The organism is Desulfatiglans parachlorophenolica (assembly GCF_055394735.1).
This window is the reverse complement of record NZ_AP042460.1, coordinates 2003311-2118653: the sequence shown is the minus strand read 5'-3', so window position 1 is coordinate 2118653 and position 115343 is coordinate 2003311. Positions and strand designations below refer to the sequence as shown.

The window sequence follows — 115343 nt, the reverse complement described above, 5'->3', positions numbered from 1 at the left end:
GATGGAGTTCGGCGTGCTCTTTGATCTCCGACTGGACGAAAAAGGTCGACACCTGCGGGTCGAGGCCGATCGAGATCCAGTCCATGATCATGTCGCGGCGGCTCTCGAGGATGATGTGGGTGTCGGCATATTCGCTGGTCAGGGCATGCCAGTCCGCGACGAAATAAAAGCAGGTGTAAGTTTCCTGCAGCTGCTTCCAGTTGACCAGCGCGCCGTGCAGGTGTCCGAGGTGCAGTTTGCCGGTGGGGCGCATCCCGCTCACGATTCGTTTCTTCTCCATCTGTCTTCCACTCCTTGTGTTTGTTCAAACCGGGGCCGGCAGGGAGGCCGTCTCCGGACGGATTGATCATGGGCGCAGAAAAGGGTTTTTCCGGATTGTCGGCCGCTTCAAGGGGTCCCGGCCTCATCGGGGAATCTGTCGCCGAGAAATTGATGGTAATGTTCGAGTACGAAATCGATTTCATCCTGACGGGTCTTGATATGGCCGTTCAGGTGCGCTTCCATGAGGGCCTCGAACATATCCCGGAAAAGAGGGCCGGACTCGAACCCCATCTGCAGCAGATCGCGCCCGCGCAGATGCAACCGGGTTCCTTTGAGTCGTGTGAAGTAATTCGAGATCAGCTTGCGGACACGCTCGTTGTTGGCGCGTGCCATCAGGTAGAGGAGCGTCTCTGTGTGGTAGGGCGTCAGAAGGCAGTAGAGCCGGTAGGCGTCTCCCTGGAACCGGTAGAGGATGTTCAGGAGTTCCTCGGATTGCTCGCGCTGATCCACGAGGGCTCGGCCCTCGAGGTCGTTCATCCCGAAGCGTTTGGCGAGCTCGCGGAGGTTTTCCGGGTCGAGGGCCGAGGTAAGCCCGTGCCAGTAGAGTTTCCACGCGTCGAACGGTTCGTCGAGATAGAGCAGCCGGTACCAGGCCAACACGTTCTCGATCTCTTCGAGCAGGTTCCTGAAGGTGTCGGTAAGGGTGATCTGGGGCGAGATGACCGGGAGCAGATTGAAGGCATCCATCTGTTCGATGGCCCCGATCGGATTCTGCTCCATCAGGAGGAGCTTCAATTCGTGGAACAGCCTCTGACCGCTCACGTCCTTGAAGCAGTTGATCCTGACCGCGTTCTTGATCAGCGAGAGGGTGAGCTTCCCGATCTTGAAACCGAAGCGCTGCTCGAAGCGGATGGCGCGCAGGATGCGCGTCGGGTCCTCGACGAAACTGAGGTTGTGCAGGACCCGCAGCACGCGCTCCTTGAAGTCTTTCTGCGCGCCGAAATAGTCGATCAGCACCCCGAAATGCCGCTCGTTCAGCTTGACCGCGAGGGTGTTGATGGTGAAGTCCCTGCGGTAGAGGTCCATCTTGAGTGAACTGGTTTCGACGATCGGCGGTGCGCCGGGGGCTTCGTAGTACTCCATGCGGGCGGTCGCGATGTCGACCTTGGTCGTGTCCGGCAGGATGAGCACGGCCGTGCGGAATTTCCGGTGGCTGCGGACCCTCCCGCCGTAAATCCTTGCATATTCATGGGCAAACTCGATGCCGTCGCCTTCGACGACGATGTCCATATCGAGGTTGTCGCGTTTGAGGAGGATGTCCCTCACCATGCCGCCCACCAGGTAGGCGTTGAACTGAAGGTCGTCGGCCACCCGGCCGAACCGCCGCAGGAGTTCCATGATGGGGTCGGGCAGACGCTCGTTCAGCAGGCTGATCATGTTCTTCTTGCGCGGCAGCTGGGGGGCGGTCTTCGCGTCGTAGAACGATTCGGGCTCGATCTGATCGCCCATCAGGATGGTCAGGAGATCCGTCCGGGTGATGACGCCGACGACCTCCTCATCCTGGACCACCGGCAGGATCCTCAGACGCGTCCGGATGATGAGTTCCTGCACCTCCTTGAGGGTTGCCTCCGGGCGCACGGTAGAGAACTCGATATTCATGTAGTCGGCGACCTTGATGTGGTTGAGGCCGAAAAAAACCGCCTTTTCCACCACCTGCCGCGTCACGTACCCGAGCAGGCGGCCCGTTTCGCCGATGACGAGCAGCACGTTGATGTTGTACCGGGTCATGATATCGGAGGCCTTCTGGACGGTCTCTTCGGGCGCGATGTGAAGGACGGGCGAGGACATCATGTCGGCGGCGGTCTTCTTGGGGTTGATGGCGGACTTCAGAATGCCCAGCAGGTCGCTCTTGACCTGGACCAGGGTCTTGTCCTTGACGGTGGCCGATGCGGCCTGCGGATGGCCGCCGCCGCCGAGGGCGACCGCGATCTCGCCCACGTTCACATCGGGGATGCGGCTGCGCGCCACGAGATAGGTCCGGTCTTCCATCTGGGCGAGCGCGAAGGTGACGTTCAGGTTCTCCATGTCCATGAACTTGTGGACCAGCACGGCGAAGTCCCCGACGTAATCGTCGCGGATCACCTCGGTGATGACGATGTCGACCCCGTTGATGACATGGGTCGTGGCCGAGAGAGTCAGATCGTTCAGGATCCAGACCTGCTCGGTGGTCAGTTCCCGCGTGAGGAGATCCGCGACGACATTGTGGTCGGCGCCCATCTGCGCGAGCCAGGCCGCGGCGAGGTAATCCTCGGGGGTGGTGGAGGAAAAGGTGAAAGAACCCGTATCCTCGTGGATGCCGAGACACATGATCGTGGCTTCGATCGGCGAGACCTCGATGCCCCGCTCCCGGATGAGGCCGGTCAGGAGGGCCGTGTTCGAACCGATCTTGCGGATGACCTCGATGTCCCCGTGGACGTCGTCCTCGGAGTCGGGGTGGTGATCGTAAATATGGATTTCGAGGTCTTTCTTCCCGATGATCCCGGCGAATTTCCCGATCCGGTCCCGCTGCCGGGTGTCGACCAGGATGAGGCGCTTGATCCGGTTCAGCCGGATCTGCCGCAGCTTCGCGAAATTGAACAGATAGGACGTCGAGTGTACGAAGAAGTTCCTGAGGTTTTTTTCCTGGGAGCCGGGGAAGACGAGTGCCGCGTTGGGATAGAGCTTGCTGGCGGCGATCATGGATGCGAGTGCGTCGAAATCCGCGTTGATGTGGGTCGTGATGACCTCTTCATATTCGTCGCCCGACTGCTCGGGCTCGGGCGTGTTCTCGTGCGCTTTTTCCATATCGTGCAATAGGGCACCATGCGGCTGTGCGTGTTGCCGTCGACCAAGCAGGCTGTACTTCCCAGTGGAGCGGCCGGCTTCGAGGCGCGAATCCGGCCGGGTGATTGGAAGGGTGGCTCGCGATCAGACCCCGCGAAGCCTTTCCTCGTTTTCCTGTTTCTTCTTGCAGTCGATGCAGAGGGTGGTGACAGGACGCGCCTTCAGACGCTCTTCCGAGATCTCTTCGCCGCAGGATTCACAGATCCCGAACGTTCCGTTGTCGAGGCGCTCGATCGCCTCTTTGATCTTGCCGATCAGCTTCCGCTCCCGGTCGCGGATCCGCAGGGTGAAGTTCCGCTCGGATTCCATCGACGCCCTGTCGGTCGGATCGGGATAATTTTCCCGTTGATCGGTCATGCCGCTCACCGTCTTGTTGGCTTCTGCGAGCAGCGCATCCATCCGCTGATTAAGGAGTTTTCTGAATTCTTCCTTCTTTTCTTCCGTCATCATCATGACTCTTTGCTCCGCTTTCACAAGGCATAAGATGTTGAACGATAAACACCATCAGGTGACGATGTGAAGCCAGTGCGGTGCCCGTAAGGCCCCTTTCGAACGGATCGTCTTTGGTGCACATCCGGAAACGGTTCTCGACCCTCAGGGGATCACCTTCTGCCAGAAGGCCTTGCCCTTCTTCTTTTTCGCGCCTGGCCGCCGGTTCTCCGTCTGTGCGAACGCTTCGAGCAGCTGCCGCTGCTCGTCGCTCAGCTTCCTGGGAATCTGGATCCTCACTTTGACGTACAGATCGCCCCGCCTCTGGTTCCGGAGGCTCGGCATCCCTTTGCCCGGGATCTTGAGCACGTCTCCGGGCTGGGTGCCGTTAGGGACCGCGAGGTCGATCTCGGTCTCCTCCTCTCCGAGTACAGGCATTTTTATATGATCGCCGAGCGTGGCCTGGACAAAGGAGAGGGGGATCTCGGCCATCAAATCGGTGCCGTCACGGGAAAAGACAGCATGCGGCTTGAGATGCACCACAACGAAAAGGTCGCCCGGCGGGCCTCCGTTTTCCCCCGGCTCCCCCTCCGCGCGCAGACGCAACTGGCTCCCGTTGTCCACCCCGGCCGGGATCTTCACGGTGATGCGCCTTTCAACACGCTGTTTTCCTCCCCCCAGGCATTTCGGGCAGGGGTCCGTGATGATGCTCCCTTCCCCGTGGCATCTCGGGCAGGTGCTGCTGACCTGGAAAAAGCCCTGGGAGCGGATGACCTGACCCCGCCCCCGGCATGTCGGGCAGACCTGACGCTGCGTCCCCGGAGCGGCGCCGGTTCCGCCGCAGGCATCGCACACCTCGAGGCGTGGAAAGACGACCTCTTCTTCCTTGCCCGTGAAGGCCTCCTCGAGACTCAGTTCGATGTCGTAACGCAGGCTCCCGCCCTGCCGCGGACGGGGGCGGCCGCTGCGCTGTCCGCCGAAGCCGAAGAAATCCTCGAAGATATCCCCGAAGCTGCTGAAGATGTCCTCGAATCCGCTGAAACCGGTGAACCCTTTGTTCTCGAGGCCGGCATGTCCGAAGCGATCGTAGATCTGACGCTTTTCGTGGTCCCGCAGCACCTCGTAGGCCTCTGCGGCCTGCTTGAAATGGTCTTCGGCTTCCTGGTCTCCCGGATTGCGGTCGGGGTGATACTTCAGGGCCAGCTGACGGTAGGCCCGCTTGATATCGTCATCCCCGGCGTTGCGGGGAACGCCCAATACCTCATAATAGTCTCGTTTTGCCATGGCTCCAAACTACTCGTCTGTCTCCGCCGCTTCCTTTTCCGTCTGCAGTTGCTCCACCTCAGGTTCGGGCTCCTCAAACGAGGAGGCAATCTCAGGTTCGGGCTCCTCAAATGAGGAGACAACCTCAGGCTTGGGCTCCTCCAATGAGGAGGCAACGGCGGTGAACGGCTCAGCTATCCCCTCCAGGAGCAATGAATCCCGAGAATCCAGGCGGGGGGACTTATCGGCCGGTTCCCTCGGGTGGACCTTGCCGGCGGCGATCTCCCGCAGGGCCGTGACGATATCTTTGTTCTTGCAGGCGACCAGCGGCTCCGCCCCTTTTCTGAGCTGCCGCACCCGTTTGGCTGCAAGATGAATCAGACCGAAGCGGTTGTCAATCTGCTTCAAACAGTCTTCTACGGTGATTCTTGCCATGCTCGGTCTCCAGGTTTCAGATAAGATGAAATCAAAGACGATCGCCTGCGGGCGGCGGCTGCCGCCCCTTCGGCACGGAACATTTTACGACAATCTAAAATAAACTTTACTTTATACACCTTGTCATGCTAGCTGTAAACCATAAAAATGCAAACCCCAATCAGAGCCGGCGGTTCATTTCCCATGCTCTCCAGGATCCTCAGCAGCGCCGTCCTCGGCATCGACGCATACATCGTTCAGGTAGAAGTAGACATCTCGCAAGGGCTTCCTGCCTTCGCTACGGTCGGACTCGCGGAGGGGGCCGTGCGTGAAAGCAAGGAGCGCGTCAAGGCTGCCATCAAGAACTCGGGCTACACCTTTCCCTCCGACAGGATCACCGTCAATCTGGCACCCGCCGACATCCGCAAGGAAGGATCGGCCTTCGACCTCCCGATAGCGCTGGGGATCCTCGCCGCCACAGGGTTGCTCGAGCCGCGGGAAGAGAAGTCGCATCTTTTCCTGGGAGAGTTGGCCCTGGACGGGAGTGTCCGACCCATCAAGGGGATTCTGCCGATTGCGACGGCCGCAAGATCCCTCGGATTCGAAGGCATTTTTCTCCCCAGGGAAAATGCAGCGGAGGCGGCTGTCGTCCGCCGGATCGATGTCTTTCCGGTCGAAAGCCTTTCGCAGGTCGTCGCAGTGCTGAAGGGCGAGGTGACGATAAGCCCTGCCAGTCCGGAGAGCAGGGAAAGGGAGCCCACGGGGCTGGTCGAACCGGATTACAATGAAGTGCTCGGTCAGGAGGACGCCAAGAGGGCGTTGGAGATCGCTGCGGCGGGGGGGCACAATGTGCTCATGGTGGGTCCGCCCGGGGCCGGGAAGACCATGCTGGCCCGCGGTCTGCCGACGATTCTGCCCGAGCTCGGCCTCGAAGAGTCGCTCGAAACCTCCAAGGTCTACAGCGTGATGGGGTTGATGCCCGGCGGGGGCGGATTGTTGCGCTCGCGCCCCTTCCGGTCGCCCCACCATACTATTTCCGATGCGGGTCTGATCGGCGGGGGCTATATCCCGATGCCGGGGGAGGTGAGCCTCGCCCACAACGGGGTGCTCTTTCTGGACGAACTGCCGGAGTTTCACAAAAGCGCACTGGAGGTCATGCGCCAGCCCATGGAGGACGGGTGCGTGACCCTTGCCCGGGCGCGGTTCAAGGTCACCTACCCGGCGCGGTTCATGCTCGTCGCCGCGATGAATCCCTGTCCCTGCGGACACTATGGCAACCCGCGCAAGGAGTGCGTCTGCACCCCCGTTCAGATCCACCGCTACCGGAGCCGCATCTCCGGCCCGCTGTCGGACCGGATCGATATGCACATCGAGGTGCAGGCGGTGAACCATCGGGATCTGGGGGCCGGAACGAGCGGCGACGCGTCGGCGGTTATTCGTGAAAGGGTCAACGCCGCACGGGAGATCCAACGCGCCCGGTTCGAAGGCAAGGGGATCTACGCCAACGCACAGATGACCAACCGGCACCTGCGGCGCTTCTGTCCGATCGGGAGCGAGCCTGCAAGTCTTCTCGAGACGGCGATGCAGCGTCTGGCCCTCTCGGCCAGGGCCTATACCCGCATCATCAAGCTTGCCCGCACCATTGCCGATCTCGAGGGGGCGGAGGCGATTGCGGCGTTGCATGTGGCCGAGGCGATCGGCTACCGGAGCCTCGATCGGGCGCGGTAAGCTTGCCTTCGGGTTCCCATGCGCAAACGGCGTTTCCGAGCCGTCCTGTCCGCCCCGAAAGCGATGTCCTTTGTCCTTTGCCAGGGATCCCGATGAACTTGTCCCGGGCCGCGGAAATCCACAGCACACGCTCATCAGTGATGGTCGGCCGGAATAGAGACCCTTCGGCGCCCCTGCGCGCGCGGATTCCATTCTGAAGCCAGGCCCGCGCAGGGTTTCCCTGGAGATCTTTACAAAGGTCCGGGGCGATGCGATAATTCATATCCATCCGGAAATGATTTCCCTATAGAACCCAGTTTCCAATCCGGAAATGAGGATTTTTTGGCCAATATCAAGGAAATCAAGCGTTTGTGCGGAGGCGACCTGCAGGTCGCCGCACAAGCAAACGTGCAGATTGACGCCGAGATTGGCCAAAAAGACCATTTCCGGATGGAAACTAATTCATCGCTACAGTACCGCTCGATGTTTCTTGAGGTGGGCGGCGGGGGCCGGAGTCGGCAGCGGCGACGACGGATCATGCAGAACCGCCGTTCACCGTGACGGGGGCATGTCTTGTTCAAACAGCTTTTATTGGGATTTTCCATAGTGTTCGGGATGGCCCTGCTGGGTCTCCTGGGTGTGGGCGCCTATTTCTGGTACATCTGGTCGAGCAATCTCCCCTATATCGGGGTTCTCAAGGATTACAGGCCGCCTGTGGTGACGCGGGTCTACAGCGCCGACGGCGAGGTGATCGGGCGATTCTGGGAAGAAAAGCGTGTACTCGCCGATCTGGATGTCTGCCCGCCTCATCTGATCCAGGCGTTTGTGGCTGCAGAGGATGCGCGCTTCTTCGAACACGAAGGGGTGGATATCAAAGGCATCGTGCGTGCGATGATCCGCAACTTCACGGCCGGGAGGATCGAGCAGGGGGGGAGCACCATCACGCAGCAGGTCACCAAATCTTTGCTGCTGAAGAACCCCGAGAGGACCTACCGGCGCAAGGTCCGGGAGGCCACCCTGTCCCTGCAGGTCGAGCGGGAGTTCACGAAACACGAGATCCTCTATCTCTATCTGAATCAAATCTACCTCGGACAGGGGGCCTACGGGGTTCAGGCGGCGGCGGATACCTATTTCGGGAAGACGGTGGAGGATCTGACCCTCGCCGAATCGGCCATGCTGGCGGGTCTGCCGCAGGCACCGGCGCGCTATTCGCCGGTCAAGCATTTCGATCGGGCCAAGGCTCGGCAGCGTTATGTGCTCGAGCGGATGGTGGAGGAAAAATTCATCACACGTGAAGCGTTCGAAGAGGCGCTCGATGCGGAACTCGATATCCAGGAGCGCGAGGACAACACCTTTCAGAAGGCGCCGTATTTTACGGAGCACGTGCGCCGGGAACTCCTGGAGCGCTACGGCCGGGACATGCTCTATCGGGGCGGCCTCGAGATCCACACCACGGTCGACCTGAAGCTTCAGAGGGAGGCTAAAGAGGCGCTTCTGCGCGGGTTGGCCGAACTGGACAAGCGGGAGGGCTACCGCGGCCCGCTGCGCCGCATCGAGGGCGCCGAGACGGATCGGTTTCTGGAAGAGGAGGCCATGCGCCTCACTGCGGATCCGCCGGAGTCCGGTGATGTCCTCGAGGGGTTGGTGCTCGATGTCGATGACCGAAAGGGCGAGGTGACCGTCGGGCTGGGCCGCGAAAAGGCGCTGCTCCCGCTGCGGGAAATGGCATGGGCGCGGAAACCGAATCCACGGGCGGCCCATTACGCCGCCGAACTGAAGAAGCCTTCTGCGGCACTGCGCGTTGGGGACGTGATATTGGTCCGTATCCTCCCGGAGAGCCCGCCGGAGGGGTATTCCCTGGTGTCGGCGCTGGAGCAGGCCCCTGAGGTTCAGGGGGCGATCCTTGCCATGGAGCCGGAAACGAGAGCGGTTCTGGCCATGGTGGGAGGAAGGGATTTCAACGAGAGCCAGTTCAATCGGGCAACGCAGGCAAAGCGCCAGCCCGGATCGGCCTTCAAGCCCATCGTGTACGCCGCCGCGCTGGACAAAGGCATGACGCCGGCCGATGTCCTGATGGATTCGCCGATCGTTGCCGGCGGCGGAAAAGATGGCTCGGTCTGGAAGCCCAAGAACTACAAGGATACCTTTTACGGGCCCACGCTCATGCGGACGGCCCTGGCGCAGTCCCGCAACGTGATCACCGTCAAGCTTCTCCGGCGCATCGGGGTGCCCTATACCATCGATTACGCCCGAAGCCTCGGCATCACGTCCGATTTGACCCCCAATCTCTCGCTGGCCCTCGGTTCTTCGGGCGTGTCCTTGCTGGAACTGACGCAGTCCTATGCGGTTTTCGCCAACGAGGGCAAGGCGGCGGCCCCGGTCTTCGTGACGCGCATCCTGGATCGCGACGGGCGTGTGCTGGAGGAAAAGCATTCGGAGGACGAACAGGTGATTTCGAGGGAGACCGCCTACGTGATGACGGATCTGATGAAGGCGGTGATCCAGGAGGGGACGGGCTGGCGCATCAAGACGTTGAAGCGGCCTGCCGCCGGCAAGACCGGGACGACGAACGATCTTCGGGATGCCTGGTTCATGGGGTTTACCCCGCAACTCGTCACCGGGGTCTGGGTCGGCTATGACGATCAGCGGTCTATGGCCCGGGCCGAGACCGGCTCGCGCGCTGCCAGCCCGATCTGGCTGTACTTCATGGAAGCGGCGCTCGAAGGAAAGCCGGTGCGGGATTTCGAGGTCCCGGAGGGGATCGTTTTTGCGAGGATAGACGTCAAGACCGGTCTGCTGGCCGGTCCGTCATCCGGCAAAACCGTTCTCCAGGCCTTCGTCCAGGGCACCGAGCCGCGGGAAGTGACCCCGGAGCCGTCGGCCGCACGCTCCGGGCAGTTCACCGAGTTCGATCTGGGCTTCGAGGGGAATTGACGATGGCGGGCAATCAGATGCTCGAGGCGGTGGACCTCACCAAGCAATACGGCGGGCGCACAGTGGTGAATCAGGTGAGCCTCCGGATTCGATCCGGTGAGGTGGTGGGGCTGCTGGGGCCGAACGGGGCGGGAAAGACTACGACCTTTTACATGATCATCGGGCTGGTGCGGCCGGACAAGGGAAAGATCCTGTTGAACGGGGAGGATATCGGCGACCTGCCCATGTACCAGCGTGCCAGGAAGCACATCACTTACCTGCCGCAGGAGCCCTCCATCTTTCGCAAGCTCACGGTGGAAGAAAACATCATGCTGGTGCTCGAGACGCTCGACATGACGGCGGAAGAGAGGCGCCGGCGTTTGGCCGAACTCTTGAAGGAACTGAACGTTGCGCGCCTCGCGAAACACAAGGCCTACTCCCTGTCAGGGGGCGAGCGCCGGCGCGTCGAGATGACGCGGGCGCTGGTGCTCGCTCCGGCCTTTATCTTGCTGGACGAGCCGTTTGCGGGCATCGATCCGCTCGCCATCAACGACATTCAGAACATCATAAAGCAGTTGAAGGAGAAGGAGATCGGCGTGATCATCACGGACCACAACGTGCGGGAGACCTTGAAGGTCTGCGACTACGCCTATATCCTGAACGACGGGGTGATCCTGGAGTCGGGACCGCCTGAAAAGATCGCCGCCAGCAAAAAGGCCCGGGAGTTCTACCTCGGAGAGCACTTCGAGATGGAGAACTCCCGCTCGGCCGAGGTGGCGTCGTGAGCGCCGGAGCAGAGGAGCGAAGGGGTTGAATCAGGAAAGTGCCGGATAGAGATGCGTCCGGTCTCTGAATGACTCGGACAGGTGGGGTGCCGTCGGCGCGGTGCGCGCCGTCGGGCGCCGGAGAGGGCTCGTCGCTTCATGGCGGTGACGGGAGGCTGGAGGTTCGGTGATGCTTGAAAAAGACATGACGCGCAGGACATTTATCAAGGGATCCCTGGGGTTGGCCGCGGCAGGCTCCCTCGGGATGATGGTCGGCGGGTGGCCGGGGAGGCGGCTCCACGCGGCGCCTTATCCGGACGTGGTGGTGGCCGAAGGCCCGGGCCCTCAGGCGACGCGGGCGGCGGTCAAGGCCCTGGGGGGCATGGGGCGTTTCGTCAAGGGGGGCGACAAGGTCGTGATCAAACCCAACATGAGCTTTGCGAGTGGCCCCGAGGAGGCGAGCAACACCCACCCCGATGTGGTGAAGGAACTGGTCGGAATGTGCCTCGAGGCGGGCGCCTCATCCGTGAAGGTCCTGGACAACACCCTGCGGCCGACGGAGCTGTGCCTCGAAAAGGGCGGGTTCCTGGAGTCCTGCCGTATGATGCCGAATACCCGTGTGGAAGGTCTGAAGGAAGAGCGGTTTTTCAAGGAGGTTCCCGTGCCCGATGGGCTGAATCTGCGCAGCACCAAGGTGATGCAGGATGTCCTGGAGGCCGATGTGCTCATTGCGGCTCCGGTCGCAAAATCCCACGGGGCGACAGGGGTGACCCTTTCCATGAAGGGCATGATGGGCCTGATCTACGAGCGGGAGTCCTTTCACTACTCCATGGATCTGAACACGGCCATCGTGGACCTTTGCACGGTCGTCAAGCCGAAGCTGGTGGTGGTGGACGCCACCCGCATCCTGAGCGATGGGGGGCCGTACGGGCCGGGGAAGATCATCCGGTTGAACCAGGTGATCGCTTCGACGGACATGGTGGCGGCCGATGCGATGGCGGTTCGGCTCGGGACCTGGTACGGGCGGAAGATCGAGCCCCGTCAGGTCAAGCATATCCGGATGGCCCATGACAGGGGCCTTGGCAGCATGGAGCTCGAATCCCGAGTGGTCGAACGGGTCAGCGCTGGATGAGGCTCCAGCGTGTGGTGCAGTCCCTGGCCCTGGCGGGCTTCCTGTGGCTGCTGTTCCTCAACAGCTATCCGCTGCCGGGCTGGGTCGAGGTGGATCTCTTTCTGCGGCTCGATCCGCTCCTGTCGGTCGGCACTATGGTGGCCGCCCGGGCCTTCGTCCCGCGGCTCGTCTGGGCGCTGGTGATCCTGGCAGCGGCTTTTCTCCTCGGACGCTTCTTCTGCGGCTACCTCTGCCCGATGGGCGTAACCATCGATCTTTGGGACCGCCTGAACCGGGTAGGGCGCCGCCGGGGCCGCGATGCGAATCCCGTCTCCAGGCGGCTGCGCCGATCGAAATATCTGATCTGGATCGGGCTCATGGGGGCTGCGGCCGCCGGGTTCTCGGCGGTCTTCCTGTTCTCGCCGCTTTCCCTCATGACCCGCTTCTACGGCCTGGTCCTGCACCCCCTGCTGCTCGACGGGGCGGCCCTCGGCCTGGGAGCGGCGCGGCCCGCGGGGGAGTGGCTCGGATGGGAGGACTTCCGCTATCTGCAGCTGCGTGAACCGGTTTTTTCGACGGGGCTTTTCATCGCCTGCCTTGTCATAGGGGTGCTGCTGCTCGGGCGGTTTGCGCCGCGCTTCTGGTGCAGGTATCTCTGTCCGGCGGGGGCGATGTTGGCCCTTTGTTCGCGGAGGCCGCTCCTGAGGCGCCGGGTGTCCGATGCCTGCATCCGCTGCGGAAAGTGTGCGGAAAACTGCCCGATGGGGGCTATACCGGAGGACTTTTTCAGTACGAATCATGCGGAGTGCATCGTCTGCCTGAGGTGCCGGGAGATCTGCCCGGCCGGTGCGATCTCCTTCGGTCCGGCCCCTGCGAACAGGCGCGCCGCAGCACCCGCGCCGGATATGGAGCGGCGGCACTGGATCGGGGCGGGGCTCACGGGGCTGGCGGCCGGGGCCGTGACCATGAACGGGCTCGGACAGCTCTTCGACGGCACGGCGCGCGCGGATCTGCGCTCATCACGGCTCGTGCGGCCCCCCGGCGCGCTGCCGGAGCAGGCCTTCCAGGCGCGGTGCGTGCGCTGCGGCGCATGCATCGAGGGGTGCCCGACCAACACCCTGCAGGCGGTCTGGTTCGAGGCCGGGCTCGACGGGATCTGGACGCCCCGGATCACGGCGCGCCTCGCCGCCTGCGAGCAGTTCTGCACGCTGTGCGGACAGGTCTGTCCGACGGGGGCGATCCGGCCGCTGCCGCTCGAAGAGAAGCTGTACGCGAAGATCGGGACGGCGCGGATCATCCGTTCCCGGTGCATCGCCTGGGAGCAGGAGAAGAGCTGCCTCATCTGCGACGAAATCTGCCCTTACAACGCCATTGTCTCCCGCTTTATCCCCGGCCACTCGGTGACGGTCCCCTTCATTCAGGAGAACCGCTGCAATGGCTGCGGCTACTGTGAAAACAAGTGCCCGGTCGACGGCGAGTCGGCCGTTGTCGTGGAGGTGGTGGGGGAGGTCCGATTGATGAGCGGAAGCTATCGGCAGTGGGCCCGCGAGCGAGGGCTTGTCCTGGAGGCCCCGCGGGCGGCCGAGGAGACGGTCCTGGCGCCCCCCGGTGAGGGCGAAGACGCGCCCGCGCCGGCAGAAGGTGCGCAGCCCAAGCTGCCGGCCGGCTTCGATCTGGGAGAGTAGAGGAGATGCGGTCCGCGATTCGTTCCTCGTTTCCGGATGGAAACGGACGCGTGTTCGACAACGGTTTGCAGGTGAAGACCACCGGCGTTCGTCGGCCAGAATGGATGGGGTTATCTCCGTTTTTTTTGCTGACAACAGGGCCTGCCGGCCTTGCCGATGAAGCGGTTTCCGAATGGCGGCCCGCGGGGAAAGATGCGTCCTGCGAAGTGCACTCGAGCATGGGAGGATAGAATGTCTGCCTTGGAATTTTTACCGAATGTCTACTGGGTGGGGGTGGTCGACTGGAATCTCAGGGATTTTCACGGGTACGCGGCCGCCCCGCGCGGCACGACCTACAACGCCTATCTGATCAAGGGCGAAAAGACCGCCCTGATCGACACCGTGTCGGCTTCCTGCAGCAGGGCCTTTTTCGAGGCGGTCGAAGAGGTCGTTCCCCTCGAAGCGATCGATTATCTGGTCGTCAACCACGTGGAACCGGACCACTCCGGGTGCCTGACAGAGGCCGTCGAACGTATCCGCCCCGAGAAGATCTTCTGCACAGCCATGGGGAAGGCCTTCATGCTCTCGCATTACCACCGCTCCGACTGGCCCTTTCAAGTGGTTCAGACCGGCGGGAGCCTTCCCCTCGGCGGGAAGACCATCGATTTCCTGGAGCTGAAGATGCTGCATTGGCCCGACAACATGGGCTGCTACCTACGGGAGTACGGTCTTCTCATTTCGAGCGACGCCTTCGGGCAGAACTGGGCCACCAGCGAGCGGTTCGATGACGCGTTGGATTTCCACGAGATGGCGGACTTGATGGGTTCCTACTATGCGAATATCATCCTGCCGTTTTCGGACCATGTCCTGAAGGCGCTCGGGCGGATCGAAGAACTCGGCTGGCCCGTCGGGATGATCGCGCCCTCGCACGGCGTGATCGTGCGGGAGAACGTGGAGGCGGTGATCGGGTTGTACAGGAAATGGGCCCGGCAGGAGGTCGCCCGGAAGGCGGTGATCGTCTACGACACCATGTGGAAGAGCACCGCGGCCATGGCCGATGAGATCGCGCACGGGCTCATCGAGAAGGGGATCGATGTGAGGGTGTTCCACATGAAGGCCTGTCATCACAGCGACGTGATGGCGGAGGTGCTCGATGCCGCGGCGGTGATCCTCGGGTCCTCTACCCACAACAACGGGATGCTGCCGCTCATGGCGGATATGGTGCGCTATATGGAGGGCCTGCGGCCGAAGGGGAGAATCGGTGCGGTCTTCGGGTCCTACGGGTGGAGCGGCGAGGCCCCGAAGCACCTGGCCGAGGCCATGGAGCGGATGCGGATGAAGGTGTGCGATGTCGTGCGGGTCAAGAACGTCCCGACGGAATCCGATCGCGCTGCCTGCAGGGACCTCGGCCGGCGCCTGGCGGCCGAGATCGAGGCGCTCGCCGTGGCTTGATCGCCCCGGCAGGGCGCGGGCATTACGGGTATTGACGCAACGGTTTCAAGGTCTTCTGAAATTCCTCCGCTGTCTTTTCCCAGCCGGCCTGCCGCTCGAGCGGCTTGCGGTCCTGCAGAAACGGATGGCTCCGCCGCAGGCTCAGGACCTCGCCTGCATCGATCTCCGCCAACAGAAGCGTCTCTTCGGCCCCGGCCCGGGCGAGGGTCTCCCCGTTGGGCGAGACCACGGTGGATCCGCCGCTGAAGGTGTGTCCGCCGCCCTCGCCGACGCGGTTGACCCCGACGATGTAGGCCTGGTTCTCAACGGCCCGGGCGGACAGGAGGATGTCCCAGTGCCGCTGACGTGCGGCGGGCCAGGAGGCGATGACGAGGAAAAGGGTGCAGACGCCGGCCAGTGCCCGGAAGAGTTCCGGAAAGCGCAGGTCGTAGCAGATGAGACAGGCGGCCTCGAAAGGGGGCAGGGCGAAGGGCGCAGGCCGCTCGCCCGGGCCGTAGTGGCGGTCTTCTCCCAGGATCGCGATCTGGTGGATTTTGTGATAGAGGGCGAGATCGGTCCCGTCGGGGGCCACGACCAGGGAGGCGTTTCGGGGCGGCCCGAGGGCTTCCTCGATGACGAAGCCGCCGGCGACGCTCATGCCGGTTTCTTTCGCGAGGGTGCGGAGAAAGGTGGGGGTGGGGCCGTCGGGGCCCTCCGCCGTGACGTTTGTCTCCATCGAAAAACCGGTGGCGAACATCTCCGGGAGGACAAAGAGCCCTGCACCGGCCTGTGCGGCGGCGTGGGCCGCGCGCCGCGCCGCCTCGTAATTGGCGGCCCGGTCATGCCAGTGGATATCGATCTGGGCTGCGGCGATCTTCATGCGGTCTGGATCCTCTGCGTCTCCTGCTGATTCGGGAGCGGCCTTCTTCGCCGACGGGGCGTCGAGCGGCGCAGGCGGCGGCCCTGCGCGGCCCGGGAGGCCTATCCCGGTGTCGGGGGTTTGCCGGCCTCGGGTTTCTACGTTCGTGCAAGCGGCGGGTTCTTATTGGAGGATGTCCCGCTCAAAAGCCCGATGGATGTCCTGCGCATCGAGGATGATGCATTTCATGACGACAGCGGTTTGGACAGCGGGTCCGGCGCGCTCGGCCCCGGGGTCGGAACGTGTGCTGGATCCAGTATGCGCAAATGGGCGGCTTCGGGCCAGCACTTTTTCGTTTAGGGAGTTTCCATCCGGAAATGGTCTTTTTGGCCAATCTCGGCGTCAATCTGCACGTTTGCTTGTGCGGCGACCTGCAGGTCGCCTCCGCGCAAACGCTTGATTTCCTTGATATTGGCCAAAAATCCTCATTTCCGGATTGGAAACTGGGTTCTATAGGGAAATCATTTCCGGATGGATACTAGGGAGGATCAGGACAGGATGAATGGACGACAAGATGCATAAAAGGGCCCCGGCCGAGCAGGCTCCGGCGACCGGGCTGCAAGGGGATCGAACGGGCGCCCTTTTCGATCGGGTGGAGTTTCATCGCAACGGGCTTGCCCTCCTTCCCGCCGCGTCCGATCCGAAGCCCGGGGTGGCCTTCCTGCACGACGGCGGGCCCCGCGGGATTCGGCAGCGGTTTTGCACCTGTGGAAGCCAGGAAGGCGTCTCCTGCCTTCATACCAGAGACCTCGTGAAGGCCGAGAAGGCGCTGAAGGCCTGTTTCGATAAAGGAGACCCCGACAGAGCGTTTCGTGAGAGTGCGTGGTTCAAGCTGGGAGCGTTTATGGGCGAAGGCGCATCGGATACCCCTGAATCGGTGCGGTTTCAGGTTCAAAACGGGGAGCGGCCGGTTATCCGGGTATCCGGGAGACGTGATTTTCCTCTGGTGACGTATTTTCCCGAAGGCGATGAAGGCAGGCGGTTCATGGATCGATGCGGCCGGGGTGATTCTCCGGCCGGGGCGCTTTCACGCGGCGAGGTCATCGACCGGCTGCGTCTCTTGACGATGACCGAGACCGAGCGGCTCCTGGCCAAGAGAGGGACGAAGACCCGCGGTCAGGTCCTGGAAGAGGGGTTCTGGTTCCTGTTCGCCTATCACTGTTTCCGGGAGTATGGCAGCCGGCCGATGCGCCTCGAGCCGGCGATTTCAAGGAGCAGCGGCGAGTTCACCATCCGGTGCAAGGGGGAAGACGACAGGGTTTTCTGGCGTGTGGTTGTCCCGAGGGAGAGGGTCAAGGGCCTTCTCGGGAGCCTCGGGGGCCTCCTTGCGAACCGCCATCGGATGGCGATCCATCCGATACCGCTCAAGTCCATTTTCAAGGTGAACGCCACCACCGAGATGGATCTCGAGATTCGACCGATGATCGAGGTTTTGCAGGCGGGCGGTGAAAAGGCCTTTTTCGACCGGGAGGACCTCGAACGTTACCGCTATGGCGATCTGATCTATGTCCCCGAACTGGAGTTGCTGGCGGAGTTGGAGTCGACCGGAGACAAGACCCGGAAGTTCGGGACGCCGGTCAGGATGGTCCTCAAAAAATCGCAGATATCGAGCTTCCTCGAAGAGGTGCTGGGAAAAGCCGATGAATGGTCCCCGGGTGAGAAACCCGGGATGCTGGGGTTGAGGCTTCACCGTGAGGCGGAATGGCTGGCGATCGAGGCGCAGGATCTGGATCCTGACTGGTGCTGGCTTTCCGCTTCATACGGTTTTGGAGACGGCAGCCTCACGGTCGAAGAACTGCTGGAGGCGCACAAGACCGGGCAGCGCTATGTCGGGGTGGCAGGGGGCTGGGTGGATCTCCGCTCCGAAAAGCTCTCTGCGCTCGACGCCTTTCTGGAGCGACTGCCGGAGGGCTGCCGGGTCGAAGGCAGGCGCGGGCTCCGGCTTTCGAGGGTCGAACTGCTGCACCTGAGATCGACCGTTGCCGACCCCCCGCGTGTCGGCGGGAGGCCTGCGTTGTCTTCCGTGGTCGAGTCCTTTTTCAATCTGAAAGCGGCCCGGCCGCTGCCGGCGCTCGAGGGGATGGGGTGCCAACTGCGGCCCTATCAGGCCGAAGGCCTTCTATGGCTCTGGTTTCTCGTCGAAAACGGATTGGGCGGGCTCCTGTGCGATGAAATGGGCCTCGGCAAGACTCATCAGATCATGGCCCTGATCGAGGCGCTTGCGCAGACCGACCGTCTCTCCTCGCCGTGTCTGGTCGTTGCGCCTACGACCGTCCTGAGCCACTGGGAGGCGAAACTCCGGCGCTTCGCCCCGGGGCTTGCGACCACCGTCTACCACGGAGGAGAAAGGCGATTGGACGATGCCCATTCCCGGATGCAGGTCTTGTTGACGAGCTACGGGATCCTTCGGCAGGACGCCGATCGGCTGAAAGGCGTGGAGTTTTCGCTGGCCGTCTTCGACGAGATCCAGTATCTGAAGAACCCCGAGACGCTGGTCTATCAGGCTGCGCAGGAGGTTCGCGCCCCGGTCCGGATCGGTTTGACCGGGACGCCGATCGAAAACCGCCTCTCCGACCTGAAGGCCCTCTTGGATCTGACCGTACCGGGGTACCTGGGCGGCAACCGGTTTTTCGAGCGGCAGTACGCCCGGCCGATCATTGAAAGGGCCTCGGAGCAGGCAGGGGAGGAGCTTGCCCGCCTGTTGAGGCCTTTTGTGCTGAGACGGCGCAAGAGCGCGGTGCTGCAGGACCTGCCGCCGAAGATCGAGGATTTTCGGAGCTGCGCGCTCAGCGCGGATCAGTTGAGGCTCTACCGGGAGGTCATCGCAGCCCGAAGCCCCGAGATCCGGCTGGCGCTGGCAGAGGCCGGGCGTCCGGTGCCCTATATCCATATCTTCGCCCTGCTCGATCTGCTCAAACGAATCTGCGACCATCCGGCGCTGGTGACGAAGGATCCCCAGCCCTATACGGAGTACGAATCGGGCAAGTGGGAGGTCTTCAAGGAATTGCTCACCGAGGGGATCGACAGCGGGCAGAAGATTGTGGTCTACAGTCAGTATCTGGGGATGATCGGGATCATGGAGGAATTTCTCCGGTCCGAAGGGATCGGGTATGTGACGCTCACGGGCGCGACCCGCCATCGAGGGGGGGTAATCGAACGGTTCAACGAAGACCCGGATTGCCGGGTCTATGTCGGCAGCCTCAGGGCGGGGGGGACCGGCATCGATCTGGTTGCCGCCTCCATGGTGATCCACTACGACCGGTGGTGGAACGCCGCCCGGGAGGATCAGGCCACGGACCGCGTCCACCGCATCGGCCAGAAGCGGGGTGTTCAGGTGTTCAAGCTGATCACCGAGGGGACGCTCGAGGAAAAGATCGCCGCCATCATCGAGAAGAAGCGCGTCTTGATGGAGGAGGTCGTTCCGGAGACGGATCCCGGGGTCCTGCGGCAGTTCAGCCGGGAGGATCTGCTGGATCTCATGGACGTCCCCTCGCTGGAGTTCGGAGCAAGGGCGTGAGACCGGTGGTGTCCTGTAAGGCGGCAGCGTTTCCGCGGGGCTTGGTTCGCCGCGATCTGTTGTTCGTTTCTCCAACCCCTTGCTTCTCTGCACCCGTGCCCCTCCTTCAGGGTACTTTTTTGTGGAATCCCGACCCACGTTTTAAGTTGAAGAAACATTGACAAAATTTCACCGGATAAGTTAAAATTTCACGTTTACGGTTTAGGCTCTTCTCCCTTTGGGGGAAGATCCGCCAAAGCGTTGGACGCCCGGTGTGACCCTTCCAGTCGCCTTGTTCTCCCGAGCAGGTAGACGGGCCGATCGGTTTCGCAGTGAGGTGTTCGGGTAGAAGAGGGGGCGTTTTCGTCTCTTCGAGGGGAAACGATGCAAAGCGGAAAGGCGGATCCGGAGGTGTTCCAGGCCTTGGCCGGGAGTCCGGCAATATGGCGAAAAACGCTTTCCGGAGCGCTCTTTTGTGGGCCGTGTGCTTGAAATCGCCGGAAAGGTCGTTATTTTGATACGAAATGTTTTCGGTCGGATACTCGATCTCCCTGCGTCTAAGAGCGCCTCGCCTCAGATGCAGCCAGCCTCCGCTGTATTGTGTCCGTCCATAAAAACATCCTGAAGCGTGTCCACCTCTGAAACGGTTTTTGGACACCAGCGCGTTTCTGATCCAGAAAAAGACGATCTTACGCGGTTTTGTGGAAATCGACCCCTTGGGTCGCTTCCGGGGAGTGCTCGCAGGTTCTCCAGGAGGGAACTCTGAAGGCTATCTGCAAGATCGATGGAGATCCTCTTCTGATTGGAAACGATCTTAAAGAGTGAGGAAAGAACGTATGAGAACCCAGGTGGAAGACATCAGTGCGGTCAAGAAGAGACTGGTCGTGGAGATCGATGCGGCGGAGGTGGATAACGAGTTGAGCGCGGCTTACAAGCGCCTCGGCAAGACAACCAAGCTTCCGGGATTCCGTCCCGGCAGGATCCCGCGCGGCGTCCTCGAAAGCTATTTCGGCAATCAGGTCAAGGAGGACGTGGCGAGAAACCTCATCAACAACACGATATCCGAGGCGCTCAACGAGGCCCGGACCTTTCCGATCGGTGCGCCGATCCTCGAAAAAGACGACCTGAAACCCGGCCAGATGTTTCAGTACAGTGCGGTGTTGGAGGTTCGACCTGTCATTGAACTGCCGGAATACGAAGGGCTCGAGGTGGGAAAGGAGATCCTTCAGGTGACCGACCAGGATGTCGAGAACCAGCTCGAGCGGATCAGGCAGGGAAACGGCAAACTGGAGACGATCGAGGAGGATAGGGCGGTCGGGAGCGGCGATTATGTCGTGGTGGATTACGAGGTCTACGACGGTGAAGCGTTGGTGGAAGGATTCGGGGCCAGCGATGCCGTGATCAAGGTGGGTGCGCATGAGTTCGACGCGGACGTCGAAGAGGCCTTGATCGGGATGCAGAAGGGCGGGGAGAAGGGGGTCACGGTCCACTTTGGAGAGCATCACCCGCGGGTGGACCTCGCCGGCAAGGACGTCCTTTTCAAGGTGCGTGTCAAGGAGTTGAAGACCCTCGTCCTTCCGGACATGGACGATGCCTTCGTGGAAGGGTTGGGGGCTGATTTCAAGAGCGTGGACGAGTTGAAAGCGAAGATCGGGCAGGAGATCCGGACGGCCGAGGAGCGCCGAATCGACCAGGAGCTGAAGCAGCGGCTGATCGAAAAGATCGCCGAAAAGGTCGATGTCGAACTGCCTCCGGTGCTGGTGGAATCCGAACTGCAGATGCGCATCGAAAATCTCAAACAGAGCCTCAAGCGCAGCGGGGCCGATCCCGAACAGGCCGGTCTGACCGATGAACGGATGAAGGTCGATCTCAGGCCCGTTTCCGAGAAGCGCGTAAAGAATATGCTTATCCTCGGCGATATTGCCAGGGAAAAGGGCCTGAAGGTGGGAGAGGAGGATTTGGAGGAGCAATTCGCCTCGCTCGCCGCCTCGACCGGTCAGGACGCGGCGATCCTGCGGAAATACTACGAGGCCAGGGAGCTTCTGGACGGCCTGAGGCAGCAGCTGCTGGAGGAAAAAACGTTGAAGTACCTGGTTGAGCATGCTAGGATTTCAGATGTAGAACGAAGTGTTCTAACCGGAAATGCAGCGAAATAAGGAGAACGTGCTTTCGAGATGCTGATACCTATTGTTGTCGAACAGTCAAACCGCGGTGAGCGGGCCTACGATATTTACTCGAGGCTCCTCAAGGACAGGATCATCTTCATGGGCGAGCAGGTCATGGACGCCACGGCCAACACGATCATCGCCCAGATGCTCTTCCTCGAATCCGAGGACCCGGCCAAGGATATTCACTTGTATATCAACTCGCCCGGAGGTTCTGTCACCGCCGGGTTGGCGGTATACGACACCATGCAATATATCAAACCGGCCGTGATGACGATCTGCATGGGGCAGACGAGCAGTATGGCCGCCCTGCTGTTGGCGGCGGGCGCCAAGGGGAAGCGCTACGCGCTCCCGCACGCGCGGATCATGATCCACCAGCCTCTGGGAGGGGCGCAGGGGCAGGCGACGGACATCAGTATCCACGCCAGGGAGATCCTCAAGGTGCGGGACACCCTCAACCGGATCCTGGCCGACCATACGGGGCAGGACATCGAGCGCATCAACCTGGACACGGAACGGGATTTTTTCATGACCGCCGAAGAGGCCAAAGCCTATGGTATCATCGACAAGGTCATTACCCGCAGGGAAATGGCGGGTTTTTCGGAAAATACTGACGGAAGGTAAGGTGATATGAGCAAACATCACGATTCCGGTGACGACCTCTTATGCTCCTTCTGCGGAAAAAGTCAGGACGAGGTCAAGAAGCTGATCGCAGGGCCCTCCGTGTACATCTGTGATGAGTGCATCCAGCTGTGCAACGAAATCATCGCGGAAGAGTATACGCAGGATGCGGACGGCCGCAGCACCAAAGATTTGCCTAAGCCGTCGGAGATCAAGAAGATCCTCGACGAATACGTGATCGAACAGGACAAGCCGAAAAAGGTTCTGTCCGTGGCGGTTCACAACCATTACAAACGCATTGCCACCAAGATCGACATGGAAGGCGTCGAGATCGAGAAGAGCAATATCCTTCTGATCGGCCCGACGGGTTCGGGCAAGACCCTTCTGGCTCAAACCCTGGCCAAGATCTTGAAGGTACCCTTCACGGTTGCGGATGCAACGACCCTGACGGAGGCCGGTTACGTGGGCGAGGACGTCGAAAACATCATTCTGAACCTCGTTCAGATGGCGGATTACGATGTCGAAGCGGCCTGCAAGGGCATCGTCTACATCGACGAGATCGACAAGATCGCCCGCAAATCCGACAGCCCATCGATTACACGGGACGTCTCCGGCGAAGGGGTGCAGCAGGCCCTCTTGAAAATCATCGAGGGAACGATGGCCAATGTCCCGCCGAAGGGTGGGCGTAAGCATCCCCAGCAGGATTTCGTCAAGGTCGACACCAGCAATATCCTCTTCATCTGCGGCGGGACCTTCAACGGCCTCGACAGGATCATCCGGGGCCGTGTGGGCAGCAAGATGATGGGTTTCGAGGCGGACATCAAGGACAAGGAGGAGACGGATATCAATCGGACCATGTCTCTTGTCCAGCCGGAAGACCTGATCCGCTTCGGGATGATTCCGGAGTTTATCGGGCGTATTCCCATCATCACCACGCTCGATCTGCTGAGCCTGGATGCCCTGGTGCGGATCCTGACCGAACCGAGGAACGCGCTTCTGAAGCAGTACCAGAAACTCTTCGAACTCGAAGGGGTCAAGCTCAAGATAACCGATGCCGCACTCCTGGCCATAGCGAAGGAGGCCATCAAGCGCAAGTCGGGCGCGCGCGGATTGCGCTCCATCCTGGAATCCGTCATGCTCGAGATCATGTACGATATCCCCTCCACTCCGGGTGTGCATGAGTGCGTGATCGGCGAAGACGTGATTCTCAAAGGGGAAACCCCTCTTCTCATCTACGAAAACCAGATTGGATACGCGTAAGGGCTTATGCTAAAAGTGACGAGAAAAGAGGCTGCCGACGAGGGGATGACCGAGAGGTCCTATTATCCTCTTCTGCCGCTGCGCGATGTGGTGGTTTTTCCGAATGTGGTGGTGCCGCTCTTCGTGGGTCGGGACAAATCCATCAGTGCCCTCGAATTTGCCATGAGCCATCAGAAGGAGATCTTCCTCGCATCCCAGAAGGATGCCAAGGTGGATGATCCCGCCCCGAAGGACATCTACACCATCGGGACGCTCAGCAGCGTTCTGCAGCTCTTGAAGCTCCCGGACGGGACGGTCAAGGCCTTGATCGAAGGGAAGGCCAGGGGCCGGATCGACCATTTTCTGGACAAACAGGATTTTTTCATGGTCGAGGTCTCGAGGCTGCCGGAGCAGCAGGTAGGCAACGAGGAGACCGTCGCCCTGATGCGGAGCATCAACGCCGGCTTCGGGGAATACGCAAAGCTGAACACCAAGATCAGCCAGGAAGTTGTCTCTACGGTCATCGCCATCGAGGATCCGGTGCGGTTGGGGGATACGATCGCGGGGCATCTGTCCCTGAAGGTCTTCGACAAACAGCGTCTGCTCGAAATCGAGGATCTGAACGCCCGGCTTCAGGAGCTTTTCGAAAAGCTCAACGGCGAGATCAACATCCTGCGGCTCGAGCAGCGGCTGCGCAGCCGTGTCAAGAAGCAGATGGAGAAGACCCAGAAGGATTACTATCTGAATGAGCAGATGCGGGCCATTCAGAAGGAGATGGGTACCAAGGACGACTTCAAGGCCGAACTGGACGAACTCGAAAAGAAGATCAAGGCGAAGCGCCTGCCGAAAGAGGCGCACGCACGGATCCGGCAGGAGTTCAAGAAGCTCAAGATGATGTCGCCCATGTCCGCGGAGGCGACGGTCGTACGCAACTACATCGACTGGATGCTGTCACTGCCCTGGCTGGAGAAGACGAAGGAGAAGCTCGACATCGAAGAGGCCGAAAGGATCCTGGAGGAGGATCACTACGGTCTCGAGAAGCCGAAGCAACGGATCCTCGAATACCTGGCGGTGCAGCGTCTGACGAAAAAGATCAAGGGGCCGATCCTGTGTCTGGTGGGCCCCCCCGGGGTCGGGAAAACCTCGCTTGCAAAGTCCGTGGCGAGGGCGACCGGCAGGAACTTCGTCCGGCTGTCCCTCGGCGGTGTCCGGGACGAGGCCGAGATCCGTGGCCACCGGCGGACCTATATCGGGGCCTTGCCCGGCAAGATCCTCCAGCTCCTCAAAAAGGCGAAATCCAACAACCCCGTCTTCTGCCTGGACGAGGTGGACAAGATGAGCACGGACTTTCGGGGGGACCCCTCCGCCGCCCTGCTCGAGGTGCTCGATCCGGAGCAGAACAACGGGTTCAATGACCATTACCTGGACCTCGATTACGATCTGTCCGATATCTTTTTCATCACGACCGCGAACAACCTGCACAACATCCCGCCGCCGCTCCAGGACCGGATGGAGATTATCCGCCTGGCCGGCTATACGGAACTCGAGAAGCTGAGCATCGCGAAGTATTTTCTCATCAAGAAGCAGGTCGGGCAGAACGGTCTGGACCAGAAGCACATCCGCTTTTCCGACAAGGCCGTTCTCGACATCATCCGGCATTACACCCGGGAGGCCGGGGTGCGGAATCTCGAACGGGAGATCTCGTCGATCTGCCGCAAGGTTGCGAAGGAGGTCGTGCGGCGCGGCCATGGGACATCGGTCACCGTGACGGCCCAATCCCTTCACAAGTATCTGGGGGTGCAAAAATTCCATTACGGCCGAGCCGAGGAGAAGGACGCGATCGGCGTCACGACGGGGCTCGCCTGGACGGACTTCGGCGGGGAACTCCTCCAGACCGAGGCGACCATCATGCCTGGAAAAGGGAGTCTGTCTCTGACGGGTAAGCTCGGGGATGTCATGCAGGAGTCCGCGCAGGCGGCCCTCAGTTACGTGCGGTCCCGGACGCGGCAGCTGCGTTTGCCGGACAATTTCTACGAAAAGATCGACATCCACATTCACGTCCCCGAAGGGGCCACGCCCAAGGACGGGCCCTCCGCCGGGATCACCCTGGCGACCTCGATCGTTTCGGTATTGACCCGCCGGCCTGTCAGGAGCACGCTGGCGATGACCGGCGAGATTACCCTGCGCGGTCGGATCCTCCCGATCGGCGGGCTGAAGGAAAAGATCCTGGCGGCGCATCGCGCGGGTCTAGCCAAGGTCTTGATCCCCTTCGAAAACAAGAAGGACATCGAAGAGATCCCCAAAAGGATTCTCCGCAAGGTGGAACTCGTCCTGGTCAACCACATGGACGATGTCCTGCGGGAGGCCCTGGTGTTGCCCGAAGGGGAATGCCTCTTCGCGACCCAGGATGAGTGCGAGCCCTTTTACCTCCCGACCTGCGAAGAGCCCAAAAAGGATCCCGGATCCGAGTTGGTCGCCCATTGAAAATCACTTTTCCCGCGGTCGGAAATCATTTGAGTGTCGCACTATTTCGCTTGACAGGCCCGACCGCCTTCCGCTATAAAGATATGATCTTCAGCTTGGGCGGATAGCTCAGCGGGAGAGCGTCGGCCTTACAAGCCGAGGGTCGCAGGTTCAAATCCTGTTCCGCCTACCACGGGGGCGTAGTTCAGCTTGGTTAGAACGCCGGCCTGTCACGCCGGAGGTCGCGAGTTCGATCCTCGTCGCTCCCGCCAGTCAATACAAGGGGTTACGTCAAAAGCGTAGCCCCTTTCTTTTTTTGAAAAAAATCCAACCTTATTTCGAGTGACCGACTTTTCTGCCTGACAGTGCCGGACCTATGCAAGTTGTTTCCGCCCCTTTTGGCAGGGAACAAGTCCACTATCAGGCTCCCGATGCCGTGCGTCTCGACCGTGAAACGAAACTCTTTCTTGAGTGGTTCAGCGCGGAGCAAAAGATCGATCCTGTTCTGAAATCAGGGATCGCTCACTTGTGGTTTGTGTCGATCCACCCGTTTGACGATGGGAACGGCCGCATCGCACGGGCCGTTGCCGATATGGCTCTGGCTCGATCCGAGGGGAGTTCGAAGCGCTTCTACAGCATGTCAGCGCAAATCCGGCAGAAAAATATTCTGATGCATCTATCGGAGGGCCTTAAAGGCAAGCTGACCACCTCGAAATACGCCAAGATCGAGAACTGTTCTCAGGATACGGCTTTGCGTGACATCAAAGAGCTTCTTGAGTTGGGCATTCTGCAAAAAGATACCGGAGGTGGCCGGAGCACGAGTTATTCGCTGGCAGACCTCTAAACCCTGCTGCCCGGCAAAAATTTCCCTCTGACTATGTCCGGCAACAGGGCTGGGTCTTGATCGCGTTTCGCAATGCCCTGTGGCAACTGCTCGATGCCCCGCGCTTTGAAGCAGGCGTCGTCGACACGGTCATGCGCGGTGGAGACACCGATGCCAAGGAAGCCATTTGCGGCCCCCTTGCCGACAGCATATTCTGCCAACCGACAACCGTTCGATCAGCCCAATACTTCAGAATCCGGCCGACCGTATATGATGAGGACCAAGAATCTGGAATACGAGATGATAACCTTTGTATTGCACGGCAACATTAAGAATGTTATCGTGCAATACAAAGGTTATGTGGGAGTGGTCGATGGAAAAACTTGCACACGATGTCTGTCGTTATCTAATGGAAACTCTTGGCATTTCCGTAAAGACGGAACCATGGGAAGGAGAGGGGCGGCTGCCTTTTTACCTGCGGAATCTGTATGCATTTTTTCAGATGTCCATTTTGGACTCCCCCTGTCTTGTGATGACCCCCAAGAAAGACGCTGATCAGACTCCGGCAGTCTTGCATAAGCACGTTCTCCAAGCACAGCAGAAATGGGGCCACGAGGTCATCTATGCGGCCAGGAAAATTACTGCCTACAATCGCAAGCGATTGATCGAGCATAAGGTGCCTTTCGTGGTCCCGAGGAACCAGATGTACCTGCCCCCCTTGGGAATCGACCTGAGGGAGCATTTCAAGACCATCCGCAACCTCCGGCCCAAATGGAGCCCTTCCACACAGGCCGCCTTTTTGTACGTCCTTATTCACGATCGAGGACAGGGTTGGACTCCAAAGGAGATGGCAGACCATTTGGGGTATGTACCCATGAGCATGTCCAGGGCTTTTGACGAACTGGAAGCGGCGGAATTGGGCCGGATTACCATGGAGGGTAAGCAACGCGTCCTTCGGTTGGACCAAGACAAGAGAGTGCTGTGGGAAAATGCGCTGACGTATCTTCAGAGCCCTGTAAAAAGGCGCATATGGGTTGACCTCGGTTCCAAAGACCCCCCCGGAGTGGAGGCCGGTCTTGCTGCATTGGCACGATATTCCACGTTGGCCGGCCCGGCCAATCCGGTTTTTGCTATGGAAGGCAAGGAGTGGAAAAGGTTTCGCAGGGTCCATGATTCCATGGAGCTACCGTTCGAGGATCCGAAGGCCTGCGCACTTGAGATCTGGACCTATTCTCCGGAATTGTTTGCTGAAAACGGTGTAGCGGACCGGTTTTCCGTCTACCTGAGTTTGCAAGGCACCGAGGATGAACGGGTGGAATCGGCCTTGGAGGAGATGATGGAGCAGATCAGATGGTAAAAGGAATGAAGCGTTTCCGGGAGCATTTTGCTGGTTTTAAGGACCAGTATGTCTTGATTGGTGGTGCTGCGTGCGATCTTGCCATGGAGGACGCGGGCCTGAAATTTCGCGCGACCAAGGACCTGGACATCGTTTTGTGCATCGAAGCTCTGGATGCAGCTTTCGTGAAGGCGCTCTGGACGTTCGTCACAAAAGGCGAGTATCGGAATCGACAGCAGAGCACCGGCAAGAAGCAGTCCTATCGCTTTTTCGACCCCGAGGATCAGAGCTTCCCTTGGATGCTTGAGTTGTTTTCCCGCATCCCGGATGCCGTGAACCTGAGAGGTGAATCAAAACTAACGCCCATTCCCGTGGAGGAAGGAGTTTCAAGCCTTTCCGCTATTCTGATGGATGAAGGCTATTACGGTTTCATTCATGGAACCAAGCGGGAAATGGAAGGGTTGATGGTGGTCCCCCCGGAATGCCTGATACCCCTCAAGGCCTTGACCGACACCTCTCCACTCCGGTACACACCTTGCTGACGTTTCCTCCTGCGATCAGTTCCACTGTGCGCCTCCACGCTCAAGAATCCTGTCTCTTCGCTTCAAATCCGTACCACAGGGCGTGAACGGAAAAGGAAGAAGTAGGGAGACCCTCATTTCTGCAGGCCGAGAGTCTTTCTTGCATGCGACACTCCCAGGAGATTGACGGTTCGCATGAACTCGTCAGGCGTTGCCATACGCTCTGCCTCAGCGAGCAGTGCCTCGACCGCCTCCCGGCCGTCCCGGGTCTTGACCATCTGCCGGGGCGTCCGCCCGCCAAGCGCCGGTATCTTCTCATCCACCCACGACTCCCAGTGTTTCAAGGTCATTTCCTTGAGGAATTCCTGTATTTCAGGAATGTTTTGCAGATTGGCCTGAGCTGATGGTGGGGGATGAAATGCCGCCTGGTTTTTCTCGAGGACGGAATCGATGCCTTCTATAGCGTCTACCCGGAACCGCACCGCTTTCCCCATTCGCTTTTCGATCTCGGCACGGATTTGTTTTGCTCTGCCTGCGGAGTTTACAGTGACCGTGATGCGTTTTCGATCGATTTGGATTTTGCCCAGAACGGTGTTTTCGAGGGCTGTACTTTTCTTGTGTCCTTTGCGCGTCCAGGGGATCATAACGGAGACGATCCGCCCTTCCGCATCGGTTGCAGCGGATTCCCGGACTTCCTCCGGCGTTTCGGTTGCGGACAACGTGGCAAGCTTCGAAAAGGCCTCTTCGGGCGACCCCTGCAGGTCGAAAACGATTTCGTGGAACTCCAGAGGATCCCCGTCCGTATTGACGAGCACAGGGGCGGCATGGAGCGATTCATCGATCGAACGATAAAGATCGATGATATCGAATTCCCACTCTGAAAGTACGCGATCGTCGATCTTCCTGGATCTCTTCCCCATGCGTTTTTGCAGCTCGATGATGAGCGGCTTGCGACCGGGGGGAATGATCACGCTGCTGGTTCCGACGAACATCGCTACCTGTCCGAAACGCACGACCCTTGCAAACACGATGTCAGACGGTCGCAGGGCTTTGGATGCGCCGTGTTCTTGAACCGTCTCCTCAGAGCCGGCCAGGATGTCACGCAGCGTCACCGAGCGTCCGGGCTCGACCTCCAATACCTCGAAAAAGCTGTAGGGCTTGCGATTCACCCCCCGAATGAACCGGACCTCTTCGGAGTTCTCGGGCGGGCGCTTTTCCTTCAGATAGTGCTCGGCGATCGTGCAATCCTGCGGGCAGTCCAGATCCCAATCCGATGTTCGAGGAGTGTAGAGCCAGTTGAAGACCACCCACGGGGCAAACACCTGGACATTGCGTTGAAATTTTTCCGTGAAGGCCGTTTCGTCATCATCCTCGTTTTGGTCGTCCAGGAAGAGGAAGTCGCTGACGGCGGCCATCGTTGCTTCCTGCCCGAAAAACTGCTCCGAGTGGCTCTTGAGCTTCTCGAAAACCCGGTCATGAATACGCGACAGACGCGCATATTCAATTGAAAGAGGGTCACCTTCCTCTTTGCCGAGGCAGCATTTCTTGTACTTTTTCCCGCTGCCGCAAGGGCATGGGTCATTCCTTCCAATGTCGACGGACATAAAAATCTCCTATCATGCGGGTTCCGGGTGGGTAGTGAAAGGGTAGCCGAAAACGGAATTCAATCCAACTGTTTATGCACAGGGTTAGAAACGCGTGTTGCTAGACCTCTGAATGAAAGTTCGCGACCTGTAGAATCGGTTTAATCATTGAAATCTTGAAGGTTTTCATGGCGGTTGAAAAAGACCCGTCTGCTGCGTTACGCTCAGCCCATGTCGCTGCAGGCGATCAAGGGGCAACAGCCGGTTCACGAGCTGGCGAAAGAATTTGATGTCCATCCGAACCAGATTGGGCAGTGGAAAAAGCAGCTGTTGGAAGGTGCCTCGCAGCTTTCTGATCGCGGGCAGGACGCAGATATAGCCGCACCAGGGGCTGAACGGCCGGACCCCGGCAGAGGTCTACTATCAAACCCCGCTGCTCAAGATGGCAGCGTGATGGGCCGGGGTACGGTAGGCCGCAGCCGGCTTGACCTCGCCTCGCCTGAGCTCCGCAAGGCTCCGCGAGGCGAGGCCAAGCCCCGACTAACGAACAGTCGGAGTGAAATTGGAGTTCTTACACCTTAAATCTCGAAGAAGATGGTCCCGTACTTGGGGTCCACATCAGATTTCGATATGCCCTGCAGCTTCCTTTCGCGCTTGGGGTAGGATCGCCGCCCGGGCCATAGATGTTTTCGGCCCAGATTGAAAAAGCTCTTGACCGATACCTCGACAAACACTAGACAGTTTCCATCCGTAAATGGCCTTTTTGGCCAATCTCGGTGTCAATCTGCACGTTTGCTTGTGCGGCGACCCCCAGGTCGCCTGCGCACAAACGTTTGGTTTCCTTGGTATTGTCCAAAAATCTTCATTCCCGGATGGAAACTGTTATGAAACGGCCTCCTGAGGGAAATGTCGAGCAATGACCTTTTGCTCGGCTTCAAAGAAGACATTTTGTCGGGAGTTCCGACGATTCACCAAACCTACAGGAGTTTGAGATGTTGAAGAAAGCGGTTTTTCCCGGCAAATACATCCAAGGTCCCGGTGCAATCACCGAGTTGCCCGCGCTGATCAAATTACTGGGTAACGAGGGACTGATATTGGCTTCACCCTCGGTTCGGGATAAGGTGCTCCCTCGATGCGCCGTAGATCTGAACGTCGAGGGCATCCCCATCGAGCTGTTCCGCGGGGAGTGCTGCGAGGATGAAGTGAGCCGGCTGCGCGCCGTTGTTTCGGAAAAACAGGTCGATGTGCTTGTCGGAATGGGTGGAGGAAAAACCATCGATACGGCGAAAATAGCCGCTGATCGGGCGAACATACCCGTGATCGTCATCCCCACCATCGCTTCGACCGATGCTCCGTGCAGCGGATGTGCAGTCCTGTACTCGAGCGATGGAGTCTTCGAAACCGTGCACTATCAAAAAGCCAACCCGGCGGCGGTTCTCGTCGATGTCAGCATTATCGCAGCGGCCCCGACTCGGTTTCTGGTGGCGGGCATGGGCGACGCACTGGCCACATGGTTCGAGGCGAGATCCTGCGACCGCACCCAATCGGTGAACGAGTGCGGCGGGTGCAGCACAACTGCCGGGCTCCACATCGCCAAACTCTGCTATGAAACGCTACTGGCGTATGGGCCGGCCGCCAGGATTGCCAGCGAGATGCGCATCGTCACCCCCGCTCTGGAGCACATTGTCGAGGCGAATATCCTGTTGAGCGGTCTGGGGTTCGAAAGCGCCGGATTGGCGGCGGCGCATGCCCTACACAATGGGTTGACCGCACTGCCCGAAACCCATTCATTCTACCATGGTGAAAAGGTAGCCTTTGGCGTTTTGGCCGGACTCCAGCTTACGGATGCCTCCATGGACGAGTCGGCAGCGGTTTTTGCCTTCTGTGAAGAGATCGGATTGCCGACCACGCTTGCAGACATCGGGCTCGCGAACGCCGGCCCGGAAAGACTGATGGAAGCGGCCGAAAAGGCGTGCGCTCCTGACCAGCCGATCCATCACGAAGCGGGGAGCATGACCCCCGAAAAAGTCCTGAATGCCATGCTCGCGGCAGACGCTGCAGGCAAGGCGAGAAGAAGTGACGGAGGGCGCGCGCCAAGAGCCCGATAGATTCAGCGGAGCAGGCAGCCGCTATCCTGCTGAAACGGAGAGGGCTTCCGCCGGCGCTCCAGCCTTGCGGCTGATGGGAATCGTCGGCTTTGTGACAAAGTGGTCTCGGCCGTGGTGGTGGACCTGTTCCGTTTGCTGATTTACGGCGTGGCCTTCTTTGCACGAGACTTCGCTATTCTCAGAGATCAGGGAGGCATCGGGCTGGTGTATGACCGTTTCTCCCGCGCACCCGGCAAATGACCTTCAGCTACCCATGCGTCGAGATTATCGACCCGGTTTCCCCCTCCGATGTGGGGGAGGTGCTGGTCAATGATGCTTTTGTGTATGCGGAGACAGAAGCCCCTCATCAACTTTCGATTCCATCCCACGCCCGGGTCGAAGCCGGAGAAAGGCGGGGAGGCTCACCAGGGCGAGAACCATCAGGTAGATGGCCGGCGCTGTCAACGCATGGGTTTGTTTGATGAGGTAGGTGCTGACCAGGGGAGAGGTGCCGCAGAAGAGAGCGAAAGCCAGATTGTAGCCGAGGCCCACGGCGCTGTAACGGACGCTGGTGGGAAAGAGTTCGCCCATGGTCGCGGGCATGACCCCGTAAAGGATTCCTACGAAAACGGCGAAGACGCACTGGGACGCCAAGATGACCCATGGATTGCCCTGGTCGATGAGGACGAAAAGAGGATAAACCGACACGCCGAGCCCGATCACGCCGGACAGGAGAACCGGCCGCCGCCCCACGCGATCCGACGCCCAACCGGCAACGGGCATGATCCAGAGGAGGAAAAACATGGCAAGGGAGTTGATCAGCAGGGGGTTGCTGACAGGAGGATCGAGCATGACCTCGAGATAGGTCGGCATCCACAGAAAGAGCATGTACAGGCCGCTTCCCATGATCATGTTCATGAGCATGACCTGAAAAATCTGACCAGGGACCTTGCGGATCGATTCCCGCAGCGGTGCTTTCAGGATCTGGCCCTTTTCTTTTGCTTCAATGAACCTCGGAGATTCATCCATGCTTCGGCGTATCCATGCCCCGGCTACCCCCATGAACGCGCCTGCCAGGAATGGGAGGCGCCAGCCCCAGGCCCGCATGGCCTGTTCCGACACAAGCGTTTGCATCAGCAGCGCCGTAAGAGAGCCGATCAGAATGCCTGCCACGGCGCTGACCAGGGACCAGCTGCCGAGATAACCGCGCCGGCCCTCAGGCGCGATCTCTACGAGGTAGGACATCGAACCGATCAGTTCACCGCCGACGGAGAGGCCCTGGGCTACACGGAGCACCATCAGAAGCAGCGGCGCGAAAAGCCCCACGGCGTTGTAGGTGGGCAGACAACCCACGAGGGTGGTGGGTATGGCCATCAGGATGACTGAGAGCAGCAAAGCCCGCTTACGCCCATAACGGTCGCCGATCTGGCCGAAGACCATCCCGCCCAGGGGGCGCACGAAGTAGCCGATGGCGAAGACCCCGAAGGTTTGGATCAGGCCGGCGACGTGATCCTCCGATGGGAAGAAAAGCCGGCTGATGATCGGGGCCAGGAAACCGAAAACGGCGAAGTCATACCATTCGAGGACATTGCCGGCCACCCCTGCGATGGGGACGCGGTTGGGCGCGGGTGCTGATGCATGCTGACTCATGGGACCTCCAGAAGGGGGTGAGTGCTTCAGACGCCGCTTCAGTCAAAAAAGGCCGTCTCTGGTCGCCTTGCTATCTATGGGACAGGGATGACCCTGAAAGAGAGCGGCGCCGAAACGTTTTTGTGCTCAGATCCTCTAGAACCGGGCATTTCCGTGGGTTGGCAAAACGGCTCACCTTATAGCACCGCGCTGTAGCAAAGTAAAGCGAACGAAGGCGAATAGGACTGCACAAATAAACGCGGCCCCATTCTTTGAGGATCTCGTCGAGGTACGTTCGTTTTTCGCGGGGACTTCGAGCTACCTACCCATCGACCACGTGGGTTTTACCCTCGCTCATCGGGAACTTTGCGACGAAATCGCGCAGGTGGCTGTCGTTAAACCGCAATCTAAGGCTAAGCTATGAAGCACATTAAAGAAAGGCTGAAGTTGTCTGCTCGATATTTATTTGGATTGCTCTCACATAAAATCAATGGAACACATGTGATTGCATTGATCGCTAAAACAGACAATGGCCTGTTTGCAGTGGATCCAGAAGATTATGGTGTCGGGCGAAATCTGCGGATGAACGGTAAGTATGGTGTAGATGAAATCGAAAGGCTGAAACCATTTCTTGCATCTGACAGCAAAGTTTTAATCGTTGGAGCGCACATAGGTACGTTAGCGATACCAATCTCGAAGTTATGCAAGTCGGTTGTCGCTGTTGAAGCCAATCCTGATACTTGTGAGTTGTTGAGAAAAAATATTCTACTTAATGATGTATCTAATTGTAAAACAGTTAATATTGCAGCCAGCAATAAAAAGGAAGTTATACGTTTTCTGATGAGCAAAGCAAACTCAGGAGGCAGTAAAAGAGTTCCAATAAATAAGGAATATATGTATTATTATGATAAGCCAAAAGAAATATCTGTTATCGGGTTTGATCTTGATGGGTATTTTGAAAATGATGAATTTGATGTCATTGTTATGGATATAGAAGGATCAGAGTACTTTGCTCTACAGGGGATGCAAAGGATACTTTCAAAATCCAAATTGCTTGCGATTGAGTTTTTGCCACATCATCTGAAAAATGTGAGCGGTGTAACCGTGGCACAATTTCTATCGCTCATCGAACCACATTTTTGCAGGTTGACGATACCTACAAAAAACAAAACACTGGAGGCCAAAGATTTTCATTTCTATCTGTCGGAGATGTATTACCATGACCAAAGAGATGAAGCCATTCTATTTCAAAAGGATGTTCCTCTAACGTGCCCATCGGGATAGGAATGACAGCGGTGGCGCTGCCGATTCTGAAGCGGATGCCCCAGCGGCTGATCGATGAACCGCCGGATTGGAGAGGCGCCGCCATCGTCGCGCTCGGCTTCGAAAATTCCTTCGCAGTCTCTGGACCTGTCTCGCCTGACATCCCGGCAAAGGCCGCGGCCTTGTCGCAAGCATCTTTTTTTTCGCCAAAAACTTCCAGGTGTTTCTCCCGAGGCGCCGATTCTAGCCCTGTATACTGATCGCCGCTGCCTCCGCCCGTCGCATGGTCATATTCCCCCCCCTCGCAGTCTCTGCACCGATCGAAGACGTTCGACTTGTGCATTGAGATTCCCATGAAGCACCTTCGACCCGTACCAGGCCCTTTGCGCTCCAATGAAAAAAATATCCTCGCTTTTGACCGTATCTGTCAAAACCGTGGGATAGGATTCGGACCAAAAGATCCGCTTCCGCAGCTGGATTTGGGAGATGGACAGGTGCGGGAATGTCCCAGGTCTGGAGCGGGGAAAACGGCCCCTTTGCAGGACGCTCGGCCTTCAAAATATTGACTCTCGAAGCAGACAGGTATAAAGAGGCGAATGAATGTCCATCAAAAAAACATTAGGAGATTCGCCGGTTTTCCGGCCGTTATTGGATGTTTGGTCGAACATGACGTCGAATCGCGGCTGTCTGCCCCACCTCGAGCCGTTATATCAGCGGGAACGGGGGCAGGTGATTGATCCAAACAAGCGCTGCGCCTCGCCTGGGGGGAACGTCAGATTCGACCAGCCCGGGAATATATGCAAGCCTCCCCCTTGTGAACTGCTCGAAGATCATTTTCAACGAGGCCTTCGATGAACACCGCCCAACAATCGAGCTAGTGTCCATCCGGAAATGATTTTCTTATAGAACCCAGTTTCCAATCCGGAAATGAGGATTTTTGGCCAATATCAAGGAAATCAAGCGCTTGCGCGGAGGCGACCTGTAGGTCGCCGCACAAGCAAACGTGCAGATTGACGCCGAGATTGGCCAAAAAGACCATTTCCGGATGGAAACGAGCTATACGGCCGGGATTGCAGGTATCGCCTGATTTGGATTCTGAGGCACCGGGAAAGGATCCTTTCGGCCGAATCGCGGAAACATTCAGGAGATGTCAATGTACTACGCTCATAGTGCTAATCGTAATAATGATTGGCATCAACTAAGCAGGCATCTTAATCAGACAGCCTGCCTCGCCGAAAGCTTCGCGTCAAATTCCTTTCTGAAATCCGAAGCACAACTTGCGGGATTTCTTCACGATGTGGGGAAATACGGAGATTTATTCCAGGCGAGACTCCATGGAAAAGTCAGCCATGTCGATCATTGGTCGGCCGGGGCTTGGATGGCCCTTTTGGAGTATCGTTCCATTGCTGCCGCTTTATCTATACAAGGACACCACATAGGATTGCAGCAGCTGGATAAGCAATCCCTGAAGCGTATTGATCCCCAAAGACTGAAGGAAATGCACCCATTGGGTTTTAGAGTCAGTGAATCTAACACGAAGGTACTTTCAGACCGGCTCTATGCTGAATGCGAACGATTGCCGCCGCTCACACAAACCGTCCTGGGCAACGACATTACCAGTTCTGTCAGTCGTATGCTGGATGTGCGCATGCTCTTTTCGTGTCTGGTCGATGCTGATTTCATCGATACAGAGGCCCATTTTGAATCCACCGCCGAAGGCAAAAAGCACAGGTCTCTCGGCCTCCCATTAAGGGCGATCGATGCCCTCAAACTGCTCCAGGAATACATTCAACGGTTGGAAAGGCAGAAGGCCGGCAAGACTCCGACAAAAGTGATCGAGATCAGGAGAAAACTTCTCGATGCGTGCCTGGATGCCGCGCAAGGTGAGACCGGCCTTTTCAGTTTGACGGCCCCCACCGGCAGCGGCAAGACCTTGGGGATGCTGGCGTTTGCATTGCAGCACGCTGCGAACTGGTCCCTGGACCGTGTAATTGTCGTTATTCCGTATCTTTCCATCATCCAGCAAACCGTTGAGGTCTATAAAACGATTTTCAGAGAGCACTACGGTTCCGAATACATCCTCGAGCATCATTCCCTTGCCGGGTGCGGTGAGGAACCTGCCCCTGCCAACGATGTTGGTGATTCTGCCCCTGAGATTTCATCGATTCGACGTTTGCAGCTTTTGTCTGAGAATTGGGATGCCCCGGTTATTGTCACCACCAGCGTCCAGTTTCTGGAGTCCCTTTTTTCCAATCGTCCTTCCGCCTGCAGGAAACTTCACCGCCTTATGCGCTCGGTCATCCTTTTCGACGAGGTCCAGACGCTTCCGGCGGATCTTGCCGTCCCTACGCTCGCTGCTCTGTCGCGCTTAGCGCATCGATATGATTCGACCGTGGTGTTTGCCACCGCCACTCAGCCGGCCTTCGATCACCTTCACGCCTCCGTGGCAAAGCAGTGTTCGCGCGGATGGCAGCCTCGTCCGATCGTCCCGAACCCGCATGTCCTGTTCGGTGCCCTCAAGAGGACCACAGTCAGTTGGGAAGACCCCGGGACCCCCCTTTCATGGGGAAGTTTGGCCGAGCGATTAATGGCCTATCCACAGGCCCTCTGCATCGTTAACGTGAAGCGCCATGCACGGGGAATCTTCGAAGCCATGGGCGATGCCGACACCTTTCACCTTTCGACCAATCTTTGCCCGGCCCACCGCGAGCAGGTCCTGGAAATGGTGAAGGAGCGTCTGCGCGGTGGCTACCCGGTGCGTTTGGTTGCGACACAATGCGTCGAAGCCGGCGTCGACCTGGATTTCCCCGTGGTCTGGCGCGCCTATGCCCCCCTTGACGCAATTATCCAGGCAGCCGGCCGTTGCAACCGTGACGGCCGTATGAACCGAGCGGGCGATGTGTATGTCTTCATGCCGGAGGATGAGGCCTATCCTGTCGGCTACTATGAGCAGGCGGCCCAAATCACTAAAATCCTCCTCCACGGTCTCAAGAAGAAAACCCACGACATCCAGGATCCAGATTTTGTGCAGTCGTATTACCGGATGCTCTATGATATGGCACGACCTGATGTTTCACATTGTACCCAGGAGATCCTGAATGCGGTCAAGGCAGGTGATTTTCCCGGTGTGGCAAGAAGATTCCGACTTATTCCGCATGATTCCATCAATGTGGTAGTCCCTTATGCTGGAGCGCAGGAGGCGTATCGTTTATTGGAGATTGACGCGTCAGAGGGTCTGAACCGTTATTGGATTCGACGTGCAAGACGACTTGCGATTAACCTTTTTCGGCCACAGCTGGATGACCCCATCTGGGGGAATATGCGACCGGTTCCATTGACGCGCAGGGCCGCAGATTCCCTGAGTGAATGGTACATTTATTTGAATCCCGAAGATTACGATCGACGGCTTGGGCTTGTGACCCGATCTAGAACGCATCTGTGGATGATATGAAAGGAGGTTTGCCATGCGTGGTATGACCCATGGCCTTTATGTCTGGGGAGAATTTGCATGTTTTACAAGGCCCGAGATGAAAGTGGAGCGGTTCAGCTATCCTGTCATAACGCCTTCTGCCGGCCGAGGTATCTTTGACGCCATCTACTGGAAGAAGTCCCACCGGTTCTATTGGCAGATGGAGCGGGTGGAGGTCTTGAGGCCCCCTAGATACATAGGTATCAGACGCAACGAAGTGAAGGACAAGGCCCCACCAGAGAGGGTGGTCCTGGCCTGGATGAACGGAAAGCGCCCGGCCGAACCCCTTTGGGCGGATGGAGACCGGGAGTCCTTGGGAACCGATCAGAAGGGCCGGACCCAGAGGCAGACGATGGCCCTTAAGGATGTGCGCTATCGGATATATGCACACATGGAGCACCGCGGAGACGGCAGGGAAATAAAGGCCATGGATGAGCAGTTCAAGCGAAGGGCAAGCGCCGGCAAATGCTTTTACCAGCCCTATTTTGGTTGTAAGGAGTTTCCCGCCTATTTTTCCTATATCGAGCCGCAAGCTGGCCCTGTGAGTGCAGTGGAATGGGATGGCGACCTCGGGTGGATGCTTTATGACGTTTTTGATCTCGGGAAAGAGAACAGTCCGGATGCAGCACCGATGGTGAGCGTTTTTGAAGCCCAGGTCCGGCGGGGCGTGATGGAAATCCCCGCGTATCAAGACCCGCGCGTGAAAAAGACAGCGGAGGCAATGCATGCTTGAACTATTGCTGAGACAAGAGGGAGATGCCGAACCCGGGTTTTCACGGAAGGCGGTGAAGTGGGGGATCGTTTGTTCGGGTGAGGGCCTTTTCGAGGGCCTCTTTTCTCTTGCGGAAGACAAGGGCCGCATGTTCGAAGGTTGCCCGGATCTGATGCAAGCGGAACTGATAGGAGGGAACGAACCACGCAGTCACTTCCTGGTGGATTCGCTTGCGACGATGGCCTGCTTCGTCAAAGGGGATGCAGACAGTAAGACGCAGGAAAAACTCAGGGCCAAGCAGGGCTTTTTCCGCCACATGCTTCAGGAGGTATCCGTGCAGGCGCCCTATCTCGCTTCTGCCGCCAAGATGCTTGGGGATCCCGGCCAACTGGAGCTGCTGAAAACGGAATTGCAGCGGCAGCGAGCTGCTCCTACAGATTCAGCCGTTGTCATCGTCGACGGTATCAACCCTCTGGAACAGGATGACTGGCGCGAATGGTGGAGAGAATTCCGGCGAGGGTTAGGCCGTGAAAAGGCAAAGAATTTCGGGCGGAGAATGGTCGATATTGCAACCGGCGACTGGGCGACGCCTGCCGCCACTCACCCGAAAATCAAAGGCTTGGCCGGCGTCGGTGGGCTCCCAACAGGGGATGTACTGGTGGGTTTCGACAAAGAGGCCTTCAGATCCTATGGATTCGAACAGTCGGCTAACGCGGCGATGTCGGAAGAGACGGCCAAAAAGTATACGGAAGCATTGAACCGCCTGATAAAGGAGAAAGCGCGCCGACTGGGTGACGCTTTGTGTGTCTACTGGTTCTCCAAGGAAACAGGGGAGGATGAAGACCCGCTCTACTGGCTGCACGAACCAGGGGAGCAAACCAGTAGTGCTGCGGAGGGAGAGGCGCGGCGATTGCTCGATGCTCTCAGAACCGGGGGACGCCCGGATCTCTCAGGAAACATCTATTACGCTCTTTTTGTCTCGGGCGCGGCGGGGCGGGTGATGGTGAGGGAGTATATGCAGGGGGCCTTCGAGGACCTTGTGGCTGCAATCAACCAATGGTTTTCGCATCTCGAGTGCTGCGCACGCGATGGCAAGGGCATAGCCAAGGCTCCCAAGTTCATGGCGGTGGCTGGTAGTCTCGTGCGGGATCTTGGTGATATGCCGCAGCCCTGGCTGCAGCGGTTATGGCGCGCCGCTGCAACCGGGTCGGCTTTGCCGGAATTCGTCATTCCGCAGGCGGTCTTACGATTCAGGGCGGACGTCATTAAAAACAATCCAGCGAATCATGCCAGGATGGGGCTTATAAAAGCGTATCACATCAGGAAAGGAGATGAACATATGTCAGCTTATCTGAACCCGGATCATCCTCATCCCGCGTACCACTGCGGAAGACTCCTCGCCCTTTTTGCAGGCCTTCAGAGGGCCGCCCTCGGTGAGGTAGGCGCCGGGGTCGTCCAACGCTACTACGCGGCGGCAAGCCAGACACCTGGCCTCGTCATAGGCCGCCTTACTGCGAATGCAAAGAACCATCTGAGCAAGTTGGACACCGGATTGGCCCAGTGGTTTGAAAAAGAAATCGCCCAAGTTATGGGGGCCATCGAGAATCATATCCCAAGGACTTTGACCCTTGAGGAACAGAGCCTTTTCGCATTGGGCTATTATCAGCAATTGGCTGCCCGAGGCAGGAAGTCGAACAGCGAACGTGATGAAAATCACACCATCCAAAGAGAGGAGCAAGCGTGATGAGTCAGGTGATTTCGAACCGATATGAGTTCTTGTTGATCTTCGATTGTGAAAACGGTAACCCGAACGGTGATCCGGACTCCGGCAACGCCCCCAGGCTTGATCCGGAAGATATGCACGGGCTCGTTTCCGATGTGGCGATCAAGAGGCGGGTGCGCAATTACGTCCAATTAAGGAATGGCAATGTCTCCCCGTATGCCATCTTTATAGAGCAAGGCACAAATCTTTGTCGGCCTATCGCCATGGCGCATCATGAGACCGGCGGTATCCCCCAGAAAGGTTCTACAAAGGCCAAGGTGGGCTTAGCCCGCGAGTGGATGTGTAAGACGTTTTACGACGTGAGGACGTTTGGGGCGGTGATGAGCACCGGGGCCAATGCCGGTCAGGTGCGTGGTCCCGTGCAGATTGCTTTTGCCCGTTCGGTGGACCCCGTGCTTCCCCTCGATGTATCTATAACCCGCATGGCGGTGTCGGAAACAGTCAAGGGGGCCAAGACCGTCGAGGATTACGAGAAGTGGGAGAGTGAACAGGATGAAGACAAGCTCAGAACCATGGGTCGGAAAAACCTGGTTCCTTATGGCCTTTATGTAGGAAAGGGTTTTGTGAGCGCAAACCTCGCCGAAGGGGTCGGCTTCACCGAAGCCGACCTGTCTATTCTGTGGGAGGCGCTGGCCAACATGTACGAGCATGACCGCTCGGCGAGCAAGGGGTTCATGTCGACCCGAGCGCTTTACATATTCAAGCATGTCGGCACTGACAGCGACCCGGAGCAATGTCTCCGTCAGGCCAAACTCGGCTGTGCGCCTGCGCAGGTGCTGCTGGATCTTGGCAAGGTGGTGGATATACAAAAGGCCGTGCCGGTGCCGCGTGGGTTTAAGGATTACAAAGTGATTGTCGATGTAGAAAAGATACCGAAAGGAGTGGAGTTCTGGATGTGGAATACGACGAAAGGCGATCTCGAGAGAATGCATCCGGCAAAGCTATGATGAAGGAGAAGTGCGAGAGCGCGCCCGAGATAACCCGGGAAAGCCCTGTAGTCTATGAGGAAGATGATTTGCTGCCTGTTTCGGCTCTTGCTCAGCTGATCTACTGCGAGCGACGCTGCGCTCTGATCTTTACGGAAAGGGTCTGGAACGAAAACCGCTACACCACGGAAGGCAAGATCCTTCACGAGCGGGTGGATCAGGGTGGTTCGCTCTCCAGGGCAGCGCTCCGCACTGCTTACAATGTCGATATCCGTTCGCGCCGACTCGGCCTCGTGGGCAAGGCCGATGTAGTGGAGTTCCATTCCTCGGGCGCCGATTCAGAAAACAGCGCAGAGGCGGAACATGCGCCTCGAGATCAAACGCTGGATGCGCTTTTCGCAGAGCTGGATGCCGGGGGAAATGGGGCAGCGCCTCCGGCTGGAGCCATGCGGGAAGGCTCCTGGGTTCCCTTTCCGGTGGAATACAAACGCGGCCGGCTCAAAATGCAGCTTTGCTATGAAGTCCAACTGTGCGCCCAAGGTCTGTGCCTCGAGGAGATGCTCGATGTCCCGGTTCCTGCCGGAGCGCTCTATTACGGGGCTTCCAGGCGCCGAAAGGTGGTCACGTTCAGCGCTGGGCTTCGTGCCAGGACGGAGGATGCAGCCTTGCGTCTGCACAGGCTCATCCAATCCAACATCACACCGAAGGCCCGGTATTCAAAGAAATGCGACCAATGCTCGCTTTTGGATTTGTGCATGCCAAAGAGCATGAGCCGGTCCAAGTCCGTAGCAGGATATCTTCAAAAAGCTCTCCGGTGGGACGACGAGCCCGTGTAATGGGAAAACAATAATGAAAAAGCATCTCAACACCCTCTTCGTTACGACACAAGGGGCTTACCTTTTCAAAGAGCGGGAAACGGTGGTGGTTTCGGTCAGGAAAGAGATCAAACTGCAGGTTCCGGTCCACACCCTTTCCGGCATTGTGTGCTTTGGAAATGTTTTGTGCAGCCCTTTTCTAATGGGGTTTTGCGCGAAGAATGATGTGTCCGTCAGTTTCCTTTCAGAGCATGGCCGCTTCCTTGCCAGGGTCCAGGGGCCTGTTTCCGGAAATGTTCTGCTGCGCCGTGAGCAGTATCGGAGGGCAGACGACCAGGATGGCACAGTGGAGCTTGCCAGGAACTTTCTCGTGGGGAAGCTGGCCAACTGCCGGGCTGTGCTCCAGAGAGCACTGCGAGATCACGGGGAAAAGTTGGCTTCCAGTGAGGTCCGTGCCGCTTCGTTGAGGATCAGAGAAACACTGATGAGGATTCAGCAAGAGAAGTTTCTCGATGTCTTACGAGGTCTTGAAGGTGATGCTGCCCGCATCTATTTCAGCGTATTCAACCATCTCATTACCGTACAGAAGGAATCATTCCTGTTTCAGGAGAGGAATCGGCGCCCACCGCTCGATAACGTGAACTGCCTGCTTTCATTTATTTATACCCTGTTGCTCCATGATGTCCGATCTGCCTTGGAGACCGTCGGACTGGATCCGGCTGTCGGTTTCCTTCACAGGGATCGTCCGGGGCGCCCCGGGCTTGCTCTGGATATGATGGAGGAATTCCGGCCATATCTGGCGGACAGGCTTGTGGTTTCCTTGATCAACCTGCGTACGGTTCAGAAAACAGGGTTCACAAGAACCGATTCTGGAGCTGTGCTTATGAATGACGAAACCAGGAAGGAAGTTATTTCGGCGTATCAGAAACGTAAGCAAGAAGAGATTATTCATCCGTACCTCAATGAGAAGGTGCATGTAGGGATTTTGTTCCATATCCAATCTTTATTGTTGGCAAGATATCTTAGGGGTGATCTGGATGGGTACCCGCCCTTTATCTGGAAGTAGGCATAGGGATGATGGTATTGGTGAGTTACGATGTTTCAACCGTTGACACCGAGGGACAAGCGCGTCTGCGGCGTGTAGCTAAAACCTGTAAGGACTATGGTCAAAGGGTCCAGTTTTCGGTTTTTGAATGCCTCGTTGATCCTGCGCAGTGGGCCGTGTTGCGCCAAAAACTGCTCGATGAGATCGAACCCGAGAAGGACAGCCTGAGATTCTATTTTCTGGGTTCTAATTGGAAGCGGCGCGTTGAGCACATAGGGGCAAAAGGGGTCCCTGATCCAGAGGGGCCTCTGATTGTATGAAGCAGTTGCGAACCGGAAGTTCGCAATGCCGACACTACAAGGCAGAGCCTTGTGGTGAAAGGGTTTCATGCCCAATTACCCCTCTGATGATTCGCATTTCCTATTTTTTCTTTAATTTTAAACTGTTACAGAAGGTTAAAGCCCTGTCCTACGGATGCAATGTCATTTGCTTGTCAGTTTCGCGGAAATGGCCCCGTTTTGCTTGTTCCCAAGCTAAGATAGAGGCCGACAGTCGCCCCCCGCGCGGGGGCGTGGATTGAAACTGCCCAGGGGGGTGAGACGTGGCACCGCATACACGTCGCCCCCCGCGCGGGGGCGTGGATTGAAACAGGTTCCCCACCGCATCCAGACCGGCGAGGTTGGTCGCCCCCCGCGCGGGGGCGTGGATTGAAACTCGTCGATCAGTTTGTATTCCATCATATTCCTCCTGTCGCCCCCCGCGCGGGGGCGTGGATTGAAACAGGCCGGGTGGCACGTCAAGGCGGGCGAGGAGTAGTCGCCCCCCGCGCGGGGGCGTGGATTGAAACCGTCAGCCTAGAGTTCGACAACAGCGATGGGTATTGTCGCCCCCCGCGCGGGGGCGTGGATTGAAACCGGCTGATGTGGGGCAGATTTGGGTGGCTGATCGGGTCGCCCCCCGCGCGGGGGCGTGGATTGAAACTCCATCTCAGGACATCATCAGTACCTACGGCATGTCGCCCCCCGCGCGGGGGCGTGGATTGAAACATGACAACGGCCCCCATAGCCTTTTTCATGACGGCGTCGCCCCCCGCGCGGGGGCGTGGATTGAAACACTTCCGCGATGGATGAGATCATTCAGTCATTCGGTCGCCCCCCGCGCGGGGGCGTGGATTGAAACATGGTACGACGAGATGTTGCAAAAGCTCGCAGACAGTCGCCCCCCGCGCGGGGGCGTGGATTGAAACTAGTTGCAGGTTCTCAATCAACGATAATAGGGAGTCGCCCCCCGCGCGGGGGCGTGGATTGAAACTGCGAAACAAAATCCATTAAAGACCCTTGCCCACGTCGCCCCCCGCGCGGGGGCGTGGATTGAAACTTTTTTGTACCCCGGCCCTTGCTTGCTGCAAACAGTCGCCCCCCGCGCGGGGGCGTGGATTGAAACATCATATCGGATTGTGGATCGTCCACAATGGTTCAGTCGCCCCCCGCGCGGGGGCGTGGATTGAAACACGTTCACGGTTCCGGCGGGGGAGACATCGGTGCTGTCGCCCCCCGCGCGGGGGCGTGGATTGAAACTGATCATATCGACGTGCGTGTGCTGGCCGCTTCGTCGCCCCCCGCGCGGGGGCGTGGATTGAAACATTTACCCTCTGGCATGACGCTCCTGTACCTCAGTCGCCCCCCGCGCGGGGGCGTGGATTGAAACTCATTTGATGCACCATCCGACTATCCCTGGTTCGTCGCCCCCCGCGCGGGGGCGTGGATTGAAACAAACGCCGTGCTACTTCTGCAATTTCCAAGGGCTTGTCGCCCCCCGCGCGGGGGCGTGGATTGAAACAAACTCGACAGCGCCGCGGCGAAGCTGATCGTAGTCGCCCCCCGCGCGGGGGCGTGGATTGAAACATCGGGGAAGTCCTGGCTCTGATCGCGTTGGTAGTCGCCCCCCGCGCGGGGGCGTGGATTGAAACCAGTTAGGTTTGAATGTTCGTGCGATGAAATCGCGTCGCCCCCCGCGCGGGGGCGTGGATTGAAACATAATCATGGACATCCGGATCAGGCACCGGAGAACGTCGCCCCCCGCGCGGGGGCGTGGATTGAAACGCATCGCCAACCACCCAATCAGCAACATCAATCGGTCGCCCCCCGCGCGGGGGCGTGGATTGAAACGAAGACCGCCTCAGGCTCGTCGTCTGCCTTCCCCAAGTCGCCCCCCGCGCGGGGGCGTGGATTGAAACAAATACTTTGTGGATACGCAACACACGCTCTCCGTCGCCCCCCGCGCGGGGGCGTGGATTGAAACACGATCTTCGATAGAAGATCGCTGTCTGTGTCATCGTCGCCCCCCGCGCGGGGGCGTGGATTGAAACAAGCAGGCCGAAGAGCAGTTGGAAATCGACCGTGGTCGCCCCCCGCGCGGGGGCGTGGATTGAAACGTCAGCATCGAAAAGGTGGTGGAGCAGGCGAACCGGTCGCCCCCCGCGCGGGGGCGTGGATTGAAACTGAACCAGCGGTCGACCCCATAATGAAACTCCGTCGCCCCCCGCGCGGGGGCGTGGATTGAAACCAGCCCCTTCATGAACTCGTAGGCGGCCTTCTCGGTCGCCCCCCGCGCGGGGGCGTGGATTGAAACTGGCTCACGAAATCCAACTAAAGCCCCTTGCCCAGTCGCCCCCCGCGCGGGGGCGTGGATTGAAACCAATTCTCCTGGGCGTGTGTCAGCTGCTTGGCTTGGTCGCCCCCCGCGCGGGGGCGTGGATTGAAACAGTATCGCCGTACTCGGTTGTTTTCAGCCCGCTGTCGCCCCCCGCGCGGGGGCGTGGATTGAAACAGTTCGTTCCGATCGATTTCGGAGACATCCTTAGTCGCCCCCCGCGCGGGGGCGTGGATTGAAACAAATCGACATGTGGCAGATGGAGACTCTCAATATTGTCGCCCCCCGCGCGGGGGCGTGGATTGAAACATCGCCCCGCGGCTGCGGCCCAAAAAGCCCTTTTGTCGCCCCCCGCGCGGGGGCGTGGATTGAAACCTCGATCGAGTTCGCGCAGATCATCGACCTCGATGTCGCCCCCCGCGCGGGGGCGTGGATTGAAACACCACCGATCAGGACAACCTGATCGGTGGTGACCAGTCGCCCCCCGCGCGGGGGCGTGGATTGAAACTTCGCAACCACGACGACGACCACGACGTCGGCATGTCGCCCCCCGCGCGGGGGCGTGGATTGAAACGATATGAGTGCCGGCTTTTGCCAGCAGGGCCGCCGTCGTCGCCCCCCGCGCGGGGGCGTGGATTGAAACTTCACCGGCCTTTGCAGCATCCAGGTGGCAACTCGTCGCCCCCCGCGCGGGGGCGTGGATTGAAACACATCACCTCCTGGAACGACTGCCCCAGGTCATGTGTCGCCCCCCGCGCGGGGGCGTGGATTGAAACTTGAACACGCTCTACACCCAGGGCCTCGCCACGGTCGCCCCCCGCGCGGGGGCGTGGATTGAAACTAGATCAAATCCATAAAGATCTGCTGGGAATTGGGTCGCCCCCCGCGCGGGGGCGTGGATTGAAACTCATCACGTCCAAAACGGCGGCGAATGGCATTCGTCGCCCCCCGCGCGGGGGCGTGGATTGAAACCGAGCTCCTCGGTGAAAATTTGAACTGATTCCTGTCGCCCCCCGCGCGGGGGCGTGGATTGAAACTGATAACGAGAAAGAGGCCTGCGAATATGCAGAGTCGCCCCCCGCGCGGGGGCGTGGATTGAAACGTCATGCGATACGCGGAACGGAAGCGGCTTGTGAGTCGCCCCCCGCGCGGGGGCGTGGATTGAAACGGTACGCGCTCCCTGCACCCTCTCGTTCTGCTTACGTCGCCCCCCGCGCGGGGGCGTGGATTGAAACTCTATAAAGTTTGCCATGAAATCCACATGGGCAGGGTCGCCCCCCGCGCGGGGGCGTGGATTGAAACCCACTCCTCGGCCTGGCGGCGCTTGAGCGCCTTGGTCGCCCCCCGCGCGGGGGCGTGGATTGAAACATTGCGTAAGCCTACGCACGCACGCGTGCAGCTTCGTCGCCCCCCGCGCGGGGGCGTGGATTGAAACCTCCAGGAGCCAGCCCCGTTCGAGGATCTGCGCCGGTCGCCCCCCGCGCGGGGGCGTGGATTGAAACTTGATATCGCCCGGGTGGTCTCAGATTTCGCGAAAGTCGCCCCCCGCGCGGGGGCGTGGATTGAAACAACACACGCTCGCCACGGCTTACGCTCGGGCAGGTCGCCCCCCGCGCGGGGGCGTGGATTGAAACAACCTGGGGCTGGTCGAGGCATTGCAAAAGCTCAGTCGCCCCCCGCGCGGGGGCGTGGATTGAAACGGTGCTCGAGCGGATGGTCAAGCGGTGCCCGAAGGTCGCCCCCCGCGCGGGGGCGTGGATTGAAACGCGTTCCACCATGCACAATGCGCCGTACCGTTGGTCGCCCCCCGCGCGGGGGCGTGGATTGAAACGTCTTCAGCGCGACGGATGATTTTTATTGCCTGAGTCGCCCCCCGCGCGGGGGCGTGGATTGAAACATCCAGACGTATGCTGGAGGGTCAAAGCAGGTAGTCGCCCCCCGCGCGGGGGCGTGGATTGAAACTGCCCCTGCTCGAACTGGTTTGGGAACCACCTATGTCGCCCCCCGCGCGGGGGCGTGGATTGAAACTGGCCCGGGGCCTTTTACTCGGGCAGCATTTACGTCGCCCCCCGCGCGGGGGCGTGGATTGAAACTCGGAATATGACGCCTATATGCGCGAGCTTTTAGGTCGCCCCCCGCGCGGGGGCGTGGATTGAAACACCCCGGCCCCATCAAATAGACACAGCGTTAGTGGTCGCCCCCCGCGCGGGGGCGTGGATTGAAACTAAAGCGTGGTGCTGTGGGCTTCGGCAGGCATTGTCGAGTCGCCCCCCGCGCGGGGGCGTGGATTGAAACTATCAGACAGCCACGCACCAAAGCCCATAAGCTGGGTCGCCCCCCGCGCGGGGGCGTGGATTGAAACCGATATCATCCAATCCATAGAAAATATGTTTATGGTCGCCCCCCGCGCGGGGGCGTGGATTGAAACACCTGAAGTTGCGCCAGGGTTGGATCGACCAAAGTCGCCCCCCGCGCGGGGGCGTGGATTGAAACACCCTCTCTTGAATCCGTGCGATCCCGGCCATATGGTCGCCCCCCGCGCGGGGGCGTGGATTGAAACTCAACCGCGAATCGGATGGATCACGAGCGATCACGTCGCCCCCCGCGCGGGGGCGTGGATTGAAACTACAGACTTAAACAATCTTTCCATCTAATGTTAGTCGCCCCCCGCGCGGGGGCGTGGATTGAAACACTGCCGAACCGGCAAAACAGCAGAAAGCTGCAGTCGCCCCCCGCGCGGGGGCGTGGATTGAAACAAAACTACCATCTCCCACCACCCAGATGGCCACAGTCGCCCCCCGCGCGGGGGCGTGGATTGAAACATCCGAGCCAGGGGGCGCGACCCCGAGCAGGTGCTGTCGCCCCCCGCTGCTTGATCAGTTGGTCAAACCGACGCATGACCGCCCGAATGGTCCGGTCCGTGATAACGCTGATGGAGCTATGTCGTAAGGGTGGTTTCGTTTCGGTTTTCCGGCGCGCTCGCACGTGAACGGCCTGGCGAGGGTGCCCGACGGTCCTTTTCCGGCAAGGTTACTTCGCAGCGGGCGATAACCGTTTGCTGTCGGCGGCTCGTTTCAGGACCCACCGTAGCCCAGATGCATCAGCTGGCTTGAATCTTTACGGAGGAGGTTGGAATGTCGGGATGTGAATGTGAGATGGAGATCACCAATGCCCGGGAGAAGAGAACCCTCCTGATTGTTCTAGCCATCAATGCCTTTATGTTTGTTTTTGAACTGGTACTGGGTTTGATAGCGGAATCCACCGGGCTGGTAGCCGATTCGTTAGACATGTTCGCGGATGCCTCCGTGTATTCGATCAGCCTTTATGCTGTTGGCAAGAGCGCCTCGTTAAAGGGTGCCGCCGCCAAGATCAGCGGCATGGTCCAATCGATTCTGGCTTTTTTGGTTTTCTTCGACGTCCTGCGGCGATTCATTTTCGGAAGTGAACCCGTCAGCATCCTGATGATAGGGGTCGGCGCCATGGCCTTGATCGCAAATTCCATCTGCCTGGCGCTTATCTCCAGGCACCGTGATGGGGGCGTTCACATGCGTGCATCCGTGATCTTTTCGACGAACGATGTCATCGCAAACATCGGTGTCATCCTTTCCGGAGTTTTGGTCTGGGCTATCGGCAGCCGATATCCTGACCTAATCATTGGTCTTGGTATTTCAGTCATCGTGCTGCGTGGCGGCCTCCGCATTATGAAAGAGGCAAGGGACGATCAAACAGGGGCGGAAACCTGTTCCTGCACAGGTTCAGAAAAATGCATAAAATAAATATGCATAATCATTCCAATCCATTATGGCATTTCTTTGAAAGGTTTTTAATTTTACATAAATCGTTATCAAACGCCGAATTGATATAAGTTTCATGTGCTTTGGCGTTTTTGAAATGGCCATAGAAGATCGACCAAAAGTCCTTGATACCCTCCGAATCTACCGATCCGTTACTCTCCACCCGCCGAGTCGGCAAATTATCTCCCCCTGACGAAGAAATAATTTCGCTTGTGACCGCATCTGTCAAAACTATGGGATAGGATTCGGTCAAAAGATCGGCTTCCGCGTCAAGATTCTGGCCATGCGAAGGCATAGGATCGCCCCGAGCCTGGAGCTGAAAAACCGGCCCTTTTGCGGGACATCCGGCCTTTAAAATATTGACTCTAGAAGCAGACAGGTATAAGGGGACAAATGAATGTCCATCAAGAGAACATTACTCGCTCTCCGGCCGTTACTTGAAGCTTGCTCGAACATAACGCCAAATGGTGCCTGGTCCTCCCGCCTCGAGCCGTCGCAGCAGTTGGAACGGGTATTGAAGGAGTTTTGCCCGATGCGAATCATCGCCTGCCGGAGCCGTTTCCCGCATGGGGGCGTGGATAGAAGAATGATTAACATTCGTAACGCAGGAAACCTGACCGTGGTTGCTTCCTGCACAGCAGCCCAGAATGAACTCGAGGTCCGAAGTCGTTTGGTATTTTCGCACAGAAAAACCGTTCCATAATAGAGGCTCCATTACGGCAACCATCGAATGGGCTTAATAAAAGGTGCATGCACCGGTTCCTTCAGACCGGTCACGGAGCGGCTCGAGCAAAGCGATCAAACAATGGATTCATGCGGGCGATTATGAATAAATCTTTTTAGAATATTCAGTAAATTTTATCCACCCTTTTCATGTATTTGAAAATTCCTGACATAGGGCCGTTTCAATCCAGCAGCAGAAAAACGAAAGGGGGTGAAAGACAGGTGGGATCATTTTTTTGTGCGCCGCCTGAAACGGCCTGAATAGACACCCCGGATTCAGTGGACTGGCAAGTAAAAATCCGTCGGCACACTTGCGCCTTCTTCTGAGGGAAAAAGAATGTGTTTTTTCGAGAGCGATGTTTTTTTCCGGAAATGAAAGGAGTGCATCTGATGGTAGATCGATTCCCGACCGTGGACCATCTCCTCTTACTTGTAGGCTCAAATCCCCTGCCGAACTACTTAGCCGCACTTGTCCTCGATCCACGCGTTATCCATCTTTTTTACAGCCCTGAAACCGAGAGCGTCAAAGACTCGCTTTCGAAAGGCCTCAAGAAAAGGCAGGAAAAACTGATTCTAGAGGAGGTCTGCATCCGGGAGGCTACAAACGCCGCTCAGGTGAGGGCCGCATTTGCGTCATTGCCTCAAGGGGCGCATTTGCACTACACGGGCGGCACCAAGATCATGGCCGCTCATGCCCGCATGGCCTTCAAGGATGCGGGCGGCAGGGATGACCAGGCCTCCTACCTGGATGAAAGGAAGGGAGTCCTTCGGTTCGATACCGGCTATGAGATCGATTTAACAAAACGAGCGGTCGATATGCCCATAGACGACATCCTTCAACTGCACGGGATCGAGCGTCTTTCCAAAAGGGACAATGCTGGTCAATCTCCCACGGATGCCGATGCGGGAATCATCGCAGCGAAGGTACTCATCGAACCTGATCGCGCGGAAGAACTGCGTGGTCTCAATCGAGAGGATGGAAGGCTACTTTCGATCAGCAAAGCGAAAGCAAAGCCGGTTGAGCTCAGCGGGTTGGTAGAAGGCTTAAGTGTTCTGCATCTTCCAGAGGCGGACTGGAACAGGGACACTTATGAGAACTGGTGCAAATTCCTGGGGGGCGTATGGTTGGAGCAATGGTGCGGCGGATTGGTGAAGAATATTGCCGCCGGTTCGGAAATCGCGCTCGGCGTCGACTGCAGGATGCCCGGCGGCCGCCAGTTCGAGATCGACGTGGCTGTCGTTCGAGGGCACCGGCTGTATGTGATCTCCTGCACCACAGATGCAACAATGAAGCTTTGCAAATCCAAGCTCTTCGAGGTGGCCATGCGCGCCCGTCAACTGGGAGGGGATCTGGCTCGATCCGCCCTGGTCTGTCTGCTTCACGGCGGCGATCCAAAGGGCTTGTACATAGATCAACTGCGAAAGGATGTCGCCGACATCTGGAATGCGCCCAACACGCCGCAGGTCTTCGGCCTCGGTGATCTGAGGGAATGGGCGGGGACCGATGGCCGGCCGAACACGAAATCCCTTCAACGATGGCTCGATTCATAGGAGGAACACTTCATGCGCGTTTTGACCGCAATCGACCTGCTTGGTGTGCAGCGCTTCATCTTTTCCTCGAACCGTCTGCGGGACGTGGTGACCGGGTCCTACCTGGTGGATTGGAGCACCTCCTGCAACGGCGCGTTGGATAGCCTGGCGCCCGAAAGGGACATCCTTCTGGCGGGGGGAGGCAATGCTCTTCTCGAATTCGACTCCATGGAAAACGCGCAGGAATTCACGGCCCGCTATACACGCCGCCTGCATGACGAGGTGCCCGGGCTGGAGATCGTCGTGGCCCACAAGGCATTCCAAATCGGGGGTTTAGCCCGCGCACTCCAGGAGATCCAGATCGATCTCGCGCGGAGGAAGACGGCGAGGCTGCCCTCCGCACCTCTTTTGGGGCTTTCGGTGACCGCGGCTTGCGGAGAGGCCGGCCTGCCCGCAGTCGGCTTCGATGAGGCCGAAAAGACCGTTCCGTTGTCCAAGTCCGTCTTACAGCGCCGCAAGAGGAGGGATGAGGCCAACCGGCACTGGTCGGCATACCTGGAAGGCCTAGAAAGATTCGCCTTCCCGACCGAACTGGATGACCTCGGCCGAACCCTCGGCGACACGAGCCTCATCGGGGTGGTGCATGCCGACGGAAACGGAGTCGGTGCAAAGATCAAGGAGTGGCTGATTCAGAAGTCCGAGCAACAGGTGGACGACGACACCGTGCGCAGGGAATACCGCGAGTGGTCGCAGGCGATCGACCAACTGGGGCAAGATGCCCTTTGCGCCTTGGTGGAGCGGATCTGCCAAAGCTCCGAAGAGAGAAACGGAGCGCAGAATAAGAGAAAATCCCGCTGGGTAACCGGGACGCCGTCGAGGCTGGAAATCGAACTCAAGCCAAGCGAGGGCGGGTGGATGCTTCCCTTGCGCCCCATCGTTTTGGGCGGGGACGATCTTACCTTTGTGTGCGATGGGCGCATCGCGCTGGACCTTGCCGAAACGGTCTTGAGCGCCTTTGAAGGCGTGGAATTGCCCCACCTCGGAGAAATCTCCGCCTGTGCAGGGGTGGCCGTTGTCCGCGTCCACACGCCCTTCGCCAAGGCGTATCGACTGGCCGAAGGACTCTGCGCTTCAGCCAAAAAGATGCGGAAAAAGGAGAGGCTCTCCGGCTGCGCCCTGGATTGGCACATCGGGATGCCGCGCCCCGGGCAGGGGGTGGAGCGAATCCGGGACAGGCAATACCGCATCGATGAATGTCGATTGACCTGCCGGCCTTTACTTCTGGGGTCAACAAAAGAGGACTCGGGGACTTGGCGCTGGCTGTCCAAGACCCTTCTGGGTGACACCGACGAAGGCCTCAGAGGAAAAGCCTGGTGCGGGCGGAGGAGCAAGGCGAAGGCCCTGGCCGAGCTGGTCCGGGAAGGGCCTGAAGGGGTAGGAAGGGCCATGACTGCCTGGCGAGCGGTGAACAAGCGGCTCAGCCTGCCGCAGGGGATCGCCGAAGACGGCTTTTTCGCGAAGAGCCGCACGCCGCTCCTGGACGCCGTGGAGTTGCTCGATCTGCACCTAGTGCTCGAACCATCCGCTCGTGACCGCGGAAAGCAGGAGGAGAAGCCATGAGTCAAGATCATTTCATTCAGATAGAGCTTCTTTCGGATGCCGCTTTCAGCCGGGGCGAGGGCACTGCCGGGGCGGTCGATGTGGAGGTTGAGCATGACGAACTGGGGCTGCCGTTCCTCGGCGGAAAGACCCTGCGTGGACTGCTGCGCGATTCGTGGCTTTCCATGGAGTTCTCAGGATGCTTCCCGGAATTGTCATTGTCTTGGGGCCGGGTTTTCGGCGCCGAGGCTGATTTTGGCGAGCGCTGCATCGTACGGATCGGAGATGCGACGGTGGACGGAGAGACCCGCCGGTGGATCGAAGCGGCGGAGACCCGGAAAGACAGCCTGATTTCACCGATGGCGGTCCTGGAGGCGCTGACGGTTATCCGACGGCAGACCTCCGAGGACCGTATCACGGGAGCGCCCGCCAAGACCACGCTTCGCTCGCTCCGCGCAGTGGTCCGGGGCCTTACGCTGCAGGCACCCCTCTACTGGATGAAAAAACCCACCCCTGCCGAGATTCGCTGCCTCGCCCTGTCCTGCCTGGCGACCCGCCATGCGGGGCTTGGCCGGAATCGCGGCCGCGGGCATATCCGGCTGACCCTGGACGGGGACCTCGAGAAAACCTGGCACGCGGCGAAAGGAGAAACTTCATGAATCGTCATCGATATCTACCTTACACCCTGACCCTGAACTCCCCGGCGATTGTCACCGCTTTGGGCGGTGACCCCAACAGTTCCTCGTGCCTGCCTTTCATCCCGGGTGCGGCCGTGCGTGGAGCGGTCGCGGCAGCCCTGGGCGATCCGGGCGCCGACAATTCCAGACGACAGGAGTTTCATGACCTCATTCTGAGCGGAAAGGTGCGCTACCTGAATGCTTACCCCTGCTTCGAAGACCGGCGTGCGCTGCCCGTCCCTGTTTCTTTGCGGCGGGAGAGGAACGCTGCGGATAGCGACAACCCCGTGTTGGCCATCGATCTTGCCGCCTGTGACGATGAGGCGCCGTCAGATGAAGAGGGAATGGATTCCTGGCCCGATGCGCAGCTGGCCGCGCTGGATGCGGGATTTCTCACCATCGGCGAGGCGCAGCCCACCCTCGTCCAGCCGAAATTGAACGCCCGCCTTCACCACCAGCGTGACCGCGCAAAAGGGCGGGCTTGGAAAGACCGGCAGGGTCGAACGTACGGGGCAATCTTTTCGTTTGAATCCCTGGATGCCGGTCAGGCGTTTCAGGGGATCGTCCAGCTGAAGGGCAAAGACGAGGAGGAACTGCTGCGAACCGAAAACCGCATCAAGGAACTGCTGGGCGGTTCGATCCTGGTGGGCCGTTCGCGAAGGGCGGGGTACGGCGGCATGGCGGCGGTCGAGTGGTGGGATGCCCGCGGGCGCGAGGCCCATGGGCCCGGCTGCGAGGGGATGCGCCCCTTGACCGGCGATATGCGACCGGGGCAGCAGTTCCGCTTGCTTCTCACCTCGGCCTGCATCGTGAGGGATCCGGCTACCGGCCAAATAGATCCTGCCGCGCTGGTGGAGTTGATCGGCGGGCTTTTCGGGGGCCGGGCGGTGCTGCTGCGCAGGCGTTGGTCCTTTGAAGGGATCGGCGGTTTCAACCGGAAGTGGCGGCTGGAGGTGCCCCAAACCATGGCGGTCGCAGCCGGGTCGGTCTTTGTTTTCGAAGCGAAGCAGCGGATCGAGGCCTCCGAAATCCATCGCATCGAAGACGACGGTCTGGGGGAAGGGAAGGAGGAGGGGTACGGTCGTTTTGTGTTTCTCGATAAACCCCTATCGACGAATTTCCGCCTGAGCAGGCCGAATGAGGCCGCAGCGGTCAAGGCCGGCGGTCAGCCGCCCCCCCTGGTTGCCGCAATCGAGGCGGGAATATTGCGGAACCAAATCGTGCGAGAGATTGAAGAATCGGCGGCTGGATTCCTTCCCTCCCCTGAAAAGACGGTTGCAATCAGCAACAGCCTGATCGGCCGGCTGCGGACTCCTTTGCGAGGTGCGCCCTCCGACGCGCTCGACACCTTGAGGCGATGGCTGAACGGGGAGCGGGAGGCGGAGCGCCTCAAGCGGCCCGCCATGCAGAAGCTGGAGCGCTGCGTCATGAATGACGGGAAGAGCCTCGCCGAATGGATTCTGGAGGCTGGAAGTGGAGGGAACATACTTGAATGGCTCCATGCGGATGTCCTGGCCCAAAAGTGGCACATCGTTTCCGAGGAATCGGCGATGCGTTTCATAGAGGCGCGGACGGGCGAGCTGTCGGCCAGGCTGATCGATTCCGTGCTGGCCGCTCTGGCGCTTCGGAACAAGGCTGAGGAGGTCGGTGATGAAAGATAAGACCACGGATTCCGGGAAGAGGAGCGATGTTCGGGCCATGACGGCCCGCTGGGTGGTCACCGCCCGCATGAGGCTCAAAACGGCCAGCCACTTCGGCGGGGAGGGCGATTCGGCTGTCGACATGGCGGTCCTGCGCGATGCAAAGGACGGGAGGCCTCTGCTTCCCGGCGCTTCTTTGGCCGGGGCCTTGCGCGGCCACCTGGCCGACGTTTACGGGGGATACCGTTCGGACGAAGATCGAGAGGTCGCCGGCCTCTTCGGCGTTGAGCGGCAGAAGGATGAGGGCGCCCAAAGCCCGTTGATCGTCTTCGATTCCCTGGGAGAGGTGCCGGAGGGCATGACGGTCGAGATCCGCGACGGAGTGGCGATCGATTCGGCCACCGGAACGGCGAAGCCACACAAGAAATTTGATTTTGAGCTGCTCCCTGCCGGAACCGATTTTCCTATCCGGCTCGACCTGATCATCGAGGATTCCGCATCCGAACCGGCGCAGCTCGGCCGGCTGGTCACGGCGCTGGACGGGCTAGACAGCGGGGATATCGCTCTCGGCATGAGGCGTTCACGCGGGATGGGATCGATCGAGGCCGGCCACTGGAGGGCCCGGCGCTTCGATCTGAGCACCCAGCAGGGCTGGCTCGACTGGCTGACGATGGACCATCTGAATCCTTTACGGGATGACGTTCAGTCCCATGAATCTCCTTTGAAGGCCATTCGAACCAGGCAGACCGGCAAAATTCCGATGGAACTCCCGGACAAGCGGGACCGGATACTGGTCGACCTTGCCCTGAAAGTGGCCGGGGACCTGCTGGTGCGCAGCCCGGCCTGCGACCCCGCAGCGCCGGACGCCGTGCATCTGCGCAGCGCCGGCAGGCCTGTGCTGCCGGGAACCGGCCTGGCCGGCGCCCTCAGGGCTCAAGCGCAAAGGATTGCGTGGCTGGTGCGGGAATCAGCCGCCGACGCCGAACAGTGGGTCGATAGACTATTCGGGGCGCAGTGCAGCGATGAGGATGAGCAAGCGGATGCCCGGACGGGCCGGAGCAGCGCCTCGAAGCTGCGGATCTCCGAATCCTTCCTGGAAGGTTCTGACCCGCGCCGCCAGGCCCGGATAGCCATCGACCGGTTCACCGGCGGGGTGGTTCAGGGGGCGCTCTTCGATGAGCAGGTAGAGGTTGGAGGAAGTCTGAAGGTGCGGCTCGAACTCCGCAATCCGACCGACGGGGAATCCGGACTGCTCCTGCTGCTGGTGAAGGACCTGCTTTCGGGAAACATCCCGGTCGGGGGAGAGGCTTCGGTGGGCCGAGGCGTCTTGAAAGGCTCGGCCCGGATCCGTTTGAACGGAGGTGCCCGGTACGAAATCCGCTCCGACCTGAGCGTGGAAGAGGAGGCCCGAAAGCTCTTCGATACTCGAATCAGGGCCTTTCACGAGGCCGAGAGCCTCAATGCGCAGGAGGTGAGATCATGAACGCGATTCAGGGATGCTCGATCGAACCATTGAATGAGGAAGCGTGCCGCTCGCTGATTGAATGGGTTGCCGGCAGCGCCCGTTCTGACCAAGCCAGCGTGGGGTTCAAATGGCTTCTGGCCCACTGCCATGACGGCGTGACCTGGGGGCGGACCGATGACCCGGCGCAGCCTTGGCTCCTCTCTTCAAAAGCATTCCCGGACCTCTGCCCGGAACTCTCCGATTCCAACCTCCTTCAAATCCGGCTCTTCGGAGACGAAAAGGAGGCCATGATCTGGCGGACCGAAACCGGATTCTCGGGCCGTATGGTGGTCGATAAGAAGGAGCCGGATGCCGGCTCCCCCACTCGACCGGACGACGAACCCCGCATTCTCCTCGGAAACCGGCTTCTGGACGGCCCGAAGGAGGGCTTCAGCCTCGTCGGTACGGCCGGGGGCTCCCTGCATGCCGTTCCCCTTCAATGCACTGCGAAGGATTTCGAAGACGGGACATGGCCCCTTCGCCTGAAGGTCCGCCATTACTTCCAACAGGATCAAAACACCGGCGCGCTCCGAGTGGCCTTGAGCCGCCTGGTCGACGTTTTCAAGGAGGTGCGATGATGGCGCTGGAACGCGGGAAACTTGTGCTCAGCAAAAAGGGCAAGCCGCTGATCGATATCAACGGCAAAATATTCAGTCCATCCCAAAATGAGGTGTCCCAATCCATCATGGGACGGTTGAAAGAAATGAATGGAAAGGAAGTGGAGTTCGAACGGGTGGGCGGCCAGCCCAAAAAGATCCGTGAAGCGGGGTCCAGCTTCGTGCCTTGCGGGGCGGACGGAGGCTTGGCAGCCGTAAAACGTCATTTCCACAACCCGTATAATTTCGTTCCGGCACCGCCACGGCGCATTGATGACCCGGATCTTGGCGATTGCGGGCCGATTAGGCAGGATCGGTTGTTTTCGGATCGCTTCACAGGCCGAATCCGGGTTGAGATGGAGGCGGTTACTCCTCTTCTTGTCCCTGACACGGAAGGCTCCAAGGAGGAGAAAGAGCACAAGACCCTTCCCTTGCTCCTTGGCAGGGACGGGAGGCCTCTCATCCCCTCATCGAGCATCCGAGGGATGCTTCGTGCGGCATACGAGGCCGTGACGAACTCACGCCTGGGCAGATTCCCTGGAAAGGAGCACGAGAAGCGGCTCGCGTATCGAATGAATGCAGCGGAGGGGCTCCGCCTGGTTCCTGCCCGTGTCGAAAACGGAAAAATTCGTCTGCTGATTGGCGCATCGGAAGTTGGTCTCGAGGGTAAGCCTAACGGCGCGCAGTACGCCGCGTGGCTGCCGAGATACAGCGGTCCCGGGAAAAACACGCATAACGCCTTGAAATACCCGGACGGCTCGCTTCCCCGGCACGCAGACCCGGTGGAATGCTGGGTGGAGCTATTTCAGCATCATCGCTGGGATAAAAAAAATACCAAACACGTTGCAGATTTTCAATTTTGGAAGGTGCGCGCCATCGTGAGAAGCGGAGGAGAGCTTCCCGATGTCAAACCTACCCCTGTTTCTGGCCATGCAGGTGGCCATTCTTGGCACAAGACGATGAAGGAAATGAAACGAGCTCACGGTTGGCTGTGCATCACCAACGCCAATATCAACCGCAAACACGATGAACGGGTCTTCTTCCGCGATCCCTCCGTCAAATGCCCCGGGCCCTTTGCCCTTACAGACGAGCTTCGGGCAAAATGGGGAGAACTGATCGAAAACTACCAGCAAATCCATGAGGAGGATCTGGACAGGCGTAAAAGGCAGGGAGAAGACTTTGATGCCTACCTGGGTCCCGAGCCGGGGCGGACCGCCTGGTCGCGCCACGTCTACAGGGAAAGCGACAGCGAACTTCGAGACGGTACCCTATGCTACGCCCGTATGAAAAAGGATCTTTCCGTCGTTGAAGGTCTTTTCCCCGTCATGATCGCACGCGAACTGTATGAAGCTTCGCCTTGGGCACTGCTGGATCCGTCGCTCAGGCCGGCGGAAAAAGAATCCGAACTGTCCCCTGCCGACCGGGTGTTCGGCTGGGTCAGGGGGGATGCCGCGGGTCGGAAGCAGCCCCCGGGTAAACTTGCGGGAATTCGCGGTCTGTTGCGTGTGGGCCCGGTCTTTTGTGAATCGAGTGGGGAAGAAGCCGTTGAAAGGTTTCCTGACGGAGGGTTGCCGTTGGCGATCCTGGCTGCCCCGAAGCCGCAGCAGGGCAGGTTTTATGTTGCCTCCTCGTCGATGGGTGAAGCGCAGGCTGACGGACAGTCCAAGATCGGCGCAGGCTATGCGTCCGGCAAGGGGCTCAGAGGACGCAAGGTCTACCCTCATCACCAGGGCCTTCCGGAGGGCCACTGGGAGAATCCCATGCGAGACCGGACACAGAGCGAGCAAGGCCCTTGGCAGGAATACCGTCGTCCGAAAAAAAACGATCAAGAGCAGCGCGATGATCAAAACCGGTCGGTCCTCGCCTGGGTGAAGCCGGGCACGCGTTTCAACTTCGATATTCATGTCACCAATCTCTCCAAGGTTGAACTGGGGGCGTTGTTGTTTCTTCTGAACCTCCCGGAAAAGCATTTCCACCGCTTCGGCGGGGGTAAACCGCTTGGTTTTGGGAGTGTACGGCTATCCGTCGCACAGCGCGATTTGCTGACAGGAGAGTCGTTGCGCGAAAAGTATCGCTCATGGCAACCTCAAGCGACCACTGAAGATTTGTCGGAGAATGCTGTCGACGATTTCAAAGCGGCTGTCCTCAGCGCTTATGGCGATACCGGCGGGGCTTTTGAACAACTTTCCTTCATCAGGGCTTTTTTGCAGGCTTGCTGTGGGTTTGGTGATGGCCTGCCGGTGCGCTATCCACGGGTTGCCAAAGATGGGGAATCCGGCCCGCCCGATCCTGAGGGCGAGTCGTTCAAATGGTTCGTGGCCAACGAAAGGAAGGGTGCTCGTTATGCTCTTCGTGATCTCGCTGAGGACAACGGGTTGCCCCAACTTCAGCACTCGTAGCTGTCAGTAAACAGCGAACTCGAGCCTTGATGGCCCGGTGATCCCGGCTGTGCTCGGAGATTTGCAAACCGGCCGAGCGAGCTGGCCTTTCGTCACCGTCGGGGCGCGAGACCCTTTTCTTCAAAAGGTCCCTGTTATAAATCACCAAAGGAGATGCTCTTTTCTTTTGAAAACCAGGCGGCAAATGCCGTTCCTCTTGTGCAGGAAGTGGGTGCTGAATTGAGGCATCTGTAAATTCTTTTCACTTTCGGAAAAAATCATCGATAGTTTTCATTTCAAAGCATCGATGAGAACAATTTTAACGACAAGAGCTGACTTGTTCCTATTGAATCGTTTTGCTGCATGGATAGTGGATATAAATGTTGAATTGAAAAATTAAAGTAAATTGCCGGTCAAGATTCAATTGACGGGATATGCAACCTTCTGATATGGAGATCGATGTCTTGATGCGTAATTTCCCCGCGTTAATTCAAGACCATGGAGTTGACTGCATTCAATCATCATTCTCATCCAGGTGGAACATGAAGGATTCTCTGCGTTTTTTGCCGTCCAGTCTTGCGGGGGATCTGCCCGTCCTCAAGTGCCGCATCCTCGCGGAACTGGAGGGCGAGATCGAACCCGAGGCCTATTTGGGTTCCGCATGGCGCGGGGTGCTCGGCTGGGAGCTGCAGAAGCTCGTGTGCCCATTCGAGGGGCGGCCGCGCTGCGAGCAGTGCATTGTCAGGGACCACTGCCCGCTGATCCTGCTCTTCGACCAGCGCTCGGAGCTGCCGGGGCTCTTAGATTCGCCGCGGGGCTACATCCTTATGCCGACCAGGGACAATGCAGGAAGATCGGTCTCTCTGGAGATCACTCTGGTGGGGGACTGCAGTCGCTTTCTGCCGGTGATCCTGAAGGCCTTCGAGCGGGCCCAACGCTCGGGACTCGGCAGGGCCAGGGTGCGGTTCAGGGTCTCCGCTCTTCAAGAGATCCTGCCGGCCGGAGGGTCCGGTGAGCCCGAAGCCTTGGACCGGGTTCCGGTGTACGAGTCGCCGCCGGCTCTCCGGGACTGGCTCGGGCGACCGCCCGAGGCCGCCCCCGAGGAGCTGCAGGTGGATGTTCTCACGCCGCTCCGCCTCCGCAAACAGGGAAAAAATGTCGGGGTGATCGACTGGCCGTTCTTTTTCGCCACCCTGGCGAGGAGAGTGGAGGCCTTGGCGGCGCTTTTCGGGGAGCGGGACCCTTTTGGCAAGGAAGTTTGGCAGCGGGTCACGGCCCAGTTCGGCAACGGCCTCGGCCGCATCGACGGCCGGTTCGAGTGGGACGACTACCAGCGCTATTCCAACCGCCAGCACAAAAAGATCCCCATGGGGGGGCTTGTGGGCACCGCCCGCTTTCGGGAGCCGCCGCCCTGGGTGTGGGAATGGCTGCGGGCGGCGGAGCTGTTTCACGTCGGAAAAGGCGCGGCGATGGGCCTCGGGGCGGTCCGGGTGTCCTGTCCATCCTTTATGGAAGGCCGCGTCTGATGTCCTGAAGGGATGTTCAGAGCGGCAGCCGATTATCGCGCGATAACGGGAGGAAAGATACCCATGCAGGAGGAAAAGCAAATATTGATCGTCCTGGCGGCCCTGCTCCACGATACAGGGAAGCTGTTCGAAAGGGGGCCGGTGCCGGACCTGGGGGACGTGCTCAAGGAGAACGAATACCTCTCCATGTGCAGGGAGGACGGCAAGGGCTATCACACACATCTGCACTCGGCCTACACACGGGCCTTCTGCGACTGGCTGGAGGATAAATTCTCATGCCTCAAGGCCTCTGCGCACAAGGACTGGAAGATCTGGTGCGCCGCCCACCACCGCAACGACGAAAGCGGGCTCGAAGCGACCGTTGTCCGGATCGCAGACCGGCTTTCGTCGAGCGAGAGGGAGGAGGGGCAGTACTATGTCCGGAAGGTCCACCAGCGGACCCTTCTCGAGCCGGTGCTGGAGCGCGTCTTTCTGGGGCGGAACGATAAGACCTTCACGACCATGCGCTATCCGCTGGGGCGCCTTACGGCGGACCGGGACGGACTTTTCCCGCGGGGCGCGTCCGACCTGAACCTTTTGGCAAGCAAAGCGGCGGGGGGCGGCGTCCAGCGGCCATCGGAATGGGCCCACCTCCTGTCGGAGCAGCCGATGGAGGCGGAGTACCGTGCGCTTGGGGAAGCTCTGCTCGCGGATCTGGAAGCCCTTGCGGAGCAGCGCCCCGAGATCTCATTGTTCCATTTGCTCGAGACCCTTTTCATGCTGCTCGAACGATACACAGCGAACGTCCCGGCGGCCACCAACGTGCGCCATCCGGACATCAGCCTCTTCGACCATCTCCGCACCACGGCGGCCATTGCCCAGGCCCTGATGCTCGAGCATGCCGGACGCGATGCCCCGCGCCAGGGGATCCAGACCAAAGACGATCCGAAATGGCTCCTCGTCTGCGGCGATTTCTCAGGGATCCAGCGCTTCATCTACAACCTGACGAACAAGGGGGCCGCCAAGGGGCTTCGCGGCCGGTCGTTTTACGTCCAGTATTTCTGCCGCCTGGCGGCCGATTTTATCCTGCGGGAGCTCGGCATGACCAGGGCCGGTCTCCTCTACAATTCCGGGGGGAAGTTCTACCTGCTGATCCCGGCCCGTCTCGAGGAGCCCCTCCGCTCCGCGCGCGCGAAGGTGAACCGCTGGCTTCTCGAGGCCTTCGAAGGAGAGGTTTTCCTGGGTCTCGGCACGGCCAACGTCACCGGGGCTCAGTTCAGCCAGGGGCGGATGCAGGAGGCCTGGGACGAAGCCGCCCGGTCTTTGGAGCGCGACCGCCGGACCCGCTTCCGTGAGCACCTGTCCCCGGAGTTCTTCGCTCCCCGGACCGATTTCAACCCGGTCCGGAGCTGCGAGGTCTGCGGGACCCGGAACATTGCGCCGGACAAGACGCGCTGCGATGCCTGCAATACGCTTCAGGATCTCGGAAAGGCGCTGAAGACCGCCGAGGCCCTCCTCACGATCTGGGGTGATCCGGACTGTGTGACGGGGGTTGCCAAACGGCTCGGGGTTATGGACAGCGCCGTGGTTTTTTTCGACGGTTTCGGTGCGGGGCTGATCGTTCTCACCGATGAGCAGTTTCCCTCGCTCAAACGGCTGGAGGCATTCGACGGCGAATGCGCTTTCCTGAATCAGACCGGCGAGAGGCCTTTGGCTGCCCTGAGCCTTCCTCCCTGCAGCCTGGGCGCGTTCTACCTGGGGAGGTGGGGCGCGGAGCATGGCGGGTTCCCGGACTTCGAGGACTTCGCCGATCAATCCCAAGGCCTCAGGCGGCTCGGCGTCCTGCGTATGGACGTCGATAACTTGGGCGCCGTCTTCATCGAGGGCCTTCGATTTCCGGAGCGCTCGCCTGTAACGGTGGACGGGAATGTCAAAGACGGCTGGGGGGATGTCGTCCTGGACAAGGAGACCGGAACGCCCGGCCGCAAGCCGATGGCCTCCATTTCGCGGATGGTCACCCTCTCACGGCAGTTGAATCACTTTTTCTCCGGGTACGTGCCGCGTCTGCTCGAGGAGGAGCCGTTCAGGCAGTGCCGCGTCGTCTACGCAGGCGGCGACGATCTCTTCATCATCGGGTCCTGGCACCAGCTGCCGGATCTAGCCCAGCGGATCCACGACGATTTCAGGACCTTCTGCTGCGGGAACCCGGACCTTTCCATCTCGGGCGGAATCACGCTCCAGCGAGGGAAGTTCCCCATCTACAAGGGGGCCCTCATGGCCGGCAAGGCGGAGGAAAAGGCCAAGACGGTCCGGAGGTCCTGGGCCGGGGACCACGACCCCCTCCACAAGGACGGCTTCTGCTTCCTGGACGTGGCCGTTCCGTGGGAAGACCTGGCGGGCGCCCGTGAGATCCGGTCGTGGCTGGAGGCGGACATCGCCCCTCCCGGCGGGAAGCCCGGGGACAGAGGCCTTCTTTCCTTTCTCATGCGCACGGCCGAGGTCAACCGCGGACTCGTCGGCAGGTTGATGCTGCGCCGCGGCCTGAAGGAGCCCGAGGCCTGGCGCATGATCGCCTACGAGGCCTGGAGATGGCGCACCGCCTACCAGTTGAAGCGCCGCTATGGGAAGGATGAAGACGGCATGATCACCCTCTGGGCCGAGAAGCTTTTCCCCACTGAACAAAAAGGCGCCGGGCCGGTCCTGCCTGTTTATACCTGGCTGGAACTGCCCCTGCGTTGGGCTGATTACCTGCATCGGAAAGGAGATAAATCATGAGTGCCTGTGAGTACGAGAAAGAGATCGATGCCATCATCGTTCAAGGCGACCCGAAGACGCTTGTCCGGGTGGCTGAGCAGATCGCCGCAAAGATGGTAGAAGTGGGTAAAAATGGAGAAGTTGACAAGAATCATTCCGTTAGTACCTCGCAGATTAGAAACATTTACGGGACTTGTAAGACTGTTCAGATGAAACTTAGAGCGGACAATATACAAGAGATGTTCGGTCGTCTGTTGCTGCTGAAACCAAAGATGGCCTATGCCGAGGGCAGGGTAAACAAGAATACACTCAAAAAGGCTCCACAGGTACCGGGTTTCAAGACGCTTGTCGAATGCCTTTCCCATGCCATCGATCTTGCCGACGGCCGCGAGGAAAGGATGAAGCGATTTTTCGATTTTTTTGAGGCGATTCTCGCATACCACAAGGCGGAGGGAGGGAAATAACCATGAGCGACGCCACCCAGTTCGAATTCAAGACCAGGCTCTTCGTTTCCGGCACGATCACCGCCCTTACCGGGCTGCACATCGGCGGAAACTCGACCGAAATGGCCATTGGCGGGGCGGACCAGATCGTCGTCCGCGACCCGTTGACCAACCACCCTTACATCCCCGGCTCCTCGCTGCGGGGGAAGATGCGTAGCCTTTTCGAGCGGATGCGCGGTGAGATGACCGTAAAACTCGACAAGAGCGAAAAAGGGCTCGTCACGCGCCTGGAGGATCTCGGGCCGCATCTCGCCTCGGGTGCCAAGCTGAAATCAGCCGGGCCCGCCTCCGATTCCGGGCAGGCGTCCGCAAAGCTCTTCGGCGTCCCCATCGACCGCCAGCCGAAGGAAGGCGCATTCATCCCCCAGCGCCTGGTGGTGCGTGATGCCATGCTGTTGAATGCGGAGCTGCTCGAGGAGGCGCGCAACACCGACATGCCGCTTACCGAGGTCAAAACCGAAGTGGCCATCGACCGGATCACGAGCCAGGCAAACCCGCGGCAGATCGAGCGCGTCCCGGCGGGCGCGGCCTTCGGTTTCAGCTTTGTCCTCAACCTTTACGGGGACGACTCGGAGCAGGAGTACCTGGGGTGGCTCTTCGAGTGCATGCAGCTTCTTCAGGACGATTACCTCGGGGGCCACGGGAGCAGGGGCTACGGCCGGGTGCAGTTCGATGTCGCATCGGTGACGGCCAAAACGGCCCGCCACTACCGGGAGAACCTCGAACCCGAGGCGCTCGAGGTCCAGGTACCGGAGGCGCTCAGGCGCCCATAGGCGGAGGGGAGTATGAAGCTCTTCAGACTGAAGTTTCGTTCGGCCCTGCACGTCGATTCGCGGGGCTCCGGCGAGCCGGAAAGCGCGGAGGAGTTCGTCCGATCCGACACCCTGTCGGCCGCCCTAGCGCTGTCCTGGGCGGTGCTTTTTCCCGAAGACGCCCCGGGGGTATTCTCAGACCCGCCGTTCAAGGTGAGTTCGGCCTTCCCCTATGCGGGATCGACGCTGCTTTTTCCCGCGCCGGCATGGAATATTTGGCGGCAGACGGCTAAGCTGCAACCGCACGGACCCAAGAACGCTCATGAAGCCGACGTGCGATCCCTCCAGATCCGGAAGGATTTGAAGAAGGTACGCTGGCTCTCGTGCCCCCTCTTTGAACAGGTGCTCCAAGGCGGGCGGATCGGCAGGGACGAGGTCGAACTCCTTCCCGGCGGAATCGCGGTGTCCAGCACGGAGCTGCGCGGTACCGAACTTCTTGGCAGCGGTGCGGCACCCTGGGTGCTGAGCGAGAGGCAGCGCGTGAGTGTAGACCGTTTGGGGGTTCCGGGCGGGGAGGGGCTTTTCTTCTTCGCCCTCCAGTTTTTTGCGCCGGACGCAGGGCTTTTCTTCCTGGCGGATGCTGCCAAAGGGCAAGATGGCCGCCTTCGAGCCGCGCTGGACTTTCTGGGCGATCAGGGCCTCGGGGCGGATCGGAGCAGCGGCCTGGGATCGTTCGAGGTGTGCAGCGAGGAGGAATTCGAGTCTTTCGCAGCGGCGGGGAAGGGGTGGGTCACCCTGTCTCTCTACAACCCTGATCCCAAAGAGGATCTCCAGGGATTGACCGCAAAAACCGCCTACGGGTTGACCACGCGTTCGGGCTGGATCCATCAGTCCACCCTCGGCAGGCCTCCGATCCGGGCGTTTACCGAGGGCTCCTATTTTTCCCTCAGGCCTGAAGGACGAATCGTGCCGATGCTGGATCAGACACTGATCACTGAGTTGAGGCAAACCTTGAACCTTCGCATCGGGCACTCGGCCCCTCGGGATTTCAGAGCGTTTGCGGTTCCGTGCGCCGAACCGCCCGAACTCATGGAGGCTGCATCATGACCATGCCCCGCGATACGAAAACCTTCGAGGTGCACCTTCTGACGCCTCTTCACATCGGGGACGGCGAGGAACTGAGGGAGGGCCTCGATTTTGTGCGATCCACCGCCGGGCTCCGAGTGATCAGCCTGGAGGACCTTCTCATCTCCCTACGGTCCAACAACGCTGCGCTGGGCGAACTGGGACACGGGTCTTTCCATCTGGAAAGGTTCATGAAGGCCTATAAGCTCGATCCTACCGTTGCTTACACCTTGCCGGTGAGGGGCGGCGGCTCCCCCGCTGAACTTCGCCGCTTCATCAAAGACGCCTATGGGCGGCCGTATCTCCCTGGCACCACTTTGAAAGGCGCCATAAGAACCGCTCTCTGGATGACCCTCGACCGGTCCGCATTGCCGGAGATTCGGAGAAATTTTAAAAATTTTCAAGAGGCCGTCAACGCGCTCGATGGGAAAGACCCGCACCACGACTTTCTGCGCTTTTTGCAGGTGAGCGACAGCCCGGGACTTGAACCGGAGAAGGGGATGCTCGAGGCGCTGGACGTGCGCTTTTTCAACCTCTTATCGCCTGATCAGGCGGGGTGGAAGGATTTCGGCGACAAGAAGACGAAAAACAGCTGGAATGAGGCGCGGGGCGTTTTTGTCGAAGCGGCCCGCGCGGGGGCCTGCTTCGTCGCCCGAATCGGCATGGATTCCTTTTTTCAATCGCAGACGACGCGGCTTGCCGGGGCATTGCCGGACTGCCCGGGTATCCGCACCCTGCAGGACCTTGCGGACGCCGTCAACCGCCACAGTCTGAGCATAGCCCAAGGGGAGCAGTCGTTCTTCTCGCGCTATGGCGCTGCCGGAGCGGGAGCTGCGAAGACCTGCGCCGAAATCGCCGCGGCCATCCGAAATCTGGATTCTTCATCGGGCGAATGCATCCTTAGGCTTGCCTGGGGGAGCGGCTGGAAAGGGATGACCGGGGACTGGATGAGTGCGGGCGACCTCGAGGCGGTCAGGCGGGAGAAAAACCTCGGGAAAATCCTCTGCCCGTTCTGCAGCCGGGAGAAACCCCGCAGGGATGGGCCGGGCAGATACAAATGCACCAATAAAAACTGCGGAAAAACCTTCGGCGAAGCGGAGAGACGCCTGTTCGCTGTTTTCCCCAAGACGCGCCGCCTGGCCCTCAGCCCTTCGGATGGAACCCCCTGCGTCCCTCTCGGCTGGGTGCTCCTTCGCCCGGTCGAGGACGGGCGTTTTGCAGGAGAAGCCCTGGTCAGACTGGAAAAGGCGGCGGTGCCTCTTCATCCAAACGAGCCGGCGTTTTCTGAGGGTGCTGTAGACCAAGTGCTGACTGCGTCAGGCCTGGGGCCCGAAAAGACTGGCGATCCCGGGCCGGAAGAACCGGTTGAACCGGAGAAGATCCTCTGGCCTGCCGCTGTCCTGGTCTGGACACCGAACAACCAGACGCTGACTGCAAACCACGAGGGGCAGAAGGCCTACACGAAAAGCCGCGACATTGTCCCGGAGAGTCTCCAGAAAAAGCTGTTTCAGAGGAGAAAGCCGCTGACGGCCGATGTGTGGGTCCAACCGATTGGCAATGGGTTCAATATATTGGAGATATTGCCCTAAAAATGATAAAATACCCCGGAGCTTGGTAATCGAGCCGAACCAGCTTCGGGGTTCGGATCCTAGAAAACCGTTGAGATTTCACCGGGCTCAACCATATTTACCGTGCATCTCCCGACAAAATTGTAGGAGTGGTTTAACATGTTGAAATCACTAATTTCACTAAAAATCGATGCCCGGTTTTCGGTATTTACCGAAATTCCAATATCTTATTATAACGCCGACCCGCTTTCTGGCATACTTCAAAACAACCGGTCGCCCTTTTTGGGGGATATGCCCGGTTTTCTTCCCTGGGGCCCGCGTAAATATTAGCTCTCCAGAGGCAGAGTCAGAATGAATGCCCCGACTTGAGGGGATTGAGACCTTCTGGGCACCCGCAGTGGCCGGAGTCCCCAGGAAAGTCAGAATGAATGCCCCGACTTGAGGGGATTGAGACTCGTCGCAACCTTTCCAACCCCTTCATTTTTCAACGGTCAGAATGAATGCCCCGACTTGAGGGGATTGAGACGCGGTAGAGGCCCGCTTCCCACCACGAGAAGTCGGAACAGGTCAGAATGAATGCCCCGACTTGAGGGGATTGAGACAAAATCGAAATCTCGAACTTTGAAAACCTCCCCAACGTCAGAATGAATGCCCCGACTTGAGGGGATTGAGACAAAAGACCCGACCCGACAGGAGCTACACCCGCCGAGAGTCAGAATGAATGCCCCGACTTGAGGGGATTGAGACGAAGTTTTTCCTACACCTCCTGGACCCCATGCCATAGTCAGAATGAATGCCCCGACTTGAGGGGATTGAGACTTTTCCTGTTCCTTGCGGAGTCTTTCACCTTCTTTAGTCAGAATGAATGCCCCGACTTGAGGGGATTGAGACATAGATCATCAGCTTCATCATCAGTTACGATAAGATATGTCAGAATGAATGCCCCGACTTGAGGGGATTGAGACTCAATCTTGCCATAAAAAAGGTGACAACTACGCTATGTCAGAATGAATGCCCCGACTTGAGGGGATTGAGACTACATGCCTTTATCTTTGGAAATAACACAGTTCATTTTAGTCAGAATGAATGCCCCGACTTGAGGGGATTGAGACGATGTCATAACATCAACCTGGACAGCGTTTCTTTGTCAGAATGAATGCCCCGACTTGAGGGGATTGAGACAGTGTGACATAAAATTATTATGTCCCAAGATAAAAGTCAGAATGAATGCCCCGACTTGAGGGGATTGAGACAGGGTGACTTTATATTTCCCTCCAATCCATCCAGAGAAAGTCAGAATGAATGCCCCGACTTGAGGGGATTGAGACGGTATCGGCTGCGGGGGCTTCTGCCATACAACGAAAGTCAGAATGAATGCCCCGACTTGAGGGGATTGAGACTTTTCTTCGCGAAGTGAAATATCTGCCAGCTTTCCATATGTCAGAATGAATGCCCCGACTTGAGGGGATTGAGACCTCCATAAGTTCACAAAAACAACGCTCCGCATTATGTCAGAATGAATGCCCCGACTTGAGGGGATTGAGACCGAAACAAGCGTGAAATAATAGTTAAACGTCGCATCGGTCAGAATGAATGCCCCGACTTGAGGGGATTGAGACCAGGAGTGATTACACTATCACCTTTGCCTTTGCCTTTGTCAGAATGAATGCCCCGACTTGAGGGGATTGAGACCGAACCGGCACCCACGAGGTGCGCTCGCCCCACGTTGTCAGAATGAATGCCCCGACTTGAGGGGATTGAGACGACATGGGCAGCAAGGTTTCCGCTACCTACGTCATCCATGTCAGAATGAATGCCCCGACTTGAGGGGATTGAGACTATGAGCTTGTCAAGAGGCCGGGATTTTCCGGTTCCCGTCAGAATGAATGCCCCGACTTGAGGGGATTGAGACAGCAATCAATACCTGAACGCTCCCCTCTATGAACTCGGTCAGAATGAATGCCCCGACTTGAGGGGATTGAGACGGGAACCGTTTTAGCCAAGTTGTTCAAGTCATCTTGTGTCAGAATGAATGCCCCGACTTGAGGGGATTGAGACCCCCTGCTCCATATTCTGGGTCTTTGCCCGAGCGAAGGTCAGAATGAATGCCCCGACTTGAGGGGATTGAGACTATTTCTTTTGAAATTCAGGATTGCGGTCCTGAATGTCAGAATGAATGCCCCGACTTGAGGGGATTGAGACTTAAATTCATCTTCTGTTTTAAAAATTGTCAAACTTGTCAGAATGAATGCCCCGACTTGAGGGGATTGAGACAAGGTGATTCGCTTCGTTCACTTCGGGGTTCTCGTTCGTCAGAATGAATGCCCCGACTTGAGGGGATTGAGACTCAGATTGTCTGCATATTCATCTATATTGATCGTATCTGTCAGAATGAATGCCCCGACTTGAGGGGATTGAGACTTCCATCTCAATCATACGAAGCAGTATGCTCGACACCTCAAGTCAGAATGAATGCCCCGACTTGAGGGGATTGAGACCCGGCGCGACAAGGTTTGCACCCAGGGCGGCTACTGCCGTCAGAATGAATGCCCCGACTTGAGGGGATTGAGACGACTATTTTTGAAAATTCGCGTTTCAAGACAATCTCAAAGTCAGAATGAATGCCCCGACTTGAGGGGATTGAGACCATGCATTCGGGTGAAAAGTATCTATACTTCAGACAGTCAGAATGAATGCCCCGACTTGAGGGGATTGAGACTCAGTCAAGCTCCACATCCTCCCAGGGCTCAGAGTGTCGCAGTCAGAATGAATGCCCCGACTTGAGGGGATTGAGACTTTTCCATCTCAATCATACGAAGCAATACACTTGATAGTCAGAATGAATGCCCCGACTTGAGGGGATTGAGACTCGACGAGGATAGACATTCGGGTGAAAAATATCTATGTCAGAATGAATGCCCCGACTTGAGGGGATTGAGACAGCGATTAATTTCTTGATAAAGATACGTAGATCGTAGGTCAGAATGAATGCCCCGACTTGAGGGGATTGAGACATCGACGAGGACATGCACTCTGGCGAAAAATACATGTGTCAGAATGAATGCCCCGACTTGAGGGGATTGAGACCCGGATGTACCGGCGGGACAGAACGGTCACCACATCTGTCAGAATGAATGCCCCGACTTGAGGGGATTGAGACCAATCTTGTAATTCGGAATTTCCCAATCCCGGATCCAGTCAGAATGAATGCCCCGACTTGAGGGGATTGAGACTCCAGATTTCGTTGTCAGGAACGCCATTGCGCATGGGTCAGAATGAATGCCCCGACTTGAGGGGATTGAGACATAATTTCTGCAACTTCTTGTTGCAGATAAATCTTCTGTCAGAATGAATGCCCCGACTTGAGGGGATTGAGACTTGCGCAGATTGAATCATAACGTGAACAGCAAAAACTGTCAGAATGAATGCCCCGACTTGAGGGGATTGAGACCTTTTTTCTTCCCCTTGTTTCCCCCCCGTTTTTTTCTGTCAGAATGAATGCCCCGACTTGAGGGGATTGAGACTTAAAATCAAGATTGTTCGATTTTCGTTGAAATCTGGTCAGAATGAATGCCCCGACTTGAGGGGATTGAGACAACATTAGCATTTTCCTGATTATCTGCGCTTGTGTCGTCAGAATGAATGCCCCGACTTGAGGGGATTGAGACTCTTTTATCTGATAATTTCTGTTCCTGCGTTCGTCTCGTCAGAATGAATGCCCCGACTTGAGGGGATTGAGACTTTTTCGACGCCATGTTGTGCCTCCTTTGTTCTGCTGGGTCAGAATGAATGCCCCGACTTGAGGGGATTGAGACTATCGAAAATTGACAGCATGAACAGTTGCCCCCATGTCAGAATGAATGCCCCGACTTGAGGGGATTGAGACAATATCCAGAACCCGCATCATTCCCCCTTATAAATACGTCAGAATGAATGCCCCGACTTGAGGGGATTGAGACTTGACCGCAAATCTCGAAAACTATTGTAAACCTGATAGTCAGAATGAATGCCCCGACTTGAGGGGATTGAGACCATATACTTCAAACATTCATCACATTTACAATCTGTTGGTCAGAATGAATGCCCCGACTTGAGGGGATTGAGACTTCACAATCTGCGCAATCTGCGCAAAACGAATCATAAGTCAGAATGAATGCCCCGACTTGAGGGGATTGAGACCATTCATCGCATTCACAATCTGCGCAAAACGAATTTGTCAGAATGAATGCCCCGACTTGAGGGGATTGAGACATCGATTAGTTCGCTAATCGATGAAGACATACACTCAGTCAGAATGAATGCCCCGACTTGAGGGGATTGAGACGATTCTAGCGTGTCTCTTGATAACACTTTCAGATTTCGTCAGAATGAATGCCCCGACTTGAGGGGATTGAGACCTAAATATTGATGATAGCCTGAAAGAAACTTGTTTTTGTCAGAATGAATGCCCCGACTTGAGGGGATTGAGACACTACGCATTAGCGCAATTCTCGCAATTCTCACAATTGTCAGAATGAATGCCCCGACTTGAGGGGATTGAGACTTCGCTTCGTTCTCGTTCGCTTCGGGGTTCGCGTTTTGTCAGAATGAATGCCCCGACTTGAGGGGATTGAGACCGGAGAACGCCACCAAGGTCTTTGACATTGACAACTTCGGTCAGAATGAATGCCCCGACTTGAGGGGATTGAGACTCCGGGCGATTAACTGCGCCCCGATCTCCGGCATTGTCAGAATGAATGCCCCGACTTGAGGGGATTGAGACATGAAAAAGCCAGGACAGATACCTGTCCTGTTCTCGTCAGAATGAATGCCCCGACTTGAGGGGATTGAGACTCCACGAACCCGGCTCTTTCGTCGCGAACAAGAATCTGTCAGAATGAATGCCCCGACTTGAGGGGATTGAGACCGGGTTCGTGGGCGTGATCGATGATACCAGCGCCAACGTCAGAATGAATGCCCCGACTTGAGGGGATTGAGACCCGGGAATTTCGTTTTCAAGGTGGTCCCGGCTCCAATCGTCAGAATGAATGCCCCGACTTGAGGGGATTGAGACCGGTTGACAAAGGCGATCTCGATCGCGAAGTCATAATGTCAGAATGAATGCCCCGACTTGAGGGGATTGAGACTGTAAAGCCAATGACCTGCATGATGTTCTCTCCTCTGGTCAGAATGAATGCCCCGACTTGAGGGGATTGAGACTGGACCACTTCCGCGCGCGCGGCGCGGAGTTCCAATTGTCAGAATGAATGCCCCGACTTGAGGGGATTGAGACCCGGGGCTACTTAACGATGGCCCGGAGCGTGTAGCTCGGTCAGAATGAATGCCCCGACTTGAGGGGATTGAGACTTCGATCAATCATCGTTACCACCTCCCGTTACATCTCGTCAGAATGAATGCCCCGACTTGAGGGGATTGAGACGACAGATACCTGTCCTGTTCTCTCCCCACCCCATCAGTCAGAATGAATGCCCCGACTTGAGGGGATTGAGACTCGAGGACGAAACGCTTGGTCCCGTCCTTGGCATCATAGTCAGAATGAATGCCCCGACTTGAGGGGATTGAGACTTTGCACCCAGGGCTACTGCCGCCACTACCGCGATCAGTCAGAATGAATGCCCCGACTTGAGGGGATTGAGACTTCTCATCATCAGGGAGGGAAAAATTCTCATCGATTAGTTGTCAGAATGAATGCCCCGACTTGAGGGGATTGAGACTTACATTTCATTCCATTTTACCTTTTATCACCATTAGTCAGAATGAATGCCCCGACTTGAGGGGATTGAGACTATACAACCCGTATTTTTTTACGCCTCTGGCCCAAAGAGGGTCAGAATGAATGCCCCGACTTGAGGGGATTGAGACAAAAATCCCTAGGCCGGAGAACGCCACCAAGGTCTTTGATGTCAGAATGAATGCCCCGACTTGAGGGGATTGAGACTCCTAATCATCCTCAAAGTCGCAGACGTGCGGAGCCGTCAGAATGAATGCCCCGACTTGAGGGGATTGAGACGTCTGAGCGGTTCACGCCCGGCCTAGCCGACTTATCGGGTCAGAATGAATGCCCCGACTTGAGGGGATTGAGACTCGGGAACCGGGCTTGTTGGTAACTAACATGGTGCTGTCAGAATGAATGCCCCGACTTGAGGGGATTGAGACCATTCTGGTCGGCACAGAAGGTTGGGAAGAGTCGTCAGAATGAATGCCCCGACTTGAGGGGATTGAGACCCCCAACGTAGATCGCGAGGTTGGTTGCGAATACTGGTCAGAATGAATGCCCCGACTTGAGGGGATTGAGACATAACGCCAGATCGGCGCACGGCCTTCAATAACGACCGTCAGAATGAATGCCCCGACTTGAGGGGATTGAGACTAACCGGCTGGTACTACCGGCCGGAGCGCCCGAACCTTGTCAGAATGAATGCCCCGACTTGAGGGGATTGAGACTGTTTGGAGCTCCACGCCCTTGGCGAGATCGATTTCCCAGTCAGAATGAATGCCCCGACTTGAGGGGATTGAGACGATCCATATCTCACTATCTGGAACGTTATTTCTCATTTGTCAGAATGAATGCCCCGACTTGAGGGGATTGAGACTCCTCGGCTTGCCAATCTTCACCCTTGGCGAGCTTCGTCAGAATGAATGCCCCGACTTGAGGGGATTGAGACCCAATAAACCGGAGCTTCGAATCTGGAGCGGCTTTGGTCAGAATGAATGCCCCGACTTGAGGGGATTGAGACATAGCCCTCGGAGCCGGGGCGAAGGGGGTTAATCGCAGTCAGAATGAATGCCCCGACTTGAGGGGATTGAGACTCGGAGCCGGGCTCTTATTAGTTGTTATTCTATGTAATGTCAGAATGAATGCCCCGACTTGAGGGGATTGAGACTATAGCTCTTGTTCTCCAACGCCCGACTATTCATCTGTCAGAATGAATGCCCCGACTTGAGGGGATTGAGACGCAACCGCCACGCCCTTCGGCGTGTAAACGAGCTCTGTCAGAATGAATGCCCCGACTTGAGGGGATTGAGACTTGAGTTTCCTCCACATTCTTTTGTGGTTAGGTGATGTCAGAATGAATGCCCCGACTTGAGGGGATTGAGACTATCCTTTTTAATTCCATCTTCAGCCTCCGAGCCCACCGTCAGAATGAATGCCCCGACTTGAGGGGATTGAGACTCCGGGCCCCAACGCCGGTGTAGAATTTTGGCATGTGTCAGAATGAATGCCCCGACTTGAGGGGATTGAGACTTGATAGGACCCTTGCTCAGGAAAACTAGCTCGCCATAGTCAGAATGAATGCCCCGACTTGAGGGGATTGAGACTCTTGTTCTAGTATCTTTATTGCGCACTCAACGAGTGCTGTCGTCAGAATGAATGCCCCGACTTGAGGGGATTGAGACGAGGCAGTAGAGTGCATGGGTGTAAGTGCCAGTCTGAGTCAGAATGAATGCCCCGACTTGAGGGGATTGAGACTTGGCCAGGCTTTCCGCCTGACCATTGAAGGCGCGGTCAGAATGAATGCCCCGACTTGAGGGGATTGAGACCGAACGGCCCTTGTACGCTTCCCAAACCTTCGCCCGTCAGAATGAATGCCCCGACTTGAGGGGATTGAGACGATTTAGCCCTCGGAGCCGGGGCAAAGCGTCCTAATCGTCAGAATGAATGCCCCGACTTGAGGGGATTGAGACAGGGGTTTTAAAGAGAGAGGCTTCCCAGGCCGAGAGTCAGAATGAATGCCCCGACTTGAGGGGATTGAGACATGCTCGCCGCATTCTGAATCTTTGCTTTTGGCATCGTCAGAATGAATGCCCCGACTTGAGGGGATTGAGACCGAGCGGAGGCTCGTTCTGACGTCCAGCCCTGGAGTCAGAATGAATGCCCCGACTTGAGGGGATTGAGACGACTACCTCCTCCACTCAGATCCCCATGCCCTCTTTGGGTCAGAATGAATGCCCCGACTTGAGGGGATTGAGACCGATGGTGGCATCCCACAGTAGACCAACCGCTACATGTCAGAATGAATGCCCCGACTTGAGGGGATTGAGACAAGGCGTTTGATGTGATCGAGAGAAAGCATGGCTGTGTCAGAATGAATGCCCCGACTTGAGGGGATTGAGACCCTTCGCAATCCGCTTGAACTCGAACAGGATCTCGTAAGTCAGAATGAATGCCCCGACTTGAGGGGATTGAGACATCTCGCGCGCAATGACTTCGATCCGCCACGGGTAGGGTCAGAATGAATGCCCCGACTTGAGGGGATTGAGACCACAGTTCATTCTACTCTTTCTCCTTTCTCATATCTGGTCAGAATGAATGCCCCGACTTGAGGGGATTGAGACTTTACAAGCTTACCTATATGATAAATTTGATTTAAAGTCAGAATGAATGCCCCGACTTGAGGGGATTGAGACTAGTCATCATCCTAGATTATCAAGTTTGACAACCTTTGTCAGAATGAATGCCCCGACTTGAGGGGATTGAGACAGTAAATCTTAAATGTTTCAATTCATTAATTACTAGATCAGTCAGAATGAATGCCCCGACTTGAGGGGATTGAGACTTTTAATCTCAAGACGTATTCTTTCAGGCGGGATTGAGTCAGAATGAATGCCCCGACTTGAGGGGATTGAGACTAATTCTGAAATAAAATCTATTTCATAATTAGTAAAGTCAGAATGAATGCCCCGACTTGAGGGGATTGAGACTTGGGATTTGTACAGATAGCATCAATGCTAGGAATGTCAGAATGAATGCCCCGACTTGAGGGGATTGAGACTCAGCAATAGTGTCAGTATCAAATTCATCAAAAAATGTCAGAATGAATGCCCCGACTTGAGGGGATTGAGACGTTTCTCGCTGTTCCTTTGTCACCTCCAAAGAATCAGTCAGAATGAATGCCCCGACTTGAGGGGATTGAGACGATATTCAAAGGAAACGTACTTGAAACCCTGCAAAACGTCAGAATGAATGCCCCGACTTGAGGGGATTGAGACTTCACTGTCCGGGACGTTGTTGCGCATGTTGATCTCGTCAGAATGAATGCCCCGACTTGAGGGGATTGAGACCTGGGCCAGCCTGAATGCAACACGGCTCATGAGATCAGTCAGAATGAATGCCCCGACTTGAGGGGATTGAGACAATCGAACTGCCGGGCCACAAATTCTCCTTCCTTCGTCAGAATGAATGCCCCGACTTGAGGGGATTGAGACTTATCCGCTGTTAGATGGGGCTCCATTTCTTCATCGTCAGAATGAATGCCCCGACTTGAGGGGATTGAGACCGTCCACAAGACCTCAAAATTCGCATTATGGGCAATGTCAGAATGAATGCCCCGACTTGAGGGGATTGAGACAACATTCAAAAGTTCCGTTGCGGTCCCTTGAATTGATGTCAGAATGAATGCCCCGACTTGAGGGGATTGAGACCACTCACAAGTGCTTCAATTCTAGCATGACGTTTTAGTGTCAGAATGAATGCCCCGACTTGAGGGGATTGAGACTGAAAGATCAAAACGCAATCTGCGAAAAGCGATTGTCAGAATGAATGCCCCGACTTGAGGGGATTGAGACTTGACCGTGGAAGCTACGAAGGGCAAAAGCGGCTCGAGTCAGAATGAATGCCCCGACTTGAGGGGATTGAGACAGCAAAAACTTCAAGACGTACTACCTCCGCACGCGCGTCAGAATGAATGCCCCGACTTGAGGGGATTGAGACCTCACGATAAGCCATTCAGAAATCCAAAGCATTTTGTCAGAATGAATGCCCCGACTTGAGGGGATTGAGACCATACTCATCGCCGCCTAATAAACCGAGTAACCGCAATGTCAGAATGAATGCCCCGACTTGAGGGGATTGAGACAATATCATTCACCGGTCCCTTCTTTTGCGCTGATAAGTCAGAATGAATGCCCCGACTTGAGGGGATTGAGACAAAAGCGATCCGTCGTGCCGGGGGCACCAACCATCGATGTCAGAATGAATGCCCCGACTTGAGGGGATTGAGACAATTGGCTATCGGCCAGCCGGAGACTGTATTTCAAAAGTCAGAATGAATGCCCCGACTTGAGGGGATTGAGACCATCCCATATTGGGCCTTTTCTTCCAGAAAACCATCAGTCAGAATGAATGCCCCGACTTGAGGGGATTGAGACTTGACATAGTCCCCGCACTGCGACCATGCGGGATGGAAGTCAGAATGAATGCCCCGACTTGAGGGGATTGAGACCAGAACTTCCCATGTCCATACCTTCATTTCTTCCTGTCAGAATGAATGCCCCGACTTGAGGGGATTGAGACCTCATACTTGAAGCCATCGAGCTCCATCGGCATGGTCAGTCAGAATGAATGCCCCGACTTGAGGGGATTGAGACCGGGGGATTTCCGGGATCGGGGGAAGGGCCTCGTCTGTCAGAATGAATGCCCCGACTTGAGGGGATTGAGACCCCGTTAGATGGATGAGATCTGGGCCCCGGCCGTGGGGTCAGAATGAATGCCCCGACTTGAGGGGATTGAGACCTACGAGGGCCGCCCCACAAATCCGGTCAACCATGGCGTCAGAATGAATGCCCCGACTTGAGGGGATTGAGACGTTTGTGTACGTCTTTTTAATTATTTAATCAATTCATTGTCAGAATGAATGCCCCGACTTGAGGGGATTGAGACTGAGCCGCTACACACTGGCGAGTCCATACGAGGAGGTGTCAGAATGAATGCCCCGACTTGAGGGGATTGAGACTTTTAATCTGCGTGGCCCGATGTGCGGCCCAATCTGTCAGAATGAATGCCCCGACTTGAGGGGATTGAGACACCTATAATATTTGTTTTCCAACTGCCGCGCGCTACTGTCAGAATGAATGCCCCGACTTGAGGGGATTGAGACGAGAAGTTGTGCCACCTCGGTGGCTGTCATAGTTTTCGTCAGAATGAATGCCCCGACTTGAGGGGATTGAGACATATCTGCCGGAGCGGGTAGAAATGTATCCCCATTCGTCAGAATGAATGCCCCGACTTGAGGGGATTGAGACTCCTCAGACTCCCATAATTCAATGCGCCGCCGCTCAGGTCAGAATGAATGCCCCGACTTGAGGGGATTGAGACCATTCCCCGGTTTACCCGCCGGGGGCGGGGGGATGTGTTAGTCAGAATGAATGCCCCGACTTGAGGGGATTGAGACACCCTGGTTTTTCGGGGTTGGTGTCCGTGTCCCAGTGTCAGAATGAATGCCCCGACTTGAGGGGATTGAGACTATGCGTATAATGTTTCATGGTGTACCTCCATCATATGTCAGAATGAATGCCCCGACTTGAGGGGATTGAGACATAGACCTCCACAGTTCCATGCGACGTCGCTCAGTAGTCAGAATGAATGCCCCGACTTGAGGGGATTGAGACCAGATGCCGCTATCGACCAGAATTGTTCGCGCCTATGTCAGAATGAATGCCCCGACTTGAGGGGATTGAGACTCCGATTCAATGCCCTCCCACCGTAGGGCGTCTTCGGTCAGAATGAATGCCCCGACTTGAGGGGATTGAGACTTGATCGGCAAGCGGACATAAGGCAGATGCCGCTATGTCAGAATGAATGCCCCGACTTGAGGGGATTGAGACAATGAATTGTAAACAGTATAGAGCGTTTCAAGGTGATTGTCAGAATGAATGCCCCGACTTGAGGGGATTGAGACTAATACTAATTGTGTCAGACAAAAACTCGTTTTCAGGTCAGAATGAATGCCCCGACTTGAGGGGATTGAGACCAAGCGATTATACTTGCTATTTTGTGAATCTGACAATTGTCAGAATGAATGCCCCGACTTGAGGGGATTGAGACCTATAATGTTTATGGATTGCTTTCTCACATTCAATATTGGTCAGAATGAATGCCCCGACTTGAGGGGATTGAGACTCATAGGAGCCCTGAAGTGGCAGCCAGGAGCCGTCCAGTCAGAATGAATGCCCCGACTTGAGGGGATTGAGACCCGGACTCATCCTCTGACCGATCCTCCTCCCCATTCGTCAGAATGAATGCCCCGACTTGAGGGGATTGAGACTTCCGGTCTCGGTCGTACCGGTCGGCCTCGGCCTTCGTCAGAATGAATGCCCCGACTTGAGGGGATTGAGACAACTCTGCCGCCGCTTCCTTCAGCGACGGATGAAAAGTCAGAATGAATGCCCCGACTTGAGGGGATTGAGACAAGGAGTACTCTCCCCCCCTAGTTTGAACATCCACGTCAGAATGAATGCCCCGACTTGAGGGGATTGAGACCCATTCATCCATCTCTCGCCCGATATGCGCCTCAAGCGTCAGAATGAATGCCCCGACTTGAGGGGATTGAGACAAGTGAGCCGGTACCATCGTTGACGCGCCGAGCATGTCAGAATGAATGCCCCGACTTGAGGGGATTGAGACGGATTGATGACGCATTTGCACTTGTATCGCACCATAGTCAGAATGAATGCCCCGACTTGAGGGGATTGAGACGCGGTGTTTCTAGGCATGATGTCCTCCTTGCCCGATGTCAGAATGAATGCCCCGACTTGAGGGGATTGAGACATCGACACCCGCCCCCAGCCCGGCCCGATGTCCTCAAGTCAGAATGAATGCCCCGACTTGAGGGGATTGAGACAAAGTGGATTAAAGAATATTTTCTTTCCATTAGTGGAGTCAGAATGAATGCCCCGACTTGAGGGGATTGAGACTTTCTTTTCTTGTTCCTTATGAAGCCGGTCGCTTTCGTCAGAATGAATGCCCCGACTTGAGGGGATTGAGACTATTTCTTTCTCCCAATCTTATAGTGACAGTCATCTGTCAGAATGAATGCCCCGACTTGAGGGGATTGAGACCATAAAGCCTCCTGAATTAAAAACAAGCCTATTATAGTCAGAATGAATGCCCCGACTTGAGGGGATTGAGACAACATCAACGGCCGCGACGGTTTTGTTGTGGTACGTTGGTCAGAATGAATGCCCCGACTTGAGGGGATTGAGACCGGAGCTCAGCTTCTTTCGAGAATTTAAATTCCAGTCAGAATGAATGCCCCGACTTGAGGGGATTGAGACTGCTTATACTTTTATGATGAATATTCTTTTTAATGTATGTCAGAATGAATGCCCCGACTTGAGGGGATTGAGACACTTTGTATTCTTTTTTATTAACAACAACCTTTTCAGGTCAGAATGAATGCCCCGACTTGAGGGGATTGAGACTTGTTCTTGTGACACTTCCATAGTGTCACAGAATGTTGTCAGAATGAATGCCCCGACTTGAGGGGATTGAGACTCCTCCAACCCAAGGGTTGGGAACTTGAAACTAATTAGTCAGAATGAATGCCCCGACTTGAGGGGATTGAGACTTTTGCCCAGGATGTAAGGGCACTCATTCACGATATGGTCAGAATGAATGCCCCGACTTGAGGGGATTGAGACTTCCATAGTGTCACAGAATGTTCCGAAGGCCGCACCAAGTCAGAATGAATGCCCCGACTTGAGGGGATTGAGACTGAAAAAGCTTCCCTTACGATTTCAAAAATCAAATTGTCAGAATGAATGCCCCGACTTGAGGGGATTGAGACTCAACCTGGACATTTTTCTTTTTGCCCAGGATGTAAGGTCAGAATGAATGCCCCGACTTGAGGGGATTGAGACTTGCCAGAAGAACTCGTCGGACGGGTTCCTATTTCCGTCAGAATGAATGCCCCGACTTGAGGGGATTGAGACGCTTGGCAAAGAGCGATCAACTCTGCTTTGGTGTAAGTCAGAATGAATGCCCCGACTTGAGGGGATTGAGACCACACTTCGTTGTCGGGCACGTTGTTTCTCATGATAGTCAGAATGAATGCCCCGACTTGAGGGGATTGAGACCACCCAGCTTGGCGTAGCTGCACCCCAACCCGCGTCAGTCAGAATGAATGCCCCGACTTGAGGGGATTGAGACTGAATTCGCCAGTCACTGCAACCTGCCCGCCCTTGCGCATGTCAGAATGAATGCCCCGACTTGAGGGGATTGAGACATTTTGTCCCTCTTTCTTTCAATGTTTGCAATTAGGTCAGAATGAATGCCCCGACTTGAGGGGATTGAGACATCTGTATTTTTCACTGCCGCAAAATCTGCAAATTTGTCAGAATGAATGCCCCGACTTGAGGGGATTGAGACGCCCTGCCCGATCAATGTAGCTTTTTCGGTGTCGTATGTCAGAATGAATGCCCCGACTTGAGGGGATTGAGACTTAAAATACTAATCTTCAATATCTAAATCGAAAATAGTCAGAATGAATGCCCCGACTTGAGGGGATTGAGACTTTTCGCGTACGATTGCTTTTAGCTCTGCAATCGTAGTCAGAATGAATGCCCCGACTTGAGGGGATTGAGACGTACGCAAGTCTCTAAATGAATTGTAAACTGCGTAGTCAGAATGAATGCCACGACTTGAGGGGATTGAGACTTAAATTATCAGCGTAATCATTTATATTGATAATCTCTGTCAGAATGAATGCCCCGACTTGAGGGGATTGAGACTCCTGAATACATAAGTTTATAAATAAACATCTTCTCAGTCAGAATGAATGCCCCGACTTGAGGGGATTGAGACTCCATCAAAATTTTGTCTACAGTCTTTTACAGAAAAAGTCAGAATGAATGCCCCGACTTGAGGGGATTGAGACGCCCTACTTCCACTCATCTTCAACCTCCTCATCTAGTGTCAGAATGAATGCCCCGACTTGAGGGGATTGAGACTACTTGGAGCAACTGAAGTCCTTCACGTCGAAGGGCAGTCAGAATGAATGCCCCGACTTGAGGGGATTGAGACACTGGATATGAGTCGGGGCTGGAAGAATATGATCTGAGTCAGAATGAATGCCCCGACTTGAGGGGATTGAGACCGAAGAGAGCCCTCCACCTCCCGGCTTAGGAGATGAAGGGTCAGAATGAATGCCCCGACTTGAGGGGATTGAGACATACAAGGCCTCGGGGCCGGGCCAAAGAGTGCTAATGTCAGAATGAATGCCCCGACTTGAGGGGATTGAGACTACTTGGAGCAACTGAAGTCCTTCACGTCGAAGGGCAGTCAGAATGAATGCCCCGACTTGAGGGGATTGAGACACTGGATATGAGTCGGGGCTGGAAGAATATGATCTGAGTCAGAATGAATGCCCCGACTTGAGGGGATTGAGACACTGGATATGAGTCGGGGCTGGAAGAATATGATCTGAGTCAGAATGAATGCCCCGACTTGAGGGGATTGAGACATACAAGGCCTCGGGGCCGGGCCAAAGAGTGCTAATGTCAGAATGAATGCCCCGACTTGAGGGGATTGAGACCTTCCCACCTCTTAACAGTTTCAAGATCATCATCGTCAGAATGAATGCCCCGACTTGAGGGGATTGAGACCTTGCACCATAGTCGCAGACCCGCAATCACTTATGATAAGTCAGAATGAATGCCCCGACTTGAGGGGATTGAGACAAAATCCGCTACACGATGTTTGCGCCTGACGGATGTCAGAATGAATGCCCCGACTTGAGGGGATTGAGACTCAACATCATTTTTCCAACCTACTGTCCATTGATATCTCATCTCAGTCAGAATGAATGCCCCGACTTGAGGGGATTGAGACTCTTAAATGCTAATGCTTTCTCCATCGCCTTCCTCATGTCAGAATGAGTGCCCCGACTTGAGGGGATTGAGACCAGACAAAGTTATCAGGATAGTTATGGAATTTATGGGTCAGAATGAATGCCCCGACTTGAGGGGATTGAGACCTCTTTGGCCTCAAACTCTACCCGCTCGGTCATCCTATAAGTCAGAATGAATGCCCCGACTTGAGGGGATTGAGACTAACCTCGCCTTTAAGAGCGGCTTGAGCTTCTGCTTCGTCAGAATGAATGCCCCGACTTGAGGGGATTGAGACGTGTATCCTGCTTGGCGGATCTGCTTCGCGGCGTAAGGTCAGAATGAATGCCCCGACTTGAGGGGATTGAGACGTATCGCACAATTCCCCGATTGCCCCAGAAAGCTTTGTCAGAATGAATGCCCCGACTTGAGGGGATTGAGACGTGTATCCTGCTTGGCGGATCTGCTTCGCGGCGTAAGGTCAGAATGAATGCCCCGACTTGAGGGGATTGAGACGTATCGCACAATTCCCCGATTGCCCCAGAAAGCTTTGTCAGAATGAATGCCCCGACTTGAGGGGATTGAGACATATGCCAATGGGTGTCGTCTTTCACAATAATCTGACGTTTTTTTTCTGATTATCCTGGACGATTGGTGGTGATTTTCGGGGTAATTTGGACAGACTTGTTTTGGATGATGGTCTTGGCCTTGGCGATGGTTCTATTGATACAGGCATTTTTTCTCCGTTCGCCCTGGTGATGATCCCAGGAGGTCCGTTGCTCGATGAGGAGGGAGCGGATGGCGTGTTCGGAGTACCCGCGTCTGAGGAGGGCGAGGACGTAGGCGAAGTCGGTTTCGGATTCGGTAGCGCGCAGATATCTGGAGCGAGATGGAGGGGAAGAAAGACACACCGCCCCCCCTGGGGGTGGAGGGGGAAAGGGTTGAGGGGAAGACGGAGTCATTGCCTGGAAGAGATGCTGCGGGATGATGGCCGAGGAGTTGTAGTCGACCCAGATGAGGCGAGAGAGTGGATATTGCCCGTCGGGGGTCCGATGGCAGGGTTTGCGGTTGCGGAAGCCGGGGCACCTGCCGAAACGGTTGTTGGGATCGGCGGCCGGATCGCTGTGAAGCATGTGGAGGAGGATGCGTTTATGGTGGAGATCCAAGGGGTGGGCAGAACGGATCCAGACCTGGAAGTTGTGAGGGGAGGTCTCGACGACCATGCGACCGGGCCTCCAGGTGTTGTCAGGTTGGCGATGGTGACGGCAAACCCTCTCCCAGGACAGATCATCGGCCAGGAGATAGCGGGATTGTTCAAGGGGTTGAAGGAGGATGTGGCAGCCTGAGGCGTCGAGGGCCTTGAGATAAGGGATATGGTCGGGATGGGGCTGGACGATCCAGCGTCCTTTTTCCGGATGGAGAACCGCCAGGTGCCATTTTTGGCGAAAGAAGCGGTGGAGTTTTCTAAGCACAGCGTCCATGGGGGTGAAGAGGGGGGCTGGCCGATGACCAGCCCCGGCTTTGAGGATCAGAGGAGTTCGGTTGCGGCGACACGGACGTGTTCGGCGGCGACCTGCTGGATCTTTTCTGCGGCCGCAGCGATGAGGGCACCGCGGGCGAGATGGTTAGCCCGCCTGAGGATGCCGCCCGAGCCCTGGTGGATGGCGGTCAGGGCCTGCTCGGAGAAAAGGGGGCGGGTGATGCCGGTGATCTTGAGGTGGTGCAGGAGATAGGTACCGAGGGTCTCCCGGTCGATCCCCTGGAGATGATAGCGGGCGATGATGCGGGAAGAGAGGGGAAGCGAGGTGCGATAGGTCAGCAGATCGGCCAGATGGTTCTGGCCGACGAGGATCATGGGCAGATAGGGTTTGGAGTCGGCTTCGAACTGAAGCAGGGTGTGGATCTCGGCCAGGACCTCGAGACGCAGGAGTGAAGCCTCGTCGATGACAAGCACCGGGGTCTGCTTGCGGCTGAGGACGAGATCGAGGACCTGCCTGCGGATGATGCGCAGGAGGGTGGCGCGGGAAGAGCCCTGCAAATCGCAGTCGAGGGCGGAGCAAAGCTGGCGATACAACTCGAGGATGGAGCCAGAAGTTGCCGTCACCCAGATGGGGCGATACTCGGAGGGGTGAAGACGGCTGATGGCCCAGCGCAGGGCCGTGGACTTGCCCGCACCGACCTCACCGGTCACCAGTGCGACGGCGCCCAGGCGCAGGGTGTAATCGAAGCGCTCGGCGACGGCCACCACTTCGGCGGTCTGAAGGATCTGATCGAGCTCGAGTTCGGAGCCGAACGGTTCACGAGTAAAGCCGAAAAAGTTGAGATAATGGGGTTTCATCGGGGCTCCTTTGCGAGAGAAAAGGGTAACCGGCCGGATGGGACGGATTTTGGAGGAGCGCTGTCTATGACGAGGTCTTGGGAGCGGGACCGGCGCACTCGGCAGTTGACGTGCAGATCCAGAGGGGTGAGGAACCCGTAGGAGAGGTTGTCCAGGTGCACTTCAACCCGGGTGGGATCATGGTCGTGGTAAAGGAGCGTGACCTGTTTTCCGATGAGGGGAACAGGCGCCTCATAGACCTTGCCATTCAGGGCGATGGTGCGGTCGTTGGCGACCTTTCGCCTGGCACGCTTACGGAAGAAGTCCTCGAGGTTTCTGGGGGCGGGGCGGATGCACTCCATTTTTTCGGCAAAGCGCTGGATGGGACTTTGACCCGTGGATCCGTGGGGACGTTGATGGTAGACGGAGTGGATCCACTCTTCGAGCTTTTCATTGAGGCCCCTGAGATTGAGGTTGGAGCTGAGTGTGGGGAGGAACTGTTTCTGCACGGTGAGGAACCAACGCTCTATTTTGCCCCGACCCTGGGGTTTGTAAGGCCGGGAGTGAACCAGCGCGATGCCGAGGCTGGCGGTGGTTTCCTGGAGGAGTTTGGAGCGGAAGGCGCTGCCGTTGTCGGTGTAGAGTTTGCATGGCAGGCCGCGCTTGAGGAGCGCTGAGCGCAAGGCGTCGAGGTAGCATTCGAGGTTTTCGCTGAAGTAGAAGGCAGCGTGGGGGATCAGTCGGCTCATGTCGTCGAGGAAAGCGAAGAGGTACGTTTTCCGCCGCTTTTCCCCATCGAGGATCATGGGACCGTGCATGGCATCGGCCTGCCAAATGTCGTTGGGGGATTCGGCCTCGAACTTTCTCCGATCGACCGGTGCGGACTGATCGAGGTGCAAGAGGTTCTCCTTTTTAAGGAAGCGGTACAATGAAGAGTAGCTCGGCAGCTCGTCCGACCTCAAAAGCTTGCGGTTTTCAAGTTCCGAGAGAAGAACCATGAGGGTGCAGCGGGGCATCCGCCTGCGCAGCGTGACGATGACGGCAGCGGCCTCATCGTGGATGCTGCGGGGCATGCCCCGGTCGCTTCTGGATTGAGGGTAAAGGGCTTCGAGCCTCTGCCGGCCTTCGCGATACGCCTTGATCCAGGAAAGGATCGTGGTGCGGGCAAGCCGGGTACGCTCTGAGTGGGGGATCTGCCACTGTCGGGAACACTTCTCATTGAGCAACCGCTCTTTCTCTCCCCGGGTCAATTTTTGGCAGAAAAAGTCGCTGATCACCCCGAACCGGAAAACGGCGATGTCTTTTTGTTGCTGTTCGTCCATGTGTGGGACCTCCTTTGTGGTGGTTTTGCGTCTGGATACTCCACCTCCCGAGGGCTGGTAAAGGGCAGCCTTCGGTGGGGCCCCACAAAAGAACCACTTCTTTCGTGTCCTTTCGGCAGCCGTGCAGAGGTCAATAAATTTTCGGCTTGTGGAAAATTTTTAGCGTGCGAGGATGAAGCGGAGGACGGGAGGCCCCAAGGGGCCCCCGGTCGGGATAGGGTTAGCGGTTTTGATCCTGGTAATGCCACGGCATGAAGGTGTGCGGGGAGGACTGCAGGGCTTTGGTATCCTTCAGGAGCCATGTGAGGTAGTCGAGCGGGTTGACGCCTGAAAGTTGACATGTGTGGATGAGGCTCATGAAGAGATCCCCGACATAGGCGCCGCGTTGCGTCTTGTAGAAGAGGGAGTTTTTCCGGTGTAGGATGGCGAACTTCAGGGCCCTTTCGCAGATATTGTTGTCCAGCGGGGCTCCAGGCACCCTGAGAAAACAGGTCAGTTCCTTCCAGTGTTTGAGGAGATAGGTGATCGCCTTCCCCAAGCCGGAGTTGGGCTCCACGGTCTTCTCCGCAAATTGCTGATGGCACCACGCCTCGAGAGCTGTCATGACGGGCTCAGTGTTGAGCCGATGGTAAGCCAGTCGATCCTCCGGGGACATCTTTTCGCTTTTGGCGATCGCCTCATGCATATAGACCGTTGCCAGCTCGTTGATCACATGAGCGCAGTCGTCCGGGAATCGCTCGACCAGCTCCACGAACTTCCTGCGGGCATGGGCGAGGCAGTTGGCCAGGATCGTCTGAAAGTCCTTGGATACATTCCGGCTCAGGGCATCGCACATCTGAATCGGTGGCGGCAGCCCCGTTGCCCGGCGTTTCAACAGGTCGTGCAGGTTTTCCCCGGCATGCTGTCTGCCGGTCATGAACATGGCGACCTGATGGCCCTCGGATTCGGTGACCATCCCTGTGGTGAAGATCCCTTTGCGTTTGCTGTCCGGATCCTGCTCTTTGAGGAAAGCGAGCACCTTCGCGGAGGTGTCATCATTGTGGAGCAGCGTGCCCTGCGCGGCGAATGAGACCATGGCATCCATGACCGGGGCCAGAGCTACGGCTGCGGTATCGAGGATATCCCACTGGGTGGAGGCGGGCAGAGGTTGGCCCAGATTCCTTTGAAGGGTCTCGATCCGGTTGAAGGGCATGCCGCAGCCATACTTCAGTATCGCCAGCATGGGCGTAGCCGAATCGTCGTATTTTTGCTCGGATATCCCTTCGGGCAGCTCAGGGGTGAAGATATCTCCGCACAGATTGCAGCGTAAGCGGATTCGTTCATAAACGGTGGCTTTGAGAGGGGCTGTTCCAACGATATGAACAAAGACCGACGGCATGGCCAGCTCGTATAGTTTACCCTTCTCACAGCTTGGGCAGGGGTCCCCCGAGTTCAGAGCGGGGTGTTCGATGCGCACCCTGGCAGCGCCGGTGTACTGGCCTGCGCCGTTTTTCCCGTGCCCCCGGGGTTTTGGTTTGGCGCCTTTTTTCCGGACTGGTTCGGTTTTATCCTTGAGGATGTTTCGGGCTGTCTCGGTCGGGGCCCCCAGCAGGTACTTGCACAGCCGGCCGATGGAGGTTTCTTTCTCGGCAAGGACCTCCCGCAGGCGCGCCACCATCTCGGCAAGCCCCAGGAGCACGTCATAGTCCGAGTCGGTCAGGTTCCGCTCTTTGATACGGTCCTGGAGCGCTTCGAACTCGCCGGCGGATATCACCAGCTTTTTGGGTGATTTTTTCATCGGCACAAGACCTCCCTGAACCGGCGCTCGAGCGGATAGAGCCAGATGGTCTTGACCGGTTTGTCAAAGGCCTTTTTCCGGTCCCACTTGCCTCGCCCCTGCGTCTGCCCCACGCAGACCCAGTTGGCGGCCTTGTACGAGGCGCCGGTGAAACGCTGCTTTTCGACGAAGGTCTCGAGCAGGGAAGGCCGGTAACGGTAGCGCTCTTCCCACCGATCGGGGAGCAACCGCGCCGTGCGCGCAAGGATCTGTGAGGCAAGATTGAAAGATTTTACCCAGGGCAAAATGAGGAAGCGGCTGTTGTCGATCACCCGGTGTAGATTCTCTATACGCTGATCGTCGCTCCAGCCGATGAACTCGTCGCGCGGGGCGACACGCCAGGCGGCGGCCGAGAAACCCAGAAGCGCAACCAGATGCTGTCCGACCCAGACCATAAAGCGCATCTGCGCCCCGCCCATGCGGGCATAGCCCAGGTAATGGTATCGGTCGATCAGCTCATTCCAAAGTGGGGATGATCTCCGGTCGACCGGCTCGATCGAAAGGCTTATGCGACCGGGGCCGATCTCGATCGGGGATTGGGGTTCTCCTGTCAGGGTGTGTTGGATCCGTTTGGACACGACGCGCCTTTTCCTTGGCGCTGGAAGCGGGATGACACCGGCCCGGTACAGGCGCAGCAGGGCCACCCGGCAGCTCATGTCCTTCAATCCGCCGTCGGGCTTTCGCCACTCGGCCCATTCGCAGAACATGCGTGAGAGCTGTGCACGGTTCAATCCTGGCACGCTGGTAACTTGACGGCGGATCCAATCCAGATCGGTTGGCGTGAAGTCTCGACCACAAATGAGCAACCTCTGTAATCCTCCTCTTGGTAAAGGTTGCCCTGCTTATAGCAAAGAACGTTTTTTGTGGCCAGTACTTTTTTGAGGGATGGGTCGATTTTTTGTAATCGATCACAGGATCTGGATCAGGCGGTGGGCTGAGCGATCCAGGCGAGGTCGGGTTCCTGACCCCGGAAGTAGGCGCGCAAGGCATCGACAAGGACGGGGAAGGTTGTCTTTTCCTGAAGCCGGCAGGTCTGCCTGAGTGAGAGGATACGCTCCACCCAGCGGTTGCCTTTTTCACTGGACGTACCCTGGCTGGATTTGCGCCACAGCACGGCGAATCGAAGCATCCGCTCAGCATGATTGTTCGTGGGATCCACCCCCTGCTCCGAGAGGAACGTCCAAAGGCTTTCGATCTCCCTGCGAAGACGGCGTGCAAATCTGCCGGCATCATCCTTGCGCTTCTCATGAAGGGTGATCAAGCGGATCAAACGAGCATAAAAGGCCTGCCACTCTCCGACGGAGGGGGGATCCTTGGCCATATGACATAGTCGTTGGAGTTCATGGGTTGCCCAGAGACCGAAACGTTTTATGTCCGGGTCTTTCCTTTCGGAGAGTTCCTTGGCCTTGCGGATCAGATGAGCAAGGCAGGTCTGCCGCAGTCCGACCCATTTGCGGTACACGCCGTATCCGTCCGAGACCAGGATGCCGGTCCAGTCCTTGATCAGTGCTTCGAAGGCTTCCTTCGAGCGGTTGGAATGGATCATGAAGAAAGCCACTGCCGGCCCCGCCATGACCCACAGCCATTGCAGGAAGCCGTTGAGGCGGTGGCTGGTCTCGTCGATGTGGTTGACCGGCGCCTGCCTGGCTGCCTGGCCGATCGTTTCATAGTGGAGTTGGATCGCGGCCGAGGCCCGATCGATGATCTTCTGGATGGCGCTCAGGCTGATATGGAACCCAAGCACCGAAGCACAGAAGGTTTGAATCGTTGAGCGACTGTCTGCCTGGGTGCCCGCCATCTCGGCGATCATGGCTGAAAGCCTGGGACCGTAGCCTGTCCGGTGTTCTTTGGGGACGGTGGCCTTTTGCATCTTGCCGCAGACCGGGCACCTGCCTCGGTGCAGTTCGAAGTGCATGACCTCGAGCTCGATCGGGGGCAGTTCGATGACTTGGTGCGTATAATACGGTTCGGTTTCGGGGAACTCGCGGTTGCCGCAGGTGCAGATTTCCGGAAGGATGACTCGGGTTTCCTTCGGCGGGAGCATCTCCTGCCGGTGCCCCGGATGGCTCAGTTTCCGCCGATCGGTGCCTTTCTTTTTCTTCCCGGATTTTTTCTTTTTGAAGGGCGGATCCGAGGACGGCGGCCGATCCGAGTTGGAGGAATCCTTGTTCAGACGCGCTTCGAGGTGTTCGATCCGTTTTCGGAGTTCGCGGTTTTCCTCCACAAGGGCGAGATTGATATAGATGAGCACGGAGCGCGGGACATCCTGCATCCCCTCTTCGGTCAAGGCGATCCCTTCGGGAAAAAGAGTCGTTTCAGCCATGGAGCGCCTCGCGGAAACGCTTGCCAAGCGGGTAGAGGTAGACCGCCTTGACCGGTTCCATGCAGCGGTTATAGCGGTCGTAGCGTCCACGCCCCTTGGTCAGTCCTGCATAGACCCAGTTGGCTGCCCGGTAGCAGGTGCCCTGGAACCGGGTGGTGTCCACGAAGGTTTCGAGCAAGGCAACGGGATGGCGGTAAAACGCCTGCCAGTCCCCGGGAAGCATCCGGATGTTGGCGCTCAGAAGCTTCGAGGCCAGGTGTTTCACCGAAACCCAGTTCAGAATCAGGAACCGGACGTTATTGACGACCTTGTAGAGGTTCGCTTCCCTGGTAGGAGGCTCCCAACCGATGAACCGGTCGCGGCACTCCACCTTCCAGGCCGCTGAGCCCCAACCGAGGCAAGCCACCAGGTGTCCATCCAGGTAGGCCAGGTACTTCAAGTATGCACCGACGATTCGGGGGCGCCCCAGGTAATGGTAATTATCGACCAGGTGATCCCACAGGCCTTCATCCGGGGTGCGCCGGACCATCTCGATTTTCAAAGAGCCAAACTCGGAGACCGTTCCGTGAATCTCCGAGGTGTCGTAGCTATAGCTGCGTCGAACAGCCTTGCGGGGCTTCCGATGATTCGTTGTGGACAAAGGCCGGGGGAGATTAACAACCTGCTTTTCTTCGAGCTTGAGCAGCAGCGCACGGCAGGCCATCCCTTTGAGTTGCCCGTTCGGCTGCCGCCAGTCCCAGTGCTCACACAGCACTCGGGAAATGGCGGTTCGACCGCGTTCCCAATGCCGGGAGATGGTATCGCGGATAAACGAGAGGTCTTCCTCTCTGATCTGACGGCCGCGAATTTGATACAGGGTCTCTGCCAAGGTGCTGTTCCCTCCTGGCAAAGCACCCTAGCAAAATTTAGCTTCGGACGCCAGGGAAAAATGCACCCCCTGTGATCAAATACGATTTTTTTCTATCCGCCGAAAATCCTCCGGGATTTTTTTGAACGGATCGGCGTTCCACAAAAGCTGTTGGAGTTGAGCAGCCGCCAGATCGCGGATGGTGCCCGGGCCGAACTTCCACAAGAAACGACCCCGAGACAAGCGTTTATGGCACAACCAAAATCCCTGGCCATCATAAACCAGGATGCGCAGGGCCTGACGGGACTTGTTGGTAAAGATGAAAAGGGTGCCGCTAAATGGATCCACGGCCAGCTTCTGCCGGCATACTGCCACCAAACCGTCGATGCCTTTGCGGAAATCCACCGGGTCCACTGCCAGCAAGATCCGCATGTGGGCAGTGATCTGGATCATGAGAGAAACTGCCCGAGAATGCTTTCAGGATCGGGCGGTTGACCGGTGCCCGAGAGCCTCAGCCTGCTGCCATCCGCGCGTTCGCACTCGACGACCCATTGGCCGAAGAGGCAGGTGGTGTCCAGCTGGATCAGCTCCGGAGTGGCATGATCAGAGGAGAGACGCTTCTTGAGCTCTGTAAAGGAAAGCCTCAGTCTGCGGCATACCTCGGAAACAGAATGCCCTCTGCATTGCTGTACCGCAGCCTCCCACAACTCCTGCGGGATCAGGGCGCGCTTCTTGCCGCGCTGCCGGCGCCACTCGGCAAACCGGCGTTCGACCTCGACGAGGTCGGGCTGGGAGTGGCTGCTGTATGGGACAGGGTTCCTCGAAGTGGTTTCCATCGCCATCCTCCTTATATAATCCAAATGGGATGGCGCTACCTTATAACATCCCGGCCCCGCGTGTTAAGCACGCCTGCCGGAAGGACACCTTCTTTCACATTGGATGGAGCGGCTGACCGGGCAGATCCCCACGGCGTAAAGCAGATCGAATGCGTCCGGGAGCTGTCCGGACCACGACAGGCCAAGATGCAGTTTCGTCTGCTCGATCAAGCTGTTCAGCCAGTGGCGCTGGCGGGATGGCGAAAGACCCGGGAGCCAGCCGCGGCCTGACAAGCGGTTGGCTATACTCGATTGGATGGTTCCGATGGAAGCTTGGAAACGAGAGAAGTATCCTTCGGGGCGGAGCCGGACCACACACCCGCAAGCCGGGCAACGGTACCTCGGAATCTCGGCAGGTTCTCCGTACCCGTCAAAACAGGCAGTGGTATACCCATGCCCCCACAGCTTCCCTTCGCATTTGGGGCAGGATGGCGGTCTGGGCCAGAGATATCTTCGACCCAGCCTGAAAAGGCTCTTGACGCATACTCCGACAAATATTATCAATAGAGCATGGGTTGTGAGTTTTACTCACATGTTTTTCGGGGTAAAGGGTGCGCCTACATCCTTTACCCCAATTGTTTTCTATGACCGCTTCCGCCCTATTCCCAAAGCCAGAATAATTCGACATCCGACCCCCTCTAGTCAAGCGTTTGTGAAAAATACGGCCCCTTCCCGACAGCATATTCTGCCAACCAACAATGGGGAAATCCATCTGGATGCCACTCAGTCAGAATGAATGCCCCGACTTGAGGGGATTGAGACTTTTTTGACGAACCCCCCAAGCAACTCCCGCACACTTGCTAAGTCAGAATGAATGCCCCGACTTGAGGGGATTGAGACACGGTAGCCAATAACCCCGGCCACCAGCACGAAAATGTCAGAATGAATGCCCCGACTTGAGGGGATTGAGACTTCTTCTCGTGCTTCTTTGAACTTTTCTATATCTATGTCAGAATGAATGCCCCGACTTGAGGGGATTGAGACAATTTTATCTTCATTGTCCGTACTAACCATAAAATTGGTCAGAATGAATGCCCCGACTTGAGGGGATTGAGACTAAATCTTTGACTACTTCTTTGCCTTCTTCTTCTTAGGCTTAGTCAGAATGAATGCCCCGACTTGAGGGGATTGAGACAGTTTCACCTCCTTCCCACCCATTTCCGCCACATAGGTCAGAATGAATGCCCCGACTTGAGGGGATTGAGACACGAAGAACGCTGCACCGCTGCAGCCGCAGACGTCGGTCAGAATGAATGCCCCGACTTGAGGGGATTGAGACAGGAAAATATCGGCAGCCTGTGCTAAGCGCGAACCGTCAGAATGAATGCCCCGACTTGAGGGGATTGAGACACCGGGACCCACCCCTGCTCGCACATGGACTCTGTCAGAATGAATGCCCCGACTTGAGGGGATTGAGACGGGCTCTTGTTAGTGTTATTCGACGAAGTAGAACTTGTCAGAATGAATGCCCCGACTTGAGGGGATTGAGACGCCTTTCGGCTTCGGATCTTGTGACCGCTTGCAAGGTCAGAATGAATGCCCCGACTTGAGGGGATTGAGACTGATAGCCGGTTAGGACCTTGTAGTAACGGACGCTCGTCAGAATGAATGCCCCGACTTGATGAGGGGATTGAGACCACGGTCTACGATCCGTTTTACCCCTCGACGTCGCCAGTTGTCGGTTGGCAGAATATGCTGTCGGGAAGGGGCTGGCGCTGGCATTCTTTCAGAGAGACACCAACCTTAACCTTGATCCAATTGATGAGGATCGAAACCACAATATCTTGTAGGTCCTGGAGCGAAGTGCATACCCCAGTAATCTTATTAGTGTAAAAAAGTCTCCGGATTTATTGATCCGGAGGCTTTTTTGTTTTTTCTGTAAGAAAAGCAGGGAGCGGGTCCTTGACAAATTTCAGCATTATTATATAATGATTATGTCAATTGATATAGTCATAACAATTAATATAAAGGTATGGAAATGCTTAAGAAAATCTCCGCTATGAAGGCAAGACAGAATCTCGGCCAGGTGATGAATGAAGTGGCTATTAAAGGGGATGATTACATCATAGAAAGGTCCGGCCGGCCGATGGTGGTAATGATCCCGATGGATCGCTATTACCAGCTGCTTCAAAGCCAGGATGAGGCCAAAGAATCCCTGCAGGCCATCTGGAAGAAGATGGAGGGGGCTGACAAGAAAGAATTAGGCCAGGCGATCGAGGAGGCTATCTCTTCAGTAAGAGCTTCCCGGTCCCAGGCTCAGAACCAATGATCCGGGTGGTTCTAGACACCAACGTTTTCATCAGCGGCTTTCTTACTCCCAAGAATCCGCCGGCTAATATTCTGGCCTTGATTGTTCAGGGCCGGCTCCGCCTGGTCCTTTCTGCTTCAATTGCCAGCGAAATCAAAGCCGTTCTGGATTACCCCAAGATAAGGAAAATCCTTCAAAAACGAGGCCTTTCAAAGGATGAAATGAACATCGGTTTAGCCAGATTGGAAAAACTGGCCATTTTCACCTTGGGAAAAGTGAAAATAGCAGCGGTAGAAAAAGACCCTTCCGACAACATCTTCGTTTCTGCCGCCATCGAGGGCTGTGCCGATTATATTATAAGCGGGGATCATCACCTTACCGAGCTTGAATCCTTCCGGGGAATTCCTATTGTAACGCCATCAGAATTTTTTGACGTATATGGACTTGGGAAGAAGGAATAAGGGATCATTGGGAGTGCTGAGGCAATATTGGCGTTAAATTCGAATTTATGCATGGCAAGAAATTATAGAACATTATTTAGATTATAAAAATCCGCCAAAATACAACGATTACAAGAAGAGGGCGAGACAAAGTTTACCTATGGAGACTTTGCTTAGAGAAGATCAATTTAAAAAACTATCAAACCAAGCTTGTTTTTATTGTGAAAAGAAAGGGCTTAACGGTATCGATCGTATTGATAATAATAAAGGCTATTTTTTTGAGAATTGTGTGCCGTGTTGCAAGCATTGTAATTATCTTAAACGTAATTTATCTACGGATGATTTTAATAGATGGAAAAAGCGATTTGCTAATAACCGAATAAAACAATTATCGCATAACTAGGCAAATTCATCCACCATCGAAAAGCGACACAGCTGATTTACATCGATACGCCCCATAAAAAGGATTTTTTTGGCAACTGGCCAGGCTAGAAGATGAGAAAGCAACCCGGAGAATGAATGCCCCGACTTGAGGAGATTGAGACAATGCCCGCAACGGGAGCTGCGCCGCCCAAGCAAAGTCAGAATGAATGCCCCGACTTGAGGAGACCAAATTTCTTGCTTTCTCCTCAGCTAGGTGAATGAAAACTGTTGAGTTAGAGGGATTTTATGTATTGCCCCTACTGTAACTGGGATTACCCGAATAGTTATGAGTTTGAAATGACCGGCGAATGGGTCTGCCCAGGATGTGGTCGGAAATATGGCTTGACAAGAGGTTGGTCTCATGATGATGCTCATCATGAAACGGGGTCCGATGCCGCCGAGGATGATTCGTTGAAAGAATCGCTGGATGATTAGAAGAAAGGTGATTTGAATGAAGGCAGAGAAGAAAATCCAGATAGGATTGGAGATTGTTCGCGCGGGTGTGCAATTTGGTTCGCGGAGGTCAGGAATATGAGAAAGGTCCTGATCATTACGGTGGGAGGATCTCCGCAGCCGATTATTACTTCAATCAAGACCTTAAAGCCGGACAGAACGATATTTTTGTGTTCCGATCGCAGCAAGTCTCAAGTGATAGGTCAGGACAAACCCTGCGAGATAAGGGCGAAAGATATCGTTGAAAAACTCCCGAATCTTCCGACCTATTTTGAGATGGGCGAACGTTTCCATCCTGATAGGGATTTGAAAATCATTGAAGACCCTGATGACCCCGCTGAGTGTTACCGATGTGCATCGGGTGTCATTCGTGATTTGATTTCGGGAGATGATGAAATTATGGCCGATTACACAGGCGGCACAAAAACTATGTCGCTTTCTCTTGGAATGGCCGCTATGGATTACGGAGTGCGTCTATATTTGACAACGGCGGCGAGAAGAGACCTCATACGGGTATCGGTGGGTGAATCCACAGAAATGATCTCCACATCGCTCATAAATGTAGAGCGCAAGCTTGAGCAGTTTCTGCCCATGCTTCTGAAGCAACACGACTACACGGCGGTTATCAGTCAATTGGAGAGTTTACTCCTATCGTATCCATTGGCGAAAGAATCGAAGTCAAAGATTAGGAAGATTCGCGATGTATGCAGGGCTTTTGAAGCGTGGGACCAGTTCCAGCATGAAAAAGCCTGGAACGATTTGAACATATATTTGAATGAAAAATCACTGAAAGACTATGGTTTGTTTTTGAAACGAGTGATGCAAAGCCGGGCTGATATCGATCCCGAATTCACGACAACATGCGGAATAAAAGGGCATGGCTATGAAATAGTTCAGGATTTAATCCTAAATGCAGACAGGCGAGCGGTCCAGCACAGGTTTGATGACGCTGTGGGCAGGCTTTACAGGGCGCTGGAGCTATTGGTGCAAATTCATCTCAAGGTGAACCATGGCGTCAAAACGGCGAATGTGGATCTCGATCGCATTCCGGCTGAATATAGACCTGAGTTCGACAGACTGCGATACCCTCACAATAACAATGAAATTAGATTGAGCCTCCGACAGAGTTACAATCTCCTGGGGTGTTTTGAAAATGACTTGTTAACTCCTGTTTACAAGGAATTTTCCCGGCGGCTCGAAGATGTGTTGTGCATTAGAAACAATTCCCTGTTTGCTCACGGTTTCAATCCTATCTCCGAATCCGATTACAAAAAATTGAGCAGCATTACCCAGTCGTTCATCATGAAGGCGGTCCAGACGCTTAGCCCTGATTCGAGATGGGAGGACCCTCTCCAGTTTCCGACGGAATTGTCTTTCACCTGAGTTTTGAATCGTTTTCTGCGCACGGAGCTATGTCAGCGTGGCAGGAATGAATGCCCCGACTCGAGGTGATTGAGATAGTGCATCAAGATCAGAAAGACCAGCAGAACGGGTCGCATGATATCTCTCACTAAAGAGTGAGATCAAATCTCCATCTCCTCCCGGTGATTCCAGCTGCACTCGGAGGTTTGCAAACTGGCCGAGCGAGACGCCCTTTCGTTACCGCCGGGACGCAAGACCCTCCTTCCCCAAGAAGCCCTCGCCATAGATTTTCCAGGCAAGTGGTCTTTTCTTCTGAAAACCCGGCGTCAGACGCCGTTCCTAGTATGTAGCCAGTAGGTGGTTTAATGAGGCACCAGGAAATCATTTTCACTTTTGGAAAGGATCATTGGTGCTTTCATTTCAAGCCTTCAATGAGAATAATGTGCAAATGTGAAAGATCTGAAGTGTCACGATTAAATCGTATTGGTTCATGCACTGAAATCATGCGTGTGTCAGTCAATGCGATTTTTTTAGGCAAGAAGGATGAGATTTCCTGAAAGGTCAGAGTTCTTATGCAGCCGTGAAAGGGGGAATGGTCCGATATGAAAACTGTATTGCCGTCGTTGCGGTACTATCAAACCGAAGATCGGCGTCTGGAATGCCAGGTGGTCACTCCGATGTTCCTCGGCGGGGCGGATCAGGAAGCGCAGTGGCGCGCTGAACCGTTCAAAGCCCTGCTGCGATATTGGTGGAGGGTGAGCTGCATTGATTTGCCGGGAGAGAAGACCCTGCTTGAAGAGGAAGGGCGCGTTTTCGGGCGGGCAGGAGATGAGAGGGAAAGCCGAAAAAGCCCTTTGGAAATCCGGCTGGTGCCGGGCCATGGCACAGCGGCGGTCAAAATTCCTTTTCAGAAAATGAAGATTGAGCATCCTGAGGTCGATCACGGGGGAAAGGTTGATGCTTTGGGATATTTGGCCGGCATGGGGCTTGTGCATCATAAAAACGGCATCCAGCATAGCTACTTTCCTTCGACGTCTGCATTCCAGTTGCTTCTTCAATACCCAGCCGCTTTGAAGAAGGAGATCGATGCGGTGTTGGCCCTTGTCGCGGTTTTCGGCACCGTAGGAGCGCGCTCCCGGAATGGCTGGGGCAGCTTCAATATCAGTAATCCAGGGTTGGAAGGGGGGCAGCAGGCAGCACTTCTTCAATCTGTCACCAAATCATGGACAAAGGGGTTCCAGAAGGACTACCCGAATTGTCTCGGGAAGGACGAAAAGGGCCCTCTCCTCTGGCAAACTGAACTTTGCTCAACATGGGAGAAGGTGATGGTGCAGCTTGCCTCCGCTTATATCAAGGTGCGTGCTGAAAAAGTGGAGCAAGACGAACGGTTGGACCCCGGGGGCGGTAGTTTTGCGGAGCGGCATCTGATCGGGGTGCCGCTGACCCATCACCCGATAGGGGCGAATAAGAATGACCGGCATGCCTCGCCCCTTCGGTTTTGCGTACGTAAGAAAATGGAAAACTACCGCGGGCTCGTTTTGCATGTGCCGCATGCGCACAGCCGCAATCAGCTCAAAGCCAAGAATATCGACCAGATCGAGACATGGGGAAAAATCCATCGGAAACTGGACGCCCTGTTGAAGCGCGCCAAATACGAGGAGTGCGTAGCATGAGAAACGGTTTTCTTCAAGATTCAGCCTACTGGGATGAGAAGCTCGCGGCCTATCTGCACGATCCGCCCGACAAGGCCCTGCGCATCCCAGGACACGAGGAGCGGAGCCGGCGTCTGCTGGATATCCTGGGGCCCCTCCCTCAGCCCGATCCAGGCTTGATCCGCATGGCCGATCAAACGGCGGCCGGCATGGACCGCACTCAGCTGCCCGGGCACAGCGCCAGGGCCGATTTAAACGGCTCGATCGACTTTCTGGGAAGGCCACTGTTGACCCACCCAACGGCTCGCGAGGCGGTTCTACCCCTCCAGCTGGATATGACGCGCGAGGATTGTGCATCGGTTGCCCGCGCTATCGAAGCCCTGATCGAAGCGGATATCGAGCGGGTGTGCGACTCGTTTCCCGGCAGGCCGGAGCTTCTTTCTCCCGCACGCTTTCACTATGTGCACCATGCGCTGCGCGAGCGTCTGCGGCGCGAGAACATCGGCGGCCTCGGAGGATTGTGGGGTCGGCTTCCGGCGGATACGCGGATTCCGGACCACAGCATCTGGCAGCACTGCGGTCTGGCTGCCGCGATTTATTCCTGTTTCAAGAGATCGAAGACCTGCCAGGCCGCGCTGCTGGTGGTGAGCCTGGCTCCGGTTCAGGGCTTCATCGAGCGGGCGCGGAAGCTGCGGGATCTGTGGGTCGGTTCGGTCCTTCTTTCGTGGCTCGCATTCGAAGGTATTCGAGAGGTGATTTACCGGCTGGGCTCGGATCATGTGCTCTACCCGAGCCTGATCGGTCAGGGCCTGGTGGAGGACATGCTGCGCAGGGAGTGCGGCCTGGAGGGGCTCCTTGCGGGCGATGATGGGGTGCCGAAAGCGGAGGGCGCTTCGCTTCCCAATAAATTTGTCTGCCTCGTCCCGGCTGGGGAAGAAGAGGAGACGGCAGCCGCGATCGAAGCTAGGGTCCGTGAGGCGTGGGAGGATCTGGGCCGCATGACCCTCGACCGGATCGAAACCGTTATCGGGGGGAAGAAAGATCCCTATCTCATCGAGCAGTTCCACCGTCAGATGAAAGGCTATTGGACCTTTCGTTGGAGTGCCTGTCCATTGCTGGACGAGGGCTGGGAACTGCAGATCAAGGGCCTTCTGCCTCCGAGCGTTTGGGAGAAGCCTTTCAACCTCGTTGCCGACAGCAAAGAGCACGCCTTGCCTTACCCCTTGAGCGGCCAGGCGGCCTTCTATTCCGTGAGCCATGCAATGGCCCAGTCGTTTTTAGCCGCCGGCAAATATGTTTATTGCGAAGGGGGAGCGCTGGAGAAGGACGCGGAATCCCGACTCCCGGTCGAAAAAAACGGCCGACCTGATGGCTCAACGGAGCGGGAGGAAGGCATCAAGTGCGGGCTTCATGGCGATCTGGAGGCCCTGCGCTTCGAGTGGCGGCCCGGAGAGGATCGCAACCCGAGGCCGAGCGTTGATCCGTTCTGGAGCCTGTTGAAGCAGGACAGGGATTTGCGTCCCGAGTTCAGATCTTCGGAGAGGCTCTGCGCTGTGGCGACCGTAAAGCGTTTGGCCGGCCGTGTGATCAAGGGCTCGAAGACCGACCATCCACTGAAGCCTCTTTTCGAAAAGGCGGACGTCTTTCCGTCGACCACGGAGCTTGCTTTCGGGGACTGGTTGAATGAAGTCGCCGGGAAGGAGCCGCAGGGGGTGAAGGCGTTGGAGCCATACGGCTCATGGCGCAAGGTGCTTGCCCAGTTCATCCACGACACCGATGAACCGGATGCGCCTGCAGGAAAAGGGGAGCACCGCCGCGTGCTCGAGCCGGAGGCGCGCCGGACCTGCAGGGAGTTCCTGCACGCGATGGAAAAGCGGGGCCGTCTGTGGACCGATGCGGACCGCTACTATGCCATCCTCCTCATGGACGGAGACAGGATGGGGCGGCTTGTAGGAGGGGAAATCCTTCCCGCCCGCTGGGAATCGACGATTCATCCGGACTTGACCGAACGGCTGCGTACGCCCTCTTTCGATGCGGCGTATCGGGGCTTTTGGAAAGAGCACCTTGGAGAGACCCGAGTGGTGACTCCTGGTGTTCATGCAGCGTTGTCGGAGGCCTTGGGCGACTTTTCGCTTCATACGGTCCCTGAGATCATCCGGAGGTGTCGCGGCCGCCTCATCTATGCCGGCGGCGACGATGTGTGCGCCGTCATGCCGGTCTCGACGGCGCTGTCTGCCGCCCATGAAATCGCACGGATGTATGCGACGCCCTACGTGGTTTACGACGCTGTCACCGGCACAGCACAGCCCATCGTTGGACCTTGGGTCCCTGAACGCCTTCGGTTGGCCTATCATTTGGGAGAGGATCGATGCCTATCCATTTCAGGGGCGGTCTTGATATGCCATCACAAAAGGCCGCTCGCGGATGCCATGGCTGCAGCGCGGAGGCTTCTCGAAGGCGGCGCCAAAGAGGAGGGCGGGAGAAATGCCGTGGCCGTCGAACTCGCCAAGCGGAGCGGGGGCCCGCGCGCTATGGTGATGAAGTGGAATGCCCGCCCGCACGAAGCCCTGCTGGCTGAAATTCCGAAAGAGATTGCTCCCGACGATACGCTCGTCGATCATTTCCTGGATTTTTCAAGGGCCTTCGGAGCGAGGACGCGCCTGTGCATGAGTTCTTCGTTGATGTATCGGGTGGAGGAGATGCGGGATGGCCTGGACGCATTGGCCGCCAGGAATCCGGCGGATCTGCCCAAGTTCTTGAAGACGCTGATTGTCCGCTCCGATCCGTCTCTGAAGCCCGGAAAGGGTGAAGCACGCAATCCGAGGCTCGAGCGGATTGCATGGCAAGCGGCGGCCCTGCTCCTTGGCCCCGACGCCGCCGTTCGGCCCGAGGCCCTGCTGATTGCGCGTTTTCTTGGCCCACAGCTTTTCCGGTATCAGGGAACCGGCGAAGGAGGATGCCATGTCTGAAAAATTGCAATGGCTGAGGTTGGAGCCGTTGGACAGCTGTTTCTTTAAGGGTTCCGAACCGATGGTCGCGGGTGAAAACCACACCGCCCGGTCTGTCTTTCCACCCATGCCGTCGACCCTTTTGGGGGCCCTCCGTACAGCGGTGCTGCTACAGCGCGGCCTTGACCCTTTTACGTATGCAAAAGAGGAAAAGGCGGGCCGGGATATTGCCGGCCGCTATCCTCTTTTGGGGACGCCCGAGCGTCCGGGATTCAAGGTCGTCGGGCCGATTTTCGAAGCAACGGTGCCTGGCGGCGCGGTCGTGCGTTTTCTGCCTGCGCCTGCCCACTGGATGGCCTCAAAACAATCGTTAAAGAAGGCTGAAGCGATGCATCATAGGGCTTTTGACGCATGCGAGGATTCGGCTGAAAGCGACAAGTCCACCCAGCCACAGCGAAGAATCGGGATTGCTCCGGCTGACCTCCCTTCGGAGTTTATCCGCGCCGTGGGGCTGAAAGGCAGCATCCCCGAACCCTTGTGGGCGCTCAATCCGCAGGCAGCGGACCTCGCGCCGCTTCTCGATCACTGGATTTCTGTGGAGGCTTTAGAAGAGGTCCACCAGGGGAGGAACGAATTATCCTGTTTCTCGGATTTATCATCCTATACGGGAGGCCCTGCCCTATTGCCGTTGAAGGCGTTTTACACCTATGAGGAGCGTGTGGGGATTGCCCTCGAGGATTGGCGGCAGACTGCCAAGTCGGGCTATTTGTATGCAGCGAGCCATATCCGCCTCAAGAAGGGCGTTGCGATGCTTGTGGGGTTTGACGCGGAGCTGGTGCCTTCTCATCTGGATGCGGAGGGGCTCCTGACCTTGGGCGGGGAGCAGCGGCTGGTAAGCTATGCGCTCGTGCCTGGCAGAATGCCCCTTCCGCCGAAGCGCGGCCCTTGGGCTGTAGCCCTCTCGCATTTTCCGTGGGAGGAATTGCGGGCCAATAACTGGCAGAATCTGCCAAGGATCTCTCGGGCGCCGGTGCGGATGGCCGGCTGGGACATGAAAAAGGCGTTCCATAAGCCGGTGACGGCGTATCTGCCCCCGGGCACCTCGATCAGGACGGCGGGTGCAGAGGAATTACCGGTGGGTTTCTATAACGGTTAGGAGAGGAGAGAGTGCCATGTTGTTTTCGACGAACGCTTCCAGGGTGTGTGTTCTTTACGCCGTGTCACCGCTTCACGCAGGGGCGGGTCAGTCAACCGGGGCTGTAGACCTTCCTATTCAACGGGAGCGCCACACCTCCTGGCCGATGATCCAGTCCTCTGGTTTGAAGGGGGCTTTTCGGGACTGGTTTACGCGCTACTACGCCAACAATAAAGCGGTCGAAGTGGGTTACGAATCAGCGCATTCCCAGGCCAAGGAACTGGCCTGCAGGGTCTTCGGCCGAGAAGAGTCACCAGACGGGCTTGAAGGCCACGCCGGGGCGATTTCCATCACCGACGGCCGTTTGTTGGCATTTCCGGTGAGAAGCAACGCCGCCCCATTCGTGTGGGTGACCGCTCCTTATGTGCTTACGCGGCTCGCGCGTGACCTCCGGTTGATCCCCGATGCAGGGTTGACGCTTCCCGGCATGGAGTTGGGTTCGGCGCCGGGCTCCGGCGAGGGCATGCTGATTCGGGGTGATATTGCCGCGGAAAACGGGTTGGTGCTGGAAGACCTGGTGGTCAAGATTGTTGAATCGAAGACGGATGCCGTGGCGTTGAAGGCGGCCTTCGAAGCCCTGGCACCCCAGGTTGCGCGTCTTGTGCTGATTTCCGATGCGGATTTCACCTATCTGGTCCGCAATGCCACGGAAGTCCAGGCGCAGATTGCCATCAACCCGGAAACCGGCGTGACCACGCCCGGGTCGCTCCGTTATCAGGAGCTTTTACCGGCTGATTCAGCCTTGTACACCCTCGTCTTTTTTACTACGGAGAGGACGCAGAACCAGCCCCAGCCGGTTGAATTTATAGCGGATCTCACCATGACCGCCTTGGCGACCCATGTCCAGATAGGCGGCGACATGACCTTGGGCCGCGGCCTCATGGAGGTTCGTTGGCTGCCGGGCGGAAAGGCATAGGAGGGAGCGATGGAGACGACGATTTCTCAGAAGCGGTCGCGATTCGCGTTGGAGCAGCTCGAGCGGATCCCGGTCAACAAGGACTTTGCAAACCTCACGGCCGGCCTGCCGGCGATGATCCTCGGCAACGGATTTGGACATGCCTTGGCCTTTCTCATTTCAAAGGCAACGAAGGATGGGCAGTTATCAGTGAAAGAGAAGCACTACGCAGCCTTCGCCATCATCGCGCGATGGTTGAAAGAGCGTGGAATCATCCCGGATGACGAGCCGAAGCCCTTTCTCACGAACCTTTCGGCGATGTCCCAGGAGCAGTATCTGCGGGCCCAAGACGAGGCCCTGCTGGTGCTCGAATGGGTGAAGCGCTATGCGAACTCGGCCCTTTTCCTCGAGGAGCAAGGAGAGACGCCATGAAAGAGAAGGCTGCTCCGAAGCCGGTTGTGCGGCCGGTCAATCCTGCCGTCGACCGCGTGATTGGAAAACAACCGAAAGGCGCTTTCAATTACGGCCTTTATTTTAACAAGTGGTTTTATGTCCAGGAAAGCGGCGGAAAATGTCCTGTCGAGGGGAATGCAGAGGATCCCGGGGACAATTTACTCCCCTCAATCGCCATGTTCAATGGGGAGGCTTCCCCCACGGGCGGTAAATGGGAGAGAAAGACCGCCGGCAGGCTTCTCGAGAAACGCCACGAACGTCAGGAAGCGGCAGCCCGGTCTCTTGAAAGCTTGGGATATCGCCTTCTGCGTTTCGAAGCGATTCTTGAAACGCCGCTGGTCGTTGGTCTTGGCAACGGCCATCCATCTGAAAAGGGTTTTTCATTCGATTGGACCCTTGGTGTGCCGTATATCCCGGCAAGCGGAATCAAGGGGGTGGTGCGTCTGGCCTGGCTGGTGAAGGCGCTCAACCGGATTCCCGAGGTGCAAGACGCCCGAAGGTTTTGGCAACAGGTGGGAAAAGGCCGGCTTCCGAACGAGGCGGGGGAAGCTCGCAGGGTCTTTGGAAATTTGGAGACGTCGGCTGAAGAGAATCTCGAACCAAACAGGGGAGGGGTCGTTTTCATGGACGCTTTCCCTGCGAAACTGCCCCTCCTCAAGGCGGAGATCATGAACTGTCATTATCCTGAATATCTCAATAAGGCTAACGGGAGGCCGACGGAGGACCAGTCCCCTAATCCTCAAAAATACTGGGCGGTTGATCCGTTTCTGGATCGTCAGGGCAGCGAGCGCACCCGATTCGTGTTTCGGATCCTCATGGGACCGGAACTGGCGAAGGAGAAGGCCGTCGTGTCGGATTTTTCCGAGGCGTTTGAAGCCGCGTTGGACCGCCACGGTCTGGGGGCGAAGACCGCTGTAGGCCACGGAAGGTTTGGCCTTCACATCGCCAAACGGGATGATCCGGGCAGCCATGACGAAGAGGCAGAACCTGAAGCGAAATCGGAAAATCCTCCTGTCGAACCTGTTCATGAAATTTGGAAAGGCGTTCACCTCCGTTACTTCCCGGGCAGCAAGGAGGTCAGCGCCGAAGTTGCTGGGAAAAAGGCTTTTATGAAGGGTATGGATCTGATCCCCGAGCAATACCGCGCCAAACTCAAGAAAAATAAAATCGTCAAGGTCCAGCAAATCGAGGCGATGCCCGCTGGGGGCAAAAACTACGCGATCGTGTCTGTTGAGTAGGATGGTGCCTTGATTGCACACAGCGGCATAGATTATGTTGTGTTGCGATTTTCGCCACTCCAGCCACAAAAGACTGAAAACCGGGCCTAAAATGTTAACTTGCTGATTTATCTCAATTTGTTGGTATGATAAAAAGGTTTTAAAGTCGATGCCCGGTTTTCCCTCTACCCGCCATGGCCACTGTTGCGTTTGCGGGGGGCAGAGTCAGAATCAATGTACTGACTGGAGGGGATTGACAGCGATATGAGCCCTCGGGACCGGGGCACCTGACGTTAAGTCGTGTCCATCCGGAAATGATTTTCTTATAGAACCCAGTTTCCATCCGGAAATGAGGATTTTTCTTCACCGCTTCGCCGCTCAGTCCCACCGCTCCGCGGCGGGTCCCGGTTTGGCCAATATCAAGGAAATCAAGCGTTTGCGCGGAGGCGACCTGGTGGTCGCCGCACAAGCAAACGTGCAGATTGACGCCGAGATTGGTCAAAAAGACCATTTCCGGATGGAAACTAAGTCAGAATGAATGCCCTGACCTGCGGAGATTGACAGTCGATGTCGGCGGTCATATCGGCGTTTGTTTTTAATGGTAAGAGCGAATATCGCGCTTTGAGTGGAATGACATAAAGTCAATTCGAGAAAAACAATCGATTTAAAGGAATGTTACTCCTTCCAGAAGGGTAGGCATTATGTCCGACATCCTGGTAACCACGCTCGGCACAAGCTGGCAGATCGTGCCGGAACTGCTGGGGTTCACGAACCCGAATCTGGTGGATCTTTACGCCCGTCATCCGAAGCGCGATGAGATCGCCGAGACCCGCCGGTCAGCGGACATCCGCCCGGTCGAAGAAGTCTGGATGGTGACGACAAAGGGTGAGAAGACCGATACTTCCATTCAGAATCTACTGGTTTGGCACCGGCTGTTCGGGGGAGGCGGGAGAATCCCTGTCCTCAGGATATGGCAGGTGGCGGGGGCCGGGGATTTGGCCTCCGAAGAGGAATGCCGGCAAATGGGGGAGTGCATTTTCCGAGTCGTTCTGCACGCCGCCGAGCGCTGCGCGGACGGGCATCTCTTGATATCTCTCGCGGGCGGACGCAAGACCATGAGTTCGGACATCCAGAACGCCGCCGTGCTTTTCGGGTGCCACGCCCTGATTCACGTTATCCAGAACGATGACTACGCGAACAAACTGCGGGGTCGGGAACCGGCGCTTTTCCTCGGACCGTTGCCCGAAGACTTCAAGGACGTGGTCACTCCCCTAGTGGCGGGGCGCTATGAGCGGAACCCCGCCGCCGATCTCAGGGATGAGAGCGGGCGGGTGATCAGCCGGGATCGGTATCCGCTCGAGATGCCGGCGGCATCGGAGCCTCTGGAGACGGCCGTGGCGGGGGCCGGTCTCATGGAGGAGGTTCAGGAGCGTTCGCGCAGGGCGTCTTTTCTTTTCTGCAACCAGGCCAACCGGTTGATGGGCGAGGAGACGGGCACGAATTTCCTCGCGCTCTACAACCTGCACCCTTCCCTGGTGACACGGTTGAAGACGCAGCGGATCGGCGTCGACCCGGCCAGGGAGGATGACGAGCTGGTGTGGCTTCAGAGGCTTCCGAAGGCCGAGCTGCATTGCCATCTCGGCGGCGTCGCGGACCCGGCCGAGATCCTCGAGATTGCCGAGGCGAATCGACCTGCACTGGAGCGGTGCCGGGACCGATGGGGTCCGTCCGTCGAGGAATGGCGGAGGCTTGCCGAGGGGGAAGCCGGGGAGGGGATCGATTTCAAGGTTCTGCGGCAAGCCGTTCCAGGGGTCCCCGAACCTTTGTGCACGGCGGCGTTCGTTCTCGTCTTCGAAGACCGGCCGGATCTGCTGGAGCAGATCATTTACGGGGCGTTCCGGCATGAGGATGCATTTTGCGGAGTCGGGTTCAAAGCGTACGAAAAGGCGGGGGATCTGCAGGGATCGGGGCTTCTTCAGTCGGAAGCCAGCCTGCGCGCGGCTTGCCGTATCTTGTGCCGCAAGGCTGCGAAGCACAACGTCCGTCATCTCGAGGTGCGCTGCTCGCCCATGAATTATGTCAAGGGCGGGCTGGATCCCGCCGAGGTGGTCCGGGTCATCGACGCGGAGCTGGCGGCTGAGGGCGGTCCGGCAAGCTACGCCTTGATTTTCACGGCGAGCCGGCATGGGATCATGAGCAAGGTTTACGAAAACATCGAACTGGCGGAGCGCCTGCTGGGAGGCGATGGGTCGGGTTTTCCGAGCCTGAGGGGCTTCGATCTCGCCGGCAGCGAGGAGGCCGCCAGGCCCGAACAGATGCGCGAGGCCTTCATGCCGATGATGCGCCGGTGCCTGCGTCTGACGATCCACGCGGGCGAGACGTCTTCGGCCGAGAGCATCTGGGAGGCCGTGTATCATCTCAACGCCGAGCGCATCGGGCACGGCCTGACGCTGAAGGAGAATCCGGTCCTCCTGGACAAGTTCAGGGACCGGGACATCGCCATAGAGATGTGTCCATCGAGCAATGTCCAGATCGTCGGCTTCCGGGACAATTTTCTGCAAGCCACCTGGCGCCGCGAGCCCTATCCCCTGAAAGAGTATCTGGAACGGGGGCTCAGGGTGACGGTCAACACGGACAACCCGGGGATATCGAGGACCGACTTCACCAGGGAGCTGCACCGGGCCGCCCGCCTGACGGAAGGCGGGCTGACCCTGTGGGAGATCCTGCTGCTGGTGCGCAACGGCTTCAAGGCCTCCTTCGCGCCGAGGGGGCGCAGGCAGGAGCTGCTTCGCGAGGCGGAGAAGGAGATCATCCAGCTCATCCAGGAGAGGCTGCCGTGATGAATCAGAAAAGCCGTTCGGAGCAGGTTCTGTGCGTCCCCCGGGATGGTCTCCCGGAGGAGTGGCTGATGGAGATGACCGCCTGTGAACTGTCGATGGAGGCGTTCGCTGCCCGGGTTCCGGATGCCGCCCTGTCGTGGCTGCCGCGGGAGCACGCCGAAGGCGATCCTTCCTTCAAGCAGCTCATCCCCTACGTGGTGGTTCAGAGCGTCGATGGGGTCGAGACCGCGTGCTACCGGAGGAAAGGGTCCGAGGTGAGGCTGCACGATCTGTGGTCCGTCGGCATAGGCGGCCATGTGAACCGAGGGGACAGCTCCGGGCTGGATGCGGCTTTGCCCGGGGTTGTGGAGCGGGGTCTTCGGCGCGAACTGGGTGAAGAGCTGGGCCTCTCGGCTCCCGCGCATCCGCCGGTTTTCGTCGGGTTGATCAATGAGGAGCGCACGGCGGTCGGCCGCGTACACCTCGGGCTGGTGTACCGCCTGCGGCTGAGCGCAGCGGACCAGGTGCGCGCGGACAGGGAACTCGACTCCTTCAGCTGGCTGAAGACCCGGGAAATGGACCTGGATCGGTTCGAGTTGTGGTCGCGGCTGGCCCTCAGGCTGGTGGACTGCGTCATAGGTGGAATATGATATTAGGTAAGGCGCTGTTTCACCTCTTTAATCATCAGACAACGGAAGCTGAGCGCGAGGAACCCGTGGAGAGTTCTGACGTCAGTTGCGCGGAAAGTCGCGTTATGGATGTTCGGGAGTGTACTTTGCCCTGCGAAAAGATGATCGGCTTTCTCGGAGCGAGCGCCTGCCAGGCCGGCGTGTACGTGTTCGGCGGGCGGAGCAAGGAAACGCGCTTCGTGCAGGCCGCCCTTGCCGAGTTTTTTAGCTGTAGAAAGTGGTTGTTTTCCTGCTGCTTTTTGAAGGGTTCTGAGGTTTTGATTACCCACCGGCCGCGATTTTATGCCGATTCGAAGGGCCGGTTTTTTGAACCGTCCGAAAAAGAACCATCCCCGAAAACATTTTTTTGAAAATCCCCCCTCCGATGCCGTGTTCCATTAGTGCAGGCCCCGGGTAGCCCCTCTCTAAGGGATGGGCTGCCCGGGAGTCCTGCCCTTGGCCGTAAAACCTCAACTTGAAGGAGGCGGCAGACATGGGCACCACGGCGAAGATCCTATCGTATCCACAGGGAGAGGCTGCTCCCAACACCCCACAGACAACCGATGCGGTCAAGAACGACAAGGTCCAGGCCGGAGAGGCGTTCTTCGAGGAACTGGCCGCGCAGAGCGGGATCCAGGAGACCCTTGCAGCGAGGCTGAAGGCGCACATCGGGGAGATCGAACTGCTGCGGGCCGATAACTGTTGGCAGGAGATCCTGGATCTCTATCACCCCGTCGAGGAGCGTGAGCCGGAGATGGTCCGTTTCGGCCTGGACCTCCCGCTGCGCTCGGAGGTGGCCTTCGCGCTCAGCCGCCTCAAGCGCTACGACGACGCGATCGTCGCCTACGAGGTGTGCCTCAGGCGCAGCCCGGACGATTTCCGGTTCCACTCGGGGTTGGCCTACACGCTGTACGAAAGCCTCCTGGCCGCCAAGAACCGGGAGATCATCCTGCCGCCGCAGGTCAAGGCCAAGCGGACGGAAAGGGCGCTCGACCACTTCAAAAGGGCCAGGGAAGTTCGCCCCGACGGGGTGACGGCGTTTTACCGCGAAGGGATGCTCTACAAGAATATCCTGCAGAAGCCCGACCGGGCGTTGCCGCTTCTGGCGCAGGCGGTGAAGAATTGGCTGGCGCTGACGGACGATGAGCGGAAGGTCCGGCATCAGGAGCGGCGCAACTACATCAAGTCGCTCTACAACCTGGGCTCGTGCCAGGCGAAGACGGGGCGGATCAAAGGCGCGCTCGCAAGCATCCAGGCCTGCATCGAGGAAGACGGGGAGAAGAACCATGTACGGGTCGAGCACAAGCACTTCGCCCTGGGAAAGGTCCTCTTCCATCTCGGGCGTTACCGGGAGGCGCAGGACGCCTTGGAGTTTACGGCCCGGGTGGTGAATCCGGCCGAAGGCGATTATGTCTTCGAACTCCTCGGGCGGGTGCTCCTGGCGCAGGAAAAGCCGCGGGAGGCCCTGGCGGCGGTTGAACGGATCCCGCCGCGGGTCCGCAGGCCTTATGTCCGGTGGACGGAGGCGGATATCCTGAACCGGCTGGGAGAGTACGACAAGGCGCGGAATATTTTGACCGGGGCGCTCGAGCGCGATCGGCGGTCGCGGCATCGGACCCTGATGCGTCTGGCCAGGATGGCTTATCGGGAAGGCAACGACGAGCAGGTGATCCGCAGGGCTGAGGAGGCGGTTCAGTTTCATATCGAGACCTACACGACCCCTGATCCCGACGGGCTTTTCTGGCAGGCCGCCGCGTATCTGAGGAAGGGCGATCTCGAGGCGGCCCGCGGGAAGGCGGCCGATCTAGAAGCGTTCAGGCCGGCCTATCCGCTGCTTGGGAAACTCCGGCAGGCCATAGCCAAGAAGGCCGGCCCATGACGGCGAACGAAAATGACACGAAAGGAGATCCGAACATGAAACCGCCCGCCGAAACGGCACCGAAGCGCCCGGCCGCACCTGATTTCGAGCTGCTCTTCGCCCGGCTGCGATCCTTCATCATCGAAAACCGCGAGATCGAGAAGTGCCGGGAGATCCTCCGAAAGCCGGATGTCATCCCGCGGTTCAGCCCGGAACAGTGCCTCGAGTGGAGCCGGCTGGCCCAGATGGCCGGGGAGATGGAGGTGGCCTGCCGGACGCTCGGGGAGTTGAATCGGCGCCACCCGGCGTTCGAGCCGGGGTGGCGCGAGCACATCGAACTGCTGGCCCTGCTCGGCAAGGGGGCGGAGGCTGCCGCTGTCAGGGCGCGCGCTCAGGGTGCCATCCCCGGTTTCGGACAACATGACGCGCAGCCTGTGCATACGGGTGATGCTGGAGGGGATTTTCAGTTCCTCGATGAGCCCTTTGCGGCCATGAAGCGGGAGGAGCGGCTGATCGCCCGCTATATGGCGTTCTTTCAGGGGCGCGAGGACTGCTTCGCGAGGCAGTGGGCGGACCGGAACGCGGGCACGAGCGGATACGTTCCCGTGAGGCGGGCGATCGAGCCGGCGGATGTTCGGGATCACCTGCGCGGCCTCAAGACCTACGGCATCTACCTGCTGCGGCGGGATAGCCGGGTGGCGACGGGCGTGATCGACGCCGATTTGAAGCAGGCCTACCGCACGGGGGCGGCGCTTGCCAAGGAGCGCTCAGGCATCCAGCGCGAATGCGCGTACCTGGTGGAGCGGGTTCAGGAACTCGGAAAGCCGATGGGCCTTTTCGCGCTGCCGGAGTTCAGCGGGGGAAAGGGGTATCACTTCTGGTTCTTTTTCGAGGAGCCGGTTCCGGCGCGGCCGCTCAAGGAGGCGCTCGCAGCGCTTGCCGGGGCGCTCAGGCCCGATTTGACGTTTTTCGATCTGGAGGTTTTTCCGAAGCAGGACCAACTGGCCGGGAAGGGTCTTGGAAACCTCGTGAAACTTCCCCTCGGGCTGCACCGGGTCACCGGAAAGCCCTCCTATTTTCTGCCGAAAAGATCCGGGGATGTGTGGCAGGCCCTGGAGGTCTTGGAGGGTGCCGCCTACTCGACGCTGGAGAAAAAGGACCCGCCTCATGGAAAGACGGGGCCTTCTGGCGGTGTCCTCGTCCACCCCCGGCAGGGGGAGTGGATCGCACGCTTTCCTGAGCTTCACCGGCTCTCGGAGCGGTGCCCTCCGCTCGGCCAGTTGATTACGGCCTGCCGCAACGGGAAGGCGATGGGGGTCCGTGAGGAAAAGATCCTGTTTGCCACGGTCGGTTTTCTCAAGCGGGGGAAGACGCTCCTTCACGCACTGCTTCAGCCTGTGCCGGAGTACAACCCGCACCTGGTCGACTACAAGCTTTCGCGGCTGCGGGGCACGCCCCTTGGCTGCCGGAAGATCCACACGTTGATGGGGGTTGTCCTCGATTTCTGCCGTTTCGATTCACCGCTCCCCTATGCGCATCCGCTCCTGCACTGCCGGGAATGGATGACCGAGGACCTGCCGGTGGCGGCCGAACGGGTGGAGAACCTGGCGGATGCGTTGGAGCACCTGCGGCGGAGCCTCGACCTGGTGACGCGTTTTCTGCCGGCGTTGCGGGAGACGTCTTGAGGGGAATGCCATGCAGAGGATGTATGTGCTCGAAAATGGAAGCTATCTCAGGAAGTCAGGAGGAAATCTCGCCCTTTTCCGGGATGGCCGCCTTGAAGAGGAGATCGACCTCGAGCACCTGGAGCAGTTGATCCTCGTGGGCTACACCTCGATCAGTGGGGCGGTGCTCCGGATGCTGATTCGCAGTCGGGTGGAGACGGTCCTGCTCAACCCGCGCGGGGGGTTCGAGGGGCGGCTGTCGGTCGATGAGCACAAGCACGTCGGCCGGAGGAAGGCGCAGTATCTCCGTCTCTCCGACCCCGGGTTCGCCCTCGAGACCGCGCGGTCCATCGTCGGCGGGAAGCTCCGCGGCCAGGCCCGCTTCCTGGCCCTGCGCGGAAAGCAGCTCGGCATCGATTCCCCGCTGGCACGGGCGGCTACCATCCGCGCCATGGAGCGGGGTGCCCTCGACCCGGCCTCCGATTTGGATATCGTCAGGGGGATCGAAGGGCAGGGGACGCGCGTCTATTACGAGGGCTTTCCGCGGCTGGTGCGGAACCCGGGCTTCAGCTTCAAGGGCCGCAACCGCCGGCCGCCGCTCGACCCGGTCAATGCGCTGCTTTCATTCGTCTACACGCTGTTGACGAGCGAGGTCCTGACCGCCATCAAGATCGTCGGCCTCGATCCCTACATGGGCGCCCTGCACGTGGAAGACTACGGGCGGCCGTCGCTTGCCTGCGATCTGGTCGAGGAGTGGCGCGTCTTTCTCGGGGACCGGTTTGTCCTGGCGCTCATCAATCGAAATGTCCTCAGCCCGGAGGACTTCGTCTACAGGCAGATCGAAAATACGGACTTCGTGGACGAGGAGGACCTCAAGCAGAAGCGGCCCGTCGAGATGAAGCCCGCCACC

At 57.6% G+C, this 115343-nt stretch carries 76 protein-coding genes, 2 tRNA genes, 3 pseudogenes and 3 CRISPR repeat arrays (2 of these 84 only partly in view); of the genes and pseudogenes, 59 read left to right on the top strand and 22 right to left on the bottom strand.

All coding sequences use genetic code 11. The features are described 5' to 3' along the window. The 5 genes and pseudogenes from trpS to rpoZ form a co-directional block, all read right to left on the bottom strand. Positions 1-280 carry the 5' portion of a tryptophan--tRNA ligase gene (trpS, locus tag ACZ500_RS09900; RefSeq protein ID WP_464232327.1) on the bottom strand. The gene continues 707 nt to the left of window position 1, outside the view, so the window shows 280 of its 987 coding nt (coding positions 1-280); its start codon is at positions 278-280; its stop codon lies beyond the left edge, outside the window. A gap of 107 nt (positions 281-387) precedes the next feature. Beyond that, positions 388-3105 carry a CBS domain-containing protein gene (locus tag ACZ500_RS09895; protein WP_464233029.1) on the bottom strand — a complete coding sequence of 906 codons (2718 nt, stop codon included), beginning with the start codon at positions 3103-3105 and terminating at the stop codon, positions 388-390. 123 nt (positions 3106-3228) lie between these two features. Beyond that, positions 3229-3591 (bottom strand): RNA polymerase-binding protein DksA, encoded by a 363-nt coding sequence (dksA, locus tag ACZ500_RS09890; RefSeq protein ID WP_464233028.1) that lies wholly within the window; start codon positions 3589-3591, stop codon positions 3229-3231. A 147-nt stretch (positions 3592-3738) separates the two neighbouring features. Further along, entirely contained in the window at positions 3739-4857 is a 1119-nt protein-coding gene (gene dnaJ / locus ACZ500_RS09885) for a molecular chaperone DnaJ (RefSeq protein WP_464232326.1), read from the bottom strand. 225 nt (positions 4858-5082) lie between these two features. Further along, positions 5083-5271, bottom strand: a pseudogene (gene rpoZ / locus ACZ500_RS09880) (DNA-directed RNA polymerase subunit omega); the annotation flags it as partial. Positions 5272-5454: 183 nt separating this feature from the next. Between rpoZ and ACZ500_RS09875 the strand changes: the two are divergent. Continuing rightward, positions 5455-6978 (top strand): YifB family Mg chelatase-like AAA ATPase, encoded by a 1524-nt coding sequence (locus tag ACZ500_RS09875; RefSeq protein ID WP_464232325.1) that lies wholly within the window; start codon positions 5455-5457, stop codon positions 6976-6978. Positions 6979-7236: 258 nt separating this feature from the next. On the opposite strand, the gene ACZ500_RS09870 is transcribed toward ACZ500_RS09875, so the two are convergent. Continuing rightward, a complete protein-coding gene (locus ACZ500_RS09870; protein ID WP_464232324.1) occupies positions 7237-7401 on the bottom strand; it encodes a hypothetical protein in 165 nt (54 codons plus the stop codon). 147 nt (positions 7402-7548) lie between these two features. Between ACZ500_RS09870 and ACZ500_RS09865 the strand changes: the two genes are divergently transcribed. From ACZ500_RS09865 to ACZ500_RS09845, 5 genes are all read left to right on the top strand, one after another. Continuing rightward, positions 7549-9891, top strand: coding sequence for a penicillin-binding protein 1A (locus ACZ500_RS09865; protein ID WP_464232323.1), 2343 nt, complete (start codon positions 7549-7551; stop codon positions 9889-9891). 2 nt (positions 9892-9893) lie between these two features. Beyond that, on the top strand, positions 9894-10655 hold the full coding sequence (gene lptB / locus ACZ500_RS09860; protein ID WP_464232322.1) for an LPS export ABC transporter ATP-binding protein: 762 nt from the start codon (positions 9894-9896) through the stop codon (positions 10653-10655). Between the two features lie 169 nt (positions 10656-10824). Next, positions 10825-11766: a DUF362 domain-containing protein gene (locus tag ACZ500_RS09855; protein ID WP_464232321.1), complete on the top strand. Its 942-nt coding sequence runs from the start codon at positions 10825-10827 to the stop codon at positions 11764-11766. Continuing rightward, positions 11763-13430 carry a 4Fe-4S binding protein gene (locus tag ACZ500_RS09850; protein ID WP_464232320.1) on the top strand — a complete coding sequence of 556 codons (1668 nt, stop codon included), beginning with the start codon at positions 11763-11765 and terminating at the stop codon, positions 13428-13430. Before ACZ500_RS09855 ends, ACZ500_RS09850 begins: the two co-directional genes overlap by 4 nt. 231 nt (positions 13431-13661) lie before the next feature. After that, positions 13662-14861 carry an FprA family A-type flavoprotein gene (locus ACZ500_RS09845; RefSeq protein ID WP_464232319.1) on the top strand — a complete coding sequence of 400 codons (1200 nt, stop codon included), beginning with the start codon at positions 13662-13664 and terminating at the stop codon, positions 14859-14861. A gap of 22 nt (positions 14862-14883) precedes the next feature. On the opposite strand, the gene ACZ500_RS09840 is transcribed toward ACZ500_RS09845, so the two are convergent. After that, entirely contained in the window at positions 14884-15720 is an 837-nt protein-coding gene (locus ACZ500_RS09840; protein WP_464232318.1) for a nitrilase-related carbon-nitrogen hydrolase, read from the bottom strand. Between the two features lie 356 nt (positions 15721-16076). On the opposite strand from ACZ500_RS09840, the gene ACZ500_RS09835 reads away from it, so the two are divergent. The 12 genes and pseudogenes from ACZ500_RS09835 (at position 16077) to ACZ500_RS09780 (ending at position 28444) form a co-directional block, all read left to right on the top strand. Next, on the top strand, positions 16077-16241 hold the full coding sequence (locus tag ACZ500_RS09835; RefSeq protein WP_464232317.1) for a hypothetical protein: 165 nt from the start codon (positions 16077-16079) through the stop codon (positions 16239-16241). 32 nt (positions 16242-16273) lie between these two features. Next, the gene (locus tag ACZ500_RS09830) at positions 16274-19276 is read left to right on the top strand and encodes a DEAD/DEAH box helicase (RefSeq protein WP_464232316.1); all 3003 of its coding nucleotides are present in this window, start codon (positions 16274-16276) and stop codon (positions 19274-19276) included. An 815-nt stretch (positions 19277-20091) separates the two neighbouring features. Beyond that, complete coding sequence (tig, locus tag ACZ500_RS09825) at positions 20092-21411, top strand: trigger factor (RefSeq protein WP_464232315.1); 1320 nt, start codon at positions 20092-20094, stop codon at positions 21409-21411. Positions 21412-21429: 18 nt separating this feature from the next. Then, entirely contained in the window at positions 21430-22044 is a 615-nt protein-coding gene (gene clpP, locus ACZ500_RS09820; protein WP_464232314.1) for an ATP-dependent Clp endopeptidase proteolytic subunit ClpP, read from the top strand. Positions 22045-22050: 6 nt separating this feature from the next. Then, the gene (gene clpX, locus ACZ500_RS09815) at positions 22051-23301 is read left to right on the top strand and encodes an ATP-dependent Clp protease ATP-binding subunit ClpX (protein ID WP_464232313.1); all 1251 of its coding nucleotides are present in this window, start codon (positions 22051-22053) and stop codon (positions 23299-23301) included. A gap of 6 nt (positions 23302-23307) precedes the next feature. Continuing rightward, positions 23308-25764, top strand: coding sequence for an endopeptidase La (gene lon, locus ACZ500_RS09810; protein ID WP_464232312.1), 2457 nt, complete (start codon positions 23308-23310; stop codon positions 25762-25764). A gap of 97 nt (positions 25765-25861) precedes the next feature. Further along, a tRNA-Val gene (locus ACZ500_RS09805) sits at positions 25862-25936 on the top strand. 1 nt (position 25937) lies between these two features. After that, a tRNA-Asp gene (locus tag ACZ500_RS09800) sits at positions 25938-26015 on the top strand. A gap of 89 nt (positions 26016-26104) precedes the next feature. Then, positions 26105-26587, top strand: a pseudogene (locus ACZ500_RS09795) (Fic family protein); the annotation flags it as partial. Between the two features lie 38 nt (positions 26588-26625). After that, positions 26626-26898, top strand: a pseudogene (locus tag ACZ500_RS09790) (hypothetical protein); the annotation flags it as partial. 170 nt (positions 26899-27068) lie between these two features. Beyond that, positions 27069-27923 (top strand): transcriptional regulator, encoded by an 855-nt coding sequence (locus tag ACZ500_RS09785; protein WP_464232311.1) that lies wholly within the window; start codon positions 27069-27071, stop codon positions 27921-27923. Next, a complete protein-coding gene (locus ACZ500_RS09780; RefSeq protein ID WP_464232310.1) occupies positions 27917-28444 on the top strand; it encodes a hypothetical protein in 528 nt (175 codons plus the stop codon). The genes ACZ500_RS09785 and ACZ500_RS09780 overlap by 7 nt, the downstream gene beginning before the upstream one ends. A gap of 113 nt (positions 28445-28557) precedes the next feature. On the opposite strand, the gene ACZ500_RS09775 is transcribed toward ACZ500_RS09780, so the two are convergent. After that, on the bottom strand, positions 28558-30027 hold the full coding sequence (locus ACZ500_RS09775; protein ID WP_464232309.1) for a DUF7986 domain-containing protein: 1470 nt from the start codon (positions 30025-30027) through the stop codon (positions 28558-28560). Between the two features lie 210 nt (positions 30028-30237). Between ACZ500_RS09775 and ACZ500_RS09770 the strand changes: the two genes are divergently transcribed. The 4 genes from ACZ500_RS09770 (at position 30238) to ACZ500_RS09755 (ending at position 32354) form a co-directional block, all read left to right on the top strand. Next, positions 30238-30588 (top strand): transposase, encoded by a 351-nt coding sequence (locus ACZ500_RS09770; RefSeq protein WP_464233027.1) that lies wholly within the window; start codon positions 30238-30240, stop codon positions 30586-30588. Between the two features lie 172 nt (positions 30589-30760). Beyond that, complete coding sequence (locus ACZ500_RS09765; RefSeq protein ID WP_464232308.1) at positions 30761-30907, top strand: hypothetical protein; 147 nt, start codon at positions 30761-30763, stop codon at positions 30905-30907. 91 nt (positions 30908-30998) lie between these two features. Further along, positions 30999-32114 (top strand): glycerol dehydrogenase, encoded by a 1116-nt coding sequence (locus ACZ500_RS09760; protein ID WP_464232307.1) that lies wholly within the window; start codon positions 30999-31001, stop codon positions 32112-32114. 99 nt (positions 32115-32213) lie between these two features. Beyond that, positions 32214-32354, top strand: coding sequence for a hypothetical protein (locus tag ACZ500_RS09755; RefSeq protein ID WP_464232306.1), 141 nt, complete (start codon positions 32214-32216; stop codon positions 32352-32354). Positions 32355-32420: 66 nt separating this feature from the next. Here ACZ500_RS09755 and ACZ500_RS09750 read toward each other — a convergent pair whose 3' ends face one another. Then, positions 32421-33743 carry an MFS transporter gene (locus ACZ500_RS09750; protein WP_464232305.1) on the bottom strand — a complete coding sequence of 441 codons (1323 nt, stop codon included), beginning with the start codon at positions 33741-33743 and terminating at the stop codon, positions 32421-32423. A gap of 399 nt (positions 33744-34142) precedes the next feature. Here ACZ500_RS09750 and ACZ500_RS09745 point away from each other — a divergent pair, with 399 nt between their 5' ends. Next, positions 34143-35006, top strand: a complete 864-nt coding sequence (locus ACZ500_RS09745; protein ID WP_464232304.1) for an FkbM family methyltransferase — start codon at positions 34143-34145, stop codon at positions 35004-35006. 853 nt (positions 35007-35859) lie between these two features. On the opposite strand, the gene ACZ500_RS09740 is transcribed toward ACZ500_RS09745, so the two are convergent. Then, positions 35860-36024 carry a hypothetical protein gene (locus ACZ500_RS09740; protein ID WP_464232303.1) on the bottom strand — a complete coding sequence of 55 codons (165 nt, stop codon included), beginning with the start codon at positions 36022-36024 and terminating at the stop codon, positions 35860-35862. 114 nt (positions 36025-36138) lie between these two features. Between ACZ500_RS09740 and cas3 the strand changes: the two genes are divergently transcribed. The 8 genes from cas3 to ACZ500_RS09700 all read left to right on the top strand — a co-directional run bounded on the left by cas3 (position 36139) and on the right by ACZ500_RS09700 (position 50163). Then, positions 36139-38436, top strand: a complete 2298-nt coding sequence (cas3, locus tag ACZ500_RS09735; protein WP_464232302.1) for a CRISPR-associated helicase Cas3' — start codon at positions 36139-36141, stop codon at positions 38434-38436. 13 nt (positions 38437-38449) lie between these two features. After that, complete coding sequence (gene cas5c, locus ACZ500_RS09730) at positions 38450-39187, top strand: type I-C CRISPR-associated protein Cas5c (protein WP_464232301.1); 738 nt, start codon at positions 38450-38452, stop codon at positions 39185-39187. Then, positions 39180-40910, top strand: a complete 1731-nt coding sequence (gene cas8c, locus ACZ500_RS09725) for a type I-C CRISPR-associated protein Cas8c/Csd1 (RefSeq protein WP_464232300.1) — start codon at positions 39180-39182, stop codon at positions 40908-40910. Before cas5c ends, cas8c begins: the two co-directional genes overlap by 8 nt. Beyond that, a complete protein-coding gene (cas7c, locus tag ACZ500_RS09720) occupies positions 40910-41896 on the top strand; it encodes a type I-C CRISPR-associated protein Cas7/Csd2 (RefSeq protein ID WP_464232299.1) in 987 nt (328 codons plus the stop codon). Before cas8c ends, cas7c begins: the two co-directional genes overlap by 1 nt. After that, positions 41893-42711 carry a CRISPR-associated protein Cas4 gene (locus ACZ500_RS09715; RefSeq protein ID WP_464232298.1) on the top strand — a complete coding sequence of 273 codons (819 nt, stop codon included), beginning with the start codon at positions 41893-41895 and terminating at the stop codon, positions 42709-42711. Before cas7c ends, ACZ500_RS09715 begins: the two co-directional genes overlap by 4 nt. A 13-nt stretch (positions 42712-42724) precedes the next feature. After that, on the top strand, positions 42725-43756 hold the full coding sequence (cas1c, locus tag ACZ500_RS09710; RefSeq protein WP_464232297.1) for a type I-C CRISPR-associated endonuclease Cas1c: 1032 nt from the start codon (positions 42725-42727) through the stop codon (positions 43754-43756). Positions 43757-43764: 8 nt separating this feature from the next. Continuing rightward, a complete protein-coding gene (gene cas2, locus ACZ500_RS09705) occupies positions 43765-44055 on the top strand; it encodes a CRISPR-associated endonuclease Cas2 (RefSeq protein ID WP_464232296.1) in 291 nt (96 codons plus the stop codon). A 231-nt stretch (positions 44056-44286) separates the two neighbouring features. Then, a CRISPR array of direct repeats spans positions 44287-49209; the repeat unit is 32 nt; unit sequence GTCGCCCCCCGCGCGGGGGCGTGGATTGAAAC. A 333-nt stretch (positions 49210-49542) separates the two neighbouring features. Then, entirely contained in the window at positions 49543-50163 is a 621-nt protein-coding gene (locus ACZ500_RS09700; protein ID WP_464232295.1) for a cation efflux transmembrane domain-containing protein, read from the top strand. Between the two features lie 10 nt (positions 50164-50173). Here the strand turns inward: ACZ500_RS09700 and ACZ500_RS09695 are convergent, their stop codons facing one another. Continuing rightward, positions 50174-50476, bottom strand: coding sequence for a hypothetical protein (locus tag ACZ500_RS09695; protein WP_464232294.1), 303 nt, complete (start codon positions 50474-50476; stop codon positions 50174-50176). An 800-nt stretch (positions 50477-51276) separates the two neighbouring features. On the opposite strand from ACZ500_RS09695, the gene ACZ500_RS09690 reads away from it, so the two are divergent. From ACZ500_RS09690 to csm5, 13 genes are all read left to right on the top strand, one after another. Next, positions 51277-52455 carry a PDDEXK family nuclease gene (locus ACZ500_RS09690; RefSeq protein ID WP_464233147.1) on the top strand — a complete coding sequence of 393 codons (1179 nt, stop codon included), beginning with the start codon at positions 51277-51279 and terminating at the stop codon, positions 52453-52455. 12 nt (positions 52456-52467) lie between these two features. Next, positions 52468-54054 (top strand): Cas10/Cmr2 second palm domain-containing protein, encoded by a 1587-nt coding sequence (locus tag ACZ500_RS09685; protein WP_464232293.1) that lies wholly within the window; start codon positions 52468-52470, stop codon positions 54052-54054. Further along, on the top strand, positions 54051-54692 hold the full coding sequence (locus ACZ500_RS09680) for a hypothetical protein (RefSeq protein ID WP_464232292.1): 642 nt from the start codon (positions 54051-54053) through the stop codon (positions 54690-54692). The genes ACZ500_RS09685 and ACZ500_RS09680 overlap by 4 nt, the downstream gene beginning before the upstream one ends. Next, on the top strand, positions 54689-56371 hold the full coding sequence (locus ACZ500_RS09675; RefSeq protein ID WP_464232291.1) for a hypothetical protein: 1683 nt from the start codon (positions 54689-54691) through the stop codon (positions 56369-56371). Before ACZ500_RS09680 ends, ACZ500_RS09675 begins: the two co-directional genes overlap by 4 nt. Continuing rightward, a complete protein-coding gene (locus tag ACZ500_RS09670; protein WP_464232290.1) occupies positions 56361-57833 on the top strand; it encodes an RAMP superfamily CRISPR-associated protein in 1473 nt (490 codons plus the stop codon). Before ACZ500_RS09675 ends, ACZ500_RS09670 begins: the two co-directional genes overlap by 11 nt. Continuing rightward, on the top strand, positions 57830-58432 hold the full coding sequence (csx19, locus tag ACZ500_RS09665) for a type III-D CRISPR-associated protein Csx19 (protein ID WP_464232289.1): 603 nt from the start codon (positions 57830-57832) through the stop codon (positions 58430-58432). The genes ACZ500_RS09670 and csx19 overlap by 4 nt, the downstream gene beginning before the upstream one ends. After that, positions 58324-60849, top strand: coding sequence for a TIGR03986 family type III CRISPR-associated RAMP protein (locus ACZ500_RS09660; protein WP_464232288.1), 2526 nt, complete (start codon positions 58324-58326; stop codon positions 60847-60849). The genes csx19 and ACZ500_RS09660 overlap by 109 nt, the downstream gene beginning before the upstream one ends. Before the next feature lie 521 nt (positions 60850-61370). Further along, positions 61371-62354 (top strand): CRISPR system precrRNA processing endoribonuclease RAMP protein Cas6, encoded by a 984-nt coding sequence (cas6, locus tag ACZ500_RS09655; RefSeq protein ID WP_464232287.1) that lies wholly within the window; start codon positions 61371-61373, stop codon positions 62352-62354. Positions 62355-62417: 63 nt separating this feature from the next. After that, a complete protein-coding gene (cas10, locus tag ACZ500_RS09650; RefSeq protein WP_464232286.1) occupies positions 62418-65108 on the top strand; it encodes a type III-A CRISPR-associated protein Cas10/Csm1 in 2691 nt (896 codons plus the stop codon). After that, positions 65105-65551 carry a type III-A CRISPR-associated protein Csm2 gene (csm2, locus tag ACZ500_RS09645; RefSeq protein WP_464232285.1) on the top strand — a complete coding sequence of 149 codons (447 nt, stop codon included), beginning with the start codon at positions 65105-65107 and terminating at the stop codon, positions 65549-65551. Before cas10 (ACZ500_RS09650) ends, csm2 begins: the two co-directional genes overlap by 4 nt. A 2-nt stretch (positions 65552-65553) precedes the next feature. Then, positions 65554-66363: a type III-A CRISPR-associated RAMP protein Csm3 gene (csm3, locus tag ACZ500_RS09640; protein WP_464232284.1), complete on the top strand. Its 810-nt coding sequence runs from the start codon at positions 65554-65556 to the stop codon at positions 66361-66363. 12 nt (positions 66364-66375) lie between these two features. Continuing rightward, positions 66376-67449 (top strand): type III-A CRISPR-associated RAMP protein Csm4, encoded by a 1074-nt coding sequence (gene csm4 / locus ACZ500_RS09635; RefSeq protein WP_464232283.1) that lies wholly within the window; start codon positions 66376-66378, stop codon positions 67447-67449. After that, positions 67446-69056, top strand: coding sequence for a type III-A CRISPR-associated RAMP protein Csm5 (gene csm5, locus ACZ500_RS09630; RefSeq protein ID WP_464232282.1), 1611 nt, complete (start codon positions 67446-67448; stop codon positions 69054-69056). Before csm4 ends, csm5 begins: the two co-directional genes overlap by 4 nt. Before the next feature lie 324 nt (positions 69057-69380). Continuing rightward, positions 69381-85226: direct repeats of the CRISPR family, unit length 36 nt; unit sequence GTCAGAATGAATGCCCCGACTTGAGGGGATTGAGAC. Positions 85227-85276: 50 nt separating this feature from the next. On the opposite strand, the gene ACZ500_RS09625 is transcribed toward csm5, so the two are convergent. The 9 genes from ACZ500_RS09625 to ACZ500_RS09585 form a co-directional block, all read right to left on the bottom strand. Next, positions 85277-86119 (bottom strand): DNA-primase RepB domain-containing protein, encoded by an 843-nt coding sequence (locus ACZ500_RS09625; protein ID WP_464232281.1) that lies wholly within the window; start codon positions 86117-86119, stop codon positions 85277-85279. Positions 86120-86166: 47 nt separating this feature from the next. Beyond that, positions 86167-86976 (bottom strand): ExeA family protein, encoded by an 810-nt coding sequence (locus ACZ500_RS09620; protein ID WP_464231356.1) that lies wholly within the window; start codon positions 86974-86976, stop codon positions 86167-86169. After that, the gene (locus ACZ500_RS09615; protein WP_464232280.1) at positions 86973-88277 is read right to left on the bottom strand and encodes a DDE-type integrase/transposase/recombinase; all 1305 of its coding nucleotides are present in this window, start codon (positions 88275-88277) and stop codon (positions 86973-86975) included. The genes ACZ500_RS09620 and ACZ500_RS09615 overlap by 4 nt, the downstream gene beginning before the upstream one ends. 220 nt (positions 88278-88497) lie before the next feature. Continuing rightward, positions 88498-90054, bottom strand: a complete 1557-nt coding sequence (gene tnpC, locus ACZ500_RS09610; protein ID WP_464230755.1) for an IS66 family transposase — start codon at positions 90052-90054, stop codon at positions 88498-88500. Then, on the bottom strand, positions 90051-90833 hold the full coding sequence (locus tag ACZ500_RS09605) for a Druantia anti-phage system protein DruA (RefSeq protein ID WP_464230754.1): 783 nt from the start codon (positions 90831-90833) through the stop codon (positions 90051-90053). The genes tnpC (ACZ500_RS09610) and ACZ500_RS09605 overlap by 4 nt, the downstream gene beginning before the upstream one ends. A 182-nt stretch (positions 90834-91015) precedes the next feature. Beyond that, the gene (gene tnpC, locus ACZ500_RS09600; protein ID WP_464230753.1) at positions 91016-92416 is read right to left on the bottom strand and encodes an IS66 family transposase; all 1401 of its coding nucleotides are present in this window, start codon (positions 92414-92416) and stop codon (positions 91016-91018) included. Next, positions 92409-93284 (bottom strand): Druantia anti-phage system protein DruA, encoded by an 876-nt coding sequence (locus tag ACZ500_RS09595; RefSeq protein WP_464230752.1) that lies wholly within the window; start codon positions 93282-93284, stop codon positions 92409-92411. Before ACZ500_RS09595 ends, tnpC (ACZ500_RS09600) begins: the two co-directional genes overlap by 8 nt. Before the next feature lie 75 nt (positions 93285-93359). Then, positions 93360-93716 carry an IS66 family insertion sequence element accessory protein TnpB gene (gene tnpB / locus ACZ500_RS09590; protein ID WP_464230751.1) on the bottom strand — a complete coding sequence of 119 codons (357 nt, stop codon included), beginning with the start codon at positions 93714-93716 and terminating at the stop codon, positions 93360-93362. Beyond that, positions 93713-94099: a hypothetical protein gene (locus tag ACZ500_RS09585; RefSeq protein ID WP_464227918.1), complete on the bottom strand. Its 387-nt coding sequence runs from the start codon at positions 94097-94099 to the stop codon at positions 93713-93715. The genes tnpB and ACZ500_RS09585 overlap by 4 nt, the downstream gene beginning before the upstream one ends. A gap of 765 nt (positions 94100-94864) precedes the next feature. Further along, positions 94865-95700: a CRISPR direct-repeat array (repeat unit 36 nt; unit sequence GTCAGAATGAATGCCCCGACTTGAGGGGATTGAGAC). A gap of 416 nt (positions 95701-96116) precedes the next feature. Here ACZ500_RS09585 and ACZ500_RS09580 point away from each other — a divergent pair. The 3 genes from ACZ500_RS09580 to ACZ500_RS09570 all read left to right on the top strand — a co-directional run bounded on the left by ACZ500_RS09580 (position 96117) and on the right by ACZ500_RS09570 (position 99085). Continuing rightward, complete coding sequence (locus tag ACZ500_RS09580) at positions 96117-96407, top strand: type II toxin-antitoxin system Phd/YefM family antitoxin (RefSeq protein ID WP_464232279.1); 291 nt, start codon at positions 96117-96119, stop codon at positions 96405-96407. Continuing rightward, positions 96404-96847, top strand: a complete 444-nt coding sequence (locus ACZ500_RS09575; protein WP_464232278.1) for a putative toxin-antitoxin system toxin component, PIN family — start codon at positions 96404-96406, stop codon at positions 96845-96847. Before ACZ500_RS09580 ends, ACZ500_RS09575 begins: the two co-directional genes overlap by 4 nt. A gap of 933 nt (positions 96848-97780) precedes the next feature. After that, positions 97781-99085 carry a TIGR02710 family CRISPR-associated CARF protein gene (locus tag ACZ500_RS09570; RefSeq protein WP_464232277.1) on the top strand — a complete coding sequence of 435 codons (1305 nt, stop codon included), beginning with the start codon at positions 97781-97783 and terminating at the stop codon, positions 99083-99085. 509 nt (positions 99086-99594) lie between these two features. On the opposite strand, the gene ACZ500_RS09565 is transcribed toward ACZ500_RS09570, so the two are convergent. After that, the gene (locus ACZ500_RS09565) at positions 99595-100008 is read right to left on the bottom strand and encodes a hypothetical protein (RefSeq protein WP_464232276.1); all 414 of its coding nucleotides are present in this window, start codon (positions 100006-100008) and stop codon (positions 99595-99597) included. An 18-nt stretch (positions 100009-100026) separates the two neighbouring features. Between ACZ500_RS09565 and ACZ500_RS09560 the strand changes: the two genes are divergently transcribed. From ACZ500_RS09560 to cmr6, 6 genes are read left to right on the top strand one after another with little or no spacing between them, the layout of a single operon-like run. Next, positions 100027-100737 (top strand): hypothetical protein, encoded by a 711-nt coding sequence (locus ACZ500_RS09560; RefSeq protein ID WP_464232275.1) that lies wholly within the window; start codon positions 100027-100029, stop codon positions 100735-100737. Beyond that, positions 100734-103685 (top strand): type III-B CRISPR-associated protein Cas10/Cmr2, encoded by a 2952-nt coding sequence (cas10, locus tag ACZ500_RS09555; protein WP_464232274.1) that lies wholly within the window; start codon positions 100734-100736, stop codon positions 103683-103685. The genes ACZ500_RS09560 and cas10 (ACZ500_RS09555) overlap by 4 nt, the downstream gene beginning before the upstream one ends. Beyond that, positions 103678-104820 (top strand): type III-B CRISPR module-associated Cmr3 family protein, encoded by a 1143-nt coding sequence (locus tag ACZ500_RS09550; RefSeq protein WP_464232273.1) that lies wholly within the window; start codon positions 103678-103680, stop codon positions 104818-104820. The genes cas10 (ACZ500_RS09555) and ACZ500_RS09550 overlap by 8 nt, the downstream gene beginning before the upstream one ends. Before the next feature lie 16 nt (positions 104821-104836). Further along, positions 104837-105775 (top strand): type III-B CRISPR module RAMP protein Cmr4, encoded by a 939-nt coding sequence (cmr4, locus tag ACZ500_RS09545; protein ID WP_464232272.1) that lies wholly within the window; start codon positions 104837-104839, stop codon positions 105773-105775. Between the two features lie 9 nt (positions 105776-105784). Then, a complete protein-coding gene (gene cmr5, locus ACZ500_RS09540) occupies positions 105785-106186 on the top strand; it encodes a type III-B CRISPR module-associated protein Cmr5 (RefSeq protein WP_464232271.1) in 402 nt (133 codons plus the stop codon). Continuing rightward, the gene (cmr6, locus tag ACZ500_RS09535; protein WP_464232270.1) at positions 106183-107445 is read left to right on the top strand and encodes a type III-B CRISPR module RAMP protein Cmr6; all 1263 of its coding nucleotides are present in this window, start codon (positions 106183-106185) and stop codon (positions 107443-107445) included. The genes cmr5 and cmr6 overlap by 4 nt, the downstream gene beginning before the upstream one ends. 139 nt (positions 107446-107584) lie before the next feature. Here the strand turns inward: cmr6 and ACZ500_RS09530 are convergent, their stop codons facing one another. Then, positions 107585-107935, bottom strand: coding sequence for a hypothetical protein (locus tag ACZ500_RS09530; RefSeq protein WP_464232269.1), 351 nt, complete (start codon positions 107933-107935; stop codon positions 107585-107587). A gap of 190 nt (positions 107936-108125) precedes the next feature. Here ACZ500_RS09530 and ACZ500_RS09525 point away from each other — a divergent pair, with 190 nt between their 5' ends. The 6 genes from ACZ500_RS09525 to cas1 all read left to right on the top strand — a co-directional run. Beyond that, complete coding sequence (locus tag ACZ500_RS09525) at positions 108126-110264, top strand: CRISPR-associated ring nuclease (protein WP_464232268.1); 2139 nt, start codon at positions 108126-108128, stop codon at positions 110262-110264. Next, on the top strand, positions 110264-110893 hold the full coding sequence (locus ACZ500_RS09520; RefSeq protein ID WP_464232267.1) for a phosphoesterase: 630 nt from the start codon (positions 110264-110266) through the stop codon (positions 110891-110893). Before ACZ500_RS09525 ends, ACZ500_RS09520 begins: the two co-directional genes overlap by 1 nt. Next, entirely contained in the window at positions 110890-111282 is a 393-nt protein-coding gene (locus ACZ500_RS09515) for a hypothetical protein (protein WP_464232266.1), read from the top strand. Before ACZ500_RS09520 ends, ACZ500_RS09515 begins: the two co-directional genes overlap by 4 nt. A gap of 122 nt (positions 111283-111404) precedes the next feature. Then, positions 111405-112790, top strand: coding sequence for a tetratricopeptide repeat protein (locus ACZ500_RS09510; RefSeq protein ID WP_464232265.1), 1386 nt, complete (start codon positions 111405-111407; stop codon positions 112788-112790). 35 nt (positions 112791-112825) lie between these two features. Then, complete coding sequence (locus tag ACZ500_RS09505; RefSeq protein ID WP_464232264.1) at positions 112826-114454, top strand: CRISPR-associated primase-polymerase type A1; 1629 nt, start codon at positions 112826-112828, stop codon at positions 114452-114454. Between the two features lie 10 nt (positions 114455-114464). Further along, a protein-coding gene (cas1, locus tag ACZ500_RS09500; RefSeq protein WP_464232263.1) for a CRISPR-associated endonuclease Cas1 crosses the window boundary here: on the top strand, positions 114465-115343 show its 5' portion. 177 nt of this gene lie beyond the right edge of the window; only the first 879 of its 1056 coding nucleotides appear in the window; its start codon is at positions 114465-114467; its stop codon lies beyond the right edge, outside the window.

Coding starts and splice junctions, on each gene's coding strand:
- ACZ500_RS09895 (WP_464233029.1), bottom strand. CDS start 3,105: ATGGAAAAAGCGCACGAGAACACGCCCGAGCCCGAGCAGTCGGGCGAC.
- dksA (WP_464233028.1), bottom strand. CDS start 3,591: ATGACGGAAGAAAAGAAGGAAGAATTCAGAAAACTCCTTAATCAGCGG.
- dnaJ (WP_464232326.1), bottom strand. CDS start 4,857: ATGGCAAAACGAGACTATTATGAGGTATTGGGCGTTCCCCGCAACGCC.
- ACZ500_RS09875 (WP_464232325.1), top strand. CDS start 5,455: ATGCTCTCCAGGATCCTCAGCAGCGCCGTCCTCGGCATCGACGCATAC.
- ACZ500_RS09870 (WP_464232324.1), bottom strand. CDS start 7,401: ATGGTCTTTTTGGCCAATCTCGGCGTCAATCTGCACGTTTGCTTGTGC.
- lptB (WP_464232322.1), top strand. CDS start 9,894: ATGGCGGGCAATCAGATGCTCGAGGCGGTGGACCTCACCAAGCAATAC.
- ACZ500_RS09855 (WP_464232321.1), top strand. CDS start 10,825: ATGCTTGAAAAAGACATGACGCGCAGGACATTTATCAAGGGATCCCTG.
- ACZ500_RS09850 (WP_464232320.1), top strand. CDS start 11,763: ATGAGGCTCCAGCGTGTGGTGCAGTCCCTGGCCCTGGCGGGCTTCCTG.
- ACZ500_RS09845 (WP_464232319.1), top strand. CDS start 13,662: ATGTCTGCCTTGGAATTTTTACCGAATGTCTACTGGGTGGGGGTGGTC.
- ACZ500_RS09840 (WP_464232318.1), bottom strand. CDS start 15,720: ATGAAGATCGCCGCAGCCCAGATCGATATCCACTGGCATGACCGGGCC.
- ACZ500_RS09835 (WP_464232317.1), top strand. CDS start 16,077: ATGGTCTTTTTGGCCAATCTCGGCGTCAATCTGCACGTTTGCTTGTGC.
- ACZ500_RS09830 (WP_464232316.1), top strand. CDS start 16,274: ATGCATAAAAGGGCCCCGGCCGAGCAGGCTCCGGCGACCGGGCTGCAA.
- tig (WP_464232315.1), top strand. CDS start 20,092: ATGAGAACCCAGGTGGAAGACATCAGTGCGGTCAAGAAGAGACTGGTC.
- clpP (WP_464232314.1), top strand. CDS start 21,430: ATGCTGATACCTATTGTTGTCGAACAGTCAAACCGCGGTGAGCGGGCC.
- clpX (WP_464232313.1), top strand. CDS start 22,051: ATGAGCAAACATCACGATTCCGGTGACGACCTCTTATGCTCCTTCTGC.
- lon (WP_464232312.1), top strand. CDS start 23,308: ATGCTAAAAGTGACGAGAAAAGAGGCTGCCGACGAGGGGATGACCGAG.
- ACZ500_RS09785 (WP_464232311.1), top strand. CDS start 27,069: ATGTCCATTTTGGACTCCCCCTGTCTTGTGATGACCCCCAAGAAAGAC.
- ACZ500_RS09780 (WP_464232310.1), top strand. CDS start 27,917: ATGGTAAAAGGAATGAAGCGTTTCCGGGAGCATTTTGCTGGTTTTAAG.
- ACZ500_RS09775 (WP_464232309.1), bottom strand. CDS start 30,027: ATGTCCGTCGACATTGGAAGGAATGACCCATGCCCTTGCGGCAGCGGG.
- ACZ500_RS09770 (WP_464233027.1), top strand. CDS start 30,238: ATGTCGCTGCAGGCGATCAAGGGGCAACAGCCGGTTCACGAGCTGGCG.
- ACZ500_RS09765 (WP_464232308.1), top strand. CDS start 30,761: ATGGCCTTTTTGGCCAATCTCGGTGTCAATCTGCACGTTTGCTTGTGC.
- ACZ500_RS09760 (WP_464232307.1), top strand. CDS start 30,999: ATGTTGAAGAAAGCGGTTTTTCCCGGCAAATACATCCAAGGTCCCGGT.
- ACZ500_RS09750 (WP_464232305.1), bottom strand. CDS start 33,743: ATGAGTCAGCATGCATCAGCACCCGCGCCCAACCGCGTCCCCATCGCA.
- ACZ500_RS09745 (WP_464232304.1), top strand. CDS start 34,143: ATGAAGCACATTAAAGAAAGGCTGAAGTTGTCTGCTCGATATTTATTT.
- ACZ500_RS09740 (WP_464232303.1), bottom strand. CDS start 36,024: ATGGTCTTTTTGGCCAATCTCGGCGTCAATCTGCACGTTTGCTTGTGC.
- cas3 (WP_464232302.1), top strand. CDS start 36,139: ATGTACTACGCTCATAGTGCTAATCGTAATAATGATTGGCATCAACTA.
- cas5c (WP_464232301.1), top strand. CDS start 38,450: ATGCGTGGTATGACCCATGGCCTTTATGTCTGGGGAGAATTTGCATGT.
- cas8c (WP_464232300.1), top strand. CDS start 39,180: ATGCTTGAACTATTGCTGAGACAAGAGGGAGATGCCGAACCCGGGTTT.
- cas7c (WP_464232299.1), top strand. CDS start 40,910: ATGAGTCAGGTGATTTCGAACCGATATGAGTTCTTGTTGATCTTCGAT.
- ACZ500_RS09715 (WP_464232298.1), top strand. CDS start 41,893: ATGATGAAGGAGAAGTGCGAGAGCGCGCCCGAGATAACCCGGGAAAGC.
- cas1c (WP_464232297.1), top strand. CDS start 42,725: ATGAAAAAGCATCTCAACACCCTCTTCGTTACGACACAAGGGGCTTAC.
- cas2 (WP_464232296.1), top strand. CDS start 43,765: ATGATGGTATTGGTGAGTTACGATGTTTCAACCGTTGACACCGAGGGA.
- ACZ500_RS09700 (WP_464232295.1), top strand. CDS start 49,543: ATGGAGATCACCAATGCCCGGGAGAAGAGAACCCTCCTGATTGTTCTA.
- ACZ500_RS09695 (WP_464232294.1), bottom strand. CDS start 50,476: ATGCCTTCGCATGGCCAGAATCTTGACGCGGAAGCCGATCTTTTGACC.
- ACZ500_RS09690 (WP_464233147.1), top strand. CDS start 51,277: ATGAAAGGAGTGCATCTGATGGTAGATCGATTCCCGACCGTGGACCAT.
- ACZ500_RS09685 (WP_464232293.1), top strand. CDS start 52,468: ATGCGCGTTTTGACCGCAATCGACCTGCTTGGTGTGCAGCGCTTCATC.
- ACZ500_RS09680 (WP_464232292.1), top strand. CDS start 54,051: ATGAGTCAAGATCATTTCATTCAGATAGAGCTTCTTTCGGATGCCGCT.
- ACZ500_RS09675 (WP_464232291.1), top strand. CDS start 54,689: ATGAATCGTCATCGATATCTACCTTACACCCTGACCCTGAACTCCCCG.
- ACZ500_RS09670 (WP_464232290.1), top strand. CDS start 56,361: ATGAAAGATAAGACCACGGATTCCGGGAAGAGGAGCGATGTTCGGGCC.
- csx19 (WP_464232289.1), top strand. CDS start 57,830: ATGAACGCGATTCAGGGATGCTCGATCGAACCATTGAATGAGGAAGCG.
- ACZ500_RS09660 (WP_464232288.1), top strand. CDS start 58,324: ATGGCCCCTTCGCCTGAAGGTCCGCCATTACTTCCAACAGGATCAAAA.
- cas6 (WP_464232287.1), top strand. CDS start 61,371: ATGAAGGATTCTCTGCGTTTTTTGCCGTCCAGTCTTGCGGGGGATCTG.
- cas10 (WP_464232286.1), top strand. CDS start 62,418: ATGCAGGAGGAAAAGCAAATATTGATCGTCCTGGCGGCCCTGCTCCAC.
- csm2 (WP_464232285.1), top strand. CDS start 65,105: ATGAGTGCCTGTGAGTACGAGAAAGAGATCGATGCCATCATCGTTCAA.
- csm3 (WP_464232284.1), top strand. CDS start 65,554: ATGAGCGACGCCACCCAGTTCGAATTCAAGACCAGGCTCTTCGTTTCC.
- csm4 (WP_464232283.1), top strand. CDS start 66,376: ATGAAGCTCTTCAGACTGAAGTTTCGTTCGGCCCTGCACGTCGATTCG.
- csm5 (WP_464232282.1), top strand. CDS start 67,446: ATGACCATGCCCCGCGATACGAAAACCTTCGAGGTGCACCTTCTGACG.
- ACZ500_RS09625 (WP_464232281.1), bottom strand. CDS start 86,119: ATGGACGCTGTGCTTAGAAAACTCCACCGCTTCTTTCGCCAAAAATGG.
- ACZ500_RS09620 (WP_464231356.1), bottom strand. CDS start 86,976: ATGAAACCCCATTATCTCAACTTTTTCGGCTTTACTCGTGAACCGTTC.
- ACZ500_RS09615 (WP_464232280.1), bottom strand. CDS start 88,277: ATGGACGAACAGCAACAAAAAGACATCGCCGTTTTCCGGTTCGGGGTG.
- tnpC (WP_464230755.1), bottom strand. CDS start 90,054: ATGAAAAAATCACCCAAAAAGCTGGTGATATCCGCCGGCGAGTTCGAA.
- tnpC (WP_464230753.1), bottom strand. CDS start 92,416: ATGGCTGAAACGACTCTTTTTCCCGAAGGGATCGCCTTGACCGAAGAG.
- tnpB (WP_464230751.1), bottom strand. CDS start 93,716: ATGATCCAGATCACTGCCCACATGCGGATCTTGCTGGCAGTGGACCCG.
- ACZ500_RS09585 (WP_464227918.1), bottom strand. CDS start 94,099: ATGGAAACCACTTCGAGGAACCCTGTCCCATACAGCAGCCACTCCCAG.
- ACZ500_RS09580 (WP_464232279.1), top strand. CDS start 96,117: ATGCTTAAGAAAATCTCCGCTATGAAGGCAAGACAGAATCTCGGCCAG.
- ACZ500_RS09575 (WP_464232278.1), top strand. CDS start 96,404: ATGATCCGGGTGGTTCTAGACACCAACGTTTTCATCAGCGGCTTTCTT.
- ACZ500_RS09570 (WP_464232277.1), top strand. CDS start 97,781: ATGAGAAAGGTCCTGATCATTACGGTGGGAGGATCTCCGCAGCCGATT.
- cas10 (WP_464232274.1), top strand. CDS start 100,734: ATGAGAAACGGTTTTCTTCAAGATTCAGCCTACTGGGATGAGAAGCTC.
- ACZ500_RS09550 (WP_464232273.1), top strand. CDS start 103,678: ATGTCTGAAAAATTGCAATGGCTGAGGTTGGAGCCGTTGGACAGCTGT.
- cmr4 (WP_464232272.1), top strand. CDS start 104,837: ATGTTGTTTTCGACGAACGCTTCCAGGGTGTGTGTTCTTTACGCCGTG.
- cmr5 (WP_464232271.1), top strand. CDS start 105,785: ATGGAGACGACGATTTCTCAGAAGCGGTCGCGATTCGCGTTGGAGCAG.
- cmr6 (WP_464232270.1), top strand. CDS start 106,183: ATGAAAGAGAAGGCTGCTCCGAAGCCGGTTGTGCGGCCGGTCAATCCT.
- ACZ500_RS09530 (WP_464232269.1), bottom strand. CDS start 107,935: ATGGTCTTTTTGACCAATCTCGGCGTCAATCTGCACGTTTGCTTGTGC.
- ACZ500_RS09525 (WP_464232268.1), top strand. CDS start 108,126: ATGTCCGACATCCTGGTAACCACGCTCGGCACAAGCTGGCAGATCGTG.
- ACZ500_RS09520 (WP_464232267.1), top strand. CDS start 110,264: ATGAATCAGAAAAGCCGTTCGGAGCAGGTTCTGTGCGTCCCCCGGGAT.
- ACZ500_RS09515 (WP_464232266.1), top strand. CDS start 110,890: ATGATATTAGGTAAGGCGCTGTTTCACCTCTTTAATCATCAGACAACG.
- ACZ500_RS09510 (WP_464232265.1), top strand. CDS start 111,405: ATGGGCACCACGGCGAAGATCCTATCGTATCCACAGGGAGAGGCTGCT.
- ACZ500_RS09505 (WP_464232264.1), top strand. CDS start 112,826: ATGAAACCGCCCGCCGAAACGGCACCGAAGCGCCCGGCCGCACCTGAT.